This window comes from Rhodococcus sp. PML026 (genome assembly GCF_000963615.1).
Lineage (GTDB): Bacteria > Actinomycetota > Actinomycetes > Mycobacteriales > Mycobacteriaceae > Rhodococcoides > Rhodococcoides fascians.
In genome coordinates, this window is the sequence record NZ_KQ031373.1 from 233,133 (window position 1) to 347,537 (window position 114,405).

At 64.4% G+C, this 114,405-nt stretch carries 110 protein-coding genes, 2 tRNA genes and 1 other RNA gene (1 of these 113 cut by a window edge); 57 read left to right on the top strand and 56 right to left on the bottom strand.

The features are described from left to right. Nucleotides 1-430: 430 nt before the first annotated feature. The gene (locus VF34_RS11700) at nt 431-1,717 is read right to left on the bottom strand and encodes an aspartate aminotransferase type Ic (protein WP_032399305.1); all 1,287 of its coding nucleotides are present in this window, start codon (nt 1,715-1,717) and stop codon (nt 431-433) included. 54 nt (nt 1,718-1,771) lie between these two features. Further along, an RNA gene (gene ffs, locus VF34_RS24680) (signal recognition particle sRNA small type) lies at nt 1,772-1,866 on the bottom strand. A gap of 95 nt (nt 1,867-1,961) precedes the next feature. On the opposite strand from ffs, the gene VF34_RS11705 reads away from it, so the two are divergent. Continuing rightward, nucleotides 1,962-2,049: transfer RNA gene (locus VF34_RS11705), tRNA-Ser, on the top strand. Between the two features lie 257 nt (nt 2,050-2,306). On the opposite strand, the gene VF34_RS11710 is transcribed toward VF34_RS11705, so the two are convergent. Continuing rightward, entirely contained in the window at nt 2,307-3,053 is a 747-nt protein-coding gene (locus VF34_RS11710) for a 3-hydroxybutyrate dehydrogenase (protein WP_032373956.1), read from the bottom strand. Next, nucleotides 3,050-4,465 carry an MFS transporter gene (locus VF34_RS11715; protein ID WP_027494565.1) on the bottom strand — a complete coding sequence of 472 codons (1,416 nt, stop codon included), beginning with the start codon at nt 4,463-4,465 and terminating at the stop codon, nt 3,050-3,052. Before VF34_RS11715 ends, VF34_RS11710 begins: the two co-directional genes overlap by 4 nt. A 139-nt stretch (nt 4,466-4,604) precedes the next feature. Between VF34_RS11715 and VF34_RS11720 the strand changes: the two genes are divergently transcribed. Both VF34_RS11720 and VF34_RS11725 read left to right on the top strand, forming a co-directional pair. Further along, on the top strand, nt 4,605-5,513 hold the full coding sequence (locus tag VF34_RS11720) for a LysR family transcriptional regulator (RefSeq protein ID WP_155289540.1): 909 nt from the start codon (nt 4,605-4,607) through the stop codon (nt 5,511-5,513). A gap of 37 nt (nt 5,514-5,550) precedes the next feature. Then, entirely contained in the window at nt 5,551-6,273 is a 723-nt protein-coding gene (locus VF34_RS11725) for a mycothiol-dependent nitroreductase Rv2466c family protein (protein WP_032364754.1), read from the top strand. A 13-nt stretch (nt 6,274-6,286) separates the two neighbouring features. On the opposite strand, the gene VF34_RS11730 is transcribed toward VF34_RS11725, so the two are convergent. The 4 genes from VF34_RS11730 to VF34_RS11745 form a co-directional block, all read right to left on the bottom strand. Then, nucleotides 6,287-6,904 carry a dihydrofolate reductase family protein gene (locus VF34_RS11730; protein WP_032373954.1) on the bottom strand — a complete coding sequence of 206 codons (618 nt, stop codon included), beginning with the start codon at nt 6,902-6,904 and terminating at the stop codon, nt 6,287-6,289. A 33-nt stretch (nt 6,905-6,937) separates the two neighbouring features. Beyond that, nucleotides 6,938-7,804: an alpha/beta fold hydrolase gene (locus VF34_RS11735; protein ID WP_032373953.1), complete on the bottom strand. Its 867-nt coding sequence runs from the start codon at nt 7,802-7,804 to the stop codon at nt 6,938-6,940. A 37-nt stretch (nt 7,805-7,841) separates the two neighbouring features. Next, nucleotides 7,842-8,270: an NAD(+)--rifampin ADP-ribosyltransferase gene (arr, locus tag VF34_RS11740; RefSeq protein ID WP_032373966.1), complete on the bottom strand. Its 429-nt coding sequence runs from the start codon at nt 8,268-8,270 to the stop codon at nt 7,842-7,844. Nucleotides 8,271-8,389: 119 nt separating this feature from the next. Next, nucleotides 8,390-9,250: an NmrA family NAD(P)-binding protein gene (locus VF34_RS11745; RefSeq protein ID WP_032373952.1), complete on the bottom strand. Its 861-nt coding sequence runs from the start codon at nt 9,248-9,250 to the stop codon at nt 8,390-8,392. Between the two features lie 82 nt (nt 9,251-9,332). Between VF34_RS11745 and VF34_RS11750 the strand changes: the two genes are divergently transcribed. Further along, nucleotides 9,333-10,046: a TetR/AcrR family transcriptional regulator gene (locus VF34_RS11750; protein ID WP_032373951.1), complete on the top strand. Its 714-nt coding sequence runs from the start codon at nt 9,333-9,335 to the stop codon at nt 10,044-10,046. 106 nt (nt 10,047-10,152) lie between these two features. Here the strand turns inward: VF34_RS11750 and VF34_RS11755 are convergent, their stop codons facing one another. Then, nucleotides 10,153-10,803: a class I SAM-dependent methyltransferase gene (locus VF34_RS11755; protein ID WP_032373965.1), complete on the bottom strand. Its 651-nt coding sequence runs from the start codon at nt 10,801-10,803 to the stop codon at nt 10,153-10,155. A gap of 36 nt (nt 10,804-10,839) precedes the next feature. On the opposite strand from VF34_RS11755, the gene VF34_RS11760 reads away from it, so the two are divergent. Further along, nucleotides 10,840-12,303, top strand: a complete 1,464-nt coding sequence (locus VF34_RS11760) for a dihydrolipoyl dehydrogenase family protein (RefSeq protein WP_045841457.1) — start codon at nt 10,840-10,842, stop codon at nt 12,301-12,303. Here the strand turns inward: VF34_RS11760 and VF34_RS11765 are convergent. Then, complete coding sequence (locus VF34_RS11765; RefSeq protein ID WP_032373949.1) at nt 12,275-12,886, bottom strand: CDP-alcohol phosphatidyltransferase family protein; 612 nt, start codon at nt 12,884-12,886, stop codon at nt 12,275-12,277. The genes VF34_RS11760 and VF34_RS11765 overlap by 29 nt on opposite strands. Next, on the bottom strand, nt 12,883-13,551 hold the full coding sequence (locus VF34_RS11770) for a TVP38/TMEM64 family protein (protein ID WP_045841458.1): 669 nt from the start codon (nt 13,549-13,551) through the stop codon (nt 12,883-12,885). The genes VF34_RS11765 and VF34_RS11770 overlap by 4 nt, the downstream gene beginning before the upstream one ends. 145 nt (nt 13,552-13,696) lie before the next feature. On the opposite strand from VF34_RS11770, the gene VF34_RS11775 reads away from it, so the two are divergent. The 4 genes from VF34_RS11775 to VF34_RS11790 are packed head-to-tail and all read left to right on the top strand — an operon-like array spanning nt 13,697 to nt 17,581. Continuing rightward, entirely contained in the window at nt 13,697-14,932 is a 1,236-nt protein-coding gene (locus VF34_RS11775; RefSeq protein WP_032373948.1) for an ABC transporter substrate-binding protein, read from the top strand. Next, nucleotides 14,929-15,768, top strand: coding sequence for an ABC transporter permease (locus VF34_RS11780; protein WP_045841459.1), 840 nt, complete (start codon nt 14,929-14,931; stop codon nt 15,766-15,768). The genes VF34_RS11775 and VF34_RS11780 overlap by 4 nt, the downstream gene beginning before the upstream one ends. Continuing rightward, entirely contained in the window at nt 15,765-16,553 is a 789-nt protein-coding gene (locus VF34_RS11785; RefSeq protein ID WP_045841460.1) for an ABC transporter permease, read from the top strand. Before VF34_RS11780 ends, VF34_RS11785 begins: the two co-directional genes overlap by 4 nt. Beyond that, nucleotides 16,550-17,581 carry an ABC transporter ATP-binding protein gene (locus VF34_RS11790; RefSeq protein WP_045841461.1) on the top strand — a complete coding sequence of 344 codons (1,032 nt, stop codon included), beginning with the start codon at nt 16,550-16,552 and terminating at the stop codon, nt 17,579-17,581. Before VF34_RS11785 ends, VF34_RS11790 begins: the two co-directional genes overlap by 4 nt. A 199-nt stretch (nt 17,582-17,780) precedes the next feature. Here VF34_RS11790 and VF34_RS11795 read toward each other — a convergent pair whose 3' ends face one another. Then, the gene (locus tag VF34_RS11795) at nt 17,781-18,473 is read right to left on the bottom strand and encodes a hypothetical protein (RefSeq protein WP_032373947.1); all 693 of its coding nucleotides are present in this window, start codon (nt 18,471-18,473) and stop codon (nt 17,781-17,783) included. A gap of 122 nt (nt 18,474-18,595) precedes the next feature. Continuing rightward, nucleotides 18,596-21,298 carry a TrlF family AAA-like ATPase gene (locus tag VF34_RS11800; protein ID WP_231578215.1) on the bottom strand — a complete coding sequence of 901 codons (2,703 nt, stop codon included), beginning with the start codon at nt 21,296-21,298 and terminating at the stop codon, nt 18,596-18,598. A 315-nt stretch (nt 21,299-21,613) separates the two neighbouring features. On the opposite strand from VF34_RS11800, the gene gluQRS reads away from it, so the two are divergent. From gluQRS to VF34_RS11815, 3 genes are all read left to right on the top strand, one after another. Further along, nucleotides 21,614-22,474, top strand: coding sequence for a tRNA glutamyl-Q(34) synthetase GluQRS (gene gluQRS / locus VF34_RS11805; RefSeq protein ID WP_032373946.1), 861 nt, complete (start codon nt 21,614-21,616; stop codon nt 22,472-22,474). Between the two features lie 104 nt (nt 22,475-22,578). Continuing rightward, complete coding sequence (locus VF34_RS11810) at nt 22,579-23,415, top strand: hypothetical protein (RefSeq protein WP_082079206.1); 837 nt, start codon at nt 22,579-22,581, stop codon at nt 23,413-23,415. A gap of 77 nt (nt 23,416-23,492) precedes the next feature. Further along, on the top strand, nt 23,493-24,236 hold the full coding sequence (locus VF34_RS11815) for a queuosine precursor transporter (RefSeq protein ID WP_032373944.1): 744 nt from the start codon (nt 23,493-23,495) through the stop codon (nt 24,234-24,236). On the opposite strand, the gene VF34_RS11820 is transcribed toward VF34_RS11815, so the two are convergent. The 5 genes from VF34_RS11820 to VF34_RS11840 form a co-directional block, all read right to left on the bottom strand. Then, entirely contained in the window at nt 24,233-25,069 is an 837-nt protein-coding gene (locus VF34_RS11820) for a PaaX family transcriptional regulator (protein ID WP_032373943.1), read from the bottom strand. The two genes, VF34_RS11815 and VF34_RS11820, sit on opposite strands and share 4 nt — an antisense overlap. Then, nucleotides 25,050-26,258 (bottom strand): kynureninase, encoded by a 1,209-nt coding sequence (locus VF34_RS11825; protein ID WP_032373942.1) that lies wholly within the window; start codon nt 26,256-26,258, stop codon nt 25,050-25,052. The genes VF34_RS11820 and VF34_RS11825 overlap by 20 nt, the downstream gene beginning before the upstream one ends. Beyond that, nucleotides 26,258-27,118: a tryptophan 2,3-dioxygenase gene (locus VF34_RS11830; protein WP_032373941.1), complete on the bottom strand. Its 861-nt coding sequence runs from the start codon at nt 27,116-27,118 to the stop codon at nt 26,258-26,260. Before VF34_RS11830 ends, VF34_RS11825 begins: the two co-directional genes overlap by 1 nt. Before the next feature lie 74 nt (nt 27,119-27,192). Continuing rightward, on the bottom strand, nt 27,193-28,500 hold the full coding sequence (locus VF34_RS11835; protein WP_045841462.1) for an MFS transporter: 1,308 nt from the start codon (nt 28,498-28,500) through the stop codon (nt 27,193-27,195). Between the two features lie 20 nt (nt 28,501-28,520). After that, nucleotides 28,521-29,942, bottom strand: coding sequence for a M20 family metallopeptidase (locus VF34_RS11840; RefSeq protein WP_032373939.1), 1,422 nt, complete (start codon nt 29,940-29,942; stop codon nt 28,521-28,523). A gap of 169 nt (nt 29,943-30,111) precedes the next feature. Between VF34_RS11840 and VF34_RS11845 the strand changes: the two genes are divergently transcribed. From VF34_RS11845 to VF34_RS11855, 3 genes are read left to right on the top strand one after another with little or no spacing between them, the layout of a single operon-like run. After that, entirely contained in the window at nt 30,112-31,014 is a 903-nt protein-coding gene (locus tag VF34_RS11845) for a LysR family transcriptional regulator (RefSeq protein ID WP_197077460.1), read from the top strand. Nucleotides 31,015-31,071: 57 nt separating this feature from the next. Then, complete coding sequence (locus tag VF34_RS11850) at nt 31,072-31,449, top strand: BlaI/MecI/CopY family transcriptional regulator (RefSeq protein WP_032367790.1); 378 nt, start codon at nt 31,072-31,074, stop codon at nt 31,447-31,449. Further along, nucleotides 31,446-32,327: a M56 family metallopeptidase gene (locus VF34_RS11855; RefSeq protein WP_032373938.1), complete on the top strand. Its 882-nt coding sequence runs from the start codon at nt 31,446-31,448 to the stop codon at nt 32,325-32,327. The genes VF34_RS11850 and VF34_RS11855 overlap by 4 nt, the downstream gene beginning before the upstream one ends. 6 nt (nt 32,328-32,333) lie before the next feature. Here VF34_RS11855 and VF34_RS11860 read toward each other — a convergent pair whose 3' ends face one another. After that, nucleotides 32,334-33,053, bottom strand: a complete 720-nt coding sequence (locus tag VF34_RS11860) for a VIT1/CCC1 transporter family protein (protein ID WP_032373937.1) — start codon at nt 33,051-33,053, stop codon at nt 32,334-32,336. Then, complete coding sequence (locus VF34_RS11865; RefSeq protein ID WP_230595241.1) at nt 33,046-37,932, bottom strand: non-ribosomal peptide synthetase; 4,887 nt, start codon at nt 37,930-37,932, stop codon at nt 33,046-33,048. Before VF34_RS11865 ends, VF34_RS11860 begins: the two co-directional genes overlap by 8 nt. A 167-nt stretch (nt 37,933-38,099) precedes the next feature. On the opposite strand from VF34_RS11865, the gene VF34_RS11870 reads away from it, so the two are divergent. Next, the gene (locus VF34_RS11870) at nt 38,100-38,756 is read left to right on the top strand and encodes a pyridoxamine 5'-phosphate oxidase family protein (RefSeq protein WP_045841660.1); all 657 of its coding nucleotides are present in this window, start codon (nt 38,100-38,102) and stop codon (nt 38,754-38,756) included. On the opposite strand, the gene tgt is transcribed toward VF34_RS11870, so the two are convergent. The 7 genes from tgt to VF34_RS11905 all read right to left on the bottom strand — a co-directional run bounded on the left by tgt (nt 38,710) and on the right by VF34_RS11905 (nt 47,797). Continuing rightward, nucleotides 38,710-39,948, bottom strand: coding sequence for a tRNA guanosine(34) transglycosylase Tgt (gene tgt / locus VF34_RS11875; protein WP_032368643.1), 1,239 nt, complete (start codon nt 39,946-39,948; stop codon nt 38,710-38,712). The genes VF34_RS11870 and tgt overlap by 47 nt on opposite strands. Nucleotides 39,949-40,030: 82 nt before the next feature. Continuing rightward, entirely contained in the window at nt 40,031-41,926 is a 1,896-nt protein-coding gene (locus tag VF34_RS11880) for an ABC transporter ATP-binding protein (protein ID WP_032368744.1), read from the bottom strand. A gap of 41 nt (nt 41,927-41,967) precedes the next feature. After that, the gene (locus tag VF34_RS11885; protein WP_032367801.1) at nt 41,968-43,701 is read right to left on the bottom strand and encodes an ABC transporter ATP-binding protein; all 1,734 of its coding nucleotides are present in this window, start codon (nt 43,699-43,701) and stop codon (nt 41,968-41,970) included. 91 nt (nt 43,702-43,792) lie between these two features. Further along, on the bottom strand, nt 43,793-46,081 hold the full coding sequence (locus VF34_RS11890; RefSeq protein ID WP_027494601.1) for an MMPL family transporter: 2,289 nt from the start codon (nt 46,079-46,081) through the stop codon (nt 43,793-43,795). 2 nt (nt 46,082-46,083) lie between these two features. Then, the gene (locus VF34_RS11895) at nt 46,084-46,770 is read right to left on the bottom strand and encodes a TetR/AcrR family transcriptional regulator (RefSeq protein ID WP_045841463.1); all 687 of its coding nucleotides are present in this window, start codon (nt 46,768-46,770) and stop codon (nt 46,084-46,086) included. Nucleotides 46,771-46,853: 83 nt separating this feature from the next. Beyond that, on the bottom strand, nt 46,854-47,312 hold the full coding sequence (locus VF34_RS11900; protein WP_027494603.1) for an RrF2 family transcriptional regulator: 459 nt from the start codon (nt 47,310-47,312) through the stop codon (nt 46,854-46,856). Nucleotides 47,313-47,341: 29 nt separating this feature from the next. Continuing rightward, nucleotides 47,342-47,797, bottom strand: coding sequence for a GNAT family N-acetyltransferase (locus VF34_RS11905; protein ID WP_197077461.1), 456 nt, complete (start codon nt 47,795-47,797; stop codon nt 47,342-47,344). A gap of 71 nt (nt 47,798-47,868) precedes the next feature. On the opposite strand from VF34_RS11905, the gene VF34_RS11910 reads away from it, so the two are divergent. Next, nucleotides 47,869-48,774: a sterol desaturase family protein gene (locus VF34_RS11910; RefSeq protein ID WP_032367804.1), complete on the top strand. Its 906-nt coding sequence runs from the start codon at nt 47,869-47,871 to the stop codon at nt 48,772-48,774. On the opposite strand, the gene VF34_RS11915 is transcribed toward VF34_RS11910, so the two are convergent. Then, entirely contained in the window at nt 48,755-49,444 is a 690-nt protein-coding gene (locus VF34_RS11915) for a YceI family protein (protein WP_032367805.1), read from the bottom strand. The genes VF34_RS11910 and VF34_RS11915 overlap by 20 nt on opposite strands. A 120-nt stretch (nt 49,445-49,564) precedes the next feature. On the opposite strand from VF34_RS11915, the gene VF34_RS11920 reads away from it, so the two are divergent. Genes VF34_RS11920 through VF34_RS11930 form a run of 3 tightly spaced genes read left to right on the top strand, consistent with a single transcriptional unit; the run spans nt 49,565 to nt 51,986 of the window. Beyond that, complete coding sequence (locus VF34_RS11920) at nt 49,565-50,575, top strand: PHP domain-containing protein (RefSeq protein WP_032367806.1); 1,011 nt, start codon at nt 49,565-49,567, stop codon at nt 50,573-50,575. Next, nucleotides 50,572-51,486 (top strand): alpha/beta hydrolase family protein, encoded by a 915-nt coding sequence (locus VF34_RS11925; RefSeq protein ID WP_032367807.1) that lies wholly within the window; start codon nt 50,572-50,574, stop codon nt 51,484-51,486. The genes VF34_RS11920 and VF34_RS11925 overlap by 4 nt, the downstream gene beginning before the upstream one ends. 23 nt (nt 51,487-51,509) lie before the next feature. After that, on the top strand, nt 51,510-51,986 hold the full coding sequence (locus tag VF34_RS11930; protein ID WP_032399325.1) for a hypothetical protein: 477 nt from the start codon (nt 51,510-51,512) through the stop codon (nt 51,984-51,986). A gap of 491 nt (nt 51,987-52,477) precedes the next feature. On the opposite strand, the gene VF34_RS11935 is transcribed toward VF34_RS11930, so the two are convergent. The 4 genes from VF34_RS11935 to VF34_RS11950 form a co-directional block, all read right to left on the bottom strand. Continuing rightward, nucleotides 52,478-52,567, bottom strand: a tRNA-Ser gene (locus VF34_RS11935). Nucleotides 52,568-52,625: 58 nt separating this feature from the next. Further along, nucleotides 52,626-52,823 carry a CsbD family protein gene (locus VF34_RS11940; RefSeq protein WP_027494609.1) on the bottom strand — a complete coding sequence of 66 codons (198 nt, stop codon included), beginning with the start codon at nt 52,821-52,823 and terminating at the stop codon, nt 52,626-52,628. A 93-nt stretch (nt 52,824-52,916) separates the two neighbouring features. Beyond that, on the bottom strand, nt 52,917-53,372 hold the full coding sequence (locus VF34_RS11945; protein WP_027494610.1) for a nucleoside deaminase: 456 nt from the start codon (nt 53,370-53,372) through the stop codon (nt 52,917-52,919). Between the two features lie 3 nt (nt 53,373-53,375). Further along, nucleotides 53,376-53,915: a tRNA adenosine deaminase-associated protein gene (locus VF34_RS11950; protein ID WP_027494611.1), complete on the bottom strand. Its 540-nt coding sequence runs from the start codon at nt 53,913-53,915 to the stop codon at nt 53,376-53,378. A 63-nt stretch (nt 53,916-53,978) separates the two neighbouring features. On the opposite strand from VF34_RS11950, the gene VF34_RS11955 reads away from it, so the two are divergent. Next, nucleotides 53,979-54,950, top strand: coding sequence for a prephenate dehydrogenase (locus tag VF34_RS11955; RefSeq protein ID WP_045841661.1), 972 nt, complete (start codon nt 53,979-53,981; stop codon nt 54,948-54,950). On the opposite strand, the gene VF34_RS11960 is transcribed toward VF34_RS11955, so the two are convergent. Further along, nucleotides 54,923-55,438 carry a putative glycolipid-binding domain-containing protein gene (locus VF34_RS11960; protein ID WP_027494613.1) on the bottom strand — a complete coding sequence of 172 codons (516 nt, stop codon included), beginning with the start codon at nt 55,436-55,438 and terminating at the stop codon, nt 54,923-54,925. The two genes, VF34_RS11955 and VF34_RS11960, sit on opposite strands and share 28 nt — an antisense overlap. 299 nt (nt 55,439-55,737) lie before the next feature. Between VF34_RS11960 and VF34_RS11965 the strand changes: the two genes are divergently transcribed. Further along, on the top strand, nt 55,738-56,085 hold the full coding sequence (locus VF34_RS11965; protein ID WP_032368652.1) for a hypothetical protein: 348 nt from the start codon (nt 55,738-55,740) through the stop codon (nt 56,083-56,085). Here VF34_RS11965 and VF34_RS11970 read toward each other — a convergent pair. Next, a complete protein-coding gene (locus tag VF34_RS11970) occupies nt 56,082-57,905 on the bottom strand; it encodes an ABC transporter ATP-binding protein (protein WP_045841464.1) in 1,824 nt (607 codons plus the stop codon). The two genes, VF34_RS11965 and VF34_RS11970, sit on opposite strands and share 4 nt — an antisense overlap. Then, entirely contained in the window at nt 57,898-59,691 is a 1,794-nt protein-coding gene (locus tag VF34_RS11975) for an ABC transporter ATP-binding protein (RefSeq protein ID WP_045841465.1), read from the bottom strand. The genes VF34_RS11970 and VF34_RS11975 overlap by 8 nt, the downstream gene beginning before the upstream one ends. A gap of 210 nt (nt 59,692-59,901) precedes the next feature. Here VF34_RS11975 and VF34_RS11980 point away from each other — a divergent pair, with 210 nt between their 5' ends. Genes VF34_RS11980 through VF34_RS12000 form a run of 5 tightly spaced genes read left to right on the top strand, consistent with a single transcriptional unit; the run spans nt 59,902 to nt 63,792 of the window. Continuing rightward, a complete protein-coding gene (locus tag VF34_RS11980) occupies nt 59,902-61,050 on the top strand; it encodes a DNA cytosine methyltransferase (protein WP_176456770.1) in 1,149 nt (382 codons plus the stop codon). Further along, nucleotides 61,047-61,478, top strand: a complete 432-nt coding sequence (locus VF34_RS11985) for a very short patch repair endonuclease (RefSeq protein WP_032388004.1) — start codon at nt 61,047-61,049, stop codon at nt 61,476-61,478. The genes VF34_RS11980 and VF34_RS11985 overlap by 4 nt, the downstream gene beginning before the upstream one ends. A gap of 56 nt (nt 61,479-61,534) precedes the next feature. Beyond that, nucleotides 61,535-62,593, top strand: coding sequence for a hypothetical protein (locus VF34_RS11990; RefSeq protein WP_156158519.1), 1,059 nt, complete (start codon nt 61,535-61,537; stop codon nt 62,591-62,593). Nucleotides 62,594-62,602: 9 nt separating this feature from the next. Next, nucleotides 62,603-63,292: a DUF998 domain-containing protein gene (locus tag VF34_RS11995; protein ID WP_231578216.1), complete on the top strand. Its 690-nt coding sequence runs from the start codon at nt 62,603-62,605 to the stop codon at nt 63,290-63,292. Continuing rightward, nucleotides 63,268-63,792 (top strand): GAF domain-containing protein, encoded by a 525-nt coding sequence (locus VF34_RS12000; protein WP_045841468.1) that lies wholly within the window; start codon nt 63,268-63,270, stop codon nt 63,790-63,792. Before VF34_RS11995 ends, VF34_RS12000 begins: the two co-directional genes overlap by 25 nt. Here the strand turns inward: VF34_RS12000 and dhaL are convergent. Then, on the bottom strand, nt 63,708-65,354 hold the full coding sequence (dhaL, locus tag VF34_RS12005) for a dihydroxyacetone kinase subunit DhaL (RefSeq protein ID WP_045841469.1): 1,647 nt from the start codon (nt 65,352-65,354) through the stop codon (nt 63,708-63,710). The two genes, VF34_RS12000 and dhaL, sit on opposite strands and share 85 nt — an antisense overlap. A gap of 70 nt (nt 65,355-65,424) precedes the next feature. Between dhaL and VF34_RS12010 the strand changes: the two genes are divergently transcribed. Both VF34_RS12010 and VF34_RS12015 read left to right on the top strand, forming a co-directional pair. Further along, on the top strand, nt 65,425-65,982 hold the full coding sequence (locus VF34_RS12010; RefSeq protein WP_045841470.1) for a YceI family protein: 558 nt from the start codon (nt 65,425-65,427) through the stop codon (nt 65,980-65,982). Nucleotides 65,983-66,020: 38 nt separating this feature from the next. Next, nucleotides 66,021-66,749, top strand: a complete 729-nt coding sequence (locus VF34_RS12015; protein ID WP_231578217.1) for an SIMPL domain-containing protein — start codon at nt 66,021-66,023, stop codon at nt 66,747-66,749. Between the two features lie 114 nt (nt 66,750-66,863). Here VF34_RS12015 and VF34_RS12020 read toward each other — a convergent pair whose 3' ends face one another. The 5 genes from VF34_RS12020 to VF34_RS12040 form a co-directional block, all read right to left on the bottom strand. Continuing rightward, nucleotides 66,864-67,973 (bottom strand): CaiB/BaiF CoA transferase family protein, encoded by a 1,110-nt coding sequence (locus VF34_RS12020; protein WP_045841472.1) that lies wholly within the window; start codon nt 67,971-67,973, stop codon nt 66,864-66,866. Nucleotides 67,974-68,004: 31 nt separating this feature from the next. Further along, nucleotides 68,005-68,646, bottom strand: coding sequence for a TetR/AcrR family transcriptional regulator (locus VF34_RS12025; protein ID WP_032368661.1), 642 nt, complete (start codon nt 68,644-68,646; stop codon nt 68,005-68,007). Between the two features lie 51 nt (nt 68,647-68,697). Further along, nucleotides 68,698-70,119 (bottom strand): lipase family protein, encoded by a 1,422-nt coding sequence (locus VF34_RS12030; RefSeq protein ID WP_052718665.1) that lies wholly within the window; start codon nt 70,117-70,119, stop codon nt 68,698-68,700. A gap of 202 nt (nt 70,120-70,321) precedes the next feature. Beyond that, entirely contained in the window at nt 70,322-71,203 is an 882-nt protein-coding gene (locus VF34_RS12035) for a dioxygenase family protein (RefSeq protein ID WP_032368663.1), read from the bottom strand. Nucleotides 71,204-71,399: 196 nt separating this feature from the next. Beyond that, nucleotides 71,400-71,810, bottom strand: coding sequence for a hypothetical protein (locus tag VF34_RS12040; RefSeq protein WP_032368664.1), 411 nt, complete (start codon nt 71,808-71,810; stop codon nt 71,400-71,402). A 125-nt stretch (nt 71,811-71,935) separates the two neighbouring features. Here VF34_RS12040 and VF34_RS12045 point away from each other — a divergent pair, with 125 nt between their 5' ends. Next, on the top strand, nt 71,936-72,334 hold the full coding sequence (locus VF34_RS12045) for a hypothetical protein (RefSeq protein ID WP_032373314.1): 399 nt from the start codon (nt 71,936-71,938) through the stop codon (nt 72,332-72,334). Here the strand turns inward: VF34_RS12045 and VF34_RS12050 are convergent. Beyond that, nucleotides 72,306-72,515 (bottom strand): hypothetical protein, encoded by a 210-nt coding sequence (locus VF34_RS12050; protein WP_032368666.1) that lies wholly within the window; start codon nt 72,513-72,515, stop codon nt 72,306-72,308. The genes VF34_RS12045 and VF34_RS12050 overlap by 29 nt on opposite strands. Before the next feature lie 93 nt (nt 72,516-72,608). Between VF34_RS12050 and VF34_RS12055 the strand changes: the two genes are divergently transcribed. The 4 genes from VF34_RS12055 (at nt 72,609) to fahA (ending at nt 76,372) form a co-directional block, all read left to right on the top strand. Then, nucleotides 72,609-73,136 (top strand): MarR family winged helix-turn-helix transcriptional regulator, encoded by a 528-nt coding sequence (locus tag VF34_RS12055; RefSeq protein ID WP_032373313.1) that lies wholly within the window; start codon nt 72,609-72,611, stop codon nt 73,134-73,136. Nucleotides 73,137-73,207: 71 nt separating this feature from the next. Then, complete coding sequence (locus VF34_RS12060) at nt 73,208-74,401, top strand: homogentisate 1,2-dioxygenase (RefSeq protein ID WP_032373312.1); 1,194 nt, start codon at nt 73,208-73,210, stop codon at nt 74,399-74,401. Beyond that, nucleotides 74,368-75,186: a hypothetical protein gene (locus VF34_RS12065; protein ID WP_052061288.1), complete on the top strand. Its 819-nt coding sequence runs from the start codon at nt 74,368-74,370 to the stop codon at nt 75,184-75,186. The genes VF34_RS12060 and VF34_RS12065 overlap by 34 nt, the downstream gene beginning before the upstream one ends. Before the next feature lie 19 nt (nt 75,187-75,205). Then, nucleotides 75,206-76,372, top strand: a complete 1,167-nt coding sequence (fahA, locus tag VF34_RS12070) for a fumarylacetoacetase (protein ID WP_032373311.1) — start codon at nt 75,206-75,208, stop codon at nt 76,370-76,372. A 6-nt stretch (nt 76,373-76,378) separates the two neighbouring features. On the opposite strand, the gene VF34_RS12075 is transcribed toward fahA, so the two are convergent. Beyond that, the gene (locus VF34_RS12075) at nt 76,379-76,891 is read right to left on the bottom strand and encodes an Lrp/AsnC family transcriptional regulator (RefSeq protein WP_027494634.1); all 513 of its coding nucleotides are present in this window, start codon (nt 76,889-76,891) and stop codon (nt 76,379-76,381) included. A 162-nt stretch (nt 76,892-77,053) separates the two neighbouring features. Between VF34_RS12075 and hppD the strand changes: the two genes are divergently transcribed. Beyond that, nucleotides 77,054-78,259, top strand: coding sequence for a 4-hydroxyphenylpyruvate dioxygenase (gene hppD, locus VF34_RS12080; protein WP_032373310.1), 1,206 nt, complete (start codon nt 77,054-77,056; stop codon nt 78,257-78,259). Between the two features lie 28 nt (nt 78,260-78,287). On the opposite strand, the gene VF34_RS12085 is transcribed toward hppD, so the two are convergent. Continuing rightward, nucleotides 78,288-78,773, bottom strand: a complete 486-nt coding sequence (locus tag VF34_RS12085; RefSeq protein WP_032368670.1) for an Lrp/AsnC family transcriptional regulator — start codon at nt 78,771-78,773, stop codon at nt 78,288-78,290. A gap of 158 nt (nt 78,774-78,931) precedes the next feature. On the opposite strand from VF34_RS12085, the gene pdhA reads away from it, so the two are divergent. Genes pdhA through VF34_RS12115 form a run of 6 tightly spaced genes read left to right on the top strand, consistent with a single transcriptional unit; the run spans nt 78,932 to nt 84,440 of the window. Continuing rightward, nucleotides 78,932-80,047, top strand: coding sequence for a pyruvate dehydrogenase (acetyl-transferring) E1 component subunit alpha (pdhA, locus tag VF34_RS12090; RefSeq protein ID WP_027494637.1), 1,116 nt, complete (start codon nt 78,932-78,934; stop codon nt 80,045-80,047). Next, nucleotides 80,044-81,048, top strand: a complete 1,005-nt coding sequence (locus VF34_RS12095; RefSeq protein ID WP_032373309.1) for an alpha-ketoacid dehydrogenase subunit beta — start codon at nt 80,044-80,046, stop codon at nt 81,046-81,048. Before pdhA ends, VF34_RS12095 begins: the two co-directional genes overlap by 4 nt. Further along, the gene (locus VF34_RS12100; protein WP_032373308.1) at nt 81,045-82,328 is read left to right on the top strand and encodes a dihydrolipoamide acetyltransferase family protein; all 1,284 of its coding nucleotides are present in this window, start codon (nt 81,045-81,047) and stop codon (nt 82,326-82,328) included. Before VF34_RS12095 ends, VF34_RS12100 begins: the two co-directional genes overlap by 4 nt. Next, complete coding sequence (lpdA, locus tag VF34_RS12105; protein ID WP_032373307.1) at nt 82,325-83,692, top strand: dihydrolipoyl dehydrogenase; 1,368 nt, start codon at nt 82,325-82,327, stop codon at nt 83,690-83,692. The genes VF34_RS12100 and lpdA overlap by 4 nt, the downstream gene beginning before the upstream one ends. A 53-nt stretch (nt 83,693-83,745) precedes the next feature. After that, nucleotides 83,746-84,150, top strand: coding sequence for a VOC family protein (locus tag VF34_RS12110; RefSeq protein ID WP_032373306.1), 405 nt, complete (start codon nt 83,746-83,748; stop codon nt 84,148-84,150). Then, nucleotides 84,147-84,440: a winged helix-turn-helix transcriptional regulator gene (locus tag VF34_RS12115; protein ID WP_032373305.1), complete on the top strand. Its 294-nt coding sequence runs from the start codon at nt 84,147-84,149 to the stop codon at nt 84,438-84,440. Before VF34_RS12110 ends, VF34_RS12115 begins: the two co-directional genes overlap by 4 nt. An 89-nt stretch (nt 84,441-84,529) precedes the next feature. Here the strand turns inward: VF34_RS12115 and VF34_RS12120 are convergent, their stop codons facing one another. Then, a complete protein-coding gene (locus tag VF34_RS12120) occupies nt 84,530-85,831 on the bottom strand; it encodes an MFS transporter (RefSeq protein WP_032373304.1) in 1,302 nt (433 codons plus the stop codon). A gap of 283 nt (nt 85,832-86,114) precedes the next feature. On the opposite strand from VF34_RS12120, the gene VF34_RS12125 reads away from it, so the two are divergent. Beyond that, the gene (locus VF34_RS12125; protein WP_032373303.1) at nt 86,115-87,521 is read left to right on the top strand and encodes an FAD-binding oxidoreductase; all 1,407 of its coding nucleotides are present in this window, start codon (nt 86,115-86,117) and stop codon (nt 87,519-87,521) included. On the opposite strand, the gene VF34_RS12130 is transcribed toward VF34_RS12125, so the two are convergent. From VF34_RS12130 to VF34_RS12150, 5 genes are all read right to left on the bottom strand, one after another. After that, nucleotides 87,505-88,617, bottom strand: a complete 1,113-nt coding sequence (locus VF34_RS12130; protein ID WP_032373302.1) for a PucR family transcriptional regulator — start codon at nt 88,615-88,617, stop codon at nt 87,505-87,507. The two genes, VF34_RS12125 and VF34_RS12130, sit on opposite strands and share 17 nt — an antisense overlap. A gap of 30 nt (nt 88,618-88,647) precedes the next feature. Then, a complete protein-coding gene (gene paaI / locus VF34_RS12135) occupies nt 88,648-89,016 on the bottom strand; it encodes a hydroxyphenylacetyl-CoA thioesterase PaaI (protein WP_045841663.1) in 369 nt (122 codons plus the stop codon). 23 nt (nt 89,017-89,039) lie between these two features. After that, entirely contained in the window at nt 89,040-89,357 is a 318-nt protein-coding gene (locus VF34_RS12140; protein ID WP_032367839.1) for an EthD family reductase, read from the bottom strand. Further along, nucleotides 89,354-91,381, bottom strand: a complete 2,028-nt coding sequence (gene paaZ / locus VF34_RS12145) for a phenylacetic acid degradation bifunctional protein PaaZ (protein WP_032368683.1) — start codon at nt 91,379-91,381, stop codon at nt 89,354-89,356. Before paaZ ends, VF34_RS12140 begins: the two co-directional genes overlap by 4 nt. A gap of 76 nt (nt 91,382-91,457) precedes the next feature. Beyond that, nucleotides 91,458-92,069: a TetR/AcrR family transcriptional regulator gene (locus tag VF34_RS12150; protein WP_027494651.1), complete on the bottom strand. Its 612-nt coding sequence runs from the start codon at nt 92,067-92,069 to the stop codon at nt 91,458-91,460. A 110-nt stretch (nt 92,070-92,179) separates the two neighbouring features. Here VF34_RS12150 and VF34_RS12155 point away from each other — a divergent pair, with 110 nt between their 5' ends. The 11 genes from VF34_RS12155 to VF34_RS12205 all read left to right on the top strand — a co-directional run bounded on the left by VF34_RS12155 (nt 92,180) and on the right by VF34_RS12205 (nt 101,925). Next, nucleotides 92,180-93,379, top strand: coding sequence for a thiolase family protein (locus tag VF34_RS12155; RefSeq protein ID WP_032373301.1), 1,200 nt, complete (start codon nt 92,180-92,182; stop codon nt 93,377-93,379). Then, nucleotides 93,376-94,098, top strand: coding sequence for an enoyl-CoA hydratase/isomerase family protein (locus tag VF34_RS12160; RefSeq protein WP_045841473.1), 723 nt, complete (start codon nt 93,376-93,378; stop codon nt 94,096-94,098). The genes VF34_RS12155 and VF34_RS12160 overlap by 4 nt, the downstream gene beginning before the upstream one ends. Then, nucleotides 94,095-94,946, top strand: a complete 852-nt coding sequence (locus VF34_RS12165) for a 3-hydroxyacyl-CoA dehydrogenase family protein (protein ID WP_032373299.1) — start codon at nt 94,095-94,097, stop codon at nt 94,944-94,946. The genes VF34_RS12160 and VF34_RS12165 overlap by 4 nt, the downstream gene beginning before the upstream one ends. Next, the gene (locus VF34_RS12170; RefSeq protein ID WP_032373298.1) at nt 94,943-95,713 is read left to right on the top strand and encodes an enoyl-CoA hydratase/isomerase family protein; all 771 of its coding nucleotides are present in this window, start codon (nt 94,943-94,945) and stop codon (nt 95,711-95,713) included. Before VF34_RS12165 ends, VF34_RS12170 begins: the two co-directional genes overlap by 4 nt. A 129-nt stretch (nt 95,714-95,842) precedes the next feature. Then, on the top strand, nt 95,843-96,790 hold the full coding sequence (gene paaA, locus VF34_RS12175; RefSeq protein WP_027494656.1) for a 1,2-phenylacetyl-CoA epoxidase subunit PaaA: 948 nt from the start codon (nt 95,843-95,845) through the stop codon (nt 96,788-96,790). Continuing rightward, the gene (gene paaB / locus VF34_RS12180; RefSeq protein ID WP_027494657.1) at nt 96,787-97,149 is read left to right on the top strand and encodes a 1,2-phenylacetyl-CoA epoxidase subunit PaaB; all 363 of its coding nucleotides are present in this window, start codon (nt 96,787-96,789) and stop codon (nt 97,147-97,149) included. Before paaA ends, paaB begins: the two co-directional genes overlap by 4 nt. A 28-nt stretch (nt 97,150-97,177) precedes the next feature. Further along, the gene (gene paaC, locus VF34_RS12185; protein WP_045841474.1) at nt 97,178-98,095 is read left to right on the top strand and encodes a 1,2-phenylacetyl-CoA epoxidase subunit PaaC; all 918 of its coding nucleotides are present in this window, start codon (nt 97,178-97,180) and stop codon (nt 98,093-98,095) included. A 5-nt stretch (nt 98,096-98,100) separates the two neighbouring features. Further along, on the top strand, nt 98,101-98,598 hold the full coding sequence (gene paaD, locus VF34_RS12190; RefSeq protein ID WP_032368688.1) for a 1,2-phenylacetyl-CoA epoxidase subunit PaaD: 498 nt from the start codon (nt 98,101-98,103) through the stop codon (nt 98,596-98,598). After that, nucleotides 98,598-99,692, top strand: coding sequence for a 1,2-phenylacetyl-CoA epoxidase subunit PaaE (gene paaE, locus VF34_RS12195; RefSeq protein WP_032373520.1), 1,095 nt, complete (start codon nt 98,598-98,600; stop codon nt 99,690-99,692). The genes paaD and paaE overlap by 1 nt, the downstream gene beginning before the upstream one ends. Before the next feature lie 18 nt (nt 99,693-99,710). Further along, the gene (paaK, locus tag VF34_RS12200; RefSeq protein ID WP_032373521.1) at nt 99,711-101,018 is read left to right on the top strand and encodes a phenylacetate--CoA ligase PaaK; all 1,308 of its coding nucleotides are present in this window, start codon (nt 99,711-99,713) and stop codon (nt 101,016-101,018) included. Between the two features lies 1 nt (nt 101,019). After that, a complete protein-coding gene (locus VF34_RS12205; protein ID WP_032388036.1) occupies nt 101,020-101,925 on the top strand; it encodes an AraC-like ligand-binding domain-containing protein in 906 nt (301 codons plus the stop codon). Nucleotides 101,926-101,955: 30 nt separating this feature from the next. Here the strand turns inward: VF34_RS12205 and VF34_RS12210 are convergent, their stop codons facing one another. Continuing rightward, nucleotides 101,956-103,485, bottom strand: coding sequence for a GMC family oxidoreductase (locus VF34_RS12210; RefSeq protein ID WP_045841475.1), 1,530 nt, complete (start codon nt 103,483-103,485; stop codon nt 101,956-101,958). A gap of 40 nt (nt 103,486-103,525) precedes the next feature. Beyond that, nucleotides 103,526-105,010: a phenylacetaldehyde dehydrogenase StyD gene (gene styD, locus VF34_RS12215; RefSeq protein ID WP_045841664.1), complete on the bottom strand. Its 1,485-nt coding sequence runs from the start codon at nt 105,008-105,010 to the stop codon at nt 103,526-103,528. Nucleotides 105,011-105,194: 184 nt separating this feature from the next. On the opposite strand from styD, the gene hglS reads away from it, so the two are divergent. Continuing rightward, nucleotides 105,195-106,580, top strand: coding sequence for a 2-oxoadipate dioxygenase/decarboxylase (gene hglS, locus VF34_RS12220; RefSeq protein WP_442970645.1), 1,386 nt, complete (start codon nt 105,195-105,197; stop codon nt 106,578-106,580). Between the two features lie 24 nt (nt 106,581-106,604). Here hglS and VF34_RS12225 read toward each other — a convergent pair whose 3' ends face one another. Then, nucleotides 106,605-107,591: an alpha/beta hydrolase gene (locus VF34_RS12225; RefSeq protein WP_027494666.1), complete on the bottom strand. Its 987-nt coding sequence runs from the start codon at nt 107,589-107,591 to the stop codon at nt 106,605-106,607. A 210-nt stretch (nt 107,592-107,801) separates the two neighbouring features. Between VF34_RS12225 and VF34_RS12230 the strand changes: the two genes are divergently transcribed. Continuing rightward, complete coding sequence (locus VF34_RS12230) at nt 107,802-108,254, top strand: MarR family winged helix-turn-helix transcriptional regulator (RefSeq protein WP_027494667.1); 453 nt, start codon at nt 107,802-107,804, stop codon at nt 108,252-108,254. Continuing rightward, nucleotides 108,251-108,637, top strand: coding sequence for a DUF5313 family protein (locus VF34_RS12235; RefSeq protein WP_032367853.1), 387 nt, complete (start codon nt 108,251-108,253; stop codon nt 108,635-108,637). Before VF34_RS12230 ends, VF34_RS12235 begins: the two co-directional genes overlap by 4 nt. 8 nt (nt 108,638-108,645) lie before the next feature. Here VF34_RS12235 and VF34_RS12240 read toward each other — a convergent pair whose 3' ends face one another. After that, entirely contained in the window at nt 108,646-111,021 is a 2,376-nt protein-coding gene (locus VF34_RS12240; protein WP_045841476.1) for an ATP-binding protein, read from the bottom strand. A gap of 122 nt (nt 111,022-111,143) precedes the next feature. Here VF34_RS12240 and glgX point away from each other — a divergent pair, with 122 nt between their 5' ends. Next, nucleotides 111,144-113,186 carry a glycogen debranching protein GlgX gene (glgX, locus tag VF34_RS12245; RefSeq protein WP_045841477.1) on the top strand — a complete coding sequence of 681 codons (2,043 nt, stop codon included), beginning with the start codon at nt 111,144-111,146 and terminating at the stop codon, nt 113,184-113,186. On the opposite strand, the gene VF34_RS25760 is transcribed toward glgX, so the two are convergent. Both VF34_RS25760 and VF34_RS12250 read right to left on the bottom strand, forming a co-directional pair. After that, nucleotides 113,117-113,407 (bottom strand): aromatic-ring hydroxylase C-terminal domain-containing protein, encoded by a 291-nt coding sequence (locus tag VF34_RS25760; protein WP_331386604.1) that lies wholly within the window; start codon nt 113,405-113,407, stop codon nt 113,117-113,119. The two genes, glgX and VF34_RS25760, sit on opposite strands and share 70 nt — an antisense overlap. Further along, nucleotides 113,356-114,405, bottom strand: the 3' portion of a protein-coding gene (locus tag VF34_RS12250; RefSeq protein WP_045841666.1) for an alkaline phosphatase D family protein. The gene runs 465 nt beyond the window's last position; 1,050 of the gene's 1,515 nt are visible here — the last part of the coding sequence; the start codon falls outside the window, past its right edge; its stop codon occupies nt 113,356-113,358. The genes VF34_RS25760 and VF34_RS12250 overlap by 52 nt, the downstream gene beginning before the upstream one ends.

Consider the following 114,405-nt stretch of genomic DNA (forward strand, 5'->3'; position numbering starts at 1 on the left):
ATGCCAGCAGTGCGCGGTAGCCGGCGCCGGTTGCCGGGAACTCTCGGTCGCAGATTTTGCGGCCGAGGTGGTCGATGATCGCCGCGTGGTGGGTGTCTTTGTGAGTATCGATGCCTGCAATGACGGCGAGGCTGACATCGGGTGGGTTTTCGGTCATGCTGGACACTGGTTATCCCTTCGACAGGTGACCACGCACCGGCCGGGACGGCGGACAACACAGTGACGGGACTCTTTGGTCAGGCTCCTATCAAGTCACTCCGCCCACCGGTCGCGTGTGAACGATGTCCGTCGAGGCGAAGGCCGACACATCACATGAAAGACAGCCATCGGCGTCAGAGCGGAAACGAGTCATACCTTCCACCTCGACGAACGACTCCAGTATCACTGAGTGGAAACGCGTAGCCTGCTACGAGTTTCCACTCACATGCGTTCAGCCTTCGAGCAGTTTCTCCGTCGCGGCCAGCAGAACGCAGGTTGCGACGCCGTCCATCGACTTCTCCAGCTCACCGAGCGACGGGAAGCTCGGGGCGAGGCGAATGTTCTTGTCTTCCGGATCTTTTCCGTACGGGAAGGCCGAGCCGGCGGCCGTCAGAGCAATTCCGGCGTCCTTGGCCAGCGCGATCGACCGAGCTGCCGTGCCCTCGAGCACGTCGAGGCTGATGAAGTAACCACCCTTGGGCTCGGTCCACGACGCGATCTTCGACGCACCGAGCCGGTCCTCGAGGATCTGCTGCACCAGCGCGAACTTGGGCTTGAGAAGCTCGCGATGCTTGGCCATGTGAGCCCGCACCCCCTCCGCGTCACCGAAGAAACGCAGGTGCCGCAGCTGGTTGAGCTTGTCCGGGCCGATGCTCTTCTTACCGAGGTGCTTCTGATACCAGGCGAGGTTCTCCTCGGAACTGCCGAAGAAGCTGACGCCCGCACCGGCGAACGTGACCTTCGACGTCGAGGCGAACACGAACGCGCGATTGGGGAAACCGGCCTCCGCCGCCATCCCGATGACGTCGTAGGACGGCGCGAACTCCTCGGTCAGCGGATGCACCGCGTAGGCGTTGTCCCAGAACAGACGGAAATCAGGCGCAGCAGCCGGCATCGTGGCCAGTGCGCGAACGACTTCCTCCGAGTAGACGGCTCCGGTGGGGTTTGCGTAGTTCGGCACCACCCACATGCCCTTGATCTGCGGATCCGACGCCACCAAGTTGGCGATCTCGTGCACATCGGGTCCGTCGGGACCCATCGGCACCGTAATCATCTCGATGCCGAAGCTCTCGGTGATCGCGAAGTGACGGTCGTAGCCGGGGGCCGGGCACAGGAAGCGAACGTTCGGCTCCGCCGACCACGGGCGCGGCGAATCCGACAGCCCGTGCAGCAGAGCCCAGACCATCAGGTCCTGCATGATCTCAAGGCTGGCGTTGTTACCGGCCACCAGGTTCTTCACCGGGATGCCGAGCAGTTCACCGAAGATGGCACGCAATTCCGGCAGACCCGCAAGGCCACCGTAGTTGCGGCAATCGGTGCCGTTGCCGTCCTTGTAGTCCGCGCCGGGGAGCGTCAGCAGCTCGGCAGCGAGATCGAGCTGCTCGGGCGACGGCTTGCCGCGGGTGAGATCCAGCTTCAGATTCTCGGCTTTGAGCTGCGTGTACTTCGCGCTCTGCCGCTCGTGCTCGGAGGCGAGCTCCTCATGGTTCATCAGACCCAACTGGGTTTGCGCTGGCATGCGGAGCGGCCTCTCGGTGACTGGGTTCCCCGGACAGTGTCTATGTCACTGAAATAAAGGGGACCCCGCGCACCCGGCAGAGCCCATTGACCCTTGCTGCCTTCCGGCCCTGGGGGAGTTCACAGGATGCGCGCCGCGCGGGATCCGTTAGGAAGTGTAGCCGCCTCCCGTCGAGCAACGCATCACCACCCTTCGCGCCTCCCGATTTGGGAGATGGTGGGGGTAACCGGGTAAGCTCCCCCACGGAGGATTCGCCTAGTGGCCTATGGCGCTCGCCTGGAACGCGGGTTGGGTTAACGCCCTCAGGGGTTCAAATCCCCTATCCTCCGCCAGAGAAGCCCCCGTGACACGTCACGGGGGCTTCTTGCTGTTCGGGGAGGGGTGCTCCGGCTCGCGCCCACCCGTCTCCCGATCAGCCCACCCGTCTCCGGATCAATGGGCGTTCGAGTCCGTCTGAGTACAACAAAGCCGCATTCATCCGGTGGGGTGCGGCGACCCGATCCGGATGAATGCGACTTTGTTGCAATCTGAGCGACTGAAACCCACATTGATCCCAAAGGGGCGGGGCAGCAGACGGGCGGCAACGAATCTAACGAGCCGACCAACCACCATCCATGGTGTACGACGCCCCGGTGACCATTCCTGCGTTCTCGGAGGTCAGCCATCCCACCAGTGAGGCGACTTCGGCGGGTTCGACGAGTCTTTTGATGGCGGCCTCGGTCAGCAAAACTTTCTCCAGTACCTCGTTCTCGGGAATCCCGTGCGCCTTGGCCTGATCGGCGATCTGTTTTTCGACCAGCGGTGTGCGGACGTATCCGGGGTTGACGCAGTTGCTCGTCACGCCGTGCGCGGCACCTTCGAGGGCTGTCACTTTCGACAGTCCTTCGAGTGCGTGTTTGGCGGTGACGTAGGCGACCTTGAATTCCGATGCGCGCAGTCCGTGTACCGACGACAGGTTGATGACTCGGCCGAACCGGCGTGCATACATCCCAGGCAACGCCGCACGAATCAGCAGGAACGGTGCCTCGACCATCAGCGTCTGGATTCGACGGAACGCGCCGGGGTCGAAATCGACGATCGGTGCGACGGTTTGGATACCCGCATTGTTGACGAGAATGTCGACGTCCAACCGAAGGTCGTCCAGCGCGGTGGTGTCGAGCAGATCGACCGACCACACCTCGCCGTCGAGCTCGGCCGCCAATTCCTTTGCTGCGACGTCGTTCACGTCGGCGATGGTGACGCGGGCACCGCGGCCGGCGAGCTCACGCGCGCACGCGGCCCCGATGCCGGACGCTCCCCCGGTGACGAGGGCGGAGCGTCCGGTCAGGTCGGTCACCGCTTTACACTCGGATCGAGCAGACCGGCCTTCGCCAGCTCGGCTTCGGTGGCCAGGTTCTTGGCGTCGGCGATGTCGATGCTTTCGAGCGCCAATCCCTTTGTCTCTCTGGCTACGACGACGGCAACCACGGTGATCGCGCAGGCCACGGCCAAGTACACCGCGATCGGGACGGACGAGCCGTAGATGTCGAGCAGCTTCACGGCGATGATCGGGGCCAGCGAGCCAGCGACGATCGAGGTGACCTGATAGCCGAGGGACACACCGGAATACCGCATCCGCGTCGGGAACATCTCGGCCATGATGGCGGGCTGCGTGGCGTACATGAAGGCGTGGAACATCAGACCAATGATGATGGCCAGCAGGATCACGACGTTGTGGCCGCTGTTCATCATCGGGAAGGCGAAGAAGCCCCACGTTGCCGCGGTGAGGGCACCGGCGAAGTAGACCGGACGGCGGCCGATGCGGTCGGCGAGCCTGCCCACCAACGGAATTGTGCAGAAGTGGATCGCGTGGGCGATGAGCATCCACCACAGGATCGTGCTGGTGTCGGTGCCGACCTCCACCTTGAGGTACGTGATGGAGAAGGTGACGACGAGGTAGTACATGACGTTCTCACCGAAGCGCAGGCCCATCGCGGTGAATACGCCACGCGGATAACGCTTCACAACCTCGAAGACGCCGTACGACGCGGCCTTGATAACCTCGGCCTGCTTGTGTGCCTCGATGAAGATCGGGGCGTCGGAAACCTTGGTACGGATGTAGTAGCCGACGAAAACGATGACGGCAGAGAGCCAGAACGCGACGCGCCAGCCCCAGCTGAGGAACGCTTCGTCGGACAGGGTTGTCGTCAGGACGAGCAGTGCGACGGTGGCGAGGAGGTTACCGGCGGGCACGCCTGCCTGCGGCCAGCTGGCCCAGAATCCGCGGCTCTTGTTCGGGCTGTGTTCTGCGACAAGGAGAACCGCGCCGCCCCATTCGCCGCCGACGGCGAAGCCCTGAATGAATCGCAGGGTGACCAGCAGTGCCGGGGCCCAGTAGCCGATGGCCTCGAATGTCGGTAGGCAGCCCATGAGGAACGTGGCTCCGCCGACGAGGACGAGGCTGAACTGCAGCAGCTTCTTTCGGCCGTATTTGTCGCCGTAGTGTCCGAAGACGATGCCGCCCAGGGGTCGTGCGACGAAGCCGACGGCGTAGGTGACGAAGGCCGCGAGGATGGCGTCGAGCTCACTGGTTCCGGCCGCGAAGAAGATCTTGCTGAACACCAGTGTGGCGGCGGTTCCGTAGAGAAAGAACTCGTACCATTCGACGATGGTGCCGGCCATCGATGCTCCGACGACCTTCTTCAGGCCGGTGGGGGTGGCATCGGGGTCCGGCTCGGACCTTTCTGCCAGCGGTCGGTCGACGCTCATAGCTTCTCCTGTGTTGCTCGGCACTGCGTGCTCGTGTTTGTGACAGACCACACATGTAGCGGGGTTGGTCTGAGTATTGGTGCAGATCTTTTTCTGCGCAAGAGGCATGGACGCAGGTTCGATCTGCAAAACTGCACACATGACACGCGGTGACGGGAAGGTTCCCAGTGCCGACGACCTGCTGGTCCTGCTCGCCGTCAGTCGAACCGGACGCTACAGCTCCGCTGCCGACGACCTCGGAATCAACCACACGACCATCTCCCGACGCATCGCCGCACTCGAGGACACCCTCGGCGGACGGGTGCTCACCCGTGCCGGCGGAGGTTGGGAACTGACTCAACTGGGGCACGGCGCACTGGCCGCTGCCGAGGCCGTCGAAAACGCACTGCAGACGCTGGTCTCGAACGACGCGGGTGCGCTGAAGGGCGTCGTACGCATCTCGGCCACGGACGGTTTCAGTGCCTACATCGCAGCTCCTGCTGCTGCTCGCGTGCAACGCACTCATCCGCTGGTGTCGGTGGAGATCGTCGCGACCACCAGACGTGCGTCGAGGCAACGGTCCGGACTGGACATCGAGATCGTCGTCGGACAACCGCAGGTGCATCGCGCGGAGGCCATCCGTCTCGGCGACTACGTGCTGGGTCTGTACGCGTCGCAGACCTACGTGGACGAGCACGGCACGCCGCAGGTGCCGGCCGACCTCGCCGCCCATCCGTTCATCTACTTCATCGACTCGATGCTGCACGTCGACGATCTGGATCTGGCCCCCAACTTCACTCCGACGATGCGCGAATCGGTGACGTCGACCAACGTGTTCGTCCACGTCGAGGCCACACGAGCCTCGGCGGGCATCGGATTGTTGCCGTGTTTCATGGCCGACCGACACCCCGACCTGCAACGAATCCTGCCCGACGCCATCGCGGTGACCCTGACCTACTGGCTCGTCACTCGCACCGAAACTCTCAGACGACCCGAAGTGTCGGCGGTGATCGACGCGATTCGCGCGGTGGTCACCGAACAACGCTCGGCTCTGCTGGGCGAGAAATGAACGCACGGAACCTATGCCCCACAAGGAGAGTCCCCTGATGTCCGATATCGATTTCTATTTCGATCCGGTATGCCCGTTCGCGTGGATGACCAGCAAATGGGTTCGCAAGGTTCAGGCCCAGCGCGACTACACCGTCGACTGGCGGTTCATCTCGCTTCGCCTGCTCAACTCGCATATCGACTACGACGCCCATTTCCCACCCGAGTACGAGGCCGGCCACACCGCGGGTCTGCGACTGCTGCGGGCCGCTGCCTCTGTTCGTCGTGAGCATGGGTCGGACGCTGTCGGGCCGCTGTATCAGGCCCTCGGAACGCACATCTTCGACACCGAGGCGGTGCCCGACGACGCTGCGAGTCACGGACATCGCGGCACCGCGGCATTCCTCGGGCCGATCCTCGAGGAAGTCGGGCTGCCCACCCGTCACACTGCAGCACTCGATGATTCGACGATCGACGACGAGATCCGGGCCGAAACCGATCATGCGCTGTCGCTGACCGGCAAGGACGTCGGAACTCCCATCATCGCCTTCGAGCCGCCGGACGGTGTGGCGTTCTTCGGTCCGGTGATCAGCCGACTACCCAGCGACGAAGAAGCAGTACCGCTGTGGGACAACGTGATCGGACTCGCACGATTCCCTGGATTTGCCGAGATGAAGCGCAGCATGCGTGAACTCCCCCAGTTGAAGGCACTGGGGGTGACGGAGGACGAGGTTGGCGTGCAACAGGATTGGCACGGCGGGAGCCGACGGCAGAAGAAGTGAATTGCCCTCCGATCTAGTCGGTCAGTACGTCGTCCATGTTGCCGACGTCCGGGGTCCCGGTGTCGAGGCCGTACCGCAGGTAGACGGTGCCCTTGCCGTCGACGGCCGGTGGCTCGAGCAGCGTCAGATTGCTGGGCACGGTGCCGTCGGCGAACACCTTCTTTCCCACTCCGAGAAGGATGGGGTGCACCCACAGATCGAGTCGATCGAAGAGCTTCTCGCGCAACAGGGTCTGCACCAGATCGAGACTTCCGACCACCTTGATATTGTCGTGTCGATCTCGGATCTCACGCACGGCTCCGGCCAGGTCCGGTCCGAGCTGGGTCGAACCGTTCCACAGCAGATCGGGTGTGCCGCGGGAGGCCACGTACTTCGGGATGGTGTTGAACAACGTTGCGAACGAATCGTGTTGGTGTGGCCAGTACGCGGCGAAGATGTCGTAGGTGCGCCGCCCGAGCAGGAGCGCATCCGTGCCCTCGTAAGCGGCGGCGACCTGCGCCCCCGAAACCTGGTCGAGCAGAGGAGCCTGCCAGCCGCCGAAGGGAAAGTTCTCGGGGTCTTCCTCCGGGCTTCCGGGTGATTGCGCGACGAAGTCGAGGGTGGCGAACAGCTCCAACGTGATGAGGCCCATGATTGCTCCTGGTTCTGTAGGACGAAAGCTTCTTCAGCTCAATACTTTCCATAGTGTTTCGGCAAATTCGGTCGGCTTTCCCTTCTGACCGAATTCGCCGCCGAGGAAGCCCGAGTGGCCGCCCGGAAAGACGATCGGCTCCGATCCGAGGAGCGCCGCAGTGGAATACGCTGCGCGAGCGGCGATATGACCGTCCTCGGGACCGCCGGATTCCTCGCCGACTCCGATCACAACCGCGGTGGGAGCAGCACGCACCGCATCGACGTCGGGTGCGAAATCGACCCCACCGCCGCGCATGTTGGCCATCAGGGCGTCGTCGCGGGTTCCGTCGTCCTCGGCCGAGAGGCCGAACTGCGCCGGGTCCGGTGCCGGGCGATCGAAGAACGTGTTGTCGATGGGGCCTGCGTGCATGAGCAACGCCATGAACTGGGCCATGGCCGGACCGCGGCCGTGAGCGTCGTATGCGGCCACCATGTTTGCGCACACGGTCGCGATGTTCTCGCGGTCCGGCAGGGTGCCTCCGGCGGGTGGTTCGTGGGCCACCAACGTCCGCACATCGGACGGGTATCGGCTGACGAGTACCAGCGCATTGACCGCACCCCCGCTCGAGGCGAACACATCCACAGGCCCATGTCCGACGGCGGTGAGCACTGCGTGCAGGTCGTCGGCATGTTGGCCGAAGGCGACCGCGGCCGTCGTGTCGTCTCGTCGACTGCGTCCCACATTTCTCGGGTCGTACGTGACGACCACTCGGTCGCGGAAATGCGATGCCAACGTCCCGAATCCGCTCGCATCCATCGGTGAGCCGATGAGCACCAAGGGAGTGACCCCGGGCTCGAGTTCGCCGACCACGTCGTACGTCAGGGTCGCACCGGGAACGGAAACTGTCTGTGTCGTCATGCTGGTGTGGACCTGGGTCTGCGCGAAAACTCACCGGCTAGTCGTAGAGAACCGCAGTTCCCGTCTGTCTCGATTTCTCCAGACCTTCACGAAACCGGCTCAGATATTCGGGCGAATGCCCGACCCACTCGGACGTCTCTTCGACGATGCGTACCGGTTCCGCGCTGCGGTAAGAATGAGTCGGATTGCCGGGGAACTTCTTGTCCGTCACGTTCGGATCGTCCTCGACGCTGCCGGTCGGCTGCACGATGTAGACCCGAGGACGCCCCTCGCCGACGGCCATCTCGGCCGCGAGCACGGCACCGTCCAGCACCTTGGTCATGTAGATGTAGTTCGAGATGTGCTCGGGACGGTAATTGGAGCGGTATCCGGGGACCAAAAAGTCACCAGGCTCGAGATCGGCCTTGGTTCCGTGAAAGTAAGCACCGGATTCGTGCACACGAAATCGCTCCGGTGTATCGGCCATGTCTGCCATAGAAATTCCTCCGTGTCGGTAGCCGGAAGAGTGTGCACCACCGACTGGGTCTTGCCGCAAGCCCCCAACTCAGCGATAAACTGAAGGCAACGGCGGCGGGCACGGCTATGTCACGTCGCGCGTTCACTTGACACGAGAAAGTCACGCGTAGTTCGTGGTTCGCGACCGAGCAGTTCGCCCAACAGCGGGTCGGTACCGGCGAATCGGCCGTCGTGGGCGGCGAGAAAGATGCCAAGGGTGAAGCGAGCCATGAACTCGTTCGCACCTGCAGCCACGCGATCGGCGACCCACTGCTCCTCACCCACGATCGATACCTCGATCTTTCGACCCACGACTGTCGACGCGATGGCCGCTACCTCGGTCATTGTCGGAGCATCGCGGGCCGTCAACACCGTGGGGCCCTCGTATGCGCCATCCGACGTGAGTATCGCGGCGGCAGCTTCCGCCGAATCCGCTCTGTCGGTCCACGAAACAGGGCCGTCCACGGGTATGGATACAACGCCGGTCTCGCGCCAATCGCCCATGACGAAATCGAGGCTGTGTGCGTAGAAGCCGTTGCGTAACGACGTCCACGCCACACCGCTGTCGGCCAACATCTGCTCGGTCGCAGCATGATCGCGCGCAGGCTTGAACGGACTGTCGAGCCCCGAGCCCTGGTGACTCGTATAGAGAATGCGCCCGGCACCGGCGGCGACCGCCGCGTCGATCGCGTTGCGATGCAACGCTGTCGCGTCGGCCCCGGGATCGCTGGACGAGACGAGCAACACCTGGTCTGCCCCGTCGAACGCCGTCGTCAGCGAGTCCGAATCGTCATAATCGCCTCGACGCACCTGCACGCCACGATCCGCAAAGCGCTGCGCCCGAGCCACATCGCGAACCGCGACGGCGATCTCCGAGGGGTGAACGAGTTCGAGTAGATGGTCGACGGTGGCACCGTTCAATGCCCCGGTAGCTCCGGTGATGACGATCATGACGACCTCCTGTTATCAATGGAATTAGATAAAAGCTAACACCGGAAACACAACGATAGCAACAGTGCGTTATCGTCGATACGTGAAGGATTCGTCGACGAGCACCAGAGACAGCACACGTCGACGAATCGTCGACGCCGCAGCTCGGCTTCTGCAGGAAAACGGCCCGGGGGCGGTGACCACTCGCGGCGTCGCCGAGTCGGCCGGGGTTCAGGCACCGGCCATCTACCGATTGTTCGGGGATAAGAATGGTCTGCTCGACGCCGTCGCCGAACATGTCATGGCCACCTATGTGTCCACGAAGTCCGAGATCGCAGACAATGAGCTCGCCGAGAACGGTGACCCCGTGGAGGATCTGAGAACCGGATGGCGCGCACAGATCGAGTTCGGGATCGCCAACCCAACCTTGTTCGCTCTGCTCAGCGACCCTGCTCGAGTGCCCGATTCTCCCGCGGTCCGGGAAGGAGAAGCCGTTCTCGCGGCACGGATTCGCCGGATAGCCCGCACCGGCCGACTTCGGGTCACCGAGCAGCGCGCGGTGGAGCTCATTCATGCCGCGGGTACGGGTGCTGTCCTGACCATCCTCGGCACACAGCACGATCGCCGAGACGTCGGACTCGCCGACGAGCTGTTCGATGCAGTCATGCGCCACATCGTCGTCGACACACCTCGGTATCCCGAAAGCTCTGCGCACGGTGCAGCGATTGCCTTGCGAGCCTCGATTTCCGACATCGACGTACTGAGCGATTCGGAGCGGCAGTTGTTGGCCGAGTGGCTCGATCGGATATCCGGGTGACGATGCACCCGATGCGCGGACGCTGGTGGTATGGCCGCACTAATTGACTCGATCGCCGTTCGACGAGGCAGACCTCGCGCGACGAGGAGCCGTTCGACGCCACCGTTCATGAACTCGGCTCTGCCGAGCCAGAGTTGACAGTCCCGACGCGAATCTGGATATGGCCTCCGCGGACAGCGCGGGCCGAAAGATCCCGCAGCAGTGGCGTCATCGCCGTCCACGGATGCGCCTCGATATCCGCCCCTCCGAGTCGACACGCAAGCTTCGCGAGCGGCGTCCACGCAGCGGCTCGTCCGACGGGCCGCTGCATGTCGACGACGGCCACGACGCCGCCCACCCGTGTAGCCGAGATCATCGATTCAAGCGCCGCCTGCCATGGCGCCATCAATGACAGCGCGTAGGTGCTCAACGCCGCATCGAACGGGGTCTGCTCCCCCAGATCAGCGGACGTCAGGGCGGTGGCGTCGGCGGGGATCAATGTGACATTCATCCACCCCGCGCGGGCAGCTCGAAGTCGCGCCTGTTCGAGCATCTGCGGGCTGGCGTCGATTCCGGTGATCGAGCCGGTCGGGCCGATCATCCGCTGCAACCCGGCGAAGTTCAGCCCCGTCCCGCAGCCGAGGTCCAGAACATGGCTCCCCACAGGCAGATTCAGTAGCTCGAGCGCCGCCTCCCGTCCGGCTCGATACACCGGCCATTCGGCGGAGATCACGTCGTACAGGCGCGCCGAGAAGGTGTACTTGGTCGGTCGTCTCATCTCGGGTCTCTCCAAGGCGCGGGCATAGTGGGAGGTATGGGAATTCGTCGTTCGTCTTCGAGTGTGCCCGACGACCGTCCCGACGTGGTCGTGGTGGGCGGCGGTACCGCCGGCATCGTGGCGGCGAAGACCGCGGCGGGCTTCGGCGTTCGCGTCGTATTGATCGAGCGGGACCGCACCGGCGGCGACTGCCTATGGACCGGATGCGTGCCGTCGAAGGCTCTGCTCGCGGCGGCTTCGGTGGCTGAGACGGTTCGATCCGCGTCCCGGTTCGGCATCGACACCGAGCCACCGCGCGTGGATTTTGCACGCGTGATGCAGCACGTGCACGGGTCGATCGCCGAGATCGCGCCGATCGATTCATCGGAGGCCCTCACCGAGGCCGGGGTCGACGTCATCAGCGGTGACGCCGTGTTCACCGGTCCGAACACGGTGAATGTCGGCACTCGGATGCTGCATTTCGGTCAGGCGATCGTGACCACCGGCGCGCATCCCACAGTGCCGGCGATCGACGGTATCGATAGCGTCGACTACCTGACCAGCGATACTCTATGGGATCTGACGACCCTGCCCGAGCGGCTGCTCATCGTCGGAGCCGGATCGGTAGGTTGCGAAATGGCGCAAGCATTCTCGCGTCTCGGATCCGACGTCACCCTTGTCGGACGGTCAGCGACGATCCTTCCCCGCGAGCACCCTGAGGCCTCGTCGATACTGACGCAGGCCCTGACCGACGAGGGCGTACGCGTGCTGACCTCCACCGCCGTCGTGCGCATCGACGACGGCTCGGCCACCACCGACACGGGCGTCGAGATCGACTTCGATCGGGTACTCGTCGCGACCGGACGGACTCCGCGGACCGCGTCTCTCGGGTTGGATTCGGCCGGTGTGGACGTGGACGACAGCGGATTCGTGCATGTCGACGCGAATCTGCGGACCACCAATCCCCGTATCTGGGCAGCGGGAGATCTCACCGGTCACCCTCAGTTCACGCACACAGCGGGCGTGCACGGCAGCCTGGCCGCGAGCAACGCGGCGCTCGGCCTGAACCGAAAGGTGAGTACGACGGGGACTCCACGGGTGACGTTCACCGATCCCGAGATCGCCTCGGCGGGAATCGATGTGCGAACCGCGCGGCAGCATGGGTTGCGACTGCAGACGCTCGATCACCATCACGTCGATCGTGCTGTCGCCGAGGGCAGAACTGCCGGATCTACGACCCTCGTTCTCGACGCCAAGCGTCGCGTCGTCGGGGCCTGCGTGGTGGGTCCGCGGGCGGGCGAGACGATCGGGGAGCTGATCATCGCCATCGAGCAGGGTTTGCGTACCCGCGATCTCGCCGGGGCCACGCACCCGTATCCGACGTACAACGACGGGCCGTGGAACGCGGCGATCGCAGACGTGAAGGCGCAGTTGGGTTCTCCGGTAATTTCCCGAGCAACGGCCGCACTGGCGAAGGTCCGGGGCAGGTGGATCAGGAGAGGGCGCGATACCCGGCGATGATCCGCTGGGTGGAGCTCACCGCGACCACCGCCGCCCAGACCACGGCGATCTGCCACGAGATGCCGGGCAACAGCAGCCAGAGACTGTGCACCGCAATGGTTTCGGCACCCTCGGCCAATCCCCCGAGGAACGACAGCGAGCGGCCGTCGTCGATGGTGCGACCGGTGCGCTCGGCTATAGAGGAGAACGCGAGGAACGCGGTTCCGTTGATGTAGTACGCCAACAGCACCAGCAGGAACGGCCACCAGGGGGCGTCGTACGCGGCCGAGGCACCGACCGCGACGCCCACCACCGTCGTTCCGTAGACCACGAAATCGGCGGTGATGTCGAAGAATCCGCCGGCACCGCCCGTATTGGAACGCCTACGCGCGAGAGGCCCGTCCAGCCCGTCGGCGATGCGGGAGACGATCCACAACGCCAAGGCGAGCCACCAGAACTGCAATCCTGCCGCCAGTGCACTGCCGAGACCGAGCACCAGTCCGGCGGCAGTGATGCGGTCCGGGGTGATCGCGGGGCGGTCGAGGGCGCGGGCACATCGATCGAGTGGGCCTTCGAGGTGGCGGCGCAGAAAGCTGTCGATCATTCGGGAGCTCCGGTGAGTCCCAGACGTCGCGCCAACAGGGCCGAGCCGGCCGCGATCGCGAGGACCGCGAGCAGTGCGATGGCGAACGGCCATGAGAGCGGTGAGGTTCCGTAGGCACCGAGCGCGGTGTACGCGACGGTCGCGGGCACGATACCGATCATGGTGCCCACCACGTAGTCACGTTGCCCCACGGCACTCACTCCGGCCGCGTAGTTGACCAACGAGAACGGCAGCGGCACCAGTCGCACGAGCAGTACCGACAGCAACCCGCGTCGTCCGAGCATGGCGTCGAGCCGGCGGAGCCTGTCCCATTCGGTGCGGGCCACCTGGCCGCGGCCGAGCGCCCGCGCTCCCCAGTACCCGAGATACGCCCCCGCGGTGGCGGCGAACACCACGACGGTCGCACCCACCGCCAACCCGAACAGCAGTCCCGACGCGATGGTCAACGTGCTGGCGGGGAACGGGGTAGCCGACAGGACGGCATAGAGCACGACGAACAACGCGATGCCCCACGGCCCGGCCGACGCCACTCGGTCACGAATGAACGACGGATCAGGAAGGTCGACGGTGCCGAGCACGATCACCAGAGCGATGACGACCACGGCAGCCGCAAGCAACTTCAGGGTCGTGCCGCGGCGACTACGCGTCGGGCGGTCCTGCGTCACGGTGTGTGCCTCTCGTCCGACGGTTCACGATCCATTGTGCACACGGCCGGTCTGCCCGCGTGTTCAGCGGTTGTCGCATTCGACCGATTACGGTGGTGAGGGCAGCGTCGACGACGGCTGCTTCGGTTGATCTGGAGGCCCCCGGGTGATTCGTTCAGTGCGGTGCGCAGTGGCGATTGCGGCGAGCGCAGGGTTGCTGCTCACCGCATGCGCAGCACCATCGTCGGAGGCTCCGCGCGCCGAGGACCTGTCCTGGAGCGAGATCCAGGAGCAGGCGCAAGGACAGACCGTCTCGCTGTGGATGTTCGGCGGCGACGAGCAGGGCAACGCCTACGTCGACGACGTGCTCACCCCCGCGGCCGCCGAAGAAGGCGTCACGCTGCGCCGAGTGCCGGTGGAATCGACAACCGATGCCGTCAATCGCATCCTGTCCGAGCGGCAGGCCGGGGTCACCGACGGCGAAGTGGATCTGGTGTGGGTCAACGGCGCGAACTTCGGCACCGGTAAGCAGGCCGGGGCGTGGCTGTGCGGTTGGACGCAGAATCTACCGAACATGGAATTCACCGATCCCGAGGATCCGCTGTTACTCGACGACTTCGGCACTTCGGTCGAGAACTGCGAATCACCCTGGCACAAGGCTCAATTCACGTTGGTTTACAACGCGGCTGCCATCCCCGATCCGCCGACGACATTCGACGGCGTGCTCGACTGGGCTCGCGCGAACCCGGGCCGCTTCACCTACCCCGCTCCCCCGGACTTCACGGGATCGGTGTTCGTGCGGGAAGCGTTGATCAATGCCTCCGGCGGTGTCGACGAGGTTCCCGCGCAGTTCGATCAGGACTCCTACGATCGCCTCGCCCCGGCTTTGTTCGATCGATTGAACGAGCTCGCCCCGTCGCTGTGGCGCGAGGGCACGACGTATCCGCAGTCTTCCTCCGAGCTCGATGCCCTCTACTCCGGCGGCCAGGTGGACATGACCATGACGTACGGCCCCGCGACCCTCCCGAAACTCGTCGCCGACGGCACCTTCCCGCCGGAGACCCGCGTCCTGACTCTCGACGAGGGAACCGTCGGGAATGCGAGTTTCCTTGCCATTCCGTCGACGTCGGGGAAGTCGGCCGCGGCGCAGGTGGTTGCCAATCTCGCGCTGTCGCCCGAGCAGCAACTCGCAAAGGCGACGCCGGATGTGTGGGGCCAGTTCACTGCGTTGGACATCGCGCGTCTGACCCCGGAGGAGCGGGCGCAGTTCGAGCAGCTCCCCTCCTCGCCGGTGGTTCCTTCGTACGAGGTGATCTCGGCCAACGCACACCCGGAGCTGTCCGCGGAGTGGGTCACCCCGCTCGACGAGGGTTGGCGTCGGAGCGTGCTCGCCGGTCAGTGAGCGCGTCCACGAAGAGCTTTCGCGGCACAGCGGCGGTCCTCCCCGCCGTCGTCTTGGTTGTTCTCGTCGTCGGCGGCGGTCTCGGCACCGTGGTGCTGCAGAGCCTGGGTCTGATGCCGTTGGTCGGAACCCCCGAACTATCGGTCGACGCGTACTCCGCTCTGGGCGGTGACCTATGGCGCTCGGTGGTGCTGACTCTGTCGATTGCCATCGTCTCCACCGCGTTGGCCACGGTGATCGGGCTTGCCGCGGCGCTGACGGCGTTGTCGGGTGGACGCGCCGCGTTGGTCGCTGCTGGGGTGACGGTCACGGTGCCGCACCTGATCGGCGCGGCAGCGATGGCGCTGTTGCTGGCGGATTCGGGGATGCTGCCTCGTATTCTCGGCATGACCGACGGTGGCTGGCCGGAGTTGGTCGGTGGGAAGTGGTGGGTCGCCGTTGTCGCCGAATATGCCTGGAAGGAATCGGCTTTCGTCGCCGTCGTCGTGGCGGGCACGCTCGCCACCCGAGTCGCCGCATTCGACGAGACGGCCGCGACCTTGGGTGCCGGCCGGTGGGCTCGGCTCCGTTTGGTCACGCTGCCGTTGGCGCGCCCGGCACTGATCGCGTCGGCGGCCATCGCGTTTGCCTACACCGTCGGATCGTACGAGGTGGCCCGTATTCTGGGTCGCCCGTATCCGGAACCGTTGTCAATGATGGCAATTCGTCTGTTCACCTCGATCGATCTTCAGACGCGTCCGCAGGCAGCCGCTGCCGCGACGATCGCCACCGCTCTGACGGTGGTCGTGGCCGCGGTGGCGCTGCACTATCTGCGCAAATCGGCAGCGTGGAAATGAACAAGGTGGAAGTGACTCGGGCCTTTCCAGCGTTCGGCCGGGCCGTGCTGGTCCTGTGGTTCCTGCTGCCGCTGATTCCGGTTGTCCTGTGGGCCATCAGCAATCGGTGGTCGTTTCCCGGTTCGGTTCCGCAGGAATGGGGATTCGATGGCGTCCGCAGCGCCCTCGACGCCGGTGGCGTCGATGCGTTCGTGCGCTCGACCCTGCTCGCTCTCGCCGTCGCCGCCATCGCAACACCATTGGGCGCGTTGGCCGCTCGCGCCCTGGTGAACGGTACTGTGCGTTTCCCCGCCGTTGTGGCCGGGATTCTGTTCGCGCCGCTGGCCCTGCCCCCGTTCGCCGTGGCGTTGGGACTCGATGTTCTGGTGCTGCGCTCGCGCATTCCGAGCACGGTGGCGGTGATCGCGCTGCTGACCGTTGCGGCCATTCCGTACACGACGTATCTGATGCGAGTGGCGTTCGGCGCGTACGACATCGAATACGAGGAGGAGGCTCGCACTCTCGGTGCATCGAGTGCCATGGTGCTGCGGCGGATTCGCATTCCGCTGTTGGCTCCGGCGTTGGCGGGGGCGGCACTACTCGCCTTCCTCGTGGCGTGGAGCGACTACGTGATCACCCTGCTTATCGGAGGAGGCAGACTGGTCACCGTGCCCATCCTCGTCGCCTCCTTCGCTGCCGGGACCGGTAACGATTCGGTGGTGGCTGCACTGTCAGTTGCCGCCGTGGTGCCGCCGCTGTTGCTGGTGCTCATGCTGGCCCGGTTGCGTCGGAGGAGTGCCCGATGAGCGTCGAACTGTCGGTTCACGGACTCACCAAAGTACATGCCGGTCAATCGGTTGCGGCTCTGGATTCGCTGGATCTCACTGTGCCACCGGGGTCGTGTACGGCGATTCTCGGGCCGTCGGGTTCGGGCAAGAGCACTGCACTGCGGCTCATCGCGGGATTGGATTCACCCACCGCCGGCACGGTGCAGATCGACGGCCGTGAGGTGAACGGCGTTGCGGCCGAGAACCGCGGCGTCGGGATGGTGTTCCAGCGACCGATGTTGTTCCCGCACATGTCGGTACTCGACAACATCGGCTTCGCGTACCGCGCTGCCGGGGAGAGTCGCAAGCGGTCGCGCGAGCGGGCCCGGGAGTACCTCGACCTGGTGCATCTGGGCGACATTGGAGATCGTGCGGTGTCCGAGGTATCGGGTGGGCAGGCCCAGCGGGTGGCGTTGGCGCGTTCGCTCGCCGGTTCACCGCGAGTGTTGTTGCTGGACGAGCCGTTCAGTGCGCTGGACCCGGTGTTGCGCACCGAGATGCACGACCTGGTGCGCGAATTGCGTTCGACGTTGGATCAGACCCTGCTGCTCGTCACCCACGATCAACAAGAAGCGGCGGTGCTGGCCGATTCGGTCGCAGTACTCATCGACGGCCGACTGGAGCATCACTCCGATATCGCGACGGCCTACAGGCGTCCGAGCACGCTCGCAGTGTCGCGGTTGATGGGTGGGATCAACGAAATCGAGGGTCGGTGGGATGGGGTTGGGATGCATCGCTCCGAACTCGGGGAGTTGGAGGTCGAGGGTGTAAATGTGCCTTCCGGACCTGCTGTGTTGTTGTTGCGACATGAGCTGATCAAGTTGGATAACAACGGGATTCGTGGGGTTGTTTCGAGTTTGAGGCCTACCGGATTTCGCAGTATTGCCGACGTGACGGTGGGGTCGGCGATAGTGAAAGTGGAGTTGGCGGCGGGATCTGCGGTACGGGTCGGGGATGCAGTGGGGTTGCAGATCCCGGGTGGGGCGAGATTTGTTGTCACGGGTTGAGGTTGAGGATGTGGCTGTTCACAGTCCTCGCGCTCCGGGATCCGACTGCAGTGCCCACATCGCCCCACCCATTGGAACTACAGTTTTCGCATCGTCGGTATTGGTTGACGGACATGCGCGCTCGGGACCGAAGTCGCCCGTCAACGACCTGATGATGCTGCACTCATGCCTGCACTTGGGAGCTGACCGAGCGGGTGGACTAGTTGAACTGAAACGTGCGATAGGAGGTCCGCACGTTGAAGCGACCTCCTTCTTTGCGGCGCTGAAGGAAGCCGGCGATCGTATCGACATCGTCCGCGCGCATGCCGAGAGCGCGGCACCTGGCACGCACTTGCTCGACGGTGATGGGCAGCCAGCGATCGGGGCGGTTCATCATGTCGGCCTTCAGCTTGTCTTTCTCGTTCCATTTGAGCCCGGAGTCGTACCCTGCCGCCCAAGCCGCAACGCTCTCAAGGATCGCGTCGACGCCGTTCGGTAGCGGTTCCAGTTCTTCTGGGTCGCGGGGCGTCGGCAAGATCGTTTGGCCAGGAAGTAACTGGATCGGGTTCACGTCCTCGATCCACTCCGCTGTTTCCTCTGTTCCCCACTCGATGACGGCGATGGCATCAGCTTCCACGTTCCACAGGTGGTTTAAGCGTTCACGGTCCGGCCACGCGTAGAGCACTCGTTGGCGGTCGAAATAACCACCGTGGTATCCGCGCCACGCGTGATGGGTCACGCCTCGCTGTGCGATTAAGCGGTTCAGGCTCGCACTCTCGACTCCGCGCCTGGGGGTGACCACGACTATCAAGCCTCCAGGTTGGTCGAGCAGCCATCTCACAGCACGAGCGTTCTGCGCTTCGCGCGAGTCCCCGTCACCCAGACGCGATACCGCAACAGGTACAACAGCCATGTGCACACTCCCTCACTGAAAGAATTGGGTCCAAGCTAGTGAGGGGGTCCGACATTGGGAGCTGGTCGTGTGCATCGGGCGACAATTCCGTACCTCGGACGACGCACTCTGTCGGTCTGACTTTACTTACCAACCAAGCGACGGTATCGGGTCTTGATTGCGTCCTCACCACCTTCGAGGATCTCGCAAACCTCCTCCTTGACGGCGGCCGTCTGCAGCGTTCCCTCGGCTTCGATGGCGGGCGTGAACTCGCCGCGCCGGATCACGAGCACGTTCTCGGCACCGGATGTCACAACAACGTTCGCATTGTGCGTGGAGACGATGAGCTGCCGATGATTCTTAATGCTCTTCAATGTCTCAACCGCCAGGTGCCGAATGAGCTTGTTCTCAAGGTCATCCTCAGGCTGGTCAAGGAGTAGAGGGTATGACCCCATCTGCAGGACGACCGTGAGCAACGCCGCTGTCTTCTGCCCAGGTGATCCCTGGTCCACTGCGACGAAATTGGACTTCGGCGCAGGGCGGTAGCTCACGGCGACGAGATCCTCTGGGAACCACAGCATGATGTCGGTGACGAGATCGGACGTGTCTGCGTTCGCAAGTCGACTGTAGAAACGCATATCGACCTTGATGGCCTGCCCTATCTTCGACTCGGGGCCGTGCTCAACTAGATCGATCAGGTCGGTCTTGAAATCGCGGACCTTGTTCGGAAACCTGGGGTCCTTGGGCTGGTACTTGTTCAAGAACGACGGTATGCCGTCCTTGGCAAACGCCGAATCGAACGACTCCGGGCAGTTCAGGACACGGCGGAGCTCGTCACCAAGGCTCTCGATGTCTCCTTGATGAAACACCTCAACCTTGGTGAGCGCGTCCACAGAGCTATTGAGCCGTGAGGTGTAGGTTCGCCGCCGCTGGTGCAGCTCCTGCCGTGCTTCTTCGAGACGCTTGAGGACCTCTTCGATGGTTTGCTGCTGTTCCGCACACCGGTCATCCAAGCCTTCGAAACCGCGAAGCTGGGCGTCAAGGTCCTTCTCTAGCTGTCGGTCGGCTTGAGTCTGTTCAGGCGAGATCGTCGACTGGCCACCTTGCTCGTTCAACCAGGCGTTGAGGACTGATGCTCGTTGCCGCCACTTCTCGCCAGAGCCGTGCGTCTGCCACTCTGTGCGTGCGGCCTGCAAGCCGGACGAGGCCCGGTCAAGGACATCGGCCGCGGTGATGAACGACGCCTTCCTCTCTGCATACTCGTCCATCGTTGGGTTCGAGTTCGCAAGCTCGCGCAGGGAACGAGCTGCTTCAACGATCGTGTCCTCAACACCTTGGGCTCGTTCTTCTGTCTGGGCGGAATGCCTGATCGACGTCTCAACGGCCTCCAGCTCCTGGAACTCGGCACTCGCGCGGAGCCTTTCGAGGTGGCTCAAGCGCCCACGAACCTCTTCCAACTGACCACGGATCCGGTCTGCCTTCTTCGATTCGGCAAGCTCTTTCGCTAGATTGTTGCGCTCATCTTTGAACTGGAGCTGCAAGGCCTCGTAGTCCTCGGTCCACTCAATGCGCCGGATCGGTGGCATGTCATCGAGGATTCTCAAGAAACTCTGTGGCGAGGTGGCGAGTTCGTAGATCTGCTTCTGGCTGAATATGCGAATCGGGGCGCGGTCACTCGATCGCCCCGACTGCAGCTCCCACGAATCACCCGTCCTCACTTCGATGCGCGACTTGTCGGGCTCCGCCCCGCTCCAGAGAACGCGGAGTTGCCTTCGATCTTTCGTGTAACGGACGGTGATTCGCGTGTCCTCCGTCCACCAGCGCTCATCCGAGGCTGCAAAAGGACTGAACCGTCGTAAGTCGCTGGCCACAGTGCCCTCCAGCTCGTCCGAGCGTCCGAGGGCAAGGCGGAGCAGTTCCAGGACCGTGGATTTCCCAACGCCTCGACCGCCGATCAGGCAGTTCATCCACGGACCAAAGCGGTACATCTCGGTGACACCGCGGTGCACAAGCTCAATCTGATCGACATGCCCATGCTGAGTTACATTGGGATCGTCGTAGCCGGCTCGGACCCGCCGTATGGACTCGTCTGAGTCGGTCAGCGCGAGTCGGAGTCCTTCGAGATCGAGCGATTCTGCCTTCATTAGCGTCAGGTGAGTGCCCGGTGCTTTCGCAGTCTCCCCCTCAGGACACGTGTCGGTTGTCAGGTGATGCGCGTCGGATCCCAAGGTCGGCACCCATCCACTTCGTACTGCTTGCGCAACCTCTGCGTCGTCCACGACTTCAACAGCCTGAACAAGGTCCGACTCCCGAAGCGCATCGAGTTCTCGAGCATCCATTCCGAAGACGCCTCGCCCGTGGTCTGCATGCGCCGGGATGCAAATACCGCTTTGACCTGTGATTACCTCTGCAATGTCGCGGACCGTCATGTTCGCTGTCTCATCACTCCGGCCGCGCGTGCCCAGATACTTGCAGCGCACCAGGGCGTGGTCGACGGCGGAAGCATCACTTGAGGGATCGAAGATGGCAAGCACATGGAAACCACCAGACGCCGTGATCTCGACTCCTGGGAAGATCACAAACGGAGGGAGATCTGGGTCGCGGCCACGAAGCTCGTCCAGAGCCTTGCGCGCCGGATCGATGCCGTCGTGCGAGTTGTGATCAGTAATGACGATTCCGTCAACACCTGCGTCAATGTAAGCCTGGATCCACTCCTTGTACGAGGGCTTCTCCCCCTCGTAAAGCTTGCCGTCCAGCCCGCCGTAGTCGAACGACGCCGGCGAGTGGGCGTGGATGTCGAGACTCCACCAACGCGCTCCTGGGTGTTCACCCCCGATGGACGGCATCTCATGAGGCTGTTCGGAGGAGGGACTTGGCACCATATGAACATGCTGTCATGCGGCGAGGCCTGCTCCGGTCGAATGCATTTCATGCCCGAGCTAGCGCATATTTCCATTTGGAGGTCACAACCGGCACCTGGCTCGTATGACCATCGCCCAAGTCTTCAACCAACGCAGCGATGACGTAGTCGTCCGCGGTACGCCGAACTGGCATTTCGGCGTGGATAGTGTGGAATGCATTTACAACGCCTAGATCTGGTCGGTTTGCTAAATCGCTGATGACGGCTTCTGTGTCCAACAACCAGAAACTAAGCTGCTCCCATGCCCGCCGGACGCTTTGCTCCCAGTCCCTCCGGCGACTTGCATCTCGGCAATCTGCGCACGGGCTTACTGGCCTGGCTCTTCGCCCGCTCCACTGAACGGCGTTTCGTCATGCGCGTCGAAGACCTCGATCGCGTGAAAGCCGGCTCCGAGCAACGTCAACTCGACGACCTCGCCGCCATCGGACTCGACTGGGACGGGCCTGTCATGCGGCAATCCGAGCGTCGGGAAATCTACGACGCCACGATTCGCACGCTCACCGCCGCCGGACTGACGTACGAATGTTTCTGCACGCGTCGGGAAATCCTGCAGGCCGCGTCGGCTCCGCATGCACCAGACGGCGCATACCCGGGGACCTGCAGAAATCTCACCGCAGACCAGAGAGCAGCCAAAGACCGACCACCTGCCATCCGAATACGTTCGCAGACAACCGAATTCACTATCGTCGACCAGCTGCACGGCCTGTTCCGGGGCCAGGTGGACGACTTCGTCCTTCGCCGATCCGACGGCGTCCCCGCCTACAACCTCGCCGTCGTCGTCGACGATGGCGCGCAAGGCGTCGACCAGATCGTCCGCGGCGACGACCTGCTCACGTCCGCGCCGCGGCAGGGCTACCTCGCTCAACTCTTGGGCCTGACCCCCGCGACGTACGTCCACGTGCCCCTCGCTCTGAACGTCGAGGGCAAGCGCCTTGCCAAGCGCGACGGTGCCGTCACGTTGCGCGAACGGCCCGATGCGTGGGCGCTCATCACCGGCTCCCTCGGCATGCCGGACGTGAAGAACGCCGAGGAACTGCTCGAACAGTGGAAGCCGAGGCTGGTGCCGCGCGAACCGTGGGTGTTCGACCCCTCGATCGTCTGACCACGAACCGATCGAGATCACGTTGCAACGCGACAGAACCCGACTCGAGGACGAATCGGACGTACAGTGACCGCGACAAACTTATCCCGAGGGAGAAGGACACCATGACCTCAGGCGGCTACGACCCCGACAAGGATCCACAGAACCCCGGTGGTTATCCCCCGCCGCAGGGCGGCGGCTACCCACCACCCGGGAACTACCCGCCTCCTCCCGGCGATTACCCCCAGCAAGGCGGCTATCCGCCACCCGGCGGCTACCCACCGCCCGGCGGCTACCCACCGCCCCCACAGGGCAACTACCCGCCGCCTCCGTCGTTCGGTAACTCACCGATGCCGACGCAGCTGTCCGTGGGAACGGCCATCGGCTACGGCTTCGAGAAGTTCAAGCAGAACGCACTCGTCTGGGTCGGCATCGTCCTGATCGCCGCGGTCATCCAGGTCGTACTGAACTACGTGTTGAGCTCCAACAACATCGTCTTCAGCTTGATCTTCAGCGTCATCATCGGTGTCGTCTCACTCCTCATCCAGGCGGCACTCGTTCGCGGCGCTCTGCATGAGGTGGACGGGGTCAAGCCCGCGTTCGGGTCCTTCTTCCAGTTCGGCAATGTTGCCGCCGTCATCATCGCCGGCATCCTCGTCGGCATTGCAACCAGCATCGGCTTCGTTCTGCTGATCATCCCCGGCATCGTCATCACGTTCTTCACGTGGTGGACCTTCCAGTTCGTCATCGACCGCGGCGACGAGCCGATTCCCGCCATCAAGGCCAGCGCGCAGGCAATCGCGTCGAACGGCGGGACCCTCTTCGTCCTCGCGCTCGCCCTGGTCGGCATCAATATCGTCGGCGGCCTCCTCCTCGGCATCGGCCTGCTGGCGAGCATTCCGATCACGATCATCGCCGGAACCTACGCCTACCGCGTCACGGTGCGTGGCCATGTCGCCTGACCTGTAGTCCGCCTCGATGGGCGCGCATCCCACCCCGGGATTCGCGCCCATCGTCGTCTCGGTGCTTGGATTGTCAGGTGACTACTACCCAACACACCGCCCCTGACGGCGGCACCGAGTCTGGGCAGGCCACGTTCGCTCACATCAGCCGGGGCTACTACCCCACCATCGTCGCGTTGTTCGTCGCGACGCTGCTGATCTCGAATGTGGCCGCCAGCAAAGGTGTCGCCTTCTTCGCCTCGTCCGACGTCATGCTCGGACCGTTCCAAATCCTGCCGATCAATACCGACGGCGCATTTTTCCTCTTCCCCCTCGCCTACATCCTCGGCGACGTGCTCAGCGAGGTCTACGGCTTCAGAGCCACGCGCCGGGCGATCTACCTTGGCTTCGGCTCCCTGCTGCTCACGTCCGTGTGCTTCTGGATCGCCATCGAACTCCCCGCCGCCTCGTTCTACGAGAACCAGGCCGCGCTCGAAAGCGTCGTCGGCGTCGTCCCCCGACTGGTCCTCGCCGGTCTCGCCGGCTACACCGTGGGGCAGCTCCTCAACTCCGTCGTGCTGGTCAAGATCAAGGAACGCACCAAGGAAAAGCACCTGTGGGCGCGACTGATCGGCTCGACCATCGTCGGCGAATTCTTCGACACGCTGATCTTCTGCTCCATCGCCGCCGGAGTCATCGGCATCACCACGTGGACCGACTTCATCAACTACGTCATCGTCGGATTCCTGTGGAAGACACTGGCAGAGGTCATCGTCATGCCCATCACGTACCGCGTCATCTCGTACATCAAAAAGCGCGAGCCGTCGTACCAGGATCGCTAGAACGCGACCCATTCCGTACTCAGATCGAAGTAGCGCTCCCGGGCCGTCTCGAACGTGGCGACGGCCCGGGTGCCCGGCCAGTCCTCCGGTGTCATACACGGCGGAAGACCCGGGTCGACGTAGGGAATGACGCGCCATTCGTCGAGCAAAGGCACGAATGTGACAAACGCATCGCGCGGGTTCCGCGCCGGCGACCCGCCGTCGAAAGCGTCGAGAAATGCCCGATGCCGATCAGCGATGCCGGCCAGCTCCCACCACTGCTCGGCACTTTCGCGCAGCGTGCCGGGAGGCGCGACCTCGGACGCGACGAACGTCGTGACGTACTGCGACAACTCCAACGCGTCGACGATGGCAATGGCCTCCGCCGCCAGATATTCGGGCGCGATCCACAATCCTGGTGAGACTGTGCCACAGCCTATTCCGGTGAGTCGTCGCCTCAGCTGGTGGCGCGCCGCGCGTTGCGTCTCGGGAATGGTGAACGAGATCAACCGGAATGGATCGCCGTCGGCCATCCGCCGGAAGCCGAAGATCCGACCGTCTCCCCGAGCGAACATCGCATCGGCCTGCTCGGTGATCCGATAGCCGGTGCGGCCCTCTCGATTAGCTGATTCGACGACGCCCTTCTTCTTCAACCTCGTCACCGCAATGCGCGTGCTTTCCGGTGGCACTCCCAGCGTGTCCATCCAGACGACGAAATCGGCGATGGCAAACCACCCGCCGAGAGGCCGAACGTAGGCTCCGAGCACCGTGCGCACCAAAGAGGTGGCGCTACCTGGACGAGACTCGAAGTCGTCGAGGATGGCCCCGGCGGTGCTAGGCGCGGAGTTCGTCACGAATCGCCACGATACCCAGGTACACCTCGCGGTACGAGGTACTCAGTGGGCTCAACCCCAGCCGAATACCCTGTGGTGCGCGGTAATCTGGGATGACACCCTGCTCCCACAGCCGAGCAGTGATGGCCTTGAAATCTGGGTGGTCGATGGTGACGTGACCACCGCGCCGATTCGAATCCTCGGGTGAGGCGATCTCCACCCCGAGCGGTACCAGCATCTCACGCACGAGTTCGAGGGCGTATTCGGTGAGCGCAACGGACTTCGCACGGATCGCGTCCATGCCCACCTCGGCGATCATCTCGATGGTGTCCTGCATCGCGATCATCCCGAACACCGACGGCGTACCACTGATGACGCGTCGAATGCCCTGTGCCGGAACGTAACCCTGCGCCATCTCGAACGGATCGGCCCGGCCCATCCACCCCCAGATCGGCTGCACGAAGTCGGCCAGAAGATCACTGCGCACGTACGCGAAGGCCGGCGATCCCGGACCTCCGTTGAGGTACTTGTAGGTGCACCCGACGGCCAAATCGACTCCCCACGAATCGAATTCGAGCGGCACCGAACCGACGGAATGGCACACGTCCAACAGCATCAGTGCGCCGGCTTCGTGCGTGATACGCGTCGCCTCGGCCACGTCGACAAGGAAGCCTGACCGGTAGGCGACGTGGGTGATCACCACCAGGGCGGTGTTCTCCCCCACCACCTCGGCGAGTTGTTCCGGTTCGATGCCTCCGCGGCGGTCCGTCTCGATCCATCGCAGGGTCATATTCAACTCGGCCGCAATACCTTCGAGCAGGTATCGGTCGGTCGGGAAGTTGTCGCGGTCGATGATGATCTCGGTGCGGCCGGGCCGCATGGCGATCGCCGCCCGCGCCAGCTTGTACAGCAGTACCGTCGTCGAATCGCCGATGGTGGTCTGCCCGGGCGCGGCCCCGAGGGTGGCGTCGGCCAGGGCGTCGCCGATGGTGACGGGGAGGTCGAACCACTGCTCGTCCCAGCCGCGAATGAGGCGTCCGCCCCAGGCGTCGGTCATGAAGGCATTGATGCGTTCGACGCTCGCCTTGGTCGGCCGGCCCAGCGAGTTGCCGTCGAGATACGCGCTGATCGACGGGTCGTCACTGCCGAGGAACTTGTCACGATAGCTGCGGAGCGGGTCCTTGTTGTCGAGTTCGACTGCACGTTCCATCATCGGCCGATTTCCGTTCTCACAGCGAGTAATTCGGGAAAGAACGTGAGTTCGAGTGCTTTCTGCAAGAACCCGACGCCACTCGACCCTCCCGTCCCGCTCTTCATTCCGATGGTGCGCAGCACCGTGCGCATGTGGCGGAATCGCCAGAGCTGGAAGTTCTCCTCCAAGTCGACGAGCTCCTCGAATGCCTCGTACACCGCCCAATGTTCGGTGTGGTTCTCGTAGACGAACTTGATCAGCGGCATCAGGTCCTCGTTGAACGTGTATGCCGTCGCGACATCACGGTCGAGGGCCGATGCCGGTACGTCGTATCCCTGCCGTGCCAACGACCGCCAGAAGGCGTCGTACAGGCTGGGCTCGCGCAACAGAGTCGAAAGCATCTCATGCGCAGCAGGATCGGACTCGAAGACCGTCAGCATTCCCGGATTCTTGTTGCCCAGCACGAACTCCACGGCCCGGTACTGATACGACTGGAACCCCGAGGAGTTGCCGAGGAAGTCGCGGAACTGGGAGTACTCCGTCGGGGTGAGTGTCGCCAGCACCGACCACTGCTCGGTGAGCGTCTTCTGGATGTGCTTCACCCGGGCCACGCACTTGAGTGCGGTACCGATGTCGTCGGCATCGAATGCGGCTCGCGCGGCAAGGGTCTCGTGCAGCACCAGCTTGAGCCACAGCTCGGTGGTCTGGTGCTGGATGATGAACAGCAGTTCGTCGTGATGCTCGGGGGTGCTCACCGGTTTCTGAGCGCTGAGCAGCGTATCGAGGTCGAGGTCGAGGTAGGACCCGTAGCTCATGCGGTCACTGAAATCGGTGACGACGCTCTTCTCGATATTCCGGGTGTTCGCTTCGACGCTCATGGATCGTCCTCGAGGTGGTGGGCTGGTGAGATCAGCGTATTACATCAATGTGCCGACCGCTAGGCATCTGTAAGCTAGCGAATGCCGCGAATCCGTACGGCACCGATCAGCGCAGCGATGCTGACCAGGGACACCGCCAGGATGTAGTAGCCCGGGGACACCGCCTGACCGGTCGCGGCCACCAGAGCGGCCGCGATGGTCGGAGTGAATCCACCGAAGATCGCCGTGGTGACGTTGTATCCGAACGACAGGCCGGTGGCCCTCGAATGGACCGGGAACGCGTCGGACATCACCGACGGCAGCGCACCGAAGTACAGCGCCTTCAGCAATCCGAGCACGGTCATGACGAGCGCGAGGGTGAGGAACGACGGCACCGCAATGAGCCACATGAAGAGCGGGACGACGCTGACGCCGATCGCGATCGCCGACGGCAACATGATCTTGATGCGTCCCACCTTGTCGGACAGCTGGCCGACGAACGGTGTCACCACCGTCAGGATGACGCCGGTGATCATCAATGCTACGAACGACAGCGAATTGTTCAGTCCCAGTTGCTTGATACCGAAGGTCGGCAGGTACTGCAGAATGAAGTTCAGCGCGGTGGACACCACCAGCACACCGCCGGCGATGAGAATCCCGCCCCACTGATTCCGAAACAGATCGCGCACAGGCGATTTCGGGGTGTCCGACGCGGCGACGACGGCCGGTGATTCGTCGACGTGACGTCGGATGAACCATCCCACCGGGCCCACCATGAGCCCGAAGACGAACGGCACTCGCCAACCCCAGTCGACCATGCTGGCCTCGGACAACACCGCGGTCAATCCGGCGGTGAACGAGGCCGCCATCAGCGTAGCCAGTCCCTGGCTGGCGAACTGGAAGCTGCCGAAGAATCCGCGGCGCTTGCCGTTCTGTTCGACGAGAAAGGATGTGGCCGCGCCAAATTCGCCACCGGCCGCGAAGCCCTGAATCAGGCGCGCGACGATGATACCGATCGGAGCGAGGATGCCGATGTCGTCGTAATTGGGCATGAAGGCGATCAACGCGGTGCCGAGCACCATCAGGCGAATGCTCATCACCAGAGCCTTCTTTCGCCCTTTCCGGTCTGCGTAGGAGCCGAGGATCAGTCCGCCGAGGGGGCGAATCAGATACGAGACCCCGAAGACCGCGAACGTCTGCACCAGTTGCACGCCGGGGTCAGCCGAGGGAAAGAAGTTCTGCCCGATGTAGATGGCAAACAACGCGTAGATGGCGATGTCGAACCATTCGAGAGCGTTCCCGATGGTCGCGGCCGCGATGGCCCGGACCGGATTCTTCACGGACACAACGGCTTCACCCGCGCCGTCACGATCGGGAGTTCGATGAACGTGTGCAGTGGACATGTCGGATTCTCCGGTGGTGTTCAGGAGCGCGAGGCGCTGGCGGATTCGAGCGGTGCGTCGCGGTCGTCGTCTGTACCCGCACCGAGGTCGAAGAACAGGCCCGTGGCCATGGCGAGTCCCTCGCGCGCAACGGATGCGAGCATGTGTTCGTCGGGTGCATGTTGACGGCATCCCGGGTAGGAGTGCGGCATCCAGACCGTCGGAATTCCGAGAGTGTCGGTGAATACGTGATTGGGCAGTGACCCACCGATGTTGGGCAGCACGGTGACCGGGGACCCGACGGTGCGCTCGACCGACTGGGCGACCGTGCGAACCCAGGGGTCGTTCGGGTCCGTTCGGCTCGCAGGAAACGAGATGCCGAGTTCGACGGCGACCATCGAGTACCCGTGCGCGTCGAGGTGTCGTCGTAACCGCGCGCCGAGATCGTCGAGGTCGGTCCCGACGACGTACCGCAGCTGCAACCGCGCTCGCGCCTGGCCCGGAATCGCATTGACCGGTTCGACGATGTTGCCGGCGCTCATGGCGATCACTTCGAGAGTGTTCCACCCGAAAACCCGCTCTGCAGGCGACAATTCGGTGGCCGACCAGCCGGAGTCGACCACCGGATCGCCCGGGGTGCGTCCGACCTCGATAGCTCTGAGCGCATCGACGACGGACTCGGGAATGCGCTCGGGCACGAGGCTGTCGAGCTGGATACGGCCGTGGCCGTCGACGAGGGTCCCGATAGCACCGGCCAGGGTGGTCGCGGGGTTGCGGAGCAGTCCGCCCCAGTTGCCCGAGTGGTAGCCGCGCTCACGTAGGTCGACGACGAGGTCGAAGTCCACGCCGCCACGGGCACCGAGAAACAGTGTGGGCGTCTGGGCGTCGAGGCGTGGTCCGTCCGAGGCGATCAGCACGTCGGCAGCGAGTTCGCCCCGATGATCCGACACGAATTGTTCGAGTCCGGGTGAGCCGATCTCCTCACCGGTCTCGAACAGGAGCGTCAGATTGAATCCCAACGATCCGCGGGCGTCGAGAACCGTCCGCAGTGCCGCGAGGTTCACCAGATGCTGACCCTTGTTGTCGGCCGTTCCACGCCCGTAGAGCCGGCCGTCCCGCTCGACGAGAGTCCACGGCGACAGTCCGTCCGACCAGTCCTCGGCCATGCCCAGAACCACGTCGGCGTGGCCGTAACAGAGCACGGTCGGCAGTTCGGGGGCCTCGTGACGGGTGGCGATCAGGAAGGGACCACCCTCCTCGACCGGGTTGGAATAGGTCTCGACCGCACACCCGAGCGCCTCGAGCCTCGGCACGAGCAGATCCTGGAGATATGCCGACAACGCAACTCGACCGGCCGTCGACTGGCTTTCCGAAGGGACGGACACGAGCTCGGAGAGTTCACGATGGAACGCACCCGAATCGTAGAAGTCCTCGGCCTGCGCGATCACATGCTCGCGGTTCATCGAATCTCCCTCGCCATCGGCCTGGTGTTCGCCTGACAGTAGCGAGCCCGATACCGTCTACACCATTGCCGATTGGTGGCCCCAGCGTTGCTTTCACGGCAACGCAGGGGCAGCCAGTGGCTCGATGACAATCACGTGTCACCGCCGTGACAGTGCTGTGAAAGAAGGGGTGGCTTCGTTGCATCTGATGCCCTCTGCGCTGACGTACTTCTGCGAAGTAGCGCGAACGGGGTCCGTCACCGAGGCGGCCGCAACACAACATCTGGCCGCGTCGGCGGTCAGCAGACAGATCGCCAAGCTCGAACGTGACATCGGCGTGCCGCTCTTCGCGCGACATGCCCGGGGAATGACGCTCACCGAAGCGGGCCATCGCCTGCTCGCCCACGCGCGCAGACACGAAGTGGAATCGTCGACCCTCATCGCCGAAATACGCAGCGTCGACGCCACCGAACACGGCAGCGTCACCGTCGCCTGCACCGAAGGTTTCTCGCAGTCCGTCGTCCCACGGGCCATGGCGTCGGTCCATCGGACTCACCCGTCGGTCACGTTCACTTTGGACGTGGTGGGGCCGGACGAGGCCAGCCGACGGGTGGTCGACGCCCGCGCGGACGTCGCGGTCACCTTCTCGCTCGGTCGACGCACCGACGTGACGGTCGAACATTCCGTCACCGTGCCCATCTGCGCCGTCGTCGCGCTCGGTCACCCGCTCAGCGACCGAGCCAGCGTCGATCTGGCCGATATCTGCGTCTATCCCCTCGCGCTGTCGACCACCGGATCGAGTCAACGCGAACTGTTCGACGCCGGAATACGTCTGGAGGGACTCTCACCCCACGTCGGTCTGCAATGCGAGCGGCTGGCTCCAATACTGGAGTTCGCTCGCTCGAGCGACGGCGTCGCACTCGTCAGCGACCTGGGTGGTGACCGCAAATCGGGCCTGACGTACATCCCCCTCGTGCATCCGGTGTTCGCTCAGCGCCGGGCCGAAATTCACACGATGCGCGGTAGGCCGCCGTCGGCCCGAATCGTGGCTCTGATCGACGCGTTGACCGACATTCTCGAGGCCGCGGGATAGTGGCGGGACCTCGAACTGGCCTATCCTCGAGGTAACCGAATCGAGTGAGGGATCGCAGTGCGAAGAGCGTCCGGACAGTTGGAGGAGTCGATCCTCGATTTGCTCGGCGAGCACACGGAACTCTCGGTGGCCCAGGCCCGCGAGCATCTGGGCTCGGATCTCGCGCACACCACCGTCATGACCGCATTGGTGCGCTTGCACGGCAAGGGGCTGGTCGATCGCGAGCGTCGAGGACGGTCGTACGTCTACACCCTCAACGCCCCGGTCGACGAGATCCCGGCGCTTCGGGCCGCGATGCGAATGCGCACCGAGCTCGGCACACGAGCCGAGCGCGCCGACGTACTGGCCAGCTTCGTGGCCGCACTCGACCCTGAGGACGAGGCGACGCTGCGAGAGTTGCTCGCCAAATCGGACGCAGCCGAGCACCATCGATGACTCTGCTCCTGATCGTCGCCGTATTGCCGTGGGCGCTGTCGCTGCTCCTTGGATTCGGAGCCGACCGCATCGACCGTCGTCTCAACCCCTCGACCGCCGTGGTGCTGCTGCCCATTCTGTCTGTGGTCACGGCGTTCTCGGCGCTCGCGTCCCTGACTGCGCTCGCCGCGGTCTTCCTGGCGACGAGTCGGGCCGTGTGGGTGACACTGGGAATCGTGATCTGCGCGTGGATGATCTGGCGGTCGGTCGAAGTGGCCCGCCATGTTCGACGCGTCGTCGCCAGTACGTCCATCGCATCCGAATTCGGTGACGAGGCGCGGGCGACGGGCGGCATCGTCGTGGTCGACTCCGACGTTCCTGACGCTTTTGCCGTCCCCTCCGGCGGAGGTGCCGTCGTGATCACTACCGGCCTCGCGGAAGCGTTGTCGAACAACGAATTACGAGCAGTGATCGAGCACGAGCGCGCCCATCTGCGGCACCGTCACAGCGTGTGGATCCAGATGTGCGAAATCGCGGCCCGCGTCGATCCGGTTCTCGAACCGTTGACCGCGAAGGTACGGCACGCGGCGGAGCGTCAGGCAGACGAGAGTGCGGCAAGGCTGGGACGGCGAGAGACGTTGTCTGCCATCGCCAGAACCTCTTTGCTCCGGAATCAGCTCGACCGTGGAACTCGCACCCTCGCCAGTACCGGTGGCGACGTCGTGCGGCGGGTCCAAGCCCTCGGTGAACCACCGCAGCATCGCCCCGACCGTGGAATCCTGGCCGCCGGCGTGGTCCTCGTCCTCGCCTTCGCCGTCATCTCGGTGGCATTGTTCGACGTCGTCCAAGATGTGGTGGCACCCGAAACCGGGGAAGCTGCCACTTCGATCTTCCGCTGATCTCGGTCAGATACCGGCAACGCCCGCCAGTTGGCCGATCGCATAGGTGACGGCCATCGCGATCGCACCACCGATCACGATGCGAGTCATCGCCGGCCGACCCGGCGCACCGCCGAGACGCGCGCTGATGCTTCCGGTCAAGGCCAAAGCCAGCAGCACCACGACGAACGTCACCGGAACGCGCAGCGACGGCGGCAGCAACAGAATGGACAGCAACGGCAGCAGGGCACCGCTGACGAACGACACCGCAGACGAGCCGGCCGCCTGCCACGGATTGGTCAGCGCATCCGGGTCGATGCCCAACTCGATGTCCACGTGGGCGGCAAACGGATCGTGCTCGGTGAGTTCGCGAGCGACGGTCTGTGCCGTGTCGGCCGACAGGCCCTTGGCCTCGTACAGTGCCGCGAGCTCGGCCAATTCCTGCTCGGGTTGCTCGTCGAGTTCTCGGCGTTCCTTGATCAGCAGAGAACGCTCGGCGTCACGTTGCGTGCTCACCGAGACGTACTCCCCCAGCGCCATGGACACCGCTCCGGCGACGAGCCCCGCGACACCAGCGGTGAGCAGCGACCCTCTGTCCGTGGTGGCGGCCGCGACGCCGACGACCAGGCCGGCGGTGGAGACGATGCCATCGTTGGCACCCAACACCCCGGCCCGCAGCCAGTTCAGCCGACCGGACAGATCACCGTGCGGTTCGTGCTCGTGCAGGCTCGGCTCGGGCTCACTCATCGACGGCCGTTGCCGATACGTCGTCCCACGCGGCGCGAGCGCCGGACTCTCCGATTCTGTACACCTGGACGATTGTGGTCGCTCCGATCACTACTGCCAAGACCACGACGACAATCGACTGCCACCGCACGGGCGCGTTACCGCGACGCTCACGCAGATGCAGGAACACGAGCAGCGCAGCGACGATCACCAAGCCGACGGAGAAGTAGATCATCCAGTCACCGATCTCGGTGTGCTGCTCCACCGCCGCGGTCTCGGGTACGCGCTTCTCGAGCCACTCGCCTGCCTCGGTGGTCAGCGGAGTCAGCGCCAGCGTGAACACCGCCAGGGCTGCGATGAGCCACACCAGCCTGCTGCGCACACCGGTCCAGATACTGGCCGCAATGGCGAGCAGCGCGGTCAACGGTGCCAGCACCACGATGAAGTGAACGAGCAGAATATGGGCCGGAAGGCCGTTGAAGGTGGACATGCGTTCTCCCGCTGGATTCGAAGTCGCGTGCACCTCACGCACCGTAGATACTACACATCGTGTAGTACATAGGTGGTCGGGTTTCGCCACGCCGAGTCCGGTTCTGCGACGCCTGCCGTCAGGATCTGCTCGAATCGCCGACCGCTCCATCACGGTGTTCTGGTCGAACAATGCTGTGGGATAGACGATATCGACCGTAGTCTCGATAGCCTTCCCTTCGTCGTCCCGCCGTTCGGTGACGTGAAAGTGGAGATCGCACTTGGCGATGTCGATCGGCTGCGGCGTGATCTCGACGTGCACGTCCCCCATGTCGAGGGTCGCGGAGGTGAAGACATCCAACGACAGCGCAACCTGAAAGATGGGATGCCGCGCTTCCGACGACTCCGCAGCGACGGCAGTCACGACATCTTCGAACGGCACCGTCGCATGGTCGAAGGCCCGCAGTTCGCTGGCCCGGGCCGCCTTCACGACGTCTTCGACGGTTGTCGCCGCTGCGATCTCGGTCCGGATGGCAACGGTGGTGGTGAACGTTCCGACGACCTGCTCGAGGTTCGGGTCGTCGCGACCGGCAACCGGGGTTCCGATGACCAGATCAGTGGACGCTGTCATCTCGGCGAGCAGAATCAACAGCGCTGCGCGCAGCACGGTGAATCGTCCTGTCACGCAGCGTTGTGCGAGACCGGACATTCTCTGCGTGGCGTGTGCATCGAACCGTAGCGTTGTGCGTGCGCCGGAGAAATCCCAGTCCTGTGCTCGCGGCCGGTCCAGTGGCAAGTCCCTCGACCTGGGTATGTCCGCCAGCTCTGCGCGCCAGAAGTCCAGATCGGCCGATACGTCTCGTGTGCAGGCCCAGACGCTGTAATCGGCGTAGTACAAGGGTAATTCGGGCCACGACGGCGTGGTGCCGGTCATCCTGGCGTGATACGCGACGACGAAATCCGACGCCAACAGCCCCAGTGACCACCCGTCCGCGGCGATGTGGTGAATGGCGCACGCAAGCACGTGGCGATCGGGCGCTACTGCGAACAGGCGCGCTCGGATCGGAACCTCGGTGCGCACGTCGAAGGCTTGCTCGAGGATCTGCGTCACCGCGGCATCGTCGAAGTGGTGGACAACGAGATTCGGTGCGACGCCGGCAGAATCCGGTTCGACCACTTGCACCGGGACCCCGTCGACATCCGGGTAGCGCGTACGCAGCGTGCTGTGTCGATCGATCAGGTCGGTCAAGGCCTGCGCGGCTGCTACTGCGTGGAACTCCCCGGAAATCGTGACCGTGAACGGCAGGTTGTACAGCGGAAGCCGTGCGCTTCGATCGATGTGGCGTTGCTGCGGCGCGAGCGGAATTGCGACTACCCCCTCCGACATTCCGCATTCGGGCCGCGAATTGTCCTGCCGCTCAACCAGACGACGCTCATCGATACATGCAGCCAACGCCTGGACGGACGGCGCACCGGCGAGGTCTCGCACACCGATGTCCGCCGATGTCTCGGCCCGCACCGACGCAACGACTCTGGTCGCCGCCAGCGAGTCGCCTCCGAGGTCGAAGAACGACGCGGTGCAATCGACACCGTCCCTGCCGAGCACGCGCGCGAACGCGGCCGCCACGATCTCCTCGACGGCACCGGACGGTTCGCTTCGAGCACCGGTCGTCGACGTGGTCGGATCCGGAGCGGGAAGCGCACCGCGATCGACCTTCCGATTGATGGTCAACGGAATCTCGTCGAGAACCGACAGGGTCGACGGCACCATGTGGGCAGGAAGTCTCTGTGCGAGATCCCGACGAATGGCCTCGGTGTCGAGCACGTGCCCGGCGCGTGCGGCCACTACGTACCCGTCGATACGCAGATCACCAGTGTGGCTGCGACGCAACGCAGACGATGCCGATACGACCTCCGGATGCGCCCGTAGCGCTGCGTCGACCTCACCCAGTTCGACGCGATTTCCCCGAATCTTGATCTGATCGTCGATGCGGCCGAGGAACTCCAGCGTGCCATCTTCGCGCCAGCGCGCCCGGTCTCCGCTACGAAACATCCGAATCCCATTGCTACTGAACGGGTTCGCGACGAACCGCGCCGATGTGTCCACGGTGCGACCGAGATATCCCCGCGCGATACCGGACGTCTCGATGTAGATCTCACCGACCGCACCCGATGGAACCGGCCGTAGGGTGCGATCGAGGAGGTGAATCACCGCGCCCACCATGGCTCGTCCGATTCCGTCGGTGCTGCCCGGACGCAGCGGCGCCGTCATCGTCACACTGCAGGTCGTCTCGGTGGGGCCGTAGGCGTTGAGCAGTCGCCGACCCGTCGACCAGCGGTCGACCGTATCCTGCGGGGCTGCCTCACCGCCGATGATGATCGTCCCGACACCCACCAGCGCTGCGGGCTCCATCGTCGCCAGAACCGAGGGCGTGATCAAGAGATGGGTAATAGCCTGTTGGGCAATCACATCGGACAGTTCCAAGCCACCGTAACTACTTGTCGGTGCGATCACCACTGCCGCGCCTGCACTCGCTGCGGCCAGCATTTCGACTAGGGCGGTGTCGAATCCGGGTGAGGCGAGATGACAGACCCGCGACCTGGCGTCGAGGTCGTAGCTGCGTCGGATCTGTTGCACCAGAGCGGAGATTCCATCGTGGGTGACGACGACACCCTTGGGTGTACCGGTGGATCCCGAGGTGTAGATGACGTAGGCCGCCTGGTGCGGTGCGGTCGACGCCGTCCTATCGTTCGAGCTTCCCTTTGCGACAACGTTCTCGATGTTCAGCCACTCGATCGCGCCCGATTCGTTGCCGGCCGTGCACAGACCCAACACTGCTGCGCTGTCGTGCACGACGAACTGCGCCCGCTCGCGGGGGTGATTCGGGTCGACAGGAACGTACACCGCGCCCACTCGCGCGATTGCCCAGAACGCGACGACTCCCTCCACCGACCGGCCGATGCGCACGGCCACCCGGTCCTCGATGCCGATTCCTCGGGCAGTCAGAACAGATGCGAGGGCAGCAACTCTCGTGGCCAACTCTGCGTAGGTGACCGACACATGCGCATCGTGAATCGCAATTCGATTGCTGTAGTTCATGATTGCCTCGGTCAACGTCTCGTTCAGAGAACCGTGCTCGGTCACGGCCGCGCCGACCGAAGCGGACGCCACATCACGCTCGTCGGGGAGGAACAGGTCGAGGTCGGCCACTGCCGTGTCGCCGTAGCCGGATGCGGCGAACCGGTCGAGGAAGTGCAGGAACCGTTCGTGGTGGCGAGCGAGGTCGCTCGGGGTGTACGCGGCAGGGTTGGCCTCGAAGTCGATGCGCGGACGAGCTCCGCCTCGACCGGGATAGATGTTGACCGCAAGGTCCGGCACCGGACCCGTGGCCAGAATGTTGATCTCGCCGTCGACATCGCCGAGGGACACCGTGTTCGCGAACATCATCACGTTGATCGTCGGCCCGAAACGGCCGGCGCGCAGTGCACGTCCACTCTCCGACGCCGGGGGCCTGCTGCGTTGATGTCGCAGCACGGCTGCGATGGCGACCTCGGTCGATTTGACCACGCTGTTCACTGTCGCCGACCCGATGCCCGGCAGCCGCAACGGAACCACATTCGACAACGACGATCCGGCTCGGCGCAGAAGTGCTGTGGGCCGTGCAGATACGGGCAAGGACAGATCGACGTCGTCGGTGTCGTTCATGCGCGCGAGATAGGCGGCGAATGCTGCGATGACCACCGTCGACGTGGGTTGACCGCAGTCGGCCCGAGAAATGGTTCGATCTTCGCCCACGACGATGGGCACGAATGCAGGCGTGGCGGCCGGGCTTAGGGGCGCGGTGTACCCCATCTCGGTGGATTCCCAGTACTCCCGATCCCGCCGTGCGCGAGTGGATGCGTGATAGCGCTCGTCCTCGGCGAGAAGTGCCGCGGGAGTCGTCGGCTCGATCAGCGGTGGCTCCACTCCGTCCTGTACTGCGGCATATAGAGCCGCCGCCCGCTCGAGAACCTTCATCGAGGCATAGCCGTCGAGCGCGATGTGGTGGGCTCTGGTGTACCAGAACACGCGATCGTCCCCGACGCGGAGGACACGCAACCGTACGAGCTGACCGTCCGTCGACAGCGGTGTTCGACAATCGTCGTTCATCCACTGTCGGGCCGCGTCTGCCGGAGAGTCGTGCTCACGGAAGTCGAGGATCTGCACTGCGTCGGTCTCCGCCGCCTCGAACCGCTGCGTCGGGAGGCCGTCGATCTCGACGATGCGCATCGTCGACGACGAGTACTCTCGATGCGCCGCGCTACCGCTGTTAACCAGGGTATCCAGGTCCACAGCACCGACGAGATCGACGTAGTACGCGATGGCGAAGGGCGCGTCCGGCATGAATTGCTGAGCCATCCAGATATCGGCCTGCGCCGAAGTCAGAGGCAAGGCGTCGAACATTGTGGTCCCCCCACGGCGGTTCCAGCTACTACATGATCTGTAGTAACAATGTACGCCGCTGCCAGAGTCGAACACTGGCGAGATCTCGACAGCCGTGCTGGCCTGGGGTGTCGTATGGTCGGTGCGTGCCGCCGAACAACCACTATCACCACCTGATGTTCGGCCCTGCCGCGATTGCGCGGCAGCAGGTCGACGGCAGTTACACCGCCTACGGCTCACAGACCGAGCGACCCGACGACGGCCCGATGCCACTCGACGATCGCGAGAAGGCGATGATCCGCGCCCTGGATCAGTTCCAGATCGCCACCGTCACCGAGTCCGGGTGGCCCTACATCCAGTACCGCAGTGGACCGAAGGGATTTCTCCAGGTTCTCGACAACCACACTCTGGGTTTCGCCGATTTCGCCGGCAACCATCAGTACGTGACGGCGGCCAATCTCGATCACGACGATCGCGTCGCGATCTTCCTCGTGAATTACCCTCTGCGGCAACGACTCAAGCTCTACGGACGGGCACGTACGATCGAGGCCGCGGACGATCCCGAACTACTGGAGCGACTCAAAAAGATCGGTGACCTGACCGTCGCCGCCACCTGCGAACGCAGCGTCGTCATCGATGTCGAGGCATTCGACTGGAACTGCACGCGCAGCATCATCCCGCGCTACGACGCGGCGTACCTCGCGGACCTGTCCGAGGTGTACCAGCGCAAAGCTGCCGAGCGGGAAACCGAACTACTGCAGCGCATTTCGGAGCTGGAGGATCAGCTCAGGCAGTCTTCGACGCATAGAACCGGCCCAGATACTCCGTCTTGAACTCGGTGAATCGCTGCTGCTCGATCGAAGCGCGGATGTCGTCGACCAGCTTGACCGTGAATCGCTCGTTGTGAATCGTGCACAGCGTCGAGGCAAGCATCTCCTTCGCCTTGAACAGGTGATGGATGTAGGCCTTGGTGTAGTGCGCGCAGGTGTAGCAGTCGCAGTTCTCGTCGATCGGGGTGAAATCGCGCCGATGCTTCGCGGTGTTGATGTTGAAGCGGCCCGTGGGCACATAGATCGCCGCATTGCGCGCCACCCGTGAGGGATTGACGCAGTCGAAGGTGTCGGCACCGTTCTCGATTGCGACGAAGAAGTCGTCCGGCTCGCTGATCCCGAGCATGTGGCGCGGCTTGTGTTCGGGCAGTTCCTCGTTCACCCACCGGGTGATGGTGCCGAGGTTCTGCTTCTCGAGTGCGCCGCCGATTCCGTAGCCGTCGAACCCACGGCCCGTGTCCCCCGTGATGGTCTCGAGGTCGTGCGCGGCCTTGCGTCGCAGATCTTCGTACTGCGCTCCCTGCACCACTCCGAACAGTGCCTGATACGGCTTGTCGGCACGTTCGACGGTGAGGCGTTCGTGTTCGAGGACGCATCGCTTCGCCCATGCCTGGGTGCGGTCGACCGACTTCTCCTGATACCCGCGGGTATTCATCAGCGTGGTCAGCTCGTCGAACGCGAACATGATATCGGCGCCGAGCCGATGCTGAATCTGCATCGACACCTCGGGAGTGAATCGATGCTTCGAGCCGTCGAGATGGGACTTGAACGTGACTCCGTCGTCGTCGACGTGGGCCAATCGTTCCTTGCCCTCGGCGATGACGTCGTCGGACTCCACCCGTGAGGCGTCCATCGAGATGACCTTCTTGAACCCGACACCGAGGGACATCACCTGGAAGCCGCCGCTGTCGGTGAATGTGGGCCCGTCCCAGTTCATGAATTTGCCCAACCCGCCGGCCTCGTCGACGATGTCCGAGCCCGGCTGCAGGTACAGGTGATACGCGTTGGCGAGTACCGCCTGAGCGCCGAGTTCCTTCATCGCCTCCGGCAGCACTGCTTTGACGGTCGCCTTCGTCCCCACCGCAATGAACGCCGGGGTGGCGATGTCGCCGTGCGGGGTGTGGATGGTGCCGGTGCGGCCGAGCTCACCGTCGAGCCGGGTGCCGATATCGAAGCCGAAATTGGAAGAACTCACCGCGTCAGTATGCGGCTTCGCCGCATGTGAGTGGAAATTCGTAGCCCACTACGATTTTCCACTCACGTGCGGCGCCAGCCGCCTAACTGCTGTAGAGCCGGTAATACGCACCCTTGGCCTCGAGCAATTCCTCGTGATTGCCCTGCTCGACGATGCTGCCGTTTTCCATCACGACGATGGTGTCGGCGTCACGGATGGTCGAGAGACGATGCGCGATAACGAAACTGGTGCGGTCGTTGCGCAGCGCTGCCGTCGCCTTCTGCACCAGCAGTTCGGTGCGAGTGTCCACCGAGCTGGTGGCCTCGTCGAGGATCAGGATCAGCGGCTTGGCCAGGAAGGCACGGGCGATGGTGATGAGCTGCTTCTCACCGGCGCTGACGTTGTTGCCCTCCTCGTCGATGATCGTGTCGTATCCATCGGGCAGTGAATGCACGAACTTGTCGACGTAGCTCACCCGAGCTGCCTCGAGGATCTCTTCCTCACTGGCGGTCGGATCACCGTAGGCGATGTTGTCGCGGATGGTGCCGCCGAACAACCACGTGTCCTGCAACACCATGCCGGTTCGTGAACGCAACTCGTCGCGCGTCATCTTGCGGGTGTCGACGCCATCGAGTGTGATTCGGCCGGAATCGATCTCGTAGAACCGCATGATCAAGTTCACCAGTGTGGTCTTGCCGGCACCGGTCGGTCCGACGATCGCCACCAGATGTCCCGGATCCGCGGTGAGTGACAGATTCTGGATGAGCGGCTGCTCCGGCGAGTAACTGAACGAGACGTCGTCGAACACGACGCGTCCGCGGCGCTCCGTGGGGCTGGACGCAGGCACGACGTCCGGGTCTTCCTCGTCGGCATCGAGCACCTCGAAGATGCGTTCGGCGGACGCGACTCCGGACTGAATCAGATTGATCATCGCGCCGACCTGCGACAGCGGCTGAGTGAACTGCCGCGAATACTGAATGAATGCCTGCACTTCGCCCAGGCTCAATGTTCCCGACGCCACGCGAAGGCCGCCCACAACGGCGACGACGACGTAGTTGATGTTTCCGAGGAACATGATGATCGGCATGATCAGACCGGAGATGAATTGCGCTCGGAAGCCTGCTTGGAAGAGCTTCTCGTTGCGGTCACCGAACTCGCGTTCCACCTCCGCCTGGCGACCGAACGCCTTGACGATCTCGTGGCCGGTGTAGGTCTCTTCGATCTGCGCGTTGAGCTTGCCGGTGTGCTTCCACTGCGCCACGAAGTGCGGCTGCGACCTCTTGGCGATCAGCGCGGTCACCAGAAACGAGGCCGGGATCGTCAGCAGCGCAACCAGAGCGAGCAACGGCGAGATCCAGATCATCACGCCGAGGATGCCGAGCACGGTCAGGATGCCGGTGATGAGCTGGCTCAGTGTCTGCTGCAGGCTGGTCGAGACGTTGTCGATGTCGTTGGTGACGCGGCTGAGCGTCTCGCCTCGGGCATTGTTGTCGAAGTACTGCAGCGGCAGGCGATGCACCTTGGCCTCGACGCTGCCGCGCAGCAACAGAATTCGACGCTGCAGCGCGATGTTGAGGATATAGCCCTGCGCCCACGCCAGCAGTGCAGACACTACGTACAGTGCGAGAACCCAGAGCAACACCGTTCCGACGGCACCGAAATCGATTCCCGCACCGGGCGTCACGTCCATGCCCGAGACGAGATCGGCGACGGTGTCGTTACCGGCGGCCCGAAGGCCGTCGACCGCTTGTTCTTTCGTCTGCCCCGGTTCGAGATCTCCGCCGACGACTCCGTTGAAGATGAGGTTGGTCGCATGCCCGAGGACGGTCGGCGCAGCGACGCTGAGGACGACGCTGACGATTCCCAGCACGAGCATGAGGCTCAGCAGGAATCGTTCCGGAGCGAGCAAACCGATGACGCGTTTGAACGAGCCCTTGAAGTTCTTGGCTTTCGTGGCCGGCAGTGCCTTCGCGACGCGGCCGCCCTTCTTCTTCTCCAAAGAGGGCTTGGCTGCGGAATCCTTGGTGGTGTCGGTGTCGGTCACAGTGCACCTGCAACTTGCCGCTGCGAGTCGACGATCTCGGCGTAGGTGGGGCAGGTGGCCATCAGTTGCTCGTGGTTACCCACGCCCACCGGCTTTCCGTCGTCGAGCACGAGTATCTGGTCGGCGTCGACGATGGTCGACACCCGTTGAGCCACAACGATCATGCATGCATCTCGCGTCACCGGCCGCAGCGCCGCACGCAGTTTCGCGTCGGTGGTGAGGTCGAGAGCGGAGAAGGAATCGTCGAACAGGTAGATCTTGGGTTTGCGTACCAGCGCCCGGGCAATGGCCAGTCGTTGCCGCTGCCCTCCCGACACGGTGGTGCCGCCCTGCGCGACGGCAGTCTCCAGGCCGTCGGGCATCGCGCGCACGAAGTCGGCACCCTGGGCGATCTCGAGCGCCTCCCACAGTTCCGCGTCGGTGGCGTCGGCCTTGCCGTACCGCAGATTGCTGGCGATGGTGCCGGAGAACAGGTACGGCTTCTGCGGCACGAATCCGATCTCGGATCGCAGTAGGTCCAGATCGAGTTCGCGAATGTCGACACCGCCGACCCGCACCTGGCCGCCGGTGACGTCCATCAGCCGTGGAATCAGATTGACGAGAGTCGATTTACCCGATCCGGTGCCGCCGATGATGGCGGTGACCTTGCCTGCCTCGGCAGTCAGACTCACCCCGCACAGCACCGGGTATTCGGCTCCGGGATAGGAGAATTCGGCCCCGACGAGCTCGACCGTGCCCGGTGAGGACACGAACGTGCGGGGATTCTCGGGCAGCACCACCGAGGATTCGGTGGCCAGCACCTCACTGATGCGGTCGGCGCACACCGATGCGCGCGGCACCATCATCGCGATGAACGACGCCATCATCACCGACATCAGGATGAGCATGATGTAGCTCAGAAGTGCAGTGAGCGAACCGATCTGCATCGTGCCGTTGTCGATGGCGTGACCGCCGAACCAGATGACGGCGACGCTGGTGACGTTGCTGATGAGCATGACGGTCGGGAACATCAAGGCCATCAGCCGGCCGACCTTGAGTGCCGTCTCGGTCAACGAGGTGTTGGCTGCGCCGAAACGGTCGACCTCGAATTGTTCGCGAACGAACGCCCGCACGACGCGAATACCGGTGATCTGTTCGCGTAGTACGCGATTGACCGCGTCGATGCGCTTCTGCATGGAGCGGAAGGCCGGCACCATACGAACGATGATCAGGCCCATCGCGAGCGCGAGGCCCGGCACCGCGATGAGCAGGATCCACGACAGGCCGATGTCCTCACGCAGTGACATCACGATGCCGCCGATGCACATGATGGGAGCCATCACCACGATGGTGAATCCCATGATGATCACCAACTGCACCTGCTGCACGTCGTTGGTGTTGCGGGTGATCAGTGACGGAGCACCGAATTTTCCGACCTCGCGGGCGGAGAACGTGCCGACGCGTTCGAGGATTGCTCCGCGAAGGTCGCGTCCGACACTCATGGCCGTGCGTGCACCGAGGAACACCGCTGCGGCAGAGCTGATGATCTGTACTGCCGAGATCAACAGCATGACGCCGCCGGCGGACAGGATGTAGCCGGTGTCGCCGACGGTCACACCGTTGTCGATGATGTCCGCGTTGAGACTCGGGAGGAACAACGCGGCGAGGGTGGCGATCAGCTGCAGCAGCACCAAGCAGAGAATCGGCAGCTTGTACGGGGCGAGAAACCTACGCAGAAGGGGGATCAGCATGATGACCGAAGATTACTCGTACACATGGATAACAGTCTCTCCGTTTCGAGTATTACGAGCAATCTTCGGCCTCTCAGCTGCGACGCGAGTACTACGCGCGCTTCTCCGGGGCCGTCTTCAGCTTGGCCCCTTCGATGTCGACGTTGGGCAGGATCTTGTCCAGCCACTTCGGCAACCACCAGGCTTTGTCGCCCAGTAGCGCCATCACCGACGGAATCAGCACCATACGGACGACGAACGCGTCGAAGAAGACGGCGGCGGCCAATGCGAAGCCGATGGACTTGATGAACGAGTCCGGCTCGGCGATGAAGGCGGCAAACACCGAGATCATGATGACCGCTGCCGAGGTGACCACGCGTGCGCCGTACTTGAAGCCGTTGACGACGGCGTCCTTGGCGGCCGCGCCGTGGACGAACTCCTCACGCATGCGCGAGACGAGGAACACCTGGTAGTCCATCGCGAGGCCGAACACCACACCGATGAGGAAGATCGGCATGAAGCTGACGATCGGCTGCGGGTTGGAAATGATGCCGAGCCCGCCCTCTTGGAAGATGAACACCGTCGCGCCGAAGGTGGCGAGCACGCTGAGCAGGAACCCGACAGTTGCCGTCAGCGGCACCAGAATCGAGCGGAACACCAGCATCAGCAGCACGAACGCCAGTCCGACGACCACGGCCAGGTACGGAATCAGCGCGCTCTGCAGCCGCTCCGAGATGTCGATCCCGATCGCGGTTTCGCCCGTCACTCCGTAGGAGACGCCCGAGCTCTCCTGCAATCCGCTCTCGGCATCGCGCAGGTTGGTCACGAGCGCCTTCGTCTGGTCACTGTTGGGTGTGCTCGACGGGGTGACGAGTATCTGCGCGGTGTCACCCGCCGGATTGACGGCAACGATCTGCGCATTCGTCACGTCGGATTGTGCGGTGATCGTCTCGATGACCTTGCCGAAGGACGCGGTGCGGTCGGCCTCGGCGACGTCGGACGCGTCGGCGATGACGAGCAGCGGGCCGTTACGTCCCGGCCCGAATGCCTCTTCGGTGATGTCGTAGGCCTGACGGGCAGGCGTGGACGGGTCCGAGGTGGCGATCGACGGGAGAGCCAGCGACAACCCGGTGGTCGGGCCCGCGATGACACCGAGCAGCACGATGCCTCCGACGAGGCCGAGGATCGGCTTCTTGACCAGGAATCGTGCCCACCGAAGACCGTTGGTGGGGGTTGCGTTCGGGTCCTCCGGATCGGTGGTGTTGACGAACTTGAGCTTGCCCGCGAAGGCCTTGCCCTTGTAGACGCCCAGCATGGCAGGCAGGAACGTCAGGGCGATGAGTACCGCGATGAACACCGCGAAGCCTGCTGCCAGACCCATCTGCGACAGGAACGGGATGCCGACGACGCGCAGGGCGACGAGGGCGATGAGCACGGTCGCGCCGGCGAACACGACGGCTGATCCGGCGGTACCGACCGCTCGACCGACTGCTTCTTCGCGGTTGTCGGTGAGCGTGAGCTCGTGCCGGTAGCGCGCGAGGATGAACAGCGAGTAGTCGATCGCGACGGCGAGCCCGATCATGATCGCGAGAATCGGGGTGAACGAGGACAGGCTCGCGAACCCGGAGGCCGTCGTGATGGCCAGACTCGAAATACCGATACCGACGATCGCGGTGATCAGCGGCAGGCTGGCAGCGGCGGCCGAGCCGAACATGATGAGAAGCACGATGGCGGCGACGGCCAGACCGACGATCTCCGAACTTCCACCGGGCGACGGGTTCTCCTGGGCGACGGTGCCACCGAGGATGACGGTCAGTCCTGCGTCACGCGCGGGTTGCGCCGCGGCATCGAGATCGCTGCGAATCGCGTCGGTGACGTCGGCCAGCTCGACGTTGATCGGAACCGTGACGGTGCCGACGTTGCCGTTGGGGCTCAACGGCGACGTGGCTGCCGCGTCGGCTGCCACCTTGTCGGCCGGCGTTCCTGCCTCGGCGGCTGCGTCGGTGTACTGCTGCACGATGGCCTTGTTCGCCTCGACCGGATCGGCAAGCGGCGGAGCGCCTTCCGCCGGCTTGGCCGCATCGACCTTCTCGATCTCGGCGATCGTGGCGTCGATGGCCGAGGTGTACTGCGGGGTATCGAGCGACTGACCGTCGGGTGCCTGGAACACGTACTCGGCGTTGACGGCCTGAAGGGGATCCTCGGCTCCGCCGAATCGTTCCTTCTGCAGATCCAATGCGGCCTGAGCAGGCGTTCCGGGGATGCTGAACGAGTTGACGGTAGGCGCGGACAGCGTGGCTGCGCCCACTCCGGCCAGGATCAGAATGACGAGCCAGAGGCCGAGGACGACCCCCTTGCGGCGGTAGGCGAATCTGCCGATTCGGTACAGATAGGTGGCCACTGTCAGGCTCCTCGGTTGTTATCGGATACGTGCTGGCGAGATTCAGGCTTGGGAGTGGAGCCTGCGGAATGACCCACAGGCTCGGGGATTCCGGCGCGGAGTTGCTGAAATGCGTTCTCCACGAGTGCTTTCGGAGTGTTCTCTCCGCCGGGGTCGTTGATCCACAGGTTCAGTGCGGCGGTCACGGCACCGCCGACTGCCATTTGCAGCAGGTTGGGGTAGAGGTCGGAATCGATATCGGTTCCGGTGCGTTCGGCGATTGCCTCGCCGAGTTTGCGGGTGAGCGAGTGGTGCATTTCGAGCTTGCGTGCCATCAGCGCCGGGTTGGCCTCGATGAGTCGTGCTGCGGCGAATGTGTCGTCGAGGTCGCGGCCGGGGTCGGCGACCAGGTTGACGGCGATGTGCTGCAGCGAATCCCAGATGGGTTCGGCCTCGGGTCTGGCGCGAAGCAGCTCGAACCATTCCAGAGCCGAGGCCTCGATGTTGTGGAGTACCGCTTCTTCCTTGTTGGAGAAGTAGTTGTGGAACGTTCGGGTCGACACTCCGGCTTCGTGTGCGATGGCGTCGGCCGTCACGGCATCGAGTCCGTGCTCTTTTCCCAGACGGACTGCGGCGATGCCGAGGGCGTCGCGGGTGGCTGCCTTCTTCTGATCGCGAAGGCCGGTCGGGGTGGTCACCCTGTCCAACATACGGAAGTTGCACAGCTCGGCAAGTTTGCAGAGCTGTGCAATATTGACGACCGCGCCACATCGGCGTCCGACTGTGACTCAGGTCATCGACGGGACCATGCGGTCGGCTCGCTGATCAGCTCTCCGACAAAATCCGGGAGGTCGTCGTCGACGATGTCGGCCAGCGATACCGATTCGAGAACCGCACGCAGATTGACGCGGACGGCCAGCCACACCCGCGTCAACGGCTCGGCGGGACCGGCATACTGCGCATCCTCGGGCCGTTGCCCGCGCACCGATGCGAGCGGTCCCTCGACGGCACGCATCACGTCCGCGACGGAAATGTTCGACGCCTCCCGCGCGAGCCAGTATCCGCCGTCGGGCCCCCTTCTACTTCGCACCAACTCGGCGCGACGCAGGTCGGAGAGCACCGACTCGAGAAATTTGTGCGGTATCCCTTGCGCGGCGGCCAGCGCCTCGGCCTTGGCGGGTGCTCGGCCGCCGACCGCGGCGAGCTCGACGAGAGTCCGCACCGCGTAGTCCGCTTTCGCCGTGATGTGCACGATTCAATTCCTATCATTTCGATAGGAAATTAGCGACCGGGTACGTACCGATGTTCGACGGCTCTGCGCCCGTCGGGCAACACCCAGTCCGCGGGCGCGGTACCGGTCCTGATCCAACCCGACTTCTCGTAGAACGCGATCGCCGCAGCCGAGCCGTGTTCCACGTGCAGTTCGATAGCAACCGACCGTTCCACCGCATACGCCACTGCGGCGTCCAACAAGGCCGCGGCTGCGCCTGTGCCCCGGCACTCGGGACGGACGAACAATCGCGAGACCACCAGCCCGTTGTCGACCAGGTCGAGTGCCAGGTGGCCGACGATCCGGTCATTCGACTCCGCTACCCATGCGGCGACCTGCGTTGCCGAGCGCAACCAGGCGGCCGGATCCTCGGGCCACAGTGCGGGATACCCGTCTGCCTCGTGCACCGTCGCCAGCGCGGTCACACAGAACGCCATATCCCCGGAACGGCGGCTACGAATTTTCACGCGTCGAGACTACGATCACCATACTGTCGTTACACTTCGAACAGCAGTGTCACGCACGGAAGGCCGTACACATGAGGGACCAACTCGCATCGGCGTGGAACTCGCTACCCGAACCGCTGCGGGATCCGGTTGCCCTGGCCGTCCCCGCGTTCGCGCTACTGCTGGCGATCGAGTGGATCGCGGCGAAGAAACTCGAAGACGGAACCCCCGGCGCGTATTCGGCCCGGGACGCACGGGCGAGCCTGAGCATGGGTTTGGTTTCGATCGCAACCACGACTGCGTGGAAAGCGCTGGCCCTGATCGGCTACACGGCCATCTACGTCTACATCGCGCCGTGGCATCTACCCGCCGATGCCTGGTACACGTGGGTCATCCTGATCCTGGGCGTCGATCTGCTGTTCTACGGCTACCACCGCATCGCACACCGAACCCGACTGATCTGGGCGACCCATCAGGCTCACCATTCGAGCGAGTACTTCAACTTCGCCGCGGCGCTGCGGCAGAAGTGGAACAACAGCGGCGAGATCATCATGTGGCTGCCGCTGCCGCTGCTGGGGATGCCACCGTGGATGGTGTTCGTGGGCTTCTCGATCAATCTCGTCTACCAGTTCTGGGTACACACCGAGCGGATCGACAAGTTGCCGCGGCCGTTCGAGTTCGTCTTCAACACGCCCTCGCACCACCGCGTCCATCACGGTCGCGATCCGCAGTACCTCGACAAGAACTACGGCGGCATCCTCATCGTCTGGGACCGCCTGTTCGGCAGCTACGCCGACGAAGTGCAGCGACCGAACTACGGACTGACCAAGCCCGTCGACACGTTCAACATCTGGACGCTCCAAACACACGAATACCGCAACATCGCACGGGATGTCGCGGCATCGAGGTCATGGAAGGAACGCGTCGGATACGTCGTCGGACCGCCGGGATGGACACCGGCGGCCCCACGAGAACGGGCTACTGCCGACTCAGATTGATCAGGAAGTCGACGGTTCCCGAGCCCTCGACGGTCACGAAACCGAGCGACGGCGGCTCGATGCCGTAGTCCGACCACGTCGTCGGAATTGCACCCGACGCGATGAGCGTGTCACCGGACTGCAGCACCTCCATCTCGACCGACACCGGACGCGTCTGATCCTTGAGCGTCAATGTGCCTTCCGCCGTGACGGTTTGGGTGGTGCCGTCCTTGGGCAACGACGAGAGGTCGACGGGCTGGTCGATGGTGAACGTCGCCGTCGGATATGTCGCGGTGTCGAAGATGTTGCCGCGGAACTGACCGTCTCGACGGTCACTGTCGGTGGTGATCGAATTGGTCTGCACCACAACCTCACCGGCGGTCAACGAATTATCCGCCACGGTCACCGAGCCGCTGACCTCGGGCGTCGACCCGACGACGGTCACGTCGGATCCGTTGAGCACCTCGTCGACGGTGTAGCCGGCCGCGGTCTTGTTCGACGTATCGCCTGCCGTCACCGTCCAGGTGCCGTTCAGATCGTCGGTGGTGGCGGCCTGCGCACCGGAGGTGTCGACGGTCGCCGCCGGAGCGTCGTCCTCCTGGAAGGACGCGTAGATCTTGGGGCCGAAATACAGCCCGAGGGCCACGAGCACTACGACAACGACGCCGACTGTCCACCATTTCTTGGTCATGACCGACGATGATAGTTGCAGCTTCAAGCCCATGGGGAGTGAGCGACCTGGCAACTCCCTGAGAATTTTGTCCGATTACCCCGTGCGCAGGTGTCGGTGGTGCCAGGCACAATGGAACCCATGGATCCGGTGGAGGCACTTCGTGAGATCGGCTTCTGGCTCGAGCGTTCGCGCTCGGACACCCATCGCGTCAAGGCCTACCGCCGAGCCGCGGATGTTGTCGAATCACTTTCTCCTGCACAACGATCCGAGCACGAGAAGGCGGACAGCTGGTCGTCGTTGGCCGGAATCGGTGCCAAGACCTCGCTGATCATCCGGCAGGCGCTGACCCAGGACGTTCCGGACTACCTGGCCGAACAACGCGATGCCGCAGAACCCATCGGCAACAACGCACTACGAGCCGCACTCAAAGGCGATCTGCACACCCACTCCAATTGGTCCGACGGCGGCAGCCCCATCGACGAGATGATGCGCACCGCCAAGAACCTCGGGCACGAGTACTGCGCGCTGACCGATCATTCACCGCGGCTCAAGGTCGCCAACGGGCTCAGCGCTGAGCGTCTGCGAAAACAACTCGACATCATCGCCGAGCTCAACGAGCAACTCGCGCCGTTCCGCATCCTCACCGGAATCGAAGTGGACATCCTCGACGACGGTTCGCTGGATCAGGACGAGGGATTGCTCGCCGAGCTGGACGTGGTGGTGGCCAGCGTGCACTCGAACCTGCGGGCCGATTCTGTGGCGATGACGAAACGCATGGTCACCGCCATCGCGAATCCGCACGTCGACGTACTCGGTCACTGCACCGGCCGACTGGTCGAGGGCGGCCGGGGAAAGCGGCCCGAGTCGACGTTCGACGCCCCGGTGGTATTCGAGGGATGCCGACAGTTCGGCACCGCGGTGGAGATCAACGCCAGGCCCGAACGCCAGGACCCGCCCGAGCGCCTGATCGACATCGCCCTCGAACGCGACTGCCTCTTCTCCATCGATACCGACGCACACGCACCGGGCCAGCTCGACTGGCAGGGCTACGGCTGTGTCCGCGCCGAAGCCCAAGGCGTTCCCGCCGATCGCGTCATCAACACCTGGTCGCTGTCCGAGCTGCTCGATTGGACGGCTCAGGGCACGTGAATCGTCGCCACTTCCTGTCCGGCCTGCTCGCTGTCACGCTGGTCGGCTGCAGTTCCACGGACACCGCATCCTCACCGAGCACAGCAGAGACGTATTCGGCTGCACTGCAACCTGTTTCGGGACCGACCGGAGATCCGATCCGGCTGAAGTACGGGTACCAACCCGACAACATCGGAGACCTGTATCTCCCTGCCAACACGGCGACGTCACTGCCTGTGGTGGTGATGATCCACGGCGGTGGATGGCAGGAGAACCTCGATCTGTCGTACTTCCAGCAGATGTCCAAGGCCATCGCAGACCAGGGCATCGCCGTGTGGAACGTCGAATATCGGCGCGGACCGAACAACTGGGCCAACACCCTCACCGACGTCGACGACGCCACCGAGGCACTGGCAACCGTCGTACAGAACGCCGCCGACGGGCGACTCGACCTCGATCGAGTGCATGTCGCCGGACATTCGGCCGGCGGACAGCTTGCCGCGTGGGTCGCTGCGCGTCATCTGATGCCGATCGACGCACCGGGAGCGGACCCCAGAATCCGGCCGCGCAGTGCCACCATCATGGCCGGGGTGTTCGACATGAAACGGGCGGCGAACATCGGCAACGACAAGTTCGTGCCCGCATTCCTCGGCGGCATGCCCAACGACGTTCCCGGTCGGTACAAGATCGCCTCCCCCATCGAATACCTCCCGCTCGACGTCCCGCTGACCGCGCTGCACGGTGATGCAGACCAGACCGTGTCGGTGAACCAGAGCCGCGTGTACGTCGACGCCGCCACCCGCGCAGGGAGCACGGACCCCGAGCTGGTCGTACTGCCCGGAGCCGGACACGGAGCGTTTTTGGACCCCAAGCACATCGCCTGGTCCACCGCACTGAGCACCATCACCGGGCGCGCGCAGACACTCCTCTGAGCGGCAGGTGGTACACAGTGGCGATGAAACGAAAGATCGCGACCGGATTGCTCGGGCTGATCGTGGCCACCTCGGTAGCCGGATGCGGCGACGACGCGTCGACCGAGAACGCGTCGACCACGTCCGTTCAAGCCACGTCCGTTCAAGCCACGTCAGCTCCGGCTACGACGACACAGGCGACCACGGCAGCTGCCACGCCGACGGCCGATGCACCCGCTGACAGCCCGGCTCCAGAGGCACCGCCCGCCGCTGATCCAGCCGACCCCGCGGTGACCGGAGGAACCGGAGGCGTCACCGGCGACGATCTCTACCGTCAGACCTGCACCCAGTTTCTCCCGTCCATCGATGCACTGGAGCAAACTGGAATCTCCGATCGTGCGAAATCCGTCGAGGGTCTGCGCAGCGAAATGACCACCGCGCCGAGTTGGTCCAAGGTGCCCGAGGCCGATCAAGGCGAAATTCTGCGGGGACTCGACGCCGCGGGCGCGGGGCAATGCTGAGCGTCTGAGTCGGTCGCCGCCCCTCTACCGCCGCAAACGCGCGCGCGTTTGCCAGGTGCGCGCGAAGTAGACCCCGAATCGGTGGCGAATGTGAACGCATCTGACGAATGCGCGCGCGTTTGCCGCGTAACACCCGCCCGGTGATCCCGCCCGGGCCCTGGTGATCCCGCAAACGCGCGCGCGTTTGCTAGGTGCGCGCGAAATAGACCCCGAATCGGAGGCGAATCTGAACGCGTCTGACGAATGCGCGCGCGTTTGCCGAGCTACACCCGCCCGGTGATCCCGTCCGGGCCCTGGGGGTTCGATGCCCGGGCCCTGGTGATCCCGCAAACGCGCGCGCGTTTGCCAGGTGCGCGCGAAGTAGACCCCGAATCGATGGCAAATTCGCTCGCGTCTGACGAATGCGCGCGCGTTTGCCGAGCAACACCCAGCCACCCCACCCCGCGCACAAAAAACTCCCCACCCGACGGATCGGGTGGGGTGGGGAGTCTTGGCGGTGGCGGAGGGATTTGAACCCTCGGAGGGGGTGAACCCTCACACGCTTTCGAGGCGTGCTCCTTAGGCCGCTCGGACACGCCACCGCAGAAGACTGTACCGGAATGAGCGCCTGAGGCTAAATCGCCTGCTCAGAGCGCAAAGTTACTTGCCGGTGAGCTTGTCCTTGATGTTCGAGGCCGCGTCCTTGACCTTCTCGGCACCGTCTTTGAATGCGGCGGAGGTCTGATCGCCCTTGCCCTCTGCTTCGAGGTCCCTGTCTCCGGTTGCCGAACCTGCGGCTTCTTTTGCCTTGCCGCCGAGGTCTTCGGTCTTGTTCGAGATCTTGTCGTCGAGTCCCATGAGTGTCTCCTTCGCAAGTTCGGAGCGCAGCGTTGCGCCCTGCCCTCCACCCTCCCCAATGTTGGACATTCCGGCCACCCCGTGACGAGATCGTTATCTCTGGCGGGCGAAGAACTGGGTCAGCACTTCGGCGCATTCGGCTTCCAACACTCCCCCGCGCACCTGTGGGCGGTGGGTGAGTCGACGGTCTCGGACGACGTCCCACAGCGAGCCAACGGCCCCGGTTTTCGGTTCCCAGGCTCCGAACACCACGGTGCCGACGCGGGCCGCAACGAGGGCACCGGCGCACATCGTGCAGGGTTCCAAAGTGACTGCAAGAGTGCAGTTTTCGAGCCGCCAGCCGTCTCCGTGGACGGCGGCTGCTCGACGCAATGCGAGCACTTCGGCGTGCGCAGTGGGGTCGCCCGACGCCTCCCGCGCATTGCAGGCTCGCGCGATCTCACGTCCCGACGCGTCGTACACGACGGCTCCGACGGGGACGTCGGCGTCCGATGCCTCGGCTGCGGCCGACAGCGCTGCGCGGATCATGTCCGCGTCGGGCAGCGGCATCGGTTACCGCCGCAGCTTGTTCACCGCTGCGGCGAATTCGTCCTCGAAGCCCAGGCGCTCGGCGATGGATTGCAGTTGTTCGTCCGGGTAGTCGTCGGTCTCGGCGACGATGATGCCCAGGACTGCCTCGGGCAGGCCCAGGTCGGCGAGGAGAGCGAGGTCGCCTTCCTCGTAGGGTTCGATGTCGTCGAGTTCGTCGGGGTCGACGTCGGGGATCTCGATGTTGAGTGCGTCGAGGACGTCGGCGGCGATTTCGTAGTCGACGGCGGCGACCGCGTCGGACAGCAGTAGGCGGGTGCCGTTGGGTGCGGGACGCAGGATGACGAAGAATTCCTCGTCCACGTCGAGCAGTCCGAACACCGCTCCCGAGCTGCGTAGTTCACGCAATTCGGTCTCTGCTGCCGACAGGCTGGTCAGTGCGTCGTCGGACAGTGGCGTCACGGTCCACTTGCCGTCCTCTCGGACAACTGCAACGCCGAATCCTTCGAGGTCGTCGTACTCCGATGCGGAGGCACGGTTGTTGTTCGCGCGCTGTGCGGCCATGTGCGCAACGGTAGTCCGGTAGGTGCCGGTATTCGAAGTCCACCTCCCTTGGAAGTCACCCACCTGTGCCAATCTGATCGGGTGACTTCTTCTTCGGTGTGCGTTCTCGGTCTGGGACTGATCGGTGGGTCGATTCTGCGGGCGGCGCACGACGCCGGTCGCCGGGTGTGGGGCTGGAACCGATCGGCCGACGCGATCGCCGGGGCTGCGGACGATGGCTATGACGTCGGCACCGATCTGGCAACCGCCCTGACCAGGGCTGCAGATGAGGATGCGCTGATCGTCATCGCCGTTCCGATGCCTGCCGTCGACTCCGCTCTGCAGGCCATCGCCGAGCACGCACCCACCGCCCCGATCACCGACGTGGTGAGCGTCAAGGCCGAGGTTGCCGCGGCCGTCGCTGCTCGCGGACTACAGGCCCGCTATGTCGGCGGCCATCCGATGGCGGGTACCAACCACTCGGGCTGGTCGGCGACGGACCCGGCACTGTTCGCCGACGCGGTCTGGGTGGTGTCCACGGATTCCGGTGTCGACGCCGACGTGTGGGTGCGGGTGGCCCAGCTGGCCCTGGCCTGCGGTTCGGTGGTCGTTCCGGCCGGCAGCGTCGAGCACGACAGCGCCGTCGCCCGCATCTCGCACCTACCGCATCTGCTGGCCGAGGCGTTGGCGATCGTGGGGGCCGCGGGTGGGCCGTTGGCGCTCGGGCTCGCCGCGGGGTCGTTTCGCGACGGCACCCGGGTGGCGTCCTCGGCCCCGAACCTTGTCCGTGCGATGACCGAGGGCAACGCGACCGCGCTACGAACCACGCTCGACGAGGCGCTGCATACGCTCACCGCAGCGCGCGAAAAATTGGACGAGAACTCGACCGAAACGCTGGTCGACGCCGGACACGCAGCGCGACTGCAGTACGAGGAGCATCAGCGATTCGACATCACCGACGTCACCCCGGGCGAGCCGGGGTGGCGAGAGAACCTGCAGGACGCGGGGCGACGCGGTGGCGTCGTGCGTCAGATCCGCTCGGCGAGTCCCGGGTAGTCGACGACGAAGCCGTCGGCGTCGACCGTCACCGACGATGTCGAGACCGGCGAGATGACGTGGATGCCGTGCGCGCCGCTGCTGTAGGTCAGCGTCGCTTCCTGGATGCTCAGATCGAGGAGGTTGACGTAGACCGTCGGCACCTCGAGGTCCTGGACCTGGGTGTGCAGACCGAATCGTCGGATCGGCAGGGTGTTGAAGAACGGGCTGAGCACCATGTCGACGTCGAGGGCACCGCTGTAGGTCGAGCGCTGGTGGTTGGCGGAGTTCTCCACCATCCAGTAGCCCTCGTCGTCGCGGCTGACCGAGGCCTGCCGGTCACCCGACGCGAGCGAGGTGCGCACCGAGAGCCTCTTGGTGACGCCGTATTCGTCGGTCACCAGGTCGTACGACGCACTGAACGCGGGATGATCACTGCAGGCGGCCCCGATGATGCGTCCGGCAGCTTTGATGCGGTTGCCGGAAAGCTGGACGCGCACGGACTCCATGCGGGGAACGTCGTGCGCTCGCCACGTCAGGATCGAGGGCCAGGATTTCGCGTCGGTGGTGGCGGTTGCGGGAACGGAGACGTGCTCTGCACCCGATGCTTGAGTGATCACAGGTCCTACGGTATGCGACAGGGCCCCCTGTAGAACAAGCGGACGCGACTTTTCTTTTGCACCGACCCGGCCGTTCATGCTGCGCTCGGCCTCGGCCGACCTCGTCGACGTCGACTTCTGGCCCGCTACCGTGTGCGACGCCTTACAGCGGCCGGGCCCTGTCGATTTCGCTCACGATTACTAAGGTGATGGCCGTGACGACAGGGAACCCAGGCGGCGGCCAGTTCGATTTCGCGCATTCCGAGCAGGCCGCGAAGAGCCGACAGGACAAGGCCACCGCTCTGGCGCGCTACGTCTGGGAGCGCGGCATCAGCGGCGCGGAACTGCTCGATCTCACCGACGCCACCCGTCGAAAACTGGCCCGCGCAGCCGACCTGCATCCACCGAGCACGATGGAAACGTGGACCATCGTGGCCGAGTTGCTCGACCGCAAATCCGCGTGGGCAGCCGAGCACCCGGGTCACGACGGGGCGACGCCCCAGCACGCCGACGAGAAGATCATGTGGGTCAAGCCGCCGATCACCCCCTGGACCTAGACGAGCGAGTCCTCCCACGCCTCGTGCAGGTGCGCGAAGCGGCCCTCTCCCGCAATGAGGTCCGCCGGGGTGCCGTCCTCGACGATGTTCCCGTCCGCCATGACGAGGACGCGGTCCGCGATGGCCACCGTCGACAAGCGGTGCGCGATGATCAACGCCGTCCGGCCCTGCAGAATCGTTTCGAGTGCGCGCTGCACCAACCGCTCGCTCGGGATGTCGAGACTCGACGTTGCCTCGTCGAGCACGATCACCGACGGCGCAGCGAGGAACACCCTCGCGAACGCCACCAATTGCCTTTGGCCCGAGGACAATCGGCCTCCGCGCTTACGCACGTCGGTATCGATCCCTTCGGGGAGCGAGGCGATGAACTCGGTCAGTCCGACTGCCTCGGCGGCAGCGCGGACCTCGGCGTCCGTCGCGTCGGGACGCCCGAGGCGGATGTTGTCGGCCACCGAGCCGGAGAACAGGAACGATTCCTGTGTCACCATGACGACGTTGCGGCGCAGGTCCTCGTCGGAGATGTCGCGCATGTCGATGCCGTCGAGTCGCACGGATCCGGAGGTCGGATCGTAGAAGCGCGCCAACAGCTTTGCCAACGTCGACTTTCCGGCTCCGGTCGCGCCGACCATGGCAACCACCTGACCCGCCGGCACGTGCAGCGAGAACTCCGGCAGCACGACGCGCTCGGTGCCGTAGGAGAAGTGCACGTCGTCGAACGTGATGTCTCCCTTCACCGTTCCGATCGACACCGGGTTCTTCGGGGCAACCACCGACGGTTCTTCCTCGAGTACGCCGGAGATCTTCTCCAGCGCAGCCGCGGCCGACTGGTAGGCATTGAACACCATCGCCAGCTCGTCGAGTGGGCCGTAGAACCGGCGAAGGTACAGCACGTACGCGGCAAGCACGCCGACGTCCATGTGCCCGTTGATCACTCGCCAGCTACCGAACACCAGGATGATCGCCAGAGTGACGTTGCCGATCCACCGAACGATTCCGGTGTAGCTCGCCATGCCGCGCAAGGCCGCGGTGGTGGCGTCTCGGTACTCCGAGTCCTCGGTCTCGAGGATCGCGTCGTTGCGACCTTCACGCCGAAAGACCTGCACGGCACGGATTCCGCCCATCGACTCCACGAAATGAACCACCACACGCGCGATCGCCACCCGTGTTCGACGGTATCCCTGGCGTTGGCGTCGCTGTGACCACCGGGTGACGAGCACCAGCGGTACGAAGCCGGCGAGCACGATCATCGCCATCGGAACATCGAGATACACGAGGATGACGGCAATCGAGACCATCGACAGGATGGCCGTCAACGCGTCGTTGAGCGCACTTTCGAGCAGTGTCTGCAACGACTCCACGTCACTGGTCAACCGCGAGATCAACCGTCCCGACGTGTATTTCTCGTGGAACGACAGACTGAGTTTCTGCGCGTGGTCGAACACGCGTCCACGAAGGTCGTAGAGAATGTTCTGACTGAGTCGGCCCGAGACGGTGAGAAACGCGTAGGTGGTGAACATTCCGAGCAGGCCGAAGCCGGTGTATCCGCCCACGGCCCACAGCAGCGGACCCCAATCACCCTGTCCGGCAGCACCGACGCCGTTGTCGAGGGCGTAGGCGACGAACAGCGGGCCGGCCACATAGGTGATGTTGTCGATCAGGATGATGACGAAAGACAGCAGTGCCTGCTTCTTGTACGGGCGCACCAGCGAGGCGAGCAACCGCCGAGAACGCCCGGCCAACACCAGGTTTCCGGTGGCGTCCACCTCCGAGTCCTCGCCGCCCACTCCCCGCCAATCTGCGGTTGCGGTCTGCTCAGCCATGGATCGACCCCATCACGTCGCGGTACCGCGGCGACGACGCCAGCAGTCCCTCGTGCGTTCCCTGCTCCACAATTCTTCCGTTCTCCAGATACAGCACCCGGTCGGCCAACGCTGCAGTCGACGGTCGGTGTGCCACCAGCAACGTCGTCGAATGGGCCAGCACGCGACGTAGTTCCTTCTGCACTTTCGCCTCGGTGTCCACATCGAGTGCCGAGAGCGGGTCGTCGAGCACGAGCACCCGAGGCTTGCCCAGCACCGCACGGGCCAGTGCGAGTCGCTGCCGCTGCCCGCCCGACAGACTCATGCCCTGCTCACCGATGCGCGTGGCCAGGCCCCACGGCAGCCGGTCGACGAATTCCGTTGCGTGGGCAATCTCCAGTGCCTCGGTGATCTCGGCATCGGACGCGCCGGGAGAGCCGAGCGCGATGTTCTCCCGCGCACTGGCTGAGAACAGCACCGGATCCTCGAACGCTACCGACACGATCGAGCGCAGATCGGCCAGCCGCATCGACGCCACGTCGATACCGTCGATCGAAATGGTGCCCTCGGTGGCGTCGAACAAACGAGGAACGAGGTTGGTCAGTGCCGTCTTTCCGCTGCCGGTGTTGCCAACGAGCGCGACGGTCTCCCCCGGCTCGACGACAAAACTGACATCGGTGAGCAGCGGAGAGGACGCGTCGGGAAATGTGAATCCGACGCGGTCGAACTGCACTCGGCCACAGATCGTGTCGGGCAATTCGACGGGGTTGTCCGGATCCGTCACGGTCTCCGGGGTGTCGATGATCTCCCAGTACCGATCCGCCGCGGTCCGCGCGTTGTTCAACTCCGCCAGCAGGTATCCGAAGGATTCGATCGGCCACAGCAGGAACGTGACGATGGCGATGGCAGCGACGAGTGTGCCGACCGTCATCGTGCCCTGCACGATCGAGTAGGTCCCCACGGCCAGAATCGCGCCGATGGTGATCGGCTGCAGTCCGACGATCACCGCCCAGATGATCGCGAGATAGCGCACCTTCTTCAGCTCGGTACCGCGAAGAGTGTAGGCCTGACGCAGAAACTGCTTGCCCAGGTGCGCACTTCGCCCGAACGCCTTCAGAACGCGGATGCCCTGAATGGACTCCTCGACCGTCGTCGTCACATCGCCCGCTTGGTCCTGAGCATCACGCGCGACGACGCGGTACAGCGTCTCGAACCTGGTGCAGGCGATCACCAGCGGAACCGATGTCACCAACATGATCAGACCCAATTGCCATGCCTGAACGAGCAATACACCGATACCCACGACGAGCGTGACGGCATTGATGATGATGAACGGGCCGATGAACGCCATGAACCGGCGCAGCGACCCGAGATCGGCGATGGCACGGGAGAGCAGCTGACCCGATTCCCAACTCTCGTGCGCCGCGACCGACAGCCGTTGCAGCTTGTCGAATACCGTTGCCCGAGCAATGATCTCGAACTGACTGGAGGGGCGGGACACCAAGTATCGCCGCACCCAGATGCCGGCCGCGTCGATGGTGCCGAGCAGCAGGATCAAAGCCGCGGGCCACCACACCGCGGAAAAGTTGCGGTCGGCGATGGGCCCGTCGATGACGCGTTGCATCACCAGCGGAATGACGAGGCCGGTCAGGGTCGCGATGAGCGAGACCACGATGGAGCCGATGTAGAACCACTTGTACGGGGCCAGGAACGGCGCGAAACGCTGCAGCGACGTGGGTGTCCGCGCAGCATTCGGGTTCGACTCAACGACGGTTGGGGCTTCGGGGTCGAGCACACCCGTGGACACGTGTTGTTCTCCTTATTGCGGTGCCCGAATGATTTCATTGCTCAGGCTCAGTTTCCAACCGATTTTCGGCGGCGTGCATTCCAGTGTGGAACCTCGAGCGCGGTCGAGGTCAAGTTCGACCGACGCTCAGCTCGTGGACGCTCAGCGCACCGGCTCTCGAGTAACGTGAACCCGTCGGGCGAGAGAAGGGCATACGTGAGCACACGGTCGATGGTCGGGTTGTTCGCCGGTATCGGCGGGCTCGAGCTGGGGTTGGCCGAGGCAGGGTGGACGACGCAGCTGTTGTGCGAGATCGATCCGGGTGCCGGCGCGGTGCTGTCGGCGCGGATGCCGAACGTTCCGCTGCACACCGACGTCACCACGCTGCGCAGCCTGCCCACCGGCACCGAGCTCGTTGCTGCCGGCTTCCCCTGCCAGGATCTCTCCCAGGCCGGACGGACCGCAGGCATCACCGGGGCTCGCTCCGGGCTGGTCGACGAGGTGTTCCGGCTGGTCTCACGTCGCCGTGGCCCGCGGTGGCTGTTGATGGAGAACGTGCCGTTCATGCTGCAACTCGGACGTGGCGCAGCCATGCGACACATCACCGATGCGCTCGAGGACCTCGGCTACATGTGGGCCTACCGCGTCGTCGACGCCCGTGCGTTCGGGTTGCCGCAGCGTCGACAGCGCGTGGTGATGCTGGCCTCGCGCACCGACGATCCGCGTGAGGTGCTGTTCTCGCAGGATGCCGGGCCGTTGCCCGACGGCGATCCGAGTACTGCGCCCTGCGGCTTCTACTGGACCGAGGGCACCCGCGGACTGGGCTGGGCCGTCAATGCGGTCCCCACCCTCAAGGGCGGTTCCTCCCTCGGCATCGCCAGTCCGCCGGCCGTGCGGTTGCCGTCCGGGGAGATCGTCACGCCCGGCATCATCGGGGCCGAGCGGCTGCAGGGGTTCGATCCGGACTGGACGCTGCCCGCGGTCGAGCGCGCCGGGGTGCGCACCGGGCATCGCTGGAAGCTCGTCGGGAATGCCGTCAGTGTGCGGATGGCGTCGTGGGTGGCCGGTGCACTCGACGACCCGAAGCCCTACGACGTCGCAGGCGATACCGCATTGCTGCCCGGTCAGGCCTGGCCGACGGCCGCGTGGGGCCGAGACCGCGCGAGCTTCAAGGTAACCGTCTCGACCATGCCGGTGCACGAACCGCCCGAGGACCTGATCGACTTCCTGGACGACTCCACCCTGCTGTCGGCGCGAGCCACGGCCGGGTTCCTCAAGCGCGCGCGAGCCGGCAACCTCCGCTTCGCCGACGGCTTTCTCGACGACCTCGACGCCCACCTCGAGCGCATGGGTGGGTACACGCAACGGGTGTCGGTGTGAGCGCGAAGCGCCCCGTCACCGATGCGAAAACCAGTGCACGGCTCAGCAAGCAACGCCGCCGCGACACCAAGCCAGAAGTGGCGCTGCGTCGAGAGTTGCACCGACGAGGACTGCGCTACTTCGTCGACCGCGCCCCGCTGAAGGGCATGCGGCGTCGAGCAGATCTGGTGTTTCCCCGTCGCAAAGTGGCGGTCTACGTCGACGGCTGCTTCTGGCACAGTTGCCCCGTCCACGCGACGAAACCACGCAACAACGCCCAGTGGTGGGCCGACAAGCTGGCTGCCAACGTGGCCCGCGACCGCGACACCGACACCCGCCTGATCGAGGAAGGCTGGCGCGTCGTGCGGATCTGGGAACACGAGGACCCGGTCGTCGCCGCCCAACGCGTCGTCGATGATCTCGCTGCAGATCCGATAGTGACCGACTGAAACCCACAGCACTCCCCGCGCGTCCAACCTGATGATCGGTCGATTCGAGTCGGGGGATGAGGACAGTGCGTAAAAGTTGGGTGCTTGCGGCGATGGCAGCGGCGATGTCGGTATCGACCAGTGGATGCGCGGTGGTGTTGCTCGGCAGCGCGTTCCCCGCCGGCAGTGCGTCGCCGGCGGGACAGAACCGGTACGGATTCGAGATGTCGGAGGCAGACCGCTATCTGGCCGACTCGGTGGCCTTCGTCCGCAGCCTCGATCCCTGCGGATTCCTCACCGAGGACGACCTCACCGCCCTCGGCACCGTGGTGCAGCTCCGACCGGACGGCGAACTGAGTAGCTGCTCGGCAGAAGTCGACCCTGGGCGATCGGACGTCACGGACTCCGTGTCGATCAAGCTGAACGGATACCAGCCGACGCCGGCCGACCCGAACTTCGAGCAAGTCACGATCGGCGACGAACAGGTGTACCTCGACGACGCCTCCCGAGGGACGTGTCGCGTCAGCTTCCCGCTTCGCGACGAGTTCGACGGCACCACCTCCGGGCCCATGGACGATGTCCTCACCGAATCCGGTCGTAGTTTCGCCACGATCGACGTCTATCTTGCTGACGGAGACGCCTGCAGTGCAGCGAAATCCGTTACCGAGACCGCACTCGGCCTCGTGAGCGATCCACCACTCCGTGCCGATTCCAGGTACAACCTTCCGTTGGCCACGAAGGATCCGTGCAGCGTTCTGGAGCATCTGCCCGAGACCTGGACGGTCGACCGGTGGAACCCTGCCGCGGATCCGTACGGCTGCCACTTCGAGGCGTCGTCGGCGACGTTCGAGGACAACTTGGTACTGCTCGACGTCGCGCTCACCTACGACGACAGCGACTTGCGTTCGACAGATCGCGAGAAGATCCGGCAGGGCGGTTACACCGTGGAGACTCGCGACTCGGATTCGGTGTGTTCGGCCGACATCGTGTTGGGCAACCCCGTTCTCGGCCTGCCCGGTAACGACGACTCGGCCGCGCGTTACGCCCGCACGGTTCCCGAGCTGTCCGTCATGGCGGACGACTGCGACTCCGCCGTCGCGCTGGCGGTGGCAGCTGCCGACGAGCTCACTGGTTAGCCTTGGTCGGTGCGCTCGAAAACCGAAGGTGTGGATATCCGCCGAGTAATCGCGGTGGTGTTTTTGATCCTCGCCGGGTTGCTGTACTCCGCGTGGGTGGCCGAATTCTTCCTCGATACCGGGCTCGACCCGGCCCGATCCTTCCTCAGCGAACTCGATGCCCGCGATCAGCCGTACCGCGAATTCTTCTCCACCGCAGACGTGGTCACGGGTTCGCTGATGATCTTCGCCGCCGTGCTCGGCTTCCTCGTCAGCCCTCGCCGACGGCTCGTCGTCACCGGCTGGGTGGCGTCGGGCATCTTCGGTATCGCCACCATCGCCGACGCGAAGCTGCCCCTCGAGTGTGTGGCCGCCGATGATCCGAGCTGCCCGATCGAGCCCAGCGGGTTGTTCCCCCAGCTTCATCATCTTCACGCTCTGACGAGCACCATCGCGGTGTTCGCGATCTTCACGGTCATGATCGCGTTCACGCTCGCCGCATTCCGCTATCGGGCCTATCCCCTGCTTCGGACGCTCGGTGTCGCGGTGCTGGCCATCACGGCCCTGGCCACGGCGTGGCTGTTGATCGCCGACAACCTTCCCGGCGATCACGGCCTCGGTATCGCTCAGCGGGTGCAGGTGGGCGGGATGTCGGCGTATCTGGTGGTGCTGGGGTGTGCGCTTAGACTCGGCGCATGTCCTTCACCGCGACAGCACTGAACGGGTCCAAGGTCGAGCAGTACCAGCAGCTCGCCGAGCAGGCCAGGGGCCTCGTCTACGAGGAATCCAACCTGATCGCCAACGCCGCCAATCTCTCCGCGTTGGTCTATCACGCTCTGCCCGAGGTCAATTGGGTCGGCTTCTACCTGTTCGACGGCGCCGAACTGGTAGTCGGTCCGTTCCAGGGCCAGCCTGCCTGTGTTCGCATCGCGCTGAGCAAAGGGGTCTGCGGCGCTGCCGCGACCACCCGCGAGACACAGCGAGTGGCCGACGTTCATGCCTTTCCCGGCCACATCGCGTGCGATGCGAACACTCGCTCCGAGGTCGTCGTTCCGCTGTACCAGGGCGAGAAACTGATCGGTGTCTTCGATCTGGACAGCCCGATACCCGATCGCGGCGGTGTTCCTCGGTTCGATCAGCTAGACGCTGCCGCCTCGAAGAACCAGGCCATGACCAACGCACCGGGGTCGACGACGCCTCGCGCGGCCTCACCGACATAGCTGGCGCGGCCGCGGTTGGCGGTGATGTCCTTGGTCGATTCGGCTCCGGTCTTCGCGGCGTCGGCGGCATCCTGCAGGGTGCCGCCGCCTTTCTCGAGCGCGTCGACAGCCGGGGCAATGGCGTCGATCATTGTCTTGTCGCCCACGCGGGCTCCGCCGAGTTCGGTGATGCTGTCCAGTCCGGCCCGCGCGGCCGCTGCGACAGCCGCGGCCGATGGCTCGGTGTCGAGCATCGTTCGGTAGAACTGCCGGAACCAGATGCCGAACAGTGCGCCGGACGTACCGCCTGCGTGGCCGAGGTAGGCCTCGCTCACCGCCTCGAATACCGTTGCTGCCGAGTAGGTTTCCTTGATCGCGTCGAGGTCGAGTTGTTCGAGTGCGGCCACCATGTTGGTACCGAAGTCGCCGTCGCCCGCCTTGCGATCCAATTCGGTCAGAGCGGGCTCCTCGTCGAGTACCCGCTGGGCCCACGACCCGATCCACTCCGAGACGAATGCCGATTTCTCTCCGGTGTCGGACGGCGAGAACGTCGGCCCGAATGCGCCGCGCTCGCCCACCGGTTTCGCACCTTGGCTCTGCGCGTTGGGCCAACCGGGCGCATCGGTGGGGGCGTCCCAGAGTTCGAGCATCTCGTCGTCGGCGCGCACCAGAGTGATGGACGCTCCGCCCATGTTGAGCGCGGTGACAAAACTTCCGACGAGTGAGCGGGTTATCTCGATGCCCTTACCCGCGAGGTACTCCGCGAGTTCCCCGAACAGCAGATGCAGTTCGAGCGGATGCGTTGCGCCGAGCCCGTTGACGATGGCGATCACCGATTCGCCCGAGTTCAATCCGAGCGAGCTCACGATGGGCTCGGTCAGCTTCTCGACGACCTCCTGAGCAGGCAGCCGGGACACCCGGTCGGTGCCGCGCTCACCGTGGATACCGATGCCGAGTTCGATTTCCTCCTTGGGCAATTCGAACGACGGCCCGTCGGCACCCGGTAGCGTCGGCGGGTTCAATGCGACCGCCATACTGCGTGCGTTCTCCGCTGTTCGACGCCCCAGCGCGACCACCGCCTGCAGGCTGTCGCCGCGTTCTGCCGCCGCGCCGCACACCTTTTCGACGATGATGGTCGCGGCAGTGCCACGGCGACCCGGGCCGTCCTCGCTCTCGCTGGCCACGTCGTCGTCGACGAGAACAACATCGGCCGCAATACCGTCTTCCTGCAACAACTCTCGGGCGATCTTGAAGTTCATCACGTCGCCGGTGTAGTTCTTCACGATGTGCACCACTCCGCCGCCGGAGTCCACGGCCTTGGATGCCTCGTGTACTTGGAGGGCGTTCGGTGACGTGAACACCAGGCCGGGGCACGCGCCGGTGAGCATGCCGCGACCGATGAATCCGGCATGCATCGGCTCGTGGCCCGATCCGCCACCGGACAGCAGCGCGACTTGACCGTCGGAGATGCGATAGCGACGGGTGAGGAATCCGGGATCGGCGTGCCAGGTGACGTCGTCGGTGGCGGCCACGAAGCCGCGGAGGGCGTCGGCGACGAATGTTCGAGGAGAATTGGAGAACATTCCTTCACACTAAGCCTCCATTCCCGGCTTCGGTGAGCTGCCGGGCCGCCGCGCGTCTACAGTCGCGAAGATGACCACCGAGACCTGGGCTTTCGACGCATCGGACGGCGGGCAATTGGCTGTTCGGACGGATGTCACCGGAAGGGCATCCAAGATGGGGCATCGACTCACGATTGCGGTGACCTCCTGGACCGCGACGGTCGAGTGGTCCGGGGACGCCCCCACCGCGGTGTCACTGACCGCCGAGGTCGGCTCACTCGAGGTGATCCACGGCGAGGGTGGACTGACACCGTTGATCGGTCCGGAGAAGATCATCGCAAAAGCCAACGCACTCAAGACCTTCGACGCCAACAAATACCCGACAATTCGATTTCGTTCGGTGGAGATCACTGCCGTTGCCTCCGGATTTCGCTTGGCGGGTACCGCCGAGATACACGGTGTCTCGAAGGAGATCACCGTGGACGTGGACGTGGACGTCACCGACTCCGGCGACAGATGGCAGATCGGTTCCGAAACTACTGTGCGTCAAACGGATTACAACATCACGCCGTATTCGCAGATGTTCGGAGCCATGAAGGTGGCAGACGAAGTGACCGTGACGTTCGACGCCAAGTATCGCAAGCCCTGAGCCTTCCCAATTCACCTGCAATGGTGGACACTACGGCGGTGAACCGAAATCGATGGACGATCGGATCGTGCGCATCGGCCCTGGTGTTGGCCGTAGCCCTGACCGCAGGCTGCAGCAGTCCGGCGGCCACGTCCCCCGATGGACCTCCCGGAGTGAACGTCAACGGAGTGGGCGAAGTCCAGGGTGCACCGGACACGTTGACGACTCAGATCGGCGTTCAGGCCACAGCCGAGGACGTCACTGCCGCCATCGAACAGGCCAATGCTGCGGTAACCGAGGTGACCGACGCAGTGATTGCCGCCGGCGTCGCACGCGAGGACATTCAGACGCAGCAGGTGTCGATCGATCCGCAGTACTCCGGAGCACTGCCGGGCGGCACCTCGGCCATCTCCGGATATCAGGCCACCAACACGTTGCAGGTCACGGTGCGCGACCTGTCGAAGGCGTCTGCAGTCCTGGGCGACGCCACCTCCGCCGGTCGCAACGCGACCCGAATCTCCGGGGTGTCGTTCAAGATCGACGACGATTCCGAGCTGATCACCGATGCCCGGTCCAGGGCGTTCGCCGACGCCCGCGATCGCGCCGAGCAGTATGCGTCGCTCGCAGGCGGCGAACTCGGTGACGTTCTGTCGATCACCGAGTCGATCACCGGTCAGGAACAGCCGACGAGCTTTCGCGACTCCGCTTCGTTCGACACGGCAGTGCCCATCGAACCGGGACAGCAGACCGTCAGCGTGTCCGTGTCGGTGAAGTGGGCGCTGAACTAGCGCAGCGAGTTACTGCCGCTGCAACTATTGCTCCACTGAAGAGGTTGCACACCGGGGATTTGCCGACTCGAGCCCTGGAGTGGAGCACAAGTTGCAGGATCACCACGCACGGGCTCAGCCGGCCGGCGGGGGCGGCAGCCGGTAGTTCACCGGGGTCGCCGAGAAATCCACCGGATTTCGGACGCCCTCGGCCGCTGCCCCGGGAACCTCGATGCGTGGTTCGAGCCCGAGTGATTCCGCGAACGCGAAGGCCTCCTCGATGGAATTGACCGGCCCGGCGGGAACGTTGCGGGCCATCAGCTCTCGATACCATTCGTCCGCAGTACGCGTCTGCAACGCCGAGTTCAAGATGTCGACCAACTGATCTCGATGTTCGACACGAGCAGAATTGGACGAGAAGCGTTGATCCGCTGCCACATCCGGGGTACCCAGCACGTCGACCAGCGCCTGGAACTGCCGATCGTTGCCCACGGCCAACGCGAGCGGTCGATCGGCGGTCTCGAACACCTCGTACGGCACCAAGGACGGATGCTTGTTGCCCATCGGAACCGGCACGGTGCCCGCCCCGAGATATGCCGCCGACTGATTGCTGAGCGCGGACAGTACCGACGCCATCAGCGAGGTGTGCACCTGCTGACCCGCACCGGTGTTCGATCGATGATGCAGTGCGGCAAGGATTCCGCTCAGCGCATGCAGACCGGTGACGATATCGACCATCGCCACGCCCACTTTCGTCGGTGTGGATGCGTCGGGGCCGGTGACGCTCATCAGCCCGCCGACGGCTTGGACCACCAGATCGTATCCAGGAAGAGCAGCACCGCCGCCGGTACCGAAGCCGGTGATCGAGCAGTAGATCAGGCCGGGGTTCGTCTGCGCGACAGCCGAATAGCCGAGACCGAGCCGGTCCATCGTTCCAGCGCGGAAGTTCTCGATCACGATGTCTGCGCCCGCGACGATCTCACGGGCCTCGGCCACACCGCTCTCGGACTGCAGGTCGATGAACCGAGACGTCTTGTTCCGATTGACCGAGTTGAAATACGTTGCCGTACCGGCAGAATCGTAAGGCGGGCCCCACAATCGGGTGTCGTCACCGGTACCCGGTCGCTCGATCTTGATCACGTCCGCGCCCATGTCACCGAGCATCATCGTCGCGTACGGTCCGGCGAGCACACGAGAGAAGTCCGCGACCACGAGGCCGGTGAGCGGACCGGTGGCGTCTGTCATCGGTCCACTGTATTGCGCGGCCGGCTGCAGTTCAGTTCAGGTCCGGAACGAACGCTGCCAGGACGGCAACCATCGTGTCCACGATCTGCTCGATAGGTGGACGAGGCGGAGCAGTGCGGGACCAGTCGGAGACGATCTCGGTGAGCGCACCGAGGAATGCCGTTGCGGCCAAGCGGTATCCACCCGGGGGAACGAAATCGGAACCGACTTCCGAGCGCAGGGTGTTCTCGAAGAACTCCACCCACTGCGCACGACGGCGCGTCCGATGCTGTTCGACGGCATCGCTGACACCCAGCATCTCCAGATAAGAGATGCGCGCCCGACGTGGGTCACCTCCGATCGATCCGACCAGGGCCGTCATCGCTGCGACGACCAGAGAGCGACGGTCGCGGTCGACCTGCTCGTCGAGTGCGGCGACGACGGCGGCCAGCGCGTCGTCTTGGATCAGGTCGTAGACGTCCACGAGCAGCGCCTCACGGTTGGCGAACTCACTGTAGAACTGACTGCGCGCGAGGCCGGCCGCGGCGCAGATGTCCGCAACCGAGGTGGCGGCGTACCCGCGTCCCCCGATGACCTCGATAGCCGCGTGCAAGAACCGAGCTCGTCGATCGGCTTTCCGAACAGCGGAGGATCGTCCGGCGTAGATGCGGCCCTGATCATCGGCGACAGTCACCGAGGGAGTCTACAGGCGACGCACCGTTCGCAGCCCCGCTGATGGGTTCCATCACGACCCGATCGGCTTCCCGAACAATCCGGCGATTATCTCGCCGACGGCCGCGACGAACGTCGGGTGTGCACGCGTGTCGAGCGCCATCGAGCCGACATCGTTCGTCCGGCAACCCGGTTCCACCGGAACACCGGCAAATCGGTCGCGCATCCACAACACCGCACTCGGAAAAGCGATCAGCTCCAAGCTGATGTGCTCACTGAAATGATCGCGGGTGTAGGTGACGTCGGCACCCAGACGGCTGCAGTACGACTCGACCATCGCGTTGACCGGCCCGATCGGCACCAGCCAGTCCGGGTTGGAATGGTAGACGTAGAGCGGCATGTTCGGAGTGGTGCGGCCGAGCTGCATCGCGGACAGGGCCTTCTTCACCACCGGTTGCTGGATCGGGTCGCCGTCGGTGTGCAGCAAGCCTTTCAGGTTGACGAACGGCAGCAGCGCCGACGAGTAGCCGACACAAAGGTTGTCCTTGGCCGCGAACAACGTTCTACCGAACGGGTCGACGTGTTCGTCGATGAAGGCGGCCAACTCGGGACTCTCGCGGCTGGCACCGATGATGCCGGCGGCGACGATGCCCGATCCCAGGGTGTTGTTCGCGTTGTCGACCAATGCCCCGAGTTCGGCCGGGGTGCCGCCCTCGGTGACTCCGACGATATCGAGCTCAGGGGCGTAGTTTTCGGCCAGTTCTGCTGCGTGCCCGGTGGCGATCGCGCCACCGGAATAGCCGCTCATCCCCACCTTGGTGGCCTCCCCGGCCAACTGCATCGGCGCGAAGTTCTCGGCAGCTCGGATGCCGTCGAGTGTGATCCGACCGGCGACCGGCCCGGCGGCGAACGAATTGTTCGGGCCCTGATGATCGGGTACCGACACCGCCCATCCTTGCGCCAACGCTGCCTGCACTTCGAGGAATTGAGCGCCCGACGTCACCGCGCCGGTCACCGGCCAGGGGATGGCACCCGCTCGCATCGCGTACGACGGAGCGCAGTAGGCCGCGAGAGAATCCTCGGCCACCTGGATGGAGATCAACGGACGCGGTGCCGCAGGCACTCCCCGCGGCTTGATGACCGTGGTCACGGCGGCGATCGGCTCGTCGCGCCCGTTGTTGGACCGGAACGACAACTGCCACGCGTCGACCTGCGTGGGAATGACGTTGAGAGTAGCCAGCTCGACGGGCCGTGCGGCGATGACCTGGCCCGGCGCGGCCGCTGCCACCACGTCGGCGGGAGGAAGGTAGAAGTCGGTGTCGAACTCGGGAATCTTCGGCCACGTGAGCGGCGGCAAAGGCGGCTGAACCTCCACACCGGCCGGACCGCTGGAATCGGGTGCAGCGGAAGCGGGGCTGGTCGTAGCGGCAACGGCGGCGGCTACGGTCGCCACACCGATCGCTACCCGCAGCGTCCAAGATCGGGCAGAAGACACGGCTGTACTCCTTCGCGCCGGACAACGGGGTCCACAGGACGCGCGCCCGGCGACATTTCGTACAGCGCATCCGACAATCTTGGACACCGATGTCCGAGATGGTGCTCAGAACTGTAGAGCGAAGTGGCGTGGATAACAATCCCCGAGCCGAAAAAGATTCAGAACTGAATCGAGCCCAAGTGCACGGGGTAGTTCCCGTTCGTCACGCGACCGCGAAAGACCGCTTCGCCAAACCGAACTGGAAGCCGGTGATGGCCGTCGTCACCGGAGCTTCCGGATTCTCGGCGGCACCGAGGGTGACGAACAACGGCGTGAAATGTTCGACGGTGGGGTGCGCGTACGGCATTCCCGGTGCGGCACTGCGGAAGTCGGCGAGAGTCCCGACGTCACCGCGAGACAAGGCGTCGGCTGCCCAGAGGTCGAAGTCCTCGGACCACGTCGGCACGGTATTGGTTGCGAAATTCTCCCGGGACAGGAACGGCAGTCCGTGGGTCATGAACCCGGAACCGATGACCAACACACCCTCGGCCCGAAGTTCCTTCAGCGCAGCGCCTATCGCCATCAGCCGATCGGGGGCGTGCGTCGGAAGGCTCAATTGCAGAACCGGGACATCGGCGTAGGGATACATGACCTTCAGCGGCACCCAGGCACCGTGATCGAGTCCGCGCGCGGTGTGCCGATGCAGGTTCTCCGACGCCGGAATGGCCGCGGCCACCCGTGCGGCCAGTGCCTGAGCGTCGGGAGTCCGGTATTCCATCGAGTAGTAACGCTGGGCAAATCCACCGAAGTCGTAGACGAGTGGTGTCGCCGCAGCCGTCGCGGACAGGCTCAACGGGGCCTCTTCCCAGTGTGCGCTGACGATCAGGATCGCCTTCGGCTTGGGCATCGACTGCGACCAGGTGAAGAGTTCGTTCATCCAGAGCGCGTCGTCGAACACCGGGGGTGCACCGTGGCTGATGTAGAGGGCAGGCATCGGACCGTCGTTCGGGGTCCACATCTGCTGGGATCGGCTCGCGGGTGCGGTATCGGCGAGAAATGCGTCGAACGCTGCGCCCGCGATCGGCGGGTTGACGACAGATGTCATGATCGGTCCTTCGAGTGCTCAAGTTGAACCTTCAACTTACCACTCGAGTCCAATCACGACAACATCGGACCAGCCGGTCTGGACCGAACCACACTGTGGGTGACCTCAGCGCCCACTATTAGTGCTGAAATACCTTTTCCCGTTTGTGAGAGCGAATTGTGGACGCTCACGTCAGTGCTCCACGCCGAGGACACGGCTACTCCACGACGACGCGGCCACCACCGGGAAGGTTGGGCGTGTCCGTCGTGATCGTGAGATCGACACGGCCCGCACCGGTAGCGAGAGTGATCGGCTCGGTCGATATCCCACCCGCCGAACCGGATCGGCCGTTGTCGATGTTCGTCCACACCACGGCCACCGGAACCGGCAGCAGGCCGACCGCTGACGAGCCCATGTCACCCGCACCAGAAATCTTGCTCACTGTCGTCACCGTGACCTCCCCTGCCTCGATCACCGTCGCCGTTGCCTCGACCGGCCCCGACCCGAAACTGACGCCGTGTTGCAAGAAGACGAATGCCTGTACCGGCCTGAGCTCCGTGGTGGTTGCGGCCGACGCGATGCCCGCCGACCCCAGCGTCAGGGCTCCCGCCACCAATGGTGCCGCCACGAGGCGAAGGACTCTATTTCTCGAAAACGCGATGCTCCCCATTTCGTCGAATTCGTCCGCTGTTCGAGAACATCCTGCAACGGACCAAGCGGTATGTAGACCCCTCGGGTCCTAGGCTCGGCTGTATGCCGGATGTCTACCGCGCCCCGATGCCGAATGGCGTCGAGCGTGCCCTCACCTACGGACTCTGCGGCATGTCAGCCGACGACGAACGCTCGCTACGACGGGTCGAGCGTTTCGAGCAGGTCGCGGACGGATCTTTCGTCTGGACGCGAACCGAGCACGGCGAGTACTTCCTCGGCCGAATTTTCGGCCCACTGCGGGAAGATCACAGCGCCGACGCGGTGGCGTCGAACCTGATCTTCGTCCGTGACTGCGAGTGGATCGGCGAGCCTGTTCCCGAACACGAGGTACCCGCCGCGACGCTACGCACATTCGCGCGCGGCGGGCGAAATTTTCAGCAGACGCACGACCCGCAGGTCGGTGCAGAGTCGGCTAGCGTGTGGCGAGCGCGAGGTCGCTGACCTGGGGATCGACCTGTACGACGGAGTAGCCCTGGATCTCGAACTTGTTCTCCCCCTCGGGCGGTCCGAGCACGGCGCGGACGATCAGGGTCGCGGCGGCAGCGACGAGTGCGATCACGATGACCACTGCTGCCACGATCAGCAGGGTGCGGGGGCCACCGAACAGGTTCTTCGAGCTCATGGGTCCATCATGGCCCCTCCTCGGTGGGACACGAATCTCGCTGCGGGAGTAGTAAAGGTGTTGATCAGATGAGATCGTGGCTACAGTGAATCCGTGACCGACGCACCCGAGCCCGATTTCTGGTCGTTCATCGACACTGCCAACAACACACTGGCCCGGGAGTACGGGTTCGAGCATCAGCTGGCCACCGAGGTTCTGCTGACACTGAACCGAGCGTCGAACATCGTCACGTACGACCTCGAGTCGACGGTTCATCGCCCGCGAGGCTGGTCATGGTCGTCGTTTCGGCTGATGTTCGTCACGTGGCTGGCCGGCCCGATCGAACCGCGACGAGCAGCCGAACTGACCGGCATGAGCCGCGCCGCCGTGTCGAACCTGTCCAAGACACTCATCTCCGGCGGCCTGCTCGCCAGCACGCCCGACGAGAAGGACGGACGTTCGGTGCGCCTCGCCCTGACCGCGCTGGGGCACGACGAGATGGTCGAGGCATTCGCCGAACAGAACGAACGGGAGAACGCATGGGCCAGCGCGCTCACCGAACCCGAACAGCGAATCCTGGTGATGCTGTTGACCAAACTGATCACCAACCGCAGCCAGTTCGACGTCCGGGGGCGTAACTGAAGGTTGCGTAGATCACGTCAAAGTAGTTAATGTCTTTACTACAAGCGGTGACAGAACTCAGGAGAGAGCACGTGGCCTACTACCGGCAGCTCGGATCGGTACCGCCGAAGCGGCACACCCAGCACCGAACTCCCGACGGCAACCTCTACTACGAGGAGCTGATGGGCGAAGAGGGCTTCTCCTCGGATTCGTCTCTGCTGTACCACCGCCACATACCGTCGGCCATCATCGATGCCACGGTCTGGGACCTGCCCGATCAATCGACGACGCCCAACCATCCGCTCGTGCCGCGGCACCTGAAGTTGCACGAGCTGTTTCCCGAATCCACGGTGGCGGACACCGACGTCATCACCGGCCGACGCCTCGTTCTCGGCAACGCCGACGTCAGACTGTCCTACGTCGTCGCATCGAAAACTTCACCGCTGTATCGCAATTCGATCGGTGACGAGATGGTCTACGTCGAATCCGGTTCTGCCACCGTCGAAACGGTGTTCGGTACTCTCCAGGCGCAGCAGGGTGACTACGTGCTCATTCCGCGTGCGACGACGCACCGTTGGATTCCCGACGGCCCCCTGCGCGCCTACGCCATCGAGGCCAACAGTCACATCGCTCCACCGAAGCGGTTCCTGTCGAAGTACGGCCAGTTGCTCGAGAACGCTCCCTACTGCGAACGCGATCTGCACGGCCCCACCGAGCCTCTACTCGCCGACGGCGAAGACATCGAAGTACTTGTCAAGCACCGTGGTTCGACGGGCATCGTCGGAACCCGCTACGTCTACCCGCAACACCCGTTCGACGTGGTGGGGTGGGACGGCTGCCTGTATCCGTACACGTTCAACATCTCCGACTACGAACCGATCACCGGCCGTGTGCATCAACCGCCGCCTGCGCATCAGGCATTCGAGGGGGCCAACTTCGTGATCTGTAATTTCGTTCCGCGCAAGGTCGACTACCACCCGCTCGCAATTCCGGTGCCGTACTACCACTCCAACGTCGACTCCGACGAGATCATGTTCTACGTCGGCGGCGACTACGAGGCCCGCAAGGGTTCCGGAATCGGCCAGGGATCGATCTCGGTGCATCCGGGCGGTCATGCTCACGGTCCGCAACCCGGTGCATACGAACGCAGTATCGGCGCCGAGTTCTTCGACGAACTGGCCGTCATGGTCGATACTTTCCGCCCCCTCGAACTCGGTGAAGGAGCGCTCGCGTGCGAGGACACCGGGTATGCGTGGACGTGGGCAGGCCGGGGGCCGAACCGATGATCCCGAAGTTCTTCCACCGCCTGTGCGACGACGCCGCTGCCTTCCCTCCCGGCAATGCACCACTCGATGTTGCTGCAGCACAACATCTCGAGTACCGGGCGAGTTCTTTCGCAGACCTCGTCGGCCCGTTGGTCGTTCCGATGGACCGGGTGCACGAACTCGTCCTGGGCGCCCGGATGGAGGTCGCGTTGACCGCACCTGCCGGTCCGGGCAGCGTGGAGGCAGGCCTACGCGCCGCCGACCGGACCGCCGGCGTGACGGTCGTTGCCGTCGAAGTGGCCGTACCCGACGGCACGAACATCGACGCCTTGCGCAACATCACTCAGGACATCGACATCTATGTCGAAATCCCCCGAGACTCCCGACGAGACGACATCTTCGACGCAGTCGACGAGTTCGGGTATCGCGCCAAATTCAGGACCGGCGGCGTCACGGCCGACGAGTATCCGGACGAGCGAGAGCTTGCCGGGTCCATCTACGAGGCGGCACAGCGCGAGGTCCACTTCAAAGCCACCGCGGGTCTGCACCACGCCGCCCGTAACACCGATCCCCACAACGGTTTCGAGCAACACGGTTTCCTCAACGTGATCCTCGCGGCGCAGGCCGCACACAGCGGCGCACGCGTCGGCGAGCTCGAGAAGATCCTGGCGATCCGGGACGCCGACGTCCTCGCCGGTCTCGTCGCCGGGATCGAGGGTCAACGCGCCTTCGCCTCGTTCGGCACCTGCAGCATCCGCGAACCGCTGGACGACCTGGTCCGCCTCGGACTCGTCCCACCTCAGTGAACCAAGGAGCGCGCCGTTCATGACGCACATCGACATCCCCGCCGACTCCGAGTTCGGAATCGACAACCTTCCTTACGGCATTTTCAGTACTCCTGGTTCGGACGCTCGGGTCGGAGTCCGCTACGGCGACAATGTAATCGATCTGTTTGTCGCTCTGAACGATTCGGATCTCGCCTCGCCCAGCCTCAATGCTTTCATGGCGCGCGGCCGCAGTCGGTGGGTCGAGGTTCGCGAGTCCGTCACCGCCATGATCGTCAGTGGCACGACCCCCACGGAAGCGATCGTCTCGGTTTCCGATGTCACGATGCATCTGCCGTTCGAAGTTGCGGACTACGTGGACTTCTACGCGTCCGAGCACCACGCGTCCAATCTCGGCCGACTCTTTCGTCCCGATGCCGAACCGCTGCTACCGAATTGGAAGCACCTGCCCGTGGCGTATCACGGCCGGGCAGGGACGGTTGTCGTGTCCGGTACAGATGTCAAGCGTCCGAACGGTCAACGCAAGGCACCCGACGAGGCGTCACCCACGTTCGGCCCATCTTGTCGACTGGACATCGAGGCAGAGATGGGCTTTGTCGTCGGCGTTCCGGCGAATGGTCCCATCTCGCCGGATCAGTTCTCCGAGCACGTGTTCGGTGTCGTCATCGTCAACGACTGGTCTGCTCGCGACATCCAAGCCTGGGAGTACGTGCCGCTGGGGCCGAACCTCGGCAAGAGTTTCGCGACGTCCATCTCGCCCTGGGTGGTCCCCTTGCTCGCGTTGGATCAGGCGCGGGTGTCGACACCGGCGCAGGAGCCCGCGCCGCTCGAACACCTCCGCGAATCCCGTTCCTGGGCACTCGATATCGATCTGTCCGTCACGTGGAACGGCCACGGCGTATCCCGTCCGCCGTACAGTTCGATGTATTGGTCGCCGGCCCAGATGCTGGCTCACGAGACCAGCAACGGCGCGACATCCCGAACCGGTGACCTGTTCGCGTCGGGCACCATCTCGGGACCCGAGAAGAATCAGCGCGGTGCCTTCATCGAACTCACCTGGGGTGGTAAGGAACCCGTGTCACTCGGCGCGGAGACCCGGACCTTCCTCGAAGACGGCGACGAGGTCGTCATCGCCGCCAGCGCTCCGGGGCCGAACGGGTGTCGTATCGGGTTCGGCGACGTCCGTGGCCGGATCGCTCCGGCCTGAGGCCCGTCACTCGTGCGCCCGTCGGTATGCGGGGGCTCTGGGGGTTCGATCGGACTCGGCGCTGTTGAGCAACGGCAGTGCCCGGAACTCGACCAATTGCGAGAGTACGACAACACTGGTCGACCGCGCGATCGTGCGAGATTGATTGAGCGCGATCAACGTACGCTGCAGATCGTCATGAGACGCCGCGGCGACCCGGCACAACACATCGCCGACGCCGGTTGTCGCGAATGCCTCCAACACTCCGGGTATCTGCTCCAGGACGGCGACGACGTCACCGAGTGCACCCTGGGCAATCTCCAATGTGACGAACGCCTGCACGCCGTAACCGGCTGCTGCCAAACCGATTCGAGGCTGATAGCCGGTGATGACACCGCTGTCCTCCAATCGCTGCAGGCGGGCCGACACAGTCGCACGTGCAACACCGAGCGTTCGCGACAGCTCGAGCACGCCGATCCGCGAATTGTCGTGCAGCGCAGCGAGCATCGCCCGGTCCAATTCGTCCAACGTCGATTCCATGACGCACCTCCACTTTGCTATACGAATCGTATAGCAAAGTGCGGAACAACCTGCCCTATCTGCACAGCACGGACAGCTATTCAGGCGTCGATTGACTCCCCTGCACCGCGATGTTGGGCTGGGCGGAACAGTGTGCCTCACTCGGACCAACCAGGAGCTTTCATGAGCCTCGACAACATCCTCAACGACGACGAGAAGCTCGCCGATCTCGACGCCGATCAGCTGCGGCAGCTCGTCGGACTCGTGGAGTACGACGACAAGCGAGATCCCTTTCCCGTCAGTGGCTGGGACGCCATCGTGTGGGTGGTCGGCAATGCGACGCAGACCGCACACTTCTTCCAGTCCGCGTTCGGCATGGAGCTCGTTGCCTACTCGGGCCCGACGACCGGCCAACGCGACAACCACGCCTACGTACTCAAGTCCGGCGCAGTGCGCTTCGTCATCAAGGGAGCCGTCGACCCCGACAGCGAACTGGTGGCACACCACACGCGCCACGGCGACGGCGTCATCGACATCGCGCTGGCCGTACCCGATGTCGACCGATGCATCGAGCATGCGCGAGCCCAGGGCGCGCGCGTACTACAAGAGCCGACCGACATGTCCGACGAGCACGGCACGGTCCGCACCGCGGCCATCGCGACCTACGGCGACACCCGACACACGTTGGTCGACCGCTCCCGCTATACCGGCACTTACCTCCCCGGTTATGTGCCACGCACGTCGACGTTGCAACGTCCGGAAGGCGCTCCCAAGCGCATCTTCCAGGCCCTCGATCACGTGGTCGGCAATGTCGAGCTCGGCAAGATGGACGAGTGGGTCGACTTCTATCACCGCGTCATGGGCTTCACGAACATGGCCGAATTCGTCGGAGCCGATATCGCCACCGATTACTCGGCCTTGATGAGCAAGGTCGTCTCCAACGGCAACCACCGAGTGAAGTTCCCGCTGAACGAGCCGGCCATCGCCAAGAAGCGCTCACAGATCGACGAGTACCTGGATTTCTACCGCGGCCCGGGCGCACAGCATCTGGCGCTGGCGACCAACGACATCCTGTCTTCGGTCGATGCGCTCCGCGCGGCGGGCGTCGAATTTCTCGCCACTCCTGATTCGTACTACGAGGATCCCGCACTGCGAGCCCGAATCGGTAACGTCCGAGTGCCGATCGAAGAGTTGCAGAAGCGCGGAATTCTCGTCGACCGAGACGAGGACGGGTACCTACTGCAGATCTTCACCAAGCCGCTGGTCGATCGCCCGACGGTGTTCTTCGAGATGATCGAACGCCACGGCTCGCTCGGCTTCGGCATTGGCAACTTCAAGGCACTGTTCGAGGCCATCGAACGTGAGCAGGACGCTCGCGGCAACTTCTGACCCGTACCCCGAACGACGCCGCCCACTGTCAGCGTTCGGTGGGCGGCGCAGTTCGTCCCAGACCACCTCGGTCCTCGTCGAAGATCAACCACGTGCGCGTCGCCCGGACGCCGTCGAGCGACTGCAGCCCCTCCAGCACCACTTGCCGCAGGCTCTCGTTGTCGGGAGTCCTGATGAGTACCAGCACGTCGAAATCCCCTCCGAGCAAACTGAAGTGGTCGACGAATTCCATCGACCGCAACCCCTCGGACACACTGCGCCACGAATCCTGACGGATCGACAACGCGATGAACGCTGAGGTCCCTAGCCCGGACGCCCCGTGATCCACCTGCACGGTGAACCGTTCGATGACACCCGCATCCTTGAGCCTGTCCACCCGTGTATAGGTATGTGCCCGAGAGAGATTCAATCGATCGGCCAGCACCCGCATCGAGACCCGCCCGTCGGCAGTCAGCTCGGCGAGGATGCGACGATCCGTGTCGTCCAATTCCACACGTCTCGAGACGTCGTCCATTCGTCCGCTCCTACCTGGTGGTTCGCTACGCCGATCCGACAGATAGTCAGTTCGTACCTGAAATGTCGGCAATATGTCTGCAATCCTACGACCATAGGACTTCTTCCTCACCGATTCGGCCAGAATCACCGTACAAGCCGATCTCAGGAGAATGCCCCATGACGACCGTCGAGAAGGTTCCGGCAACGTCCTACCAACAGTTCATGCCTGCCGACCGTCCCGTGCAGTACCTCGCACCCGATGGAACGGGCGTGGACAGTGCCGCCCGCTACGCACACCCGTCGAACGAGCGCCTGCTCGAGATGTACCGCTCGATGGTCCACGGCCGCCGATTCGACCAGCAGGCAACAGCATTGACCAAACAGGGTCGGCTTGCGGTCTACCCGTCCTCCCGCGGCCAGGAGGCCTGCCAGATCGCCGCAGCCCTGTGCCTGGGTGAGCAGGACTGGATGTTCCCGACGTACCGTGACTCGATGGCTCTCGCGGCGCGAGGCGTCGACCAGGTGGAGTTGCTCGGCATGCTCGCCGGCTACTGGCACTGCGGATACGACCCCACCGCCTACAAGGTCGCTCCCCAATGCACACCTCTGGCAACACAATTGCTGCACGCGACCGGTTTCGCCTACGCCGAGGCCAAGCAGGGACGAGACACCATCGCCCTCGCGTTCTGCGGTGACGGCGCGACCAGTGAAGGCGACTTCCACGAGGCCCTCAACTTTGCCGCGGTGTTCCGCGCACCGGTGATTTTCCTGGTGCAGAACAACGGATTCGCCATCAGCGTTCCACTCGCGCGTCAGACTGCAGCTCCGTCGTTGTCGCACAAGGGCGTCGGCTACGGCATCGGCAGCGAGCAGGTCGACGGCAACGACCCGATCGCGATGATGGCCGTGATGGACGAGGCCGTGAAGTACGTCCGAGCAGGCAAGGGACCGGTGGTCGTCGAGGCGCACACCTACCGCATGGACGCACACACGAACGCCGACGACGCCACTCGCTACCGCAAGGCAGACGAGGTGCAAGGGTGGTTGGCCCGAGATCCGCTCTCGCGCCTCGATTCCTACCTCGAAGCCCAGGGTCTGCTCACCGACGAGCTGCGCGAACAGATGACGGTATCCGCCGACGCCGATGCCGCGGCACTTCGCGCGGGCATGAACGTCGAGCAGGACGTCGACCCCGAGGATCTGTTCCGGTTCGTCTACTCCTCCCCCACCCCCGGCCTGATCGAACAGCGAAATCAGGTCGCCGCCGAGATCGCAGCAGGAGAACTGTCATGACCACGATGACCATGGCCGGAGCCCTCAACGCCGCCCTGCGCGACGCGTTGACCGAGGACGAGAAGGTCGTTGTCTTCGGCGAGGATGTCGGCACGCTCGGCGGCGTCTTTCGCGTCACCGACGGACTGACCCGCGATTTCGGTGACGATCGCTGCTTCGACACCCCGCTCGCGGAGTCTGGCATCGTCGGATTCGCGATCGGAATGGCGATGTCGGGCTACAAGCCCATCGTCGAGATGCAGTTCGATGCCTTCGCCTACCCGGCATTCGAGCAGATCGTGTCGCATGTGGCCAAGCTGCGCAACAGAACTCGTGGCTCGCTCACCGCACCGATGGTCATACGGATTCCGTTCGCCGGCGGCATCGGCGGAGTCGAGCATCACTGCGACTCCTCCGAGGCCTACTACGCGCACACCCCGGGGCTGAAGGTCGTCTCCCCGTCCACCGTCGCCGACGCGTACTCGCTGATGCGGGACGCCATCGCAGATCCCGATCCGGTGATCTTCCTCGAACCGAAGCGGCTGTACTTCTCCAAGGACGACATCGAGCTGGCCAAGACCGAGCCGATCGGCACCGCCGTCGTGCGCCGCACCGGTACCGACGTCACTCTTCTCGCCTACGGCCCCACAGTGTCGGTCGCCATGCAGGCCGCAGAGTTCGCGGCCGAGGACGGCCGGAGCGTCGAGGTGATCGATCTGCGTTCGCTCAATCCGTTCGACGACGAGACCGTCGCGGCCTCGGTACGGAAGACCGGACGCTGCATCGTGATTCAGGAAGCGCAGGGGTTTTCCGGTGTCGCCGCGGAGATCGCCTCGCGGGTCTCCGAGCGCTGCTTCCACCACCTGCACGCGCCGGTACTGCGGGTGACCGGACTCGACATTCCCTACCCTGCACCGAAACTCGAGCACTTCCACCTGCCGTCCGCCGACCGCGTCCTCGACGCGATGGACCGACTGCAGTGGAACGATGCACCCGACCTCAGCAAGGCGGTCACGGTATGAGTGCCCAGGTATTTCTGCTGCCCGACCTCGGCGAAGGACTGACCGAGGCCGAGATCGTGGAGTGGAAGGTCAAGCCAGGCGACACCGTCACCATCGATCAGGTCGTCGTCGAGGTAGAGACGGCGAAAGCCTCCGTCGAGGTGCCCTGCCCCTTCGAGGGTGTCGTTGGCGAACTCCATGCGGCCGAGGGCACATCACTTGCCGTCGGCGCTCCCTTGATCAGCATCACCGGCGGTGCCGTCGCCGATACGCCTGCGGCCCACGAGCGATACCGCGAAGAGGAACGCGCCGGCTCGGGAAATGTGCTGATCGGCTACGGCACCGGGCACGGGCCGACCGGTCGGCGAAAAAGAGCTCCGCACGTGAGTGGAAACTCGACCCAGGCTACGAATAGGAGTGGAGCCTGCGGAGCGACCAGCAAACAGAGCCACTCACATGCGCCGAAGGTGCTCTCCCCTATTGTTCGGAGCATGGCGCTCCAGGGCGGGCTCGATCTCACGTCTGTCGACACCGCCGGCGGCCATGGGGTCATCACCCGCGCGGACGTGGAACGGGCACTGGCCTCGAGTGTTCCCACTGCCGAGGGCGTCACGCGCATCCCGATCACCGGGATCCGTAAGACCATCGCCGACAAGCTTTCTCGCAGTCGTGCAGAGATTCCCGAAGCCACTGTCTGGGTCGACGTCGACGCGACGGCTCTACTGCAGGCCCGACGCGATCTCGACGCCTCCATCGATGGAACCAAGGTGACGCTGTTGGCGGTGCTCGCCAAACTCACCATGATCGCGTTGGCCAAGTTCCCCGAGCTCAACAGCACCGTCGACACCGCAGCCGGTGAGATCCTGCGCTACGAGAACGTCGGGCTCGGCATCGCTGCGCAGACCGATCGTGGACTGATGGTTCCCGTTGTGCCGCAGGCGGACAAGGCCGATCTGAAGGAACTCGCCGAGCGATTGTCCGAGCTGACCGAACTCGCACGGACCGGCTCTCTGCCCGCAGCCCGGTTGAGCGGCGGAACGTTCACGCTCAACAACTACGGAGTGTTCGGCGTCGACGGCTCGGCCGCGATCATCAACCATCCCGAGGCAGCAATTCTGGGTATCGGACGCATCATCGACCGACCCTGGGTGGTCGACGGCCAATTGGCCGTCCGCAAGGTTGCGCAGTTGTCGTTGGCGTTCGATCACCGCGTGTGCGACGGCGGAGTGGCCGGCGGGTTCTTGCGCACCGTGGCCGATTTCGTCGAAAATCCCGTCGTGGCATTGGGGTCCGTCCGATGAGCGACGTCGACGTTCTCATCCTCGGCGGCGGATCCGGCGGGTACTCCTGCGCCCTGCGCGCCGAGCAACTCGGCCTGACGGTCGCATTGGTCGAGGAGGACAAGCTCGGCGGCACGTGCCTGCACCGCGGATGTATCCCCACCAAGGCACTGCTGCATACCGCCGAGGTGGCCGACGCAGTCCGCGGTGCGGCGCATGTCGGCGTCACGGCATCGTTGACCGGTGTGGATATGCCTGCGGCACTGACCTATCAGCGCCACGTGGTCGCCGGTCTGCACTCAGGACTGCAGGGGCTGTTGAAGCGGCCGGGCATCGAGATCGTGTCCGGCCGTGGCCAGGTGGTCGGTCCTCGTACCGTGGAGGTCGAGGGTCGACGCATCACCGGTGCTTCGCTCGTTCTCGCGACCGGTTCCTACTCACGCACTATCCCCGGAATCCAGCTGGGTCCTCGGGTGCTCACCAGCGACGACGCTTTGGCACTCGACCGAGTCCCGGAGTCTGTCGTCGTACTCGGCGGCGGAGTCATCGGAATCGAATTCGCCAGCATCTGGGCGTCTTTCGGTACCAAGGTCACCATCGTCGAGGCCCTCGATCGTATCGTTCCCGGCGAAGACGAATGGTCTTCCAAGCAGCTCACCAAGGCATTGCGCAAGCGCGGCATCGATATTCGTACCGGCACCAAGGTCGAGACAGTCACCGAATCTACAGAAGCCGTCGCCGTGACACTGTCATCCGGCGACACCCTCTCGGCCGATGTCGTCCTGATGTCCGTCGGACGCGGCCCCCGCACCGAGGGCTTGGGTCTGGCCGAGCAGGGCATCGCCACCGAACGCGGCTTCGTCACCGTGGACGACAACCTGCTCACCACCGCGGATGGCGTCTATGCCGTCGGCGACATCGTGGCGGGATACCAGTTGGCTCACCGCGGTTTCCAACACGGCATGTTCGTTGCCGATCACATCGCCGGTCTTTCGCCCGCACGCATCGACGGTGATCTCGTTCCGCGCGTGACCTATTCGCATCCGGAAGTGGCGTCGGTGGGACTCACCGAGAAGGCTGCGGAGCAGAAGTACGGCACGGTGACGTCGGTGGTCTACGACCTCGGCGGCAACGGCAAGAGCCGCATCCTCGCCACCGCGGGTGGAGTAAAGGTGATCCGGGCACGCGACGACGGTCCTGTTGTCGGGGTACACCTCGTCGGCGATCGCGTCGGCGAATTGATCGGCGAGGCGCAGCTCGCGGTCGCGTGGGAGGCATTGCCGTCAGAGGTCGGCAGTTTTGTGCATGCGCACCCCACCCAGAATGAGGCACTCGGTGAGGCAATGATGGCGCTGTCGGGGAGGCCGTTGCATGCGCACAGCTGAGGTCGCGGAACTCAGCCCTTGACGCCGCACTTGCATTTTGCAAGCATGGGGGCATGAGCCTGTTCATCACCTGTCCCGTCGAGAACGTCGAGCGCGCAACCGCCTTCTACACAGCCCTCGGCTGGACGCTCAACCCCGAGATGTCCGACCACAACGTGTCGTGCTTCGCCATCACACCGGGGCAGTACGTCATGCTCGGAAGCCGCGAGATGTATGCGAGCGTGGGTGGCACCGAGGAGCTGATCGGCGGTCCCGACACCCCGTCGAAGGTCACGGTCTCGTTCGATCTCGGTAGCCGCGAGGCGGTCGACGAGCTCACCGAGCGGGCCGGTGCTGCCGGTGGACGCATCGGAGACATCGATGACTACGCCTTCATGTATCAACGTCAGTTCGACGACCTCGACGGCTACCACTACTCGCCGTTCTGGATGAAGCCGGACACCGATACGGCCGAATGAGCGACCTCGCCGCCGCCCTCGACGTCGTCGGTGCCCGGTGGGCACTTCTCATTGTCGAGCGACTGCTCGAGGAACCGCAACGGTACGGCGATCTGCAGCGCGACCTCGGAGTGCCGACGAACATGCTCGCTACCCGGCTGCGCGAACTCGAAGCGGCAGGAGTGTTGACCCGTCTCCCCCTTCGGCACAACACTCGGGCGTACGCGCTGACCGAAAGAGGTCTCGCCCTGCGTGACGCAATTGTCGCACTCGAGCAATGGGGCAAAGAGGCTGCACCACAGGTTAGTTGAGCTCCCGAAGAGTGCGAACATCGTCCGGTCCACGTACACGACGACAGCCCCGCAACTCGGCTGGTTGCGGGGCTGTCGTCGTCGTTGGGTCAGACGTTCAGATCCTCGTCGCGTCGGTTCTTGATCCGTGAGGTCGCAATGAAGGAGACGGCCGCCAGAATCATCAGGTAGATCGAGATGGACATCGAGGTACCCGTGCCCTTGAACAAAGCCTCTGAGATCGTTGGGACGAAGGCTCCACCGAGCACGGTGCCGATGGCGTAGCCGATCGATGCTCCACTGAATCGGACTGCTGCGGGGAACATCTCGGCGTACAGAGCCGGCTGTGGACCGTAGGAGAGTCCGAGTCCGACGGCGAAGAGACCGAGGGCCACGTAGATCCAGTGCAACTCACCGGTGTCGACGAGCAGGAAGAACGGAATGGCGCACAACACCATTGCCGCGTTTCCGACGTTCATGATGGTGGTGCGGGCATAGCGATCGGACAGATACGCACCGAGAAGTGTGAACACTCCCCAGACCATGGCCGCGAACAGGCTGGCCACCAACACGTCCACCCGAGCGAGCCCGTGTTCACGCGTCGAGTACGCCACGATGAAACCGCCGACGATGATGTACCCGTTGCCGTTGGTGCCGATGAACGACAGAGCGGCCAGCATGACCTGCTTCTTGTTGGTGCGCCACAGTGCGCGAACGGGAGTGTGGTTGCGCTCCTTGCGTTCTGCGAGCTCCTTGAACACCGGAGTTTCCTCGACGCGGCGGCGAATGTAGAAGCCGACGAGGATCAGCACGAAGCTGATGAGGAACGGAATACGCCAGCCCCAGGCCTCGAACTGCTCTTCGCTCAGCAAGCCGGTGCACAGTGCCAAGGTGCCGACCGCGATGAGCATGCCGAGCGGAACACCCATCTGAGTTGCCGCACCGTAGATTCCGCGCTTGCCCTTCGGCGCATGCTCGACGGCCATCAGCGCAGCGCCGCCCCATTCACCGCCGGTGGAGAAGCCCTGGAGAATGCGCAGCACGATCAGGATGATCGGAGCCCAGATGCCGATGGTCGCGTAGGTGGGCAGCAGTCCCATACCGACGGTGGCCGCGCCCATGAGGGTGAGGGTGGCGATGAGGACCTTCTTGCGACCGATCTTGTCGCCGAAGTACCCCGCGACGATGGCCCCGAGAGGACGGAACACGAAGCTGATACCGATGGTCACGTAGGCGACCAGCTGTCCGGACGAGCCCATGGGCGCGAAGAACAGCTGAGCGAAGATCAACGACGCGGCCTGCGCGTAGATGAAGAAGTCGTACCACTCGACGGTGGTTCCGACCATGCTGGCCATCGCGGCGCGGCGATGCTCACGCGACACCCCGGTGGGCGTCTCGACCTGTGTTGTCATCGACGATCTCGTTTCGTTCGGGCTCCGGCGCTCGTGAGAGCGAGCGACAGTTCGGAGTGACGTGGGGTATGAACAGCGGCGGATTCAGGTAACCGACGAACCGGATAAAACTCACCGTCCATTCGGTCGGTAATTACTGTGACCGGCGCCACCGTAGTTTGTCAAGGTGGTCGCGTGCATAACAAGGCCCTGCCCACACTTCGTCGGAAACTACCGATCGAGACCTCGTGCTTCGTCCGAAACGACGCAGACATCGACAGCGCCGCCCGACATACTCGAATCCATGGCTGCTCCGACCACCCTCGTTCTCCATTCGCCGGTCATCGACGAACTGATGCGCGCCCTCGGTGCCGACGCGGTGGTGACCGACCCGGACATCCTGCAGAGCTTCCGGCACGACGCCGCCGCTCTGTGCGAATCCGCTCTACCCCTGGCGGCAGTGCTACCGAGCACCGAATCTGACGTACAGGCGATCATGAAAATCGCATCGGCACATCGCATTCCCGTGGTGCCGCAAGGCGCATTGACCGGCCTGGCGGGAGCCGCGAACGCCAGCGTCGGAGCCATTGCCCTCAACACCCGGCGGATGAACAAGATCGTCGAGTTGGACGTCGTCAACCGCACCGCCGTCGTGCAACCCGGTGTCACGAACAAAGAGCTGAAAGATGCTGCCCTGCAGCAGGGATTGACGTACCTCCCCGACCCGTCCAGCTGGGAGGCGTCGACCATCGGCGGCAACATCGCCACCAACGCCGGCGGTCTGTGCTGCGTGAAGTACGGCGTCACAGCACGGTTCGTCCGTGGCTTGCGCGTCGTACTCGCCGACGGGCGCGCCACGTTCGTCGGTCGACGCACCGTCAAAGGCGTGGCCGGTCTTTCCCTGGCCGAACTCTTCGTCGGATCCGAAGGCACACTCGGAATCATCACCGAGGCAACCGTAGGACTCGACTTTCCGGCTGCCACTCCGCTGACCATGGCCGCGACCTTCCCGTCGACTGTCGCGGCCGGTGAAGCGGTGACGCAGATCCGGGCCGCCGGTATCACTCCGAGCCTGTTCGAGTTGCTGGACCGCACCACCATCGCCGCGATCGACGCGTACGCCCGGATGGACTTCGGCACCGACGCCGCGGCCGTGCTGATCGCTCAGTCCGACATCGGCGCAGGCTCTGTGCAGGAGCTCGAAGCCATCGCCGCACTGTGCACCGCAGCCGGGGCAACCGATGTGGCCGTTGCCGAGGACGAGGTCGAATCGGAGCAGCTCGTGCAGGCCCGTCGACTGGCGTACCCGGCACTCGAGCGTCTCGGCTCACCGTTGGTCGACGACGTGTCCGTTCCTATTTCGCAGCTCGCCGCGATGATCGACGAGGTCGGACGCATCGCCGAGCGCATCGGCATCGTCATCGGCGTCGTCGGCCACGCAGGGGACGGCAACATCCATCCGACGGTCATCGTCGACCCGATGGACCCGAGCTCCTTGACGGCCGCGCACCGCGCGTTCGACGAGATCGCGGCATTCGCCCTCTCTCTGGGCGGGACCATTACCGGTGAGCACGGCGTCGGCCTGCTCAAACGCGATCTTCTCGAGACCGAACTCGATTCTGTTGCAGCGGAACTGCAGCGCGGCATCAAGGAACTGCTCGACCCGCATTACCTGCTCAACCCAGGGAAGGTCCTCACCGCCCGGTCGTGAGCCGCAGCGACATCCACACCAGCAACCGGGTGTCCACGTCGTCGAGATCGAGACCGAACAACTCCTTGGTACGCCGAAGTCGGTAGCGAAAGGTATTGGGGTGCAGGTACAGCGACGCAGACGCGGCAGCGACGTTGGACTCGTGTGCCAACAACGCCAGCACCGTCGCGGCGTATTCCGTACCTTCCGAGGCATCGCAGGACAGCATCCGTTCGACGGCAGGCAACGCGAGCGACACCTCCGACAGCGCCTCCCCCGCTCTCCGAAGAGTGACCGATACCCGATTCTCCTCGAATGTCGTTGTTTGTGCGCCTGTTTCGATTACGTCGAGTACCCAGTGAGCATGTCTGAGCGCTATCGCGGGACGGGCGTCCGGGCCACCGATCGCGAAGCTCACCGCAGCACCGAAGGCTGCCTCTGCGCGTCGTCGAACCTCCTCTGCCTCCGCAGCGAATGCGCGTTCGTCGTCGGACTCCACCACCAGCAGGACGGTGTTCCCGTCGACGATGCATCCGGAGTCGCCCGCGTTGCCGAACGTGAGCTGCAGCAGACCAGCGAGCTGCACCAACATTTTCTGCGCTCGCGGCGACTCCACTTTTGCGGCCAGAACGGCGTAGCGCTTTCCCGGCGTAGTGACGACCTCGGGATCGGTCAGCAACGCATGCACCCTGGGATTGTCGGCATCGGCCGGATGATGTCGGGCCGACAACAACGGCACTGCAGCTGCGGCCGCACGCATCAATGCAGCCACTGCCGCAGGGGCCGGCGGACGGATGCCGACACCGGACGCAATGCACCAGATGGAGCCGAGGTACTCACCGTCGACCGAAACCGCCACTGCCAGACGGGGTAGCGCACCGGCCACATCGACGACGTGCACGGTCGAGCTGCGCCGGAAGTCCGGATCGATGTGATGCACCATGTATCGAGCCGGGACCTGCTTGCCCAGAATGCCGTCGCGTCGCACGTCGTCGATCGGCTGCCCCGGCACCGACGAATACGCCACCACATAGCCCTGCGGATCCATCACCGACACAGCACCACCCACCGCAGTGGCGGTGGCGTCTGCCAGCGCCGACAGGTCTGCAGTGGTCACCGACTCACAGTACTTCCACGCGCCGGATCGCTAGCGCGCTATCGTGCGACTGTCGCCTCGGAATTCGGCGATCAGCTCGTCTCGGCACGTCACCGACACGTCGTAGATACCGTTGCGGCCGAACCTCGCACGCTCGACGGCGTCGGCGACGAGGACGTCACCGACCTTCGTCGGACGGAGGTACCGGATGTCGCATCGGGCAGCGACGGCCGAATCCTCGTGCGAGTTGCAGGCCATAGCGAACGTCGTATCCGCAAGCAGGAAGACGTATCCGCCGTGCGTGATGGCGTAACCGTTGACCATGTCCTCGGTCACGACCATCGACATTCTGGCGTGACCGGGTGACAGCTCGATCAGTTCGATGCCGAGCTTGCGGGACGCGGCATCGACCTCGAACATCTCCCGCGCGATAGGCGAATCGGTCACGGCTGCAACACCGAACGCTCGTTCTGGGTGAACATCGTGACGCCGCCGCTTGCGAAGTTCCGCAGATCCTTGCCTGCCGCTGTCATCTCGGGCGAACCCAATCCTGCCTTCAGCGACGCCTCGTCCGCGAAGTACAGACTTGCGATTGCGTAGTAGGGCGGCGGGGACTCGTCGAGCGAGTCGAGCGTGCCCCAGGTGAAGTCGACCAGGCCGGGAACTGCGCGAGCGAGGGGCACGTGCACCTCGGTGTAGTGCCGATCGAAGGCGGCAGGGTCCTCGGGCATTCCGTAACAGACGGCTACTCGTACGCTCATGACGCGGCCTCGGGCTTCGCGACGAGAGTGAGTACGTCGTAGGTGGCGACGGGGTCACCGTCCTGGTTGACGACCACTGCATCCCACCGCACCTCGCCGTAGTCGGCACTCTGACGCGGGGTGATGAGCTTGGCCGTCAACGTGACCGTCAGCGAATCCTCGGCCTTGACGGGCGTCAGGAAGCGCAGGCTGTCGACGCCGAAGTTCGCCAGGACGGGGCCCGGTGCCGGGTCGACGAACAGCCCTGCGGCCAGCGAGACCACCAGGTAGCCGTGCGCCACGATGCCGCCGAACAACGGATTTGCCGCTGCCGCTTCGGGATCGGTGTGCGCGTAGAACGTGTCGCCGGTGAATTCGGCGAAGTGATCGATGTCCGCGCGGGTGACCTGTCGTGGGCCACCGACGATGGTATCGCCCAGTCGCAGTTCGCCGAGGTTCTTGCGGAACGGGTGAACGTCCCCGGTCGTCTGCTTCGCTCCGGTGACCCACTTGTTGCCGATGGCCGTCAGCACGTCCGGGGTTCCCTGGATTGCGGTGCGCTGCATGTGGTGCAGGACGCCGCGGATACCGCCGAGTTCTTCACCACCGCCTGCGCGGCCGGGTCCGCCGTGCACCAGTACCGGTAGCGGCGAACCGTGACCGGTCGATTCCTTGGCGTCCTCGGAATTCAGGACCAGGATGCGCCCGTGATACGGAGCGGTGCCCAGCACGATCTCGCGCGCGATGGCCGAATCTTTGGTCACCAGAGATGCGACCAGAGAGCCCTTTCCGCGCGCGACGAGGTCGAGCAGGTCTGCGGTGCTGTCGTAACCGATGACGGTGGCGACGGGCCCGAATGCCTCGATCTCGTGCGGTTCGGGTGCGCTCTTGTCGCCGGCCTTCAACAGGACCGGTGCCATGAAGGCACCGGGCCGTGAATCCACGGAGTCGGGATCACCGAAGACGACGGTGGCCGACTTGATCAGTCCACGAATGGATTTGAGGACCTCGTCGCGCTGGTCGATGCTGGCGAGTGCACCCATGGTGACGCCGTCGTCCTGCGGGTCACCGACGACGACCTTGTCGAGCCTGGCCTTCAGCGCCTCGATGACGGGTTCGACCGAGTCCTGCGGCACCAGCACGCGGCGGATGGCCGTGCACTTCTGGCCGGCTTTGGATGTCATCTCGGTGAAGACACCTTTGACGAACAGATCGAACTCCGGATCACTCTGTGCCACATCGGAACCCAGGATGGACGCGTTGAGAGAATCCGCTTCCGCCGTGAAATGGAGTCCCTCGCCGACGACGTTGGGATGTGAGCGCAGGGTCGCAGCGGTATCGGCCGATCCCGTGAAGGCCACCGAGTCCTGGCCGCCGAGGTGGTCGAGGACACCGCGGGCACTGCCGCACAGCAACTGAACCGAACCCTCGGGCAGCAACCCAGACTCGATGATCCGACGGAACACCAGCTCGGTCAGGTACGCAGTTTGACTGGCGGGCTTGACGATCGAGGGCACGCCCGCGATGAACGCGGGTGCCAGCTTTTCGAGGAAGCCCCAGACGGGGAAGTTGTACGCGTTGATCTGCACGGCGACGCCGCGCCGGGAGGTGTAAATGTGCTGACCGAGGAAGGTGCCCTTCTTGCCGAGCTGCTCGATGGCGCCGTCGAGGTAGACCGTCTCGTTGGGGAGTTCGCGTCGAGCCTTGCTCGCATAGCTCAGCACGGTGCCGAAACCGCCGTCGATGTCGACGCCGGAATCGCGGGTGGTGGCTCCGGTGTGCCGGGAGAGTTGGTAGAACTCCTCTTTGCCGGCCAGCAGCGTCAGGCCCAGTTGCTTGAGCAGGGCTGCACGCTCGTGGAACGTCCGGGCTGCGAGCGCGGGGCCGCCGACGGTCCGGGCGTAGTCGATCATGCCTGCGACGTCGAGACCACTGGATGACACCCGGGCGATCTCACTGCCGTCGACGGCGCTCAGCAGCGGCGTTCCCTCGTCGGTCGCGGAATACCACGTGCCCTGGGCATAGCTTTCCAGAAGTCTGCTCACAACGCCTCCATCTCACCGTACGTTCGGTCGGTAATTACCATCGCCGCCGAACGCCGAGAAGTCAAGACTTACGTTGCTACGTGCGGCGCAGGCCGTCGAAGGTCAGAGCCACGACGGCGTCGGCCAATTCCTCGACGGATCCGCCGGTGCGCGGGCGGTACCACTCGATGAGCGAGTTGACCGTGCCGAAGACGAGCTTGGACGCCAGTGCCGGGTCGACACCGGGACGCAGGTCGCCCTCCTCGGCGGCGGCGACGACGAGCCCGGTGACGAACGTGTCGAATTCACGTCTGCGGGCGAGGGCCCGTCGCTCGACGTCGGTGTTGCCTCGCACGCGCAGCAGCAGCGTCACGTAGGGAAGTTCCGCGCAGAGGATGTCCACGCTTCGCCGGACCAGGTATTCGAGGCGGTCGATGTAGCGACCGGTGGTCGCCCGATCCTCGGTCGTCACGGCGAACAGCGCATTGAGAGCCCGCGACAGCGCGAGTTCGAGCAACTCGGACTTGCCCGATACGTGGTGGTAGATCGACGACTTGGTGATACCGAGCCGCTTCGCCAGAATCTCCATGCTGGTGCCGTCGTACCCACGGTCGTTGAAGACCTTGACCGCCACGGCCAAGAGGGAATCCAGGTCGTATCCCGGCCGCCCTGGCTGTCCGGTCTTGCGCGGCGCGCGTGCGGTTGTCATTGCCACATCTTCGCAGTCGGCGGACGATTCCACAGCACCACGGGCAGCAGACCTTGCCAAACGACCGAATGTTCGGTTATTAATGACGCAACCGACGAAGGAGTTTCGAAGTGGGCGAAGTATTTCTCGTGGCCGGCGCACGCACCCCGCACGGGCGCTACGGCGGTGCCCTGGCCTCGGTGCGCCCCGACGATCTCGCCGGGCTGGTCGTGGCCGAAGCGGTCCGCAGAGCGGGCGTACCCGTCGATCGAATCGACGAGGTGATTCTGGGTGCGGCCAACCAGGCAGGCGAGGACAATCGCGATGTGGCCAGAATGGCGGTTCTGCTCGCAGGTCTGCCCCAGTCGGTGCCGGGTTACACCGTCAATCGTCTGTGTGCGAGCGGACTGACCGCAGTGGCCAACGCTGCGAGCACCATTCGCAGCGGTGAGGCCGACATCATCGTCGCCGGTGGCGTCGAGTCCATGACGCGCGCGCCATGGGTCATGGCCAAGCCCGGGACGGCGTGGGCCAAGCCCGGCGAGATCTTCGATACCTCCCTCGGCTGGCGATTCACCAACCCGACCTTCGCAGCGCACGACGCGGGCACCGACCCCAAGATCACCCTGTCGATGGGCGAGACCGCCGAAGAGGTCGCGCTCAGCGAGGGCATCACCCGTGAAGAGTCCGACGCCTTCGCCTTCCGCAGTCAGCAGCGTGCCATTGCCGCCCAGGACGCCGGGCGCTTCGCCGACGAGATCGTGCCCGTCAGCACCAAGAACGGCGAGGTCACCGAGGACGAGACGCCGCGCCGCGGAACCACGTTGGACAAGCTCGGCACCCTGAAGACCGTGTTCCGAAAGGGCGGAATCGTCACCGCCGGCACGTCGTCACCGTTCACCGACGGGGCATCGGCATTGGTGGTGGCCTCGGAAGAAGCCGTGCGCACGTACGGCCTCGAGGTTCGCGGCCGCATCGTCACCAGCGCGAGCGCCGGCATCGCGCCCCACATCATGGGACTCGGGCCGGTCCCGTCCACGCAGAAGGCGCTCACTCGCGCGGGATGGTCGATCGACGACCTCGGTGCCGTCGAACTCAACGAGGCCTTCGCGGCACAGTCCCTCGGCGTCATCCGCCAGTTGAAACTCGACGAGGACATCGTCAACGCCGACGGTGGGGCCATCGCCCTCGGCCACCCCCTCGGCTCGTCGGGTGCCCGAATCCTGTTGACGCTGTTGGGCCGCATGGAACGAGAGAAGGCCTCGCGTGGGCTCGCGACGCTGTGCGTCGGCGTCGGGCAAGGCGTGTCGATGTTGATCGAGGCACCGTGAACACGCTCATCGTCGAGGAGTCGACGGACCGCGTTGTCGTCACCCTGAGTCGCGAGAAGCAGCGCAATGCAATCGATTCCGACATGATCAGCGAGCTGCACGAGGTGTGCGCGCTCGTGGAGCAGGATCCCAAGATCGTGATCCTGACCGGAGCAGGCGAGCATTTTGCCGGCGGTGCCGACATCAACCAGTTGCGGGCCCGCACTCGCGACGACGCACTGCGCGGCATCAACCGAAACCTGTTCGATCGCATTGCAGCATTGCCCCTGCCGACGATCGCAGCCGTCCGCGGATACGCGCTCGGCGGCGGAGCCGAACTGTCCTATGCCTGCGACATTCGCATCGCGTCGTCGACTGCCGTGTTCGGCAATCCCAAACCGGGACTGGGCATCATGGCTGCCGCCGGAGCCAGCTACCGGCTGCCGACGCTGGTGGGCGTCTCCGTCGCGAAGCAGGTGCTTCTCGGTGGCCGGACGCTCGACGCACAGGTGGCACTTCGGTGCGGCCTGGTGCTGGACGTCGTCGACGAGCCGTTGACTGCAGCGCATTCCCTCGCGGATCGCATTGCGAGACAGGCACCACTGGCCCTGAAGCTGACGAAAAAGATTCTCGATGCACCCGGTTCACACCCGTGGGCCGACGACATCGCGCAGGCCGTGCTGTTCGAGACCGAAGACAAACAACGCCGAATGACGGCATTTCTGGAGAAGAAGAAATGACAGTTCCCGTGAAAGTAGCTGTTGTCGGTGGCGGCCGCATGGGTGCGGGTATCGCCCAGGTGTTCGCGGCCCTCGGCTCGAGCGTCGTCATCGCCGAAGCAGCCGACCAGACTGCAGCCCTCGGACGAGTCTCGACCGGGCTGGACCGGGCGCACGAGCGCGGCAAGCTCAGCGAGGACCCCGCTGCGATTCTCGCCCGGGTCTCCACCGTCGCCGGCCCCGGCGGTCTTCCTGCCGACCTGGACCTGGTTGTCGAAGCAGTTCCCGAGATCCCGTCGCTCAAGGTCGAGGTACTGGCTCTCGTCGACAAGATCGCCGGGCCCGACACGGTCATCGCGTCGAACACGAGCTCTATCTCCATCGCGGAACTCGGCGCAGCACTGAGCGATCCGAGCCGATTCATCGGGATGCACTTCTTCAACCCGGTTCCGGCGTCGACTCTCGTCGAGATCGTGCGCGCTCCCGCTACCTCTCCGGACGTGGTGGAGCGGGTACAGCGGTGGGTGTCGCTACTCGGCAAGACCGAAGTGCTCGTCAACGACTCCCCCGGCTTTGCGACGTCACGTCTCGGAGTGTGCCTCGGGCTCGAAGCCATTCGGATGTTGGAGGAAGGCGTCGCGGACGCCGAATCCATCGATCGCGCCATGGAACTCGGCTACAAACACCCGATGGGTCCGTTGCGGTCGACCGACCTCGTTGGGTTGGACGTTCGGCTCGCGATCGCAGAACACCTGGCGTCGACCCTCGGCGACAGGTTCACTCCCCCGCAGTTGTTGCGAGACATGGTTGCTCGCGGCGACATCGGACGCAAGTCCGGTCGCGGCTTTCACGATTGGACGAACGCATGACGGTACGGTTCGACGTCACCGACGGCCTGGCGACCATCACCCTTGCGCGCTCCGAGGCACACAACGCCCTCGACGTCGCGACGAAGGTCGCGTTGGCGGAGGCCGTTCAGAGTGCCGCTGCACCCGAGGTGCGCGCCGTGCTCATCACCGCGGAGGGCAAGAACTTCTGCGTCGGCCAGGACCTCGGCGAGCACGTCACCGCGCTCGAAGCCGACCCGGCCACGGCGATGGACACCGTCGGTGAGCACTACAACCCGGTTATCCGAGGACTCGCAGCGCTCGAGGTTCCGATCGTCGTCGCCATCCCCGGCGCATGCGTCGGCGCAGGTCTCGGTATTGCACTCGCCGGAGATATCCGCGTCGCCGGCACCAGGTCGTCGTTTGCGACGGCGTTCACCGGTATCGCCCTGGCCAGTGACTCGGGGTTGAGTTGCTCGCTGGTCGAGGCGCTGGGATCGAGCCGGGCCGCGGGATTTATGCTGCTCGGAGACAAGGTCACCGCTGCGCAGGCCCTCGACTGGGGCCTGGTGCATCGCGTCGTCGACGACGGGGACGTACTCGAGACAGCACACACGCTGGCCGCGTCACTCGCTGCCGGACCCACTCAGGCGTACAGGCAGGTCAAATCCCTGATCGCGCGGTCCGGACTGTCCGACGCACTGGACCGCGAGGCCCAGGCGCAAACCGCTCTGGGACAGACCGCAGACCATAGGGCCGCCGTCGACGCGTTCCTGAACAAGACGAGAGCCTCCTTCGTCGGCATGTGAGTGGAAACTCGACCCCTGCTACGAAGTTCCGCGCACGTGCGGCGAAGCCGCTCTCGCCGCTCTTGTGCCCGGGGTCACTTCGATGCATACTGGTTACCAACCGATCATTCGGTAATGAAAGTAGGACTTATGACCACGTCAAATACCCTGTCCACCGAGACGCTGCAGGACGGGTTCGACGAGACCATTGCCCACGAGCAGCGCGTCGAGCCCCGTGACTGGATGCCGGACGGCTACCGCAAGTCGCTCATCCGCCAGATCGCCCAGCACGCGCACTCCGAGATCATCGGCATGCAGCCGGAGGGCAACTGGCTCACCCGCGCACCGTCGTTGCGCCGCAAGGCGATCCTGATGGCCAAGGTGCAGGACGAGGCCGGTCACGGTCTCTACCTCTACTCCGCCGCTGAAACGCTCGGAGCGGACCGCGCCGACCTGACGGTCAAGCTCATCGAGGGCAAGCAGAAGTACTCCTCGATCTTCAACTACCCCACCCTGACGTACGCCGACGTGGGCACCATCGGCTGGCTGGTCGACGGTGCGGCGATCTGCAACCAGGTTCCCCTGTGCCGCAGCAGCTTCGGTCCGTACGCACGCGCGATGATCCGGGTCTGCAAGGAAGAATCCTTCCACCAGCGCCAGGGCTACGAACTGCTCGCCACGATGATGCGCGGCACCGACGAACAGCGCGCCATGGTTCAGGAATCGGTCAACCGCTGGTGGTGGCCGGCACTGATGATGTTCGGCCCGCCGGACGACGAGTCCCCCAACACCGAGCAGTCCATGAAGTGGGGCATCAAGCGCCACACCAACGACGAACTGCGCCAACGCTTCGTCGACATGTCGATCCCGCAGGCGAAGGCACTCGGAGTCACGTTCCCCGACCCGGACCTGAAGTGGAACGAGGAGCGCAAGTCACACGATTTCGGTGAGCCCGACTGGTCCGAGTTCATGCAGGTGATCAAGGGCAACGGTGCCTCCAACGTCGAGCGCATCGCAAACCGTCGAGCAGCCCACGACGGCGGAGCCTGGGTCCGCGAGGCCGCAACCGCATTCGCCGAAAGGAACGCAGCATCATGACGGAATTCACTGCCGAGGGCGGCCACGGCGCAGTTCCCACCGACAACGTGCCGGTGGAGCCGAAAAGAGAGGCAGTCAAGGCCGATTGGCCACTGTACGAGGTGTTCCTTCGCGGCAAGCGCGGCCTGAACCACGTACACGTCGGATCACTCCACGCCGCCGACGACCACATGGCCCTGCGGCATGCTCGCGACGTCTACACCCGCCGCAACGAAGGCGTCAGCATCTGGGTGGTTCCGTCGAATTCGATCGTCGCGTCGTCGCCGTCGGAGAAGGATCCGTTCTTCGCGCCGAGTGGCGACAAGGTCTACCGCCACCCGACGTTCTACGAGATCCCCGACAACGTTCCCCACATGTGAGACCCATACTCCCAGAGGACAAGCACTCATGACCGATCACGACAGCGCCTACGAGGGCCTCGTCGACGAGGACTCGCACGGGCAGTGGGCATTCGGGACGAGCTTCGACGACCCACTCGCCGGAGTCGACACCACCGTTCCCGACGACGTCGACCTGAACTCGCTTGCCGCATACTGCCTCATGCTCGGCGACGACGCGCTGATCAGCTCGCAGCGTCTCGCCGAGTGGAGCACTCGCGCACCGGAACTGGAAGAAGAGGTGGCGCTGGCGAACGTCGGCCTCGACCTCCTCGGCCAGGCCCGGCTGCTACTGGCCCGCGCCGCCAAAGCCGATCCGACGGTGGTGCCGTTCATCTCGAACACCTCGCCCGCACCCGCCGAGGATGCGCTGGCGTTCTTTCGCGACGAGGCCGACTTCCGCAACGTCAGACTCACCGAGCTCGACAACGGCGACTTCGCGAAATCGCTGGTTCGGCTCCTCGTGTTTTCGACGTGGCGGCTCGCCGTCTTCACTCGCCTGCAGGAATCCCGTGATCCCGTTCTTGCCGCAGTTGCGAACAAGGGCGTCAAAGAGCTGACGTACCACCGCGATTACGCGGCACGCTGGGTCGTCACCCTGGGCTGCGGCACGGACGAATCGAAGCGACGCGTCCGCGACGCCGTGGCCCGGATCTGGCCGTACGTCTCGGAACTGTTCATTCCGACGGACGAGGAGATCGCACTCGCGAAAGTCGGTGTCGCCGTCGATCCCCGTGACGTCCGCGAGGAGTTCGATTCGGTTCTCGCACAGGTCCTTCACGCCGCAGAACTCGAAGCGCCCGAGGACAAGTCCGTGGGCACCATCGGCGGCCGCGGTGGTCGTCGCGGCATCCACACCGAGGCCTTCGGCCCGTTGATCGCCGAGATGCAGGTCGTGGCGAGGGCACATCCGGAGGGAGTCTGGTGACCACGATGGAACTCTCCGCTCGCGACATCGCAGCTACCGTCATGGATCCGGAGATGCCGCTGCTCACCCTCGACGACCTCGGCGTCCTGCGCGACGTCGAGGTACGCGAGAACGGCAGCGTGCTCGTCACCATCACTCCGACGTACTCCGGCTGCCCCGCCATGGCGACGATGCGGGACGACATCGCTCACAAGCTTCAGGACCACGGCTACGCGGATGTCGAGATCGTCACAAGCCTGACGCCGGCATGGAGTACCGACTGGATCTCCGAGGAGGGCCTGCGCAAGCTGCGCGAGACCGGCTACTCCACTCCGGGTCCGGCCCCGGAACGTACATCCGGCCCGGTGCCGCTGACCTTGACCGTCAAACCCCGTCAGCTCACCTGCCCGCAGTGCAGCTCGCGCAACACCCGGCTCACGTCCGAGTTCGGCGCCACCCTCTGCAAAGCCCAGTACCGGTGCGACGACTGCCTCGAGCCCTTCGACCACGTGAAGGAAATCTGATGACCGTCACCGCCGAGCCTGTTCAGAAGAATCTGCGCAACAAACCTTTTCATTCACTGACCGTTGCCGACGTGGAACCCCTCTGCGACGACGCCGTTGCTGTCACGTTCGACGTCCCGGAAGAATTGCGCGAAGAGTTCGACTTTCGCCCGGGCCAGTCACTGATGCTCAGCCGCACCGTCGACGGCGTCGAGCACCGCCGCTCCTACTCCATCTGCGCCCCGGCCGGTGCGCGTCCCCGCGTCGGTGTCCGCGAGGTGTCCGACGGTCTGTTCTCCTCCTGGCTCGTTCACGACGTCAAAGCAGGCGACCACATCGACGTGCAGGGCCCGAGCGGCACCTTTCACGCCGATCCGGCCCAGGCCGGCAGGCACGTGCTCATCGCCGCCGGTTCCGGTATCACCCCGATGTTGTCGATTGCGGCGTCCGTTCTGGCGAATCCCGACTCCGAAGTGGTTCTGCTGTACGGCAATCGACGGACGCGAACGGTGATGTTCGCCGAGGAGATCGCCGACCTGAAGGATCAGTACGGCAGTCGATTCGACGTCATTCACGTGCTGTCTCGCGAGCCACGGGAAGTCGAATTGTTCAGCGGCAGGCTCGATGCCGGCCGGCTACGCGAGATACTCGACACCGTCGTCGCAACCCCGGACATCGACCACTTCTGGTTGTGCGGTCCGTTCGGGATGGTGAACGATGCCCAGTACGTTCTGAAGGAACTCGGCGTCGCGAAGAGCAGCATTCACCACGAACTGTTCTACGTCGACGACGTACCGCCGCCGCAGGAGCAGCACCGCGAGCCCGGTATCACCGGCCCCAGCAGTGAGGTCACGATCATCCTCGATGGCCGCGAGGTGAAAGGCGCTTTGCCGCAGGACGAGTCGATTCTCGATTCGGCCGAGCAGCTGCGATCGGACCTCCCCTTCGCATGCAAGGGCGGAGTGTGCGGCACCTGCCGCGCGAAGGTGACCTTCGGAGAGGTCGACATGCGTCGTAACTATGCATTGGAAGACAACGAGGTCGATGCCGGCTTCGTGCTCACCTGCCAAACCTTCCCACTCAGCGACACCGTCACCGTCGACTTCGACGCCTGAGACCACGAGAGACCGATCATGACCAGTGTGCTGTCCGCCCCCACCGATACCCCCGACATCGAGTTCGCCTCTCGGGACCGCATTTCCACGCTGCAGCTGGAGCGCCTGCGATGGTCGCTGCAGCACGCGTACGACAACGTTCCGCACTACACGAAAGCATTCGACGACGCCGGGGTGCATCCGACCGATCTGAAAGACCTGTCGGATCTGGCGAAGTTCCCGTTCACCGCCAAGAAGGACCTGCGGGAGAACTACCCGTTCGGCATGTTCGCGGTGCCGCAGGACAAGGTCTCACGCATCCATGCATCCTCGGGCACCACCGGCCGTCCCACCGTCGTCGGATACACCGCGAACGACATCAGCAACTGGGCCGACCTCATCGCGCGCAGCCTCCGCGCCGGTGGCGTCAAGCCCTCGGACAAGGTGCACGTGGCCTACGGCTACGGTCTCTTCACGGGCGGACTCGGCGCGCACTACGGCGCAGAACGACTGGGCTGCACCGTGATTCCGATGTCCGGAGGCATGACCGATCGTCAGATCCAGCTCATCGAGGACTTCGAGCCCGACGCCATCATGGTCACGCCGTCGTACATGCTCACGATCGTCGACGCGATGGTCAAGAAGGGCATCGATCCGGCGAAGACCTCGCTGAAGACGGGCGTCTTCGGCGCGGAGCCCTGGACCGAGGAGATGCGCAAGGAGATCGAGAAGACTCTCGACATGGACGCCGTCGACATCTACGGCCTGTCCGAGGTCATGGGACCGGGCGTCGCGATGGAATGCGTCGAAACCAAGGACGGACTCCACATCTGGGAGGATCATTTCTACCCGGAGGTCATCGACCCGGTGACCGGCGAGGTTCTGCCCGACGGCGAGGAGGGTGAATTGGTGTTCACGTCCTTGTCCAAGGAAGCGATGCCGATCATCCGCTACCGCACCCGCGATCTGACGCGACTGTTGCCGGGCACGGCTCGCACGATGCGTCGGATGCAGAAGGTCACCGGCCGCACCGACGACATGATCATTCTGCGCGGAGTCAATCTCTTCCCGACGCAGATCGAGGAGCTGATCCTGACGGTTCCCGTTCTGGCACCGCAGTTCCAGTGCGTGCTCGAGCGTGCCGGACGCATGGACTCACTGACCGTCCTCGTCGAAGCCCGACCCGATGCCGCGCTCGACACTCATGTAACAGCAGCCGCGACGCTGAAGAAGCTGGTCAAGGACCGGATCGGCGTCAGCGTCGCGGTCGACGTCGTCGCACCGGCAGCCCTCGAGCGTTCCATCGGTAAAGCCCGCCGTCTGATCGACAACCGTCCGACCGTATGACATGAGCCCGGTGGCACAGGATTTCGAGCAATGGCGCGAGAACGTCTCGACGGCGTTCGTGCCGCTCGACGCTGTGTCCACCGGGCCGTCGTCGTTCCAGGGCACGCTGGTGTCGTCGACGCTCGGGGCGCTGCAACTGAGCGAGGTGACCGGCCGGGAGGTCGACGTCAGGCGCACACGCGCGACCATCCGGCGGTCCGACCCCGGATTGATCAAGGTGGGTCTGCAACTGACGGGGTGCGGCACGATCGTCCAGAACGAGCGCGAGGCCGTGCTCCATCCTGGCGACTTCGCGGTCTACGACACCAGTGCCCCTTACGATCTGCACTTCGCCGGGGACTTCGAGATGTTCGTGGTGATGTTTCCACGCGACGCGCTCCGCATCGATTCCCGTGACTTGACGACCGTTGCCGCGCGTCGCATCGAGGGCGATCACGGCGTCGGTGCGCTGGTGTCGCCGTTCCTGTTCAATTTGCGTCGCAACGCCGCCGACGGCACATTGCCGACGACACCGATGCTCGAGAACGCCGTCCTCGATTTGCTCTGCGCCGCTCTCGACGACGCTGCTCCCCACGACGCGCCGGGATCCACACTCCTGATCGAGGCGAAGAGTCTCGTCGAATCTCAGTTGTCCGATCCGACTCTGTCCACGGCGACTCTCGCTGCGCATCTGCATATTTCGACGCGCTACTTGCAGAAGCTCTTCGAGCAGGACGGTCGCACGGTGGCCGGCTGGATCAGATCCAGGCGTCTGGAGAGGTGCCACCGCGACCTGCGTGACCCTCGTTTCGCCGCAGACAGTATCGGAACCGTCTGTGCACGTCACGGTTTGATCGATTCCTCGAACTTCTCGAAGCTGTTCAAGGAGACGTACGGCATGTCTCCGCGGGAGTATCGCGCCGGGTGAGAGCGCACGCCGCCCTCACCCGACCACGAACTACTTTCCGAGGATCAGATCCGAGGCCCGCTCACCGACCATGATGGACGGCGCGTTGGTGTTGCCCGACGGCACCGTGGGCATGATCGACGCGTCTGCCACCCGCAATCCATCGACCCCGCGGACCCGAAGGTCCGCTCCGACAACGGCATCGGAGTCCGACTCGGCTCCCATCTTGCAGGTGCCGACCTGGTGGTGGTACGTACCGGCAGTCTGTCGGACATACGCCCGCAGGTCGTCACGGGTGCGGGCGCTCGGTCCCGGAACCACCTCCGCCTTACGCCACGGCGCGAAGGCATCGGAGGCACCGATCTCCCGGCAGATCTCCACCGCGTCGACCATCGCCTCGAGGTCGTACGGATCGGCCAGGATGTTCGGATCCGCCAGCGGCAGTTCATTAGGATCCGAGGACGCCAATCGCAGCGTGCCACGCGAGCGCGGAGCCACGATTCCCGGTGCGATCGTGTAACCGTTCTCCGGCACCGGGTATCCGTCGGCGGGGTAGGGAATGTGCATGAACAGGGGCTGCAGATCGGGTGCGGCACCGGCCCATCCGGTACTGCGGGCGTACAGCTGCGCTTCGAGCAGGTTGTTCGTACCGGCCGCGAGCGGCTCGAGGGACTCGTAGATGTTGCTCAGCAGCAGGTGATCGTGCAGGTTTTCGCCCACACCCGGCAGGTCGACGACGGTGTCGATTCCCAGTTCAGCCAAATGTCTGGACGGCCCGATTCCACTGAGCAGCAAAGTCTTCGGAGAGCCGAGTGCTCCGCCGCACAGGATGACCTCGTGATCGGCGAACGCTCGCTCCAGCTCGCCATCTCCGCGGCTGTATTCGATGCCCACCGCTCGGCCGTTCTCGAGCACCACTCGGTGCACGAGAGCACCGGTGGTCAACGTCAGGTCGGGATTGTCGAGCACCGGGCCGACGAAGCTCTTCCAGGCACTCATCCGCTCACCGTCGCGTGTGGTGGTGTGGTTGTAGCCGGCACCGACCATCTCGTCGGCGTTGAAGTCGTCGATGAGCTTGTGCCCGTGCTCGACGGCCGCGTCGACGAAGGCTGCCGCCAGCGGATGCGGGGTACCCATGATGGACACCGGCAGTGGCCCGTCACCGCCGTGGAACTCGTTGGCACCCAGCTCGTGTGACTCCGAACGCTTGAACAGCGGCAGCACGTTCTCCCACGACCATCCGGCGTCACCGCTGGCCGATGCCCACCCGTCGTAATCGCTGGAATGCCCACGTACGTAGATCATTCCGTTGAGGGACGAGCTGCCACCGAGAACGCGTCCACGTGGCCAGAAGATTCGCCGATCGTTGGCGTGCTTCTGCGGGGTGGTGAACAGTCCCCAGTCCTGTGGTCCGCCCAACAGCGTCGGCCAGCCCTGCGGTGAATGGATTGCCGGATCGGTGTCCACGGGACCGGCTTCGATCACGTGGACGGTGTGGCCTGCGTCGAGAAGCCTCCTGGCGATGACGCTTCCTGCTGATCCTGCTCCGACGACGACGTAGTCGGTCGATTTCTTCGGCATGTCAGTCCTTGCTGTTTCGTTGCTGCACGAGGGAGTCGGGCTACAGAACTACGGTGACGACCTTCTCTTCGGTGTTGGCTTCGATACCGGCCCACCCGAGTTCTCGGCCCGTGCCACTGGACTTCATGCCGCCCCAGGGGAGAGCGGGATCGATTGCAGCCCAGCCGTTCACCCACACCGCGCCGGAACGGACCTGCGCGGCCAGTATGTGCGCCCTCGACACGTCGCGGGTCCAGATCGAGGCGGCCAACCCGTACACGGTGTCGTTGGCAATGGAGATCGCCTCGTCGGCCGTATCGAACGAAATCACCGTTCCGACCGGTCCGAAAATCTCCTCCTGGGCGATCTTCATGTCGTTGTCGGCATCGGCGAAGATCGTCGGCTCGACGAAATAGCCGGCACCGTCGGGACGTCCGCCACCGGCCGCGACTCGAGCTCCGCCGTCGCGTCCCGCCTGTATGTACCCCAGCACGCTGTCACGCTGCTTCGCGTTGACGAGGGCACCCATCGTCGTCGACGGATCGAACGGATCGCCCAGCACCTGAGCCGAGGCCGCTGCGGCCAACCCGTCCACCACCTGCGAGTACAGCGAGCGATGCACCAGCACTCGGGTTCCGGCGGCACACACCTGGCCCTGGTTGAAGAACAGTCCCATCGCGGTTCCGTTGATCGCCGCGTCGAGATCCGCATCCTCGAGAATGATCTGTGGGGATTTGCCGCCGAGCTCGAGCGTCGTCCGCTTGAACGTGTCGGCAGCCTTCTTCGCGATGAGCTTGCCGACTCGAGGACTGCCGGTGAAGCTGATCTTGTCGACGTCAGGATGCCCGACCAAGGCGTCACCCGTCACTTCACCCAGTCCTGGAACAACATTGACCACTCCGGCCGGTACGCCTGCCTCGTCGATCAGTCGAGCCAGGTGCAGGATGGACAGCGGCGCGTCCTCCGGCGGCTTGACGACCACGGTGTTTCCGGCTGCCAGCGCAGGAGCGAGCTTCCACGCCGCGATCATCAGCGGGGTGTTCCAGGGAACGATCATGCCGATGACGCCGACGGGTTCGCGAACGGTGTAGGAGTGCGTCGGCTGCCCGAAGTAGCCCGCAGTGGGGATGGAGCTCCCGGTGATCTTGTCGGCCCAGCCCGCGAAGTGCCGGAAAGTGGCTGCAGCATTGGGGATGTCGAGCATCGCGGGCTGACCCACCGGCTTGCCGACGTCGAGAGCTTCGAGCCGAGCGAGCAGGTCACCGTCCCGCTCGATCAGATCGGCCACCCGATTGAGCAGCTGGCCCCGGACTGCTCCGGGGGTAGCACCCCACTCACCACCGAGCTGGGCACGGGCCGCACGCACCGCTGCATCGACGTCCGACGCGGTGGCCGCAGCAATCTCGGCCAGGGGCTGTTCGGTGGTCGGGTTCAAGTCGGTGAAGGTGCCGCCGTCGGATGCACCGTGCCACTGCCCCGCGATGTAGAGCTCGGTGGCGGTGCCGGTCGGCAGCGACGGTGCGGCCGTTTCCTGTACTGCGGTCATGTGTTTTCGCTCCTTCTCGGTGCCGTGTGCAGGCACCTCTCGCATGTCTGCTCCAGACTGCGCCCGGGCGAACGTGCCGGTCTTGTGTGATCGCGCACACATTGTGCGGTAGATGCGCACAGTCGCGAGAAGGCAGCAGACAGCCGAACGGGTTCCGTGCCGGCACCGAAAGGCGCAGTATGAGGTGGTGAACGTGACACCGACGCAATTGCGAGCGCAGTTCGCCCTTCGTCTGTCGGCTCTGTACGGGCGGGAGGTTCCCGCGTACACGACGCTGTTGGACGTCACCGCGTCGATCAATGCCGAGACGATGCGCACCAGCGGTGCCGATGCGGAACGTTTCGGCTCCATCGATCGCGTCACCGCCGAGCGACACGGGGCGATTCGTGTCGGCAATGCACGTGAGATGTCGCAGGTGGCACTGATATTCGGTGCCATGGGCATGTATCCGGTGGGTTTCTACGATCTGCGTGACACTGCGTCGAGTTCGATTCCGGTGGTGTCGACTGCGTTCCGGCCGATCGATCCGGCCGAGCTGGCGATCAACCCGTTCCGGATCTTCACCTCGATGCTGGTGGCGTCGGATCGACGGTTCTTCGACCCGGATCTCGGCCGTCGCCTGACGGAATTCCTCGACCGCAGAACACTGTTCCCTCCGCTACTGCTCGAGCTGGCAGCCACGTGCGAGAGGGACAACGGCCTCGCAGCGGAGGAGTCCGCTACCTTTCTGGACCTCGCGACGGCGGCGTTCGCGTTGTCGACCGACCCTGTCGACAGAGCGTGGTATCGCGAGCTCGAGGCAGTCTCGGCGGTAGCCGCCGACATCGGTGGTGTCTCCTCCACCCACATCAACCATCTGACACCGAGGGTTCTGGACATCGATCTTCTGCATCGCCGTATGGGAGAGCGCGGGGTGGCAATGATCGACACCATCCAGGGGCCTCCTCGTACGTCCGGTCCTGGATTGTTGTTGCGCCAGACGTCGTTCCGAGCGCTGGACGAGCAGCGGATGTTTCTCGACGAGAACGGCAACGTCGAACCCGGCCATCTACGGGTGCGGTTCGGCGAGGTCGAAGCCAGGGGCGCGGCAGCTACCGCACTCGGACGACGTCGCTACGACGAGTATCTGGATCGACTCGATACCGAGGAACCCGAGGACGCGTCCGCACTGTGGTCGTCGCTGGTGCCGGACGACGAGACACAGTGGATGGCAGAAGACCTCGCCTACTTCACCTTTCGAGTCACTGGGACCAACCCGTCCGCTGCAGACCGGGACGGTGGCCTCGTCGAACTGGTCAGGTCGGGTGTTCTCGCGGCCGACCCGATCGTGTACGAGGACTTCCTGCCCAAGTCGGCGGCGGGCATCTTCAGGTCCAATCTCGAATCCGACGGCACCCGCAATTCCGACAAAGCCGCGGCAGCCTTCGATGCGGAGGCGATGGAAAGCGTTCTGGGACGGACCCTGCACGACCCGTACCGAATCTACGGCCGTCTCCGAGACGAGTCGGTGGCGCGAGTCGAGAAGCACCTCGGCCTGACGAAGCCTCTCGACTGCCCATGGACCCACTGAGCAATCGGCCCGAGATACCGAGTGTCAGCCCGAGATACCGAGGGATCCGGCGAGGGTCGGCCAACTCTTCGGTAGCTGCTCCACCCAGTACGGCCACGAGTGCGTTCCGGTCTCGGTGAAGTCGAACGTTGCAGGAATGTTCAACTGGCCGAGCCGATCCGCGAGTCGGTGTGTGCAGTAGTTGGACCCGACCTCGATGAGGCCACCGACCACCACCCTGTCCCATCCCGCTGCAGTGTCGAAGCTTTCGTGACGTCCGGGAGCGCCGGTTCCCACCGACACGTAGACATCGGTACCGCGCAGACTTTCGGCATTGGCCACCGAATCATGTTCGGCCCACGCAGGATCGAAGGGTCCGCCCCACATGTTGTCGGCATTGCCGCCGAATGCTCCGACGATGGCTCGAATACTGGCCTGGCCCAACGGTTCGGCGGACGCGAAGCAGCCGCTGTACGACGCCACGCCGGAGTACACGTCCGGATTACGTGCGGCGAGCATCATCGCCGATTGTGCGCCCATCGACAGGCCGGCGATCGCGTTGCGGCCGTTGCCGTCCACGGCCGCGTCGATCAGCGGAGGCAGTTCCTCGGTGAGAAACGTTTCCCACTGGTAGCGGCCGAGTTTCGGGTCGTCGCGCTGCCAGTCGGTGTAGAAGCTTCCTGGCCCGGCCAACGGCAGGACGACGTTGACGTTCTTGTCGGCGAAGAACTCCGCTGCCTGCCCCTTGCGCAACCACATGCTGTTGTGCGGATCCTCTTCGCCGATGCCGCTGAGCATGTACAGCGTCGGACGCGGTCCGCTTTTCGCCGCGGGTGTGAGCACCTGCACTTCGACGACGGCTCCCATGGCGGGTGAGTCGACCTTCAGCGTGCGCAGCGTGTCGGATGTCAGGACGGTGTCGACGATGCGGGCGGAGGGGGCAGCCGGCTCGGCGGATGCGATACCTCCCGAGGCGATCGACAGGGACAACGCTGCGACGAAGACAGTGGTGGAGATGCGTCGGCGACGCATGGCGATCCTCTCGGGATTATCACGGTAAGGGTGAATCGAGGTGCAGCATTGCACAATTGCGCGCCCGGTAACACGTTGTGGGCAAACTTTCACCACTGCCGCAGACTCGATACCCGATCGAGGTGGCGAACCTGTACCTCCGCCCTTTTTCGTCCCTTGAGTCGTACACGAACAATTCGTGCACTAATCAATTCTGATACTCTGGCCATCGTGACCACCACCGAGGATCCACTCGCGCTCGATCGCCAGGTCTGCTTCGCCCTGGCCGTCACCAACCGGGCTGTGCTGTCGGTGTATCGGCCGTTGCTCGAACCGATGGGCCTGACCCATCCGCAGTATCTGGTGATGTTGGCCTTGTGGGGCGAGTCGCCGATGTCGGTCAAAGCGATCGGCTCAGCGCTGCAACTCGACTCGCCCACCCTGTCCCCGCTGCTGAAGCGTCTGGAATCGATGGGCCTGCTCACTCGCACACGCAGCACGGAAGACGAGCGCATTCTGCTCGTATCCCTCACCCCCGCCGGAGCCGCTCTCCGCGCCGAGGCCGAAAAGATTCCATCCGCGGTCGTGGCGAGACTCGGTGCGTCACTCGACGAACTGGAGCAGTTGCGCCGCGTCCTCACTCGCGTCAACGACGCGGCGATCGCAGCAGGAGCACTGACATGAGCGCACGACCCCAGCGCACCCGTCCGAACGCCGGCCAATGGTTGGGCTACGCCGTCCTGGGCCGCAAACTCCCCGACTCCATGCAGGATTGGGTTCGACGCGACCTCGTCGGCCCCGGCGCGACACCGCGTCACATCCTGCGCTCGATGATCCCGTTCCTGCCCATCTTCATCGGGTTCTTCGTGCTCTTTCCCGGCGCGATCTGGTTACGTGCCTCGATGGTCCTGTTGGCCCTGCTGCTCGCGCTGTTCTACACCGCCGCATACATGGACCAGAACCGCGCCCGTCGTCTCGAGATTCACGGACTGCCCGCCGATCTGAAGAGCGAGAAGAAGACGGCGGAACTCGAACGCGAACGCGAGAACTACCGCCGCAACCACTGACCGGCCGGTCAGTGCTCGCGGGCGAGGCCGGCGGTGAAGTCGTCGGCGATCATGACGGCCAGATCCCGCGTCTTGCGGTTGGTGTTCTGTGAGAGTTCGGTCAATTGCGTGAACGCGGCGTCCGCGTCGATGCGGTACACCGACATGAGGATGCCGACGGCTCGGCCGATCGTGCCGCGGGTCTCGAGCGCCGTGCGCAGTGTCGCGGCCTGATTGCCGCTCTCCGCGATCAGCTGCTCGCGCATCCGTGACAGTTCGAGGTGCACGCGAACGCGCGCGACGAGTTCTCGGTCGTGGAACGGCTTGACGATGTAATCGTCGGCACCGCGTCCGAGTCCGTCGAGCACAAAGTCAGTTCCCGCACGAGCGGTCAGCAAGATGACCGGTACTCGTCTCAAGTCGGCGTCGCCGCGGATGTCGTCCACCAGATCCAGACCACTGCGCCCCGGCAGCATGACGTCGGAAAGCACGAGACCCGGCAGCATCGCTCGGGCACGATCGAGAGCGGTCTCGATGTCCCCCGCTGTCGAGACGGACCACCCTTCGTCGGTCAGCAGGCGCGCGAGGTAGTTGCGCATGTCGACGTTGTCCTCGACGAGCAGGACGTCGGCGCGATCGGTCGTCTCGGGAACGGGCTCGATCGAGGGGAAGATCGCCGAGATCGGATCGGCCGGAGCGCCGGGTCGATCGACAGCGGCAGCTTCTGCGGGCAACCGCGGCACCTGCACGGTGAAGGTAGTCCCCCGGCCCACGTCGCTGTCGACGTCGATGCGCCCGTTCAAGGCGGTCAGCAAGTCCGTCACCAGGGCAAGCCCGATTCCGGACCCTTCGATGCTGTGCGCGCCTTCTCGTTCGACGCGGTGGAACCGGTCGAAGATTCGAGGCAGGTCCTCGGCCGGAATTCCCAGTCCGGTATCTGCGACCACGAGCCGAACGGTGTTCTCGTCCGCGACCAGACGAACCGACACCCGTCCGGCCGGGGTGTACTTGACGGCGTTGGCGACGAGGTTGAACACGACCTTCGACCACATTTCGGCGTCGGTCAGGACCACGACGTCCTCGGCCGCATCCACGACGAGCTCGAGCCCCTGCGCCGACGCGACGGCCGAGAACATCGTCGCGCAATCGCGTGTCACCGAGCCGAGGTTCACCGGCTCGGGTCGAGAGACGAGTCGGCCGGCCTCGGCATTGACGATGTCGAGCAGGTCGTCCACCAACCTGCGCAGCCGCATCGACGCGCGATGAACGACGTCGAGTGATTCGCGGTCGTTCGCGTCCAGCACCGAAGCAGCGTTCTCGCGTACCGAATCGAGCGGGCCCGTCAGCAGCGTCAGCGGGGTGCGGAATTCGTGCCCGACGTTCTCGAGCAGCCGAGTCTTCGCAGCATCGGCGTCGGCCAAGGCCGCCACCCGGCTGCGCTCCATCTCGAACGCGTGCGAGGCCGTCAGTGCGGTGGACAGGCGTTCGGCGACGACGACGCAGAACGAGGTGAAGGCATCGTCGATCACCCGATGGCTGCTCACTCCGATCAACAGCGCCCCGACCGGCTGTACCCGACCGGCCATCGTCAACGGCACGACGACGGCCTGCGGAACGTTGCCGTCCACCTGCACGGTCGCGCAGGCGACCGTACCGTCGGCAACTCGAGAGATGTCGGCGCACTCCCACGTCGCAGCCTGGTACCCGGCGTCGCCGCCGGTCACGACACACTCCACCGGGCCGTCCGCATTCAGATCTTCGCGGAGGTAACCAGCGACGAGGGGGAACTCCGACGCTTCGGCCGCGAGCACACCCACTGCCGCACGGCAGATGTCCACGGCACCGTCGGTGTCGTTGCCCGTCAGCGTGCCCAGGCTCAGCAACGCCTGCATGCGGCGTTCGCCGAGGAGCTGCTGGGTGACCTCCGACGTCGCGACGAACACGCCGAGGACCGCGCGCTCGGGACCGTGAATCGGACTGTACGAGAACGTCCAGTACGTCTCTTCGAGGAACCCGTACCGATTCATCATGAACCGTTGGCGAGCACCGTGCACCGCAGTGCCGCCGTCGACGACCTGATGAGCCAATGCGCCGATCTCGTCCCAGATCTCTGCCCAGCAGTCCCTGGCCGGCTGCGCTGCGGCGGCGGGAAACTTGTCACCGAGAAAATCGGTGTACGAGTGGTTGAAGATCTGGACCAGGTGCGGTCCCCACCAGATCAACATCGGGATGGTCGACGGCATGACCGTGCGGATGGCCGCGATCAATTCGTACGGCCATTGCTCCACCGGTCCCAGCTCCGTGGAGCTCCAATCCAGCTCGCGAAACCGAGCCTCGGTGGCATAGTCACCGGGAAACAGCTCGTCGAGCCGGGCCGAACCGGGATCGGGTACTGCGGAATTCATGGCCTCGTCCTTAGTCACATGCGGCCGTAGGTCAAGGACGGGCGCAATCTCCTCGTCGATTCTATCCGAGCGCCAGGTGGGCAAGCGTTTCGCTCACCTGCGCCGGGGGTAATCGGCCGCTCATGCCCACCTCATCCAGTCTCCCGTATCCCCTGGGCGTCTCGCGTCTGTCCGACGACGGAGCCAACCTCGCCGTCTACTCCGAAACAGCCGACTCGGTGTCCGTCGTCGTGATGAACGAAGATGGAACAGAGCGCAGTACAACGCCGTTGGCACTTCGCACCGGTCACGTCTTCCACGATCTGGTGCCCGACGTCACCCCGGGAACGCGATACGGTCTCCGCGTCGACGGCCCGTGGGATCCCGCCTCGGGACTGCGCCACAACCCGGCGAAGCTACTGCTCGACCCGTACGCCACGGCCATCACCGGCCAGGTCGACTGGAACGAATCGGTGTTCTCGCATCTGCATGCAGAGCCGGAGACCCGCAACGACGAGGACTCCGCGCCGCACATGCCGTATTCCGTTGCAGTGCAATCGAACTTCGATTGGACCGGCGACGAGGCACCGCGCACTCCGCTGGACCGAACCGTCGTCTACGAGGTCCACGTGAAGGGCTTCACCGCCACCAATCCCGATGTTCCCGAAGACATTCGAGGAACGTACGCAGGACTGGCTCACCCCGCCGCGATCGCGCACCTGAAGCGTATCGGCGTCACCGCAGTGGAGCTGCTGCCCATCCACCAGTTCGTCCAGGATTCGCACCTGCTCGAAGAGGGCCGCCGAAACTACTGGGGCTACAACTCCATCGGCTTCTTCGCCCCGCACAACGAGTACGCCAGCACCGGCGACACCGGCGGCCAGGTGGACGAATTCAAGGCACTGGTCAAGGCGATGCACGAGGCCGGTATCGAGGTCATCCTCGACGTCGTCTACAACCACACAGCAGAGGGCAACCACCTGGGACCCACGTTGTCGCTCAAAGGAATCGACAACGGCTCGCACTACCGACTCGTCGACGACGACCGCAGCGCGTACTACGACACCACGGGCACCGGCAACAGCCTCAACGTCGGACATCCCGCGGCGCTGGGCCTGATCATGGACTCGCTGCGGTACTGGGTCACGGAGATGCACGTCGACGGATTCCGTTTCGATCTCGCGAGCACCCTGACCCGTCAGGACTCCGGCCTCGACGTCCACAGCGCGTTCCTCGATCTCGTACACCAGGATCCGACGCTCGCGCCGGTCAAACTCATCGCCGAGCCCTGGGACACCCAGGGCTACCAGGTGGGCGGGTTCCCGGCCCGGTGGTCGGAGTGGAACGGTAAGTTCCGCGACGATGTTCGTGACTTCTGGCGCGGCGAGGACGGCGCATTGTCCGCTCTGGCGCAACGTGTCACCGGCAGCCCCGACGTCTACGAGAGCACCCGGCGCCCGACGCTGGCGAGCGTCAACTTCATCACCGCCCACGACGGCTTCACCCTGGCCGACCTCAACTCCTACGACGAGAAGCACAACGAGGAGAACGGCGAGGACAGCCAGGACGGCGAATCCGACAACCGTTCGTGGGGATGTGGCGCCGAGGGCCCGACCGACGACGAGGGCGTCAACGCACTCCGCGCCCGCCAGCAGCGTAATCACCTTGCCACACTGCTCCTTTCGGCCGGCGTCCCGATGATCCTCGGCGGCGACGAACTGGGCCGAACGCAGAACGGCAACAACAACGCGTACTGCCAGGACAACGAGGTCTCCTGGTTCGACTGGAGCACGGTCGATCAGGATCTCGTCGACTTCACCACCCATTTGATCTCGCTGCGCGACGAGCATCCGGCGTTGCGTCCCACCTGGTTCCGGCACGACAGCGACTCCGAGGAGGACGGGGCAGGACCCGATACGGTCGACTTCTACCGCGCCGACGGTCAGAAACTGGTCGACGAGGATTGGTCCGACGGCAACGCACACAGCATTCTCATCCTGATGCGTGCAGGCCAGGGAGACGCGGCGTTCGCCTGGATGGTCAACGCCTCACCTGCGACAGTAGAATTCACGCTGCCGGAGGGCAAGTGGAGTCAGTCGACGTCGAGCGATCCGGATCAGGCGTACGAGGCGGGCGGACCGTCCATTCTGATTCGAGAGCATTCGTTCACGTTGCTGCAGGGCTGATCGGTCCATTGTTCGAGAATCTGTAGCCACTCCTCCGATTCGGAGCGTCCGGCCCACGCGATGTATCCGTCGGGCCGGACGAGGACGGCGGGGCCGCTGCCGGCACGGCGGACGATGTCCGTTCGAGTGCAGTCGCTCTCGCCGACCTGACCCCGACGGACCCGAGCGATCAGGCGGCAGGCAGTACCTTCGTGAACAGCACGGCCCCGGTCGCGTCGCAGAGGTTGACGGTCAGATCGCGCGAGTCCCCGTCGATGAGAACCTCACCGAAATGCTGAAACGCGTCGAGTGGCGACGCGTTCGGCTCCGGTGGCGCGTGCACGAACACTGCTTCCGGGCCGAAGGTGCCGTCCAAATCGTTGGGGCCGAACGCGCCGGCGTTGAGCGGTCCGCTGACGAATTCCCAGAACTCGCGAAATTCCTGGTAGGCCGCGCGCTCCGGCGAATAGTGATGCGCTGCTGTGTAATGCACGTCGGCGGTGAGCCAGACGGTGCCGGTGACGTCGTTCCGGTCGATCGCGGTAAGCACCTGCGCGATGTCGGTCTCACGGCCCAGCGGCGCACCGGGGTCTCCGTTGCCGACGCCTTCCTGCGCGACCTTCCCATCAGGAACGACGAGTCCGAGGGGCAGGTCGTTCGCGATGATCTTCCACGTCGCGGTGGAGCGGGACAGCTCGTCGATCAACCACTGACGCTGCGCCGAGCCGAGGATCTCCCCAGACGCAGCGGTGTTCGCACCGTTCGCATCCTTGTACGTGCGCATGTCGAGGACGAAGACGTCGAGCAGCGGCCCGTAGGCGATCTTGCGGTACACCCGGCCGTCGACGGCTTCTGTGGGCGCGATGGGCAACCACTCGTGAAACGCCTGCAACGCTCTCTGCGACAGCAGGTCCACATCCTTCACCGTGTATTGCTCCAGGTCGAGGATCTCACCGGGGTACCAGTTGTTGACGGTTTCGTGATCGTCCCACTGGACCATCTGGGCGACAGACGAATTGAAGCGGCGATAGTTGTCGTCGGTGAGATTGTAGGCGTACTGGCCGCGGTACTCGTCGAGCGTCTCGGCGACCTTGGACTTGGCCTCGCTCATGGTGTTTCGCCAGATTCGGCCATCGGGAAGTGTCACGCGCTCCTCGAGCGGGCCGTCCGCATAGATCACATCGCCGCTGTGCAGGAACAGATCCGGTTGCCTGTCGGCCATCGCCGAGAAGATGGTCAT

What these genes read in the sequence shown, in the direction of transcription:
- VF34_RS11700 (WP_032399305.1), bottom strand. Translation starts at nt 1,717, where the DNA reads ATGCCAGCGCAAACCCAGTTGGGTCTGATGAACCATGAGGAGCTCGCC.
- VF34_RS11715 (WP_027494565.1), bottom strand. Translation starts at nt 4,465, where the DNA reads ATGAGCGTCGACCGACCGCTGGCAGAAAGGTCCGAGCCGGACCCCGAT.
- VF34_RS11720 (WP_155289540.1), top strand. Translation starts at nt 4,605, where the DNA reads ATGACACGCGGTGACGGGAAGGTTCCCAGTGCCGACGACCTGCTGGTC.
- VF34_RS11725 (WP_032364754.1), top strand. Translation starts at nt 5,551, where the DNA reads ATGTCCGATATCGATTTCTATTTCGATCCGGTATGCCCGTTCGCGTGG.
- VF34_RS11730 (WP_032373954.1), bottom strand. Translation starts at nt 6,904, where the DNA reads ATGGGCCTCATCACGTTGGAGCTGTTCGCCACCCTCGACTTCGTCGCG.
- VF34_RS11735 (WP_032373953.1), bottom strand. Translation starts at nt 7,804, where the DNA reads ATGACGACACAGACAGTTTCCGTTCCCGGTGCGACCCTGACGTACGAC.
- arr (WP_032373966.1), bottom strand. Translation starts at nt 8,270, where the DNA reads ATGGCCGATACACCGGAGCGATTTCGTGTGCACGAATCCGGTGCTTAC.
- VF34_RS11745 (WP_032373952.1), bottom strand. Translation starts at nt 9,250, where the DNA reads ATGATCGTCATCACCGGAGCTACCGGGGCATTGAACGGTGCCACCGTC.
- VF34_RS11755 (WP_032373965.1), bottom strand. Translation starts at nt 10,803, where the DNA reads ATGAGACGACCGACCAAGTACACCTTCTCGGCGCGCCTGTACGACGTG.
- VF34_RS11760 (WP_045841457.1), top strand. Translation starts at nt 10,840, where the DNA reads ATGGGAATTCGTCGTTCGTCTTCGAGTGTGCCCGACGACCGTCCCGAC.
- VF34_RS11765 (WP_032373949.1), bottom strand. Translation starts at nt 12,886, where the DNA reads ATGATCGACAGCTTTCTGCGCCGCCACCTCGAAGGCCCACTCGATCGA.
- VF34_RS11785 (WP_045841460.1), top strand. Translation starts at nt 15,765, where the DNA reads ATGAACAAGGTGGAAGTGACTCGGGCCTTTCCAGCGTTCGGCCGGGCC.
- VF34_RS11790 (WP_045841461.1), top strand. Translation starts at nt 16,550, where the DNA reads ATGAGCGTCGAACTGTCGGTTCACGGACTCACCAAAGTACATGCCGGT.
- VF34_RS11795 (WP_032373947.1), bottom strand. Translation starts at nt 18,473, where the DNA reads ATGGCTGTTGTACCTGTTGCGGTATCGCGTCTGGGTGACGGGGACTCG.
- VF34_RS11800 (WP_231578215.1), bottom strand. Translation starts at nt 21,298, where the DNA reads ATGCCGTCCATCGGGGGTGAACACCCAGGAGCGCGTTGGTGGAGTCTC.
- gluQRS (WP_032373946.1), top strand. Translation starts at nt 21,614, where the DNA reads ATGCCCGCCGGACGCTTTGCTCCCAGTCCCTCCGGCGACTTGCATCTC.
- VF34_RS11810 (WP_082079206.1), top strand. Translation starts at nt 22,579, where the DNA reads ATGACCTCAGGCGGCTACGACCCCGACAAGGATCCACAGAACCCCGGT.
- VF34_RS11825 (WP_032373942.1), bottom strand. Translation starts at nt 26,258, where the DNA reads ATGGAACGTGCAGTCGAACTCGACAACAAGGACCCGCTCCGCAGCTAT.
- VF34_RS11830 (WP_032373941.1), bottom strand. Translation starts at nt 27,118, where the DNA reads ATGAGCGTCGAAGCGAACACCCGGAATATCGAGAAGAGCGTCGTCACC.
- VF34_RS11835 (WP_045841462.1), bottom strand. Translation starts at nt 28,500, where the DNA reads ATGTCCACTGCACACGTTCATCGAACTCCCGATCGTGACGGCGCGGGT.
- VF34_RS11840 (WP_032373939.1), bottom strand. Translation starts at nt 29,942, where the DNA reads ATGAACCGCGAGCATGTGATCGCGCAGGCCGAGGACTTCTACGATTCG.
- VF34_RS11855 (WP_032373938.1), top strand. Translation starts at nt 31,446, where the DNA reads ATGACTCTGCTCCTGATCGTCGCCGTATTGCCGTGGGCGCTGTCGCTG.
- VF34_RS11860 (WP_032373937.1), bottom strand. Translation starts at nt 33,053, where the DNA reads ATGAGTGAGCCCGAGCCGAGCCTGCACGAGCACGAACCGCACGGTGAT.
- VF34_RS11870 (WP_045841660.1), top strand. Translation starts at nt 38,100, where the DNA reads ATGTTCGGCCCTGCCGCGATTGCGCGGCAGCAGGTCGACGGCAGTTAC.
- VF34_RS11885 (WP_032367801.1), bottom strand. Translation starts at nt 43,701, where the DNA reads ATGCTGATCCCCCTTCTGCGTAGGTTTCTCGCCCCGTACAAGCTGCCG.
- VF34_RS11895 (WP_045841463.1), bottom strand. Translation starts at nt 46,770, where the DNA reads ATGTTGGACAGGGTGACCACCCCGACCGGCCTTCGCGATCAGAAGAAG.
- VF34_RS11910 (WP_032367804.1), top strand. Translation starts at nt 47,869, where the DNA reads ATGAGGGACCAACTCGCATCGGCGTGGAACTCGCTACCCGAACCGCTG.
- VF34_RS11915 (WP_032367805.1), bottom strand. Translation starts at nt 49,444, where the DNA reads ATGACCAAGAAATGGTGGACAGTCGGCGTCGTTGTCGTAGTGCTCGTG.
- VF34_RS11920 (WP_032367806.1), top strand. Translation starts at nt 49,565, where the DNA reads ATGGATCCGGTGGAGGCACTTCGTGAGATCGGCTTCTGGCTCGAGCGT.
- VF34_RS11930 (WP_032399325.1), top strand. Translation starts at nt 51,510, where the DNA reads ATGAAACGAAAGATCGCGACCGGATTGCTCGGGCTGATCGTGGCCACC.
- VF34_RS11940 (WP_027494609.1), bottom strand. Translation starts at nt 52,823, where the DNA reads ATGGGACTCGACGACAAGATCTCGAACAAGACCGAAGACCTCGGCGGC.
- VF34_RS11945 (WP_027494610.1), bottom strand. Translation starts at nt 53,372, where the DNA reads ATGCCGCTGCCCGACGCGGACATGATCCGCGCAGCGCTGTCGGCCGCA.
- VF34_RS11950 (WP_027494611.1), bottom strand. Translation starts at nt 53,915, where the DNA reads ATGGCCGCACAGCGCGCGAACAACAACCGTGCCTCCGCATCGGAGTAC.
- VF34_RS11960 (WP_027494613.1), bottom strand. Translation starts at nt 55,438, where the DNA reads ATGGAGTCCGTGCGCGTCCAGCTTTCCGGCAACCGCATCAAAGCTGCC.
- VF34_RS11965 (WP_032368652.1), top strand. Translation starts at nt 55,738, where the DNA reads ATGGCCGTGACGACAGGGAACCCAGGCGGCGGCCAGTTCGATTTCGCG.
- VF34_RS11970 (WP_045841464.1), bottom strand. Translation starts at nt 57,905, where the DNA reads ATGGCTGAGCAGACCGCAACCGCAGATTGGCGGGGAGTGGGCGGCGAG.
- VF34_RS11980 (WP_176456770.1), top strand. Translation starts at nt 59,902, where the DNA reads ATGGTCGGGTTGTTCGCCGGTATCGGCGGGCTCGAGCTGGGGTTGGCC.
- VF34_RS11990 (WP_156158519.1), top strand. Translation starts at nt 61,535, where the DNA reads ATGAGGACAGTGCGTAAAAGTTGGGTGCTTGCGGCGATGGCAGCGGCG.
- VF34_RS12000 (WP_045841468.1), top strand. Translation starts at nt 63,268, where the DNA reads ATGTCCTTCACCGCGACAGCACTGAACGGGTCCAAGGTCGAGCAGTAC.
- dhaL (WP_045841469.1), bottom strand. Translation starts at nt 65,354, where the DNA reads ATGTTCTCCAATTCTCCTCGAACATTCGTCGCCGACGCCCTCCGCGGC.
- VF34_RS12010 (WP_045841470.1), top strand. Translation starts at nt 65,425, where the DNA reads ATGACCACCGAGACCTGGGCTTTCGACGCATCGGACGGCGGGCAATTG.
- VF34_RS12020 (WP_045841472.1), bottom strand. Translation starts at nt 67,973, where the DNA reads ATGACAGACGCCACCGGTCCGCTCACCGGCCTCGTGGTCGCGGACTTC.
- VF34_RS12035 (WP_032368663.1), bottom strand. Translation starts at nt 71,203, where the DNA reads ATGACATCTGTCGTCAACCCGCCGATCGCGGGCGCAGCGTTCGACGCA.
- VF34_RS12045 (WP_032373314.1), top strand. Translation starts at nt 71,936, where the DNA reads ATGCCGGATGTCTACCGCGCCCCGATGCCGAATGGCGTCGAGCGTGCC.
- VF34_RS12050 (WP_032368666.1), bottom strand. Translation starts at nt 72,515, where the DNA reads ATGAGCTCGAAGAACCTGTTCGGTGGCCCCCGCACCCTGCTGATCGTG.
- fahA (WP_032373311.1), top strand. Translation starts at nt 75,206, where the DNA reads ATGACGCACATCGACATCCCCGCCGACTCCGAGTTCGGAATCGACAAC.
- VF34_RS12075 (WP_027494634.1), bottom strand. Translation starts at nt 76,891, where the DNA reads ATGGAATCGACGTTGGACGAATTGGACCGGGCGATGCTCGCTGCGCTG.
- hppD (WP_032373310.1), top strand. Translation starts at nt 77,054, where the DNA reads ATGAGCCTCGACAACATCCTCAACGACGACGAGAAGCTCGCCGATCTC.
- VF34_RS12085 (WP_032368670.1), bottom strand. Translation starts at nt 78,773, where the DNA reads ATGGACGACGTCTCGAGACGTGTGGAATTGGACGACACGGATCGTCGC.
- pdhA (WP_027494637.1), top strand. Translation starts at nt 78,932, where the DNA reads ATGACGACCGTCGAGAAGGTTCCGGCAACGTCCTACCAACAGTTCATG.
- VF34_RS12095 (WP_032373309.1), top strand. Translation starts at nt 80,044, where the DNA reads ATGACCACGATGACCATGGCCGGAGCCCTCAACGCCGCCCTGCGCGAC.
- VF34_RS12100 (WP_032373308.1), top strand. Translation starts at nt 81,045, where the DNA reads ATGAGTGCCCAGGTATTTCTGCTGCCCGACCTCGGCGAAGGACTGACC.
- lpdA (WP_032373307.1), top strand. Translation starts at nt 82,325, where the DNA reads ATGAGCGACGTCGACGTTCTCATCCTCGGCGGCGGATCCGGCGGGTAC.
- VF34_RS12110 (WP_032373306.1), top strand. Translation starts at nt 83,746, where the DNA reads ATGAGCCTGTTCATCACCTGTCCCGTCGAGAACGTCGAGCGCGCAACC.
- VF34_RS12115 (WP_032373305.1), top strand. Translation starts at nt 84,147, where the DNA reads ATGAGCGACCTCGCCGCCGCCCTCGACGTCGTCGGTGCCCGGTGGGCA.
- VF34_RS12120 (WP_032373304.1), bottom strand. Translation starts at nt 85,831, where the DNA reads ATGACAACACAGGTCGAGACGCCCACCGGGGTGTCGCGTGAGCATCGC.
- VF34_RS12125 (WP_032373303.1), top strand. Translation starts at nt 86,115, where the DNA reads ATGGCTGCTCCGACCACCCTCGTTCTCCATTCGCCGGTCATCGACGAA.
- paaI (WP_045841663.1), bottom strand. Translation starts at nt 89,016, where the DNA reads ATGTTCGAGGTCGATGCCGCGTCCCGCAAGCTCGGCATCGAACTGATC.
- VF34_RS12140 (WP_032367839.1), bottom strand. Translation starts at nt 89,357, where the DNA reads ATGAGCGTACGAGTAGCCGTCTGTTACGGAATGCCCGAGGACCCTGCC.
- VF34_RS12150 (WP_027494651.1), bottom strand. Translation starts at nt 92,069, where the DNA reads ATGACAACCGCACGCGCGCCGCGCAAGACCGGACAGCCAGGGCGGCCG.
- VF34_RS12165 (WP_032373299.1), top strand. Translation starts at nt 94,095, where the DNA reads ATGACAGTTCCCGTGAAAGTAGCTGTTGTCGGTGGCGGCCGCATGGGT.
- VF34_RS12170 (WP_032373298.1), top strand. Translation starts at nt 94,943, where the DNA reads ATGACGGTACGGTTCGACGTCACCGACGGCCTGGCGACCATCACCCTT.
- paaA (WP_027494656.1), top strand. Translation starts at nt 95,843, where the DNA reads ATGACCACGTCAAATACCCTGTCCACCGAGACGCTGCAGGACGGGTTC.
- paaB (WP_027494657.1), top strand. Translation starts at nt 96,787, where the DNA reads ATGACGGAATTCACTGCCGAGGGCGGCCACGGCGCAGTTCCCACCGAC.
- paaC (WP_045841474.1), top strand. Translation starts at nt 97,178, where the DNA reads ATGACCGATCACGACAGCGCCTACGAGGGCCTCGTCGACGAGGACTCG.
- paaD (WP_032368688.1), top strand. Translation starts at nt 98,101, where the DNA reads ATGGAACTCTCCGCTCGCGACATCGCAGCTACCGTCATGGATCCGGAG.
- paaE (WP_032373520.1), top strand. Translation starts at nt 98,598, where the DNA reads ATGACCGTCACCGCCGAGCCTGTTCAGAAGAATCTGCGCAACAAACCT.
- paaK (WP_032373521.1), top strand. Translation starts at nt 99,711, where the DNA reads ATGACCAGTGTGCTGTCCGCCCCCACCGATACCCCCGACATCGAGTTC.
- VF34_RS12205 (WP_032388036.1), top strand. Translation starts at nt 101,020, where the DNA reads ATGAGCCCGGTGGCACAGGATTTCGAGCAATGGCGCGAGAACGTCTCG.
- VF34_RS12210 (WP_045841475.1), bottom strand. Translation starts at nt 103,485, where the DNA reads ATGCCGAAGAAATCGACCGACTACGTCGTCGTCGGAGCAGGATCAGCA.
- styD (WP_045841664.1), bottom strand. Translation starts at nt 105,010, where the DNA reads ATGACCGCAGTACAGGAAACGGCCGCACCGTCGCTGCCGACCGGCACC.
- VF34_RS12225 (WP_027494666.1), bottom strand. Translation starts at nt 107,591, where the DNA reads ATGCGTCGCCGACGCATCTCCACCACTGTCTTCGTCGCAGCGTTGTCC.
- VF34_RS12235 (WP_032367853.1), top strand. Translation starts at nt 108,251, where the DNA reads ATGAGCGCACGACCCCAGCGCACCCGTCCGAACGCCGGCCAATGGTTG.
- VF34_RS12240 (WP_045841476.1), bottom strand. Translation starts at nt 111,021, where the DNA reads ATGAATTCCGCAGTACCCGATCCCGGTTCGGCCCGGCTCGACGAGCTG.
- glgX (WP_045841477.1), top strand. Translation starts at nt 111,144, where the DNA reads ATGCCCACCTCATCCAGTCTCCCGTATCCCCTGGGCGTCTCGCGTCTG.